A 115,343-nucleotide genomic window follows, 5' to 3' on the forward strand; every position below is an offset into this window, starting at 1 on the left:
TAAATATGAAGCTTTACATCAAAAACATGGTGTGTGCGAGATGCAAAATGGTTGTGGAGTCTGAGTTTGAAAAACTTGGACTTCAGACCACTGCTGTGGAATTGGGTGAAGTAGAATTGGAAGAAGAAATCAGCGATGAGCAAAAAGAAGTTTTATTAGAAAATCTTCAAGCTTTAGGTTTTGATTTAATTGATGATAAAAAGACAAAAACGGTTGAAAGAATAAAAAATCTGATTGTCGATTTGGTGCATCATAAAAACAATGATCTCAAAATCAACTTATCTGATTATTTGGCCGAAAACTTAAATCAAGATTATAATTCGCTAAGCAATTTGTTTTCGGAAATTGAAAATACGACGATTGAAAAATATTTCATCAGTCAGAAAATTGAAAAAGTAAAAGAATTATTGATTTACAATGAGCTTTCGTTAAGCGAAATTGCCGATATTCTTAACTATAGCAATGTCGCACATTTGAGTAATCAATTCAAGAAAATCACGGGCTTTACTCCTACTTCTTTCAAACAATCCAAAGATAAAAAACGTATTCAGATTGAGAATATATAGTTTTATTTCACGCAGATTTAAAATGATTTAAGCAGATTTAGCAGATGTTTTTTTTAATTAAATCTGCGGAATGTGCGAGAGATTCAACCACAAAATTTGTAAACATAGCCCAAGGTTTCAACCTTGGGTACACAAAGATTGGAACACGATACGTACCCAAGGTTGAAACCTTGGGCTATGTTTTATAAAGAATTCGTAAAGCTTTTTTTAAGACAAAGCCACACTAATAAAAAACCTTGCGTCATTTGCGGTTAAATAAAATTTTGTAAATCTTACAAATCATTCACAAAATTCTACAAACCGAACTCGGACTTACTTCGGAAATTTGCATTGTAATACTTAAAAAACCAATACAATGACTCATCAATATATAATTTCAGGAATGTCTTGCAACGGATGCCGAACCAAAGTCGAGAAAACTCTAAACGAAGTTGAAGGCGTTCAGGCAGAAGTAACTTTGAATCCGCCAACGGCTACGATTAAAATGGAAAAACATGTTCCGACAGAAAAATTCCAAGAAGTTTTAGCTGCAACGGGAAATTATACTATTGAAATGGATTCTCCTAAAAAACATGATGAACCAGTCAAATCTTGCTGTTCGGGTCATAAAAAAGAGAATCACGATCATCATAAATCAGAACCTAAAAAAATACAACACAGTGCAAATGGCGTTTATTATTGTCCGATGCATTGTGAAGGAGACAAAACCTATAACAAACCCGGAAATTGCCCAGTTTGCGGAATGGATTTAGTACCAGAAGTTGCCATAACAGCAACACAATTTACTTGTCCGATGCATCCGGAAATCGTTTCAAACGAACCAGGCGATTGCCCGATTTGCGGAATGGATTTAGTTCCAATGCAGGCTTCTGAAAACGAAGAAAACAAAACTTATTCTGATTTATTGAAAAAAATGAAAATCGCGATTTTGTTTACGCTTCCAATTTTCATTATTTCAATGTCAGAAATGATTCCGAATAATCCGCTTTACAATATAATGTCGATTGAAAAATGGAATTGGGTTCAGTTTCTGTTTTCACTTCCAGTTTTATTTTATGCGGGTTGGATGTTTTTTGTTCGCGCGTACAAATCAATTGTGACTTGGAACTTGAATATGTTCACGCTAATCGGAATTGGAACCAGCGTTGCTTTCTTATTTAGTATTGTCGGAATGTTTGTTCCAGATATCTTCCCTTCTGAATTCAAATCGCACCACGGAACCATTCATTTGTATTTTGAAGCTGCAACTGTAATTATCACTTTGGTTTTATTGGGACAATTATTGGAAGCCAAAGCACACGGACAAACGAATGGCGCTATCAAAGAATTATTAAAACTAGCTCCAACCGAGGCAACTTTGGTAGAAAACGGAAACGATAGAGTAATTTCAATTCACAACATTCAAAAAGACGATTTACTTCGTGTAAAACCAGGAGAAAAAATTCCGGTTGACGGAAAAATAATTACTGGCGAAAGCAATATCGACGAATCTATGATTACAGGAGAACCAATTCCTGTGGATAAAAAAGTTGGAGATGCCGTGATTTCTGGAACAATAAACGGAACAAAATCATTCGTTATGATTGCCGAAAAAGTAGGATCAGAAACGATGCTTTCTCAAATTATTGAAATGGTAAATAATGCAAGCAGATCCCGCGCTCCAATTCAGAAATTAGCAGATCGTGTTTCTAAATATTTCGTTCCAACTGTTGTGATTATTTCGATTTTGACATTCTTTCTTTGGGCGAAATTCGGTCCAGAACCTGCTTATGTTTACGGATTAATTAATGCCATTGCCGTTTTAATTATTGCTTGTCCTTGCGCGCTTGGACTTGCAACTCCAATGTCGGTTATGGTTGGTGTTGGAAAAGGCGCTCAAAACGGAATTTTAATCAAAAATGCCGAAGCCTTAGAAAACATGAACAAAATCGATGTTTTAATTACCGATAAAACGGGAACAATTACCGAAGGAAAACCATCTGTAGAAAAAATATTTTCGGTTGATAATGATGAAGATTTTCTGCTTCAAAACATTGCTTCTTTAAATCAGCATAGTGAACATCCTTTGGCACAAGCCGTAGTTAATTTCGCGAAAGCAAAAAATAGTTCACTAAAAGAAGTTCAAGATTTTGAAACTATAGCAGGAAAAGGAGTTTTTGGAACTATCGAAAACAAAAAAGTGGCTTTAGGAAATAAAAAAATGATGGATGAAATCGGCGTTTCTATTTCTTCAGATTTAGAAAATAAAGTAACTGCTGAACAAAATCTTGGAAAAACTATTTCGTATATTTCTATAGAAAAAGAAGTTTTAGGTTTTGTTGCCATTACCGATGCGATCAAAGAAAACAGTGCAAAAGCGATTAAAGAATTAATCGATCAAGGCGTTGAAGTCATTATGTTAACTGGAGATAATCACAACACAGCAAAAGCCGTTGCCGAGCAATTGCATTTGAGTTCTTTTAAAGCAGATTGTCTTCCGGAAGATAAACTAAAAGAAATCGAACGTTTGCAATCTCAAGGAAAAGTGGTAGCAATGGCCGGAGACGGAATTAACGATGCGCCTGCTTTGGCTCAATCGAACATCGGAATTGCGATGGGAACAGGAACTGATGTTGCGATTGAAAGTGCTAAAATCACTTTGTTAAAAGGCGATTTAAACGGAATTGTAAAAGCGAAAAACTTGAGTCACGCCGTAATGTCAAACATCAAACAAAACTTATTCTTTGCTTTTATTTATAACACTCTAGGAGTGCCCATTGCAGCTGGAATTTTATTTCCGTTTTTAGGAATCTTGCTTTCGCCAATGTTGGCGGCAGTTGCTATGAGTTTAAGCTCTGTTTCGGTAATCGTAAATGCTTTACGATTGAGAAATTTAAAATTATAATCAAATATGAAAATCAAATATATTCTTCTTTTATTTTTAATCGCTTTTCAGATGAAAGCCCAAAAAGTCGTTCGTTACGACTTGCACGTTCGCGATACGATTGTCAATTTTTCGGGTAAAGAAAAACGTGCGATTTCCGTAAATGGACAAATTCCGATGCCTACTTTGACTTTTACCGAAGGCGATATTGCTGAAATTTATGTACACAACGAATTGAAAAAAGAAGCGACTTCGATGCATTGGCACGGGTTGTTTCTTCCAAATAAAGAAGATGGCGTTCCGTACTTGACGCAAATGCCGATTGAACCGGGAACGACTCATAAATATAGTTTTCCGATAATTCAAAATGGAACATATTGGTATCACAGCCATTCTGGTTTGCAGGAACAAATTGGTTTGTACGGACTTTTTATCATCAATAAGAAAAAAGACGATCTGACTATCAGAAAAGGAATTGATGATTTGCCGACAATTCCAGTTATTTTAAGTGAATGGTCAGATTTGAAACCTGAGAATATTCAGCGAATGTTGCACAATGCCAACGATTGGTTTGCGATTAAAAAAGGAACCACACAAAGTTATTCCGAAGCCATTAAACAAGGACATTTTTCAACAAAAGTGACCAACGAATGGAAACGAATGAACGCAATGGACGTGAGCGACGTTTATTATGAAAAGTTTCTTCTCAATGGAAAAAACGAACAACAACTTTCTGATTTTAAACCCGGCTCTAAAGTTCGTTTAAGAATTGCTAATGGAGGTGCTTCGAGTTATTTCTGGCTGACTTACGGAGGAGGAAAAATTACCGTTGTTGCCAGCGACGGAAATGATGTAGAACCTGTAGAAGTTGATCGTTTGATTATTGCGGTTTCTGAAACTTATGATGTTGTAGTTACGATTCCAGAAGACAATAAATCTTTTGCTTTTTTGGCTACAGCCGAAGACAGAACAGGATCTGCGTCATTATTTTTAGGAAATGGCGAGAAACAGCCCGTTCATCATCTTTCGAAATTAAAATATTTTGAAGGGATGAAAATGATGAACGACATGATGAAAATGAACGGCGAAATGAACGATATGGGTATGAATATGTCTTTGAATAAAATGGACATGAATGCCGTAATGTATCCTGAAATTTCAGGCGAAGATGAAAATACGAAACCTGCAATGGATCATTCGAATCATAATATGGAAGACATGAAAATGGAAAGTGACAGCACTGAAACTTCTGAAATTGTGACTTTAAATTACGAAATGCTGAAATCTCCATTTAAAACCAATCTTCCAAAAGATGCGCCTGTAAAGGAATTGCGCTTTACACTTTCTGGAAATATGAATCGCTACGTTTGGAGTTTAGACAATAAAGTGGTTTCTGAAACGGATAAAATTTTAATTAAAAAAGGAGAAAACATTCGAATTGTTTTATACAATGGTTCGATGATGCGCCACCCAATGCATTTACATGGACACGATTTTAGAATTCTAAATGAACATGGCGATTATTCTCCGCTAAAAAATGTCATCGACATTATGCCAATGGAAACCGACACAATAGAATTTCAGGCTAATGCTGATGGCGACTGGTTTTTTCATTGTCATATTTTATATCACATGATGGCGGGAATGGGAAGAATTTTTAGTTATGAAAATTCAGCTCCGAATCCGTTGATTCATCATCCTGAAATGGCTTTTAAAATGCTAAAAATGGATGACCGAATGTTTCATTTTATGGCGGAAAATGATTTTGCTTCCAACGGAAATGACGGTGAAGCCATGTTCAGCAACACCAGATGGAGCATTGGAACCGAATGGAGATTGGGTTATAATAATGAACACGGTTACGAAACGGAAACTCACATTGGTCGATATATTGGAAAAAATCAATGGTTGATGCCTTTTATTGGTTTTGATTGGAGATACCGAAAAATGGGAATGGACGAACAAGAACAAAATCTTTTCGGACAGAAAAACACCAAAGACAATCGTTCTGTTTTTAGCGCTGGTTTGGAGTATACTTTGCCAATGTTGATAAAAGCGCAAGTCGAAGTGTATACGGATGGAAATGTTCGGGTTCAATTTGAGCGAAAAGATATTCCGCTTGCCAAACGTTTGAGAATGAATTTAATGTGGAATACCGATAAAGAATATATGGCTGGCTTGAAATACATTGTAGCCAGAAACTTCGGAATCACTACGCATTACGACAGCGATATGGGAATTGGGTTTGGAGTAAACTTGAATTATTGATTTTTCGAACCATATAAGTGATATAAGTTCATAATATTGCAGTTTGCATAAATTTTTAATTTGTAGTATTTTTACCCAAAATTACAGATTGATTAATTATGAGTTGGGATATTGTACTTTTTAGTTCTGCAGAAAAAATAATTTCTATTGAAGATTTAGATGAAAACAAACTTCTGCCAATTGATTTTGGCAAAATATTGTTAGAAAATTGTTCTGCAAAAAATACTGAAGATCAGAAAAATGAAAGCACAAACATGAATTCATCTTCTGTTAATGATGATATTAATTTCTATTTGGATGATGAGCCAAGTGGCCTTAAAATGATTGAACTCTACAGTGAAAAGGCATTATACAATATTATAGAACTAGCAAAACTTCATAATTTGCAAGTGTACGATACTTCGTTAAATGAAATGTTAGATTTGGAAAATCCTGCTAAAAACGGGTATATGAATCATAAAAAGTATGCAGAGAAAACAATGAATAGAAAATGCTAAAATCAATTCACTTTTACAAAAACATTAACAATAAAACTATTCTCACAAATAAGAAATCAATTTATATTTGGGTCACCAATTATAATCTCTAACAAAAAAAAACATTTAAACAAAATGACAAAAGTAATCACCGTAGTAACAGTTGCTTTATTTTCTATTGGCGTAATGGCTCAAGAAACAAAACCAGCGACAAAAGAGAAAGCTAAAAAAGAATCTTGCTGTAAAAAAACAACTGACAAAAAAGATAAAAAATCTTGCTGCGTTAAAAAATAAATGAAATTCTATTCCAAACAAAAGGCCTCAAAAATTGAACTGCCCCCAAAAAGTTAGACACTATTTGAGGCCTTTTTTATATTTTCTTTTTACCACGAATTCGTAACTATAAAATTATTTCACACGAATGCTCCATTCAAAATCCATTTCAGAAACCTGAACGCCTTCTTCGTTAGTTCCGATTGATTTCATCCAGAACGTCTGCCCTTCTCCAGTTTCAATTGTTTTCTTGATAGCATCAGCAATTAAATGTCCGTCTTTGCAGACGAAAGTAATTCTTCCTGTTGCTTTCTTGGTAAAATTTCCTTTGTTATTGGCTACCAACATCGAGATCTTTTTGCCACTTTCCTGAATTTGAGAAATTACCAAAGCTCCAGTTGTAAGCTCAGCCGCCATGGCCTGAACTGCAAAATACATTGAGTTAAACGGATTCTGATTGATCCATCTGTGTTTTACCGTGACTGTACAACTGCTATCGTTTATATCTTTTACACGCACTCCGCAAAAGTATGCTGAAGGCAATTTGAATAAGACAAATTTATTAAGTTTTGATAAGGAAAGTGCCATATGATTTGTTTTTTATGTAAAAATACAAAAAAACTATGCACGCACAATAAATTATTCATATATCAAAAAGAAGCCAATAAAGACAAGCATTGCGAATGATTTCCAACAGATTAAATAGCTTTTCGCAATTTTACATATGTTAATATTTTGTTAATATTTGGTACTATGCAAAACAAGATACTGTCTTTTAGATATATATTTGCATAAGAAATTACTATATACTTTTAATCATGCAATCAACACCACCACTCATCATGGAAAACACATCAGAAAAGAATACAGCAGCATTTACTCATTTGAGCACTTTAAGTCAATATATAATTCCGTTTGGAAACTATATTTTTCCGTTAATCATTTGGAGTAATTATAAAGACAAATCTGAATTTGCAGATCATCACGGAAAACAGGCTTTAAACTTTCAGTTAAGCATTTTGCTTTACAGTTTAATTTTAGCGCTTATTGCTATTCCAATTTTTATTGCGGTTTTCTTGCAGAATCTTCCAATAGAAGCTGTTTTTAATGACGAAGATTTTGTAATTAGAAACTTTAATTTTCAAGCAAACATCGGAATTTTAAGTGTCGGGATAGTAGCCGTTATCCTTTTTGGATTATTAAAATTTATTGAATTCTTTTTAGTGATTTATGCTTCAATCAAAGCTTCAAATGGAGAATTATACAAATATCCGCTTACGATTCCTTTTATAAAGAATTAAAAAATTAAAATTAAAAGTTGTAGTCGAATCAATCATCAATCAATCATCATCAATCAAAAAACGAATTGTTCAATCAAAAAAAAAACAAAATGAAATTATGAACATTGAAAACACAAAAGCACAGATGCGCAAAGGTGTTCTTGAGTTTTGCATCTTATCAGTTCTAAAAGAAAAAGACGCATATACATCTGAAATATTAGACACTTTAAAAAACGCAAAATTACTAGTTGTAGAAGGAACCGTTTATCCGTTGTTAACCAGATTAAAAAATGACGGTTTACTTAATTATCGCTGGGAAGAATCGACCTCGGGACCTCCACGAAAGTATTATGGATTAACCGAAATAGGACAAACTTTTTTAAACGAACTTAGTGGCACTTGGACAGAATTGTCTGACGCCGTGAATCTAATCACCAATCAAAATCAATAAGTCATGAACAAAACAGTAAATATTAACTTAGGCGGGATGTTTTTTCACATCGATGAAGATGCATACTTAAAATTGACACGCTACTTTGATGCTATAAAACGATCACTTAACAACTCATCTGGTCAAGATGAAATTATTAAAGATATCGAAATGCGTGTTTCTGAATTGTTGACAGAAAAACAAAAAAGCGAAAAACATGTTGTTGGACTGAAAGACGTTGATGAAGTGATTACGGTTATGGGACAACCTGAAGACTACCGAATTGAAGACGAAGAAAATGCAAATCAATCTTTTAATAACTACACTGCTAGAAAACATAAAAAATTATACCGAGACAAAGAAAATGGTATGATTGGAGGTGTTGCAACAGGTTTAGGACATTATTTCGGAATTGATGCTGTTTGGATTAAAATTACATTCTTAGTCTTCGTATTTGCAGGTTTTGGAACAGGAATCTTAGCTTATTTCGTTCTTTGGATTGTAACTCCGGAAGCTGTTACAACTTCTGAAAAATTAGAAATGACAGGAGAGCCAGTAACAATTTCCAACATCGAAAAAAAAGTTAGAGAAGAAATTGATTCGCTTTCTGATAAATTTAAAAATGCTGATTATGACAAAATGGGAAACCAGGTAAAGTCGGGAGCTGGGAGAATAAGTAGTTCATTTGGAGACTTTGTCATGACGGTTTTTAAAATTTTTGCTAAGTTTTTAGGCGTGATTCTAATTATAGCAGGAATTTCAACATTGATCATACTTTTAATTGGAGTTTTTACTCTTGGAACAAACATCTTTATTGAGTTCCCATGGCAACATTTTCTTGACGCAGGAAACTTCCCAGAATATCCACTTTGGGCATTTGGTTTACTAATGTTCTTTGCAGTTGGAATTCCGTTTTTCTTCTTGACGCTTTTAGGATTTAAATTGTTATCTCCAAACTTAAAATCAATTGGAAACATTGCAAAATATACACTTTTAGCGCTTTGGATTATTTCGATTGCAATTCTAACTAGTATCGGAATTAAACAGGCAACTGAAATTTCGCACGACAATAAAATTGTTGAGAAAAAAGTTATTGCAATCAAACCTACAGATACTTTGTTTGTAAAGTTTAAATACAGTGATTATTATGCTAAAAGTTTAAATCACCACAGCGAGTTTGAATTCGTGCAAGATTCGGCAAACAACGAATTGATTTATTCTAATGATGTACGTTTACATGTATTACACACAGATCAAGTGAGTCCTTTTATTCAAATTGAAAAAAGTGCAAGAGGAAACTCTTTTACAAATGCTAAGAAAAGAGCAGAAAAAATTAATTATAAGTTTCAAATTAACGGAAATCATTTAATTTTGGATAACTTTTTTCTGACAGATATAAAGAATAAATTTAGAGGACAAGAAGTTGATATTTATCTTTACGTTCCAGAAGGACAATTGATTAAACCAGATTCTTCTGTTAGAGATTATTACAATTCAGATGACGATTTCTTTGAATTAAATTACGATGGAGATTACAACTATAAAGTTATCGGTTCTAAAGTAAGATGTTTAAACTGCCCTACTAATGAGGACAACGACAGCAATTACGAAAATGATAATGATAATGACAATGACTACGATAATGATACTGATGCAAATACCACTAATGACACTATAAAAGAAGTATCAGTTAAAATTAACGGAAAAGAAGTTTTAAACGGAAAAAAAACTAAAGGAAGACTAACTACTGATAAAAACGGAGTGATAATCAAAATTAACTAAACCATGATAAAAATAATCATTCATATTACGAAATTTATAATCATAACTATTACCGCTTTATTGTTTGCCTCATGTAATTTTAACATGAATGCAATTGAAGGAAGCGGAAATGTTACAACAGAAAAAAGAACCGTTAACGGAGAATTTAAAAACATCTCTGTAAGCAACGCCATAGATTTGATTATTGAACAGTCTGACAAAACAGAAATTACTGTTGAAGCTGACGATAATCTTCAAAAAGAAATCGTTACCAGAGTAGAAAATGGCACACTTATTATTGAATGCAAATACAGCTCTTTCCGCAACATTACATCAAAAACGGTTACTGTAAAATTGCCTGCTATTCATAAAATAGAAGCTTCGAGTGCATCAACTGTTGAAACAGATAAAGTTTTCCTAGGCGAAGATATTACTTTGGAAGTTTCTAGTGCTGCATCAATGGATATGAATATTGAATCTGATAGAATTTCAATAGATGCTGGAAGTGGCAGTTCTGTAGATATTAAAGGTAAAGCATTAAATCTTAGCACTTCTGTTTCAAGCGGAGGAAGTATTGATGCCGAAGAATTGATGGCGAATGATGTCCATGCAGATGCTTCTAGCGGCGGAACAGTTTCTGTACATCCGATCTTAAGTCTAAAAGCGGAAGCTTCAAGCGGAGGAAATATAAACTATAGCGGTACTCCAAAAACGGTTGAAAAATCTGCAACTTCTGGAGGAAGCGTTAGCAAAAGCTAAAAGCAAAACTGTTAAATATAAAAGAAATCATTCACCGAAAGTGGATGATTTTTTTATATTTGTGAAAATCAAATCTAGAATTAATGAAAAAAGGTACAGCGCTGCTCTTATTATTATTTGTTACAACTTTCACTTTTGCACAAAAAAGAGAAAAAATTAAAGGCTCTAAAATTGTAACGACCTCAATAAAAGAAGTTGGAAGTTTTGACGCTCTTGAAGTCGATGACAATCTGGAAGTTTATTTGGAGCAAGGAGAAAAAAATGAAATTAAAATTGAAGCCGACGATAACCTACATGATATTGTAGGAATGGATTTAAGAGAAAAAACGCTTCGATTATATACCAATAAAGAATCTAGCATATTCAAGAAATTATCTGTTAAGGTTACTTATACTAAATCATTGAATAAAGTAATCACTAAAAATGAAGCTATTGTTTACGCTATTCAAGAATTACAATTAGACAATATTACAATGAATTGTCTTGATTATTCTAAATTATACTTAAATGTAAATTCGAAGAAATTTTTTCTAATTGCTGATGACAAATCTAAAACAGAATTGAATTTAAAAGCTGAAGACGGAAATCTTCAATTGAGCAAAAATGCAATCGTTAAAACTTTGGTCTCTGCTGTAAAGTTCAAATGTGATTTGTACCAAAGAGCAACTGCCGCAATTGAAGGTATTGCCGAAAAAGCAACAATTCGATTAGACAATAATTCTACTTTTACTGGAACAAAATTTACGCTGAAAGATGCAAATATTACAACTGAAGGTTCTGCTGTTGCAACCGTTTTAGCAGAAAACACTATCGCAATTGCCGCTGGAGACAAGTCTGAAGTTTCATTATATGGAGATCCAAAAATAGAACTTACACGCTTTAGCGAAGAAGCAAAACTGATAAAAAAACCAGGTGCATCAAAACCAAAAGCAACGACATTGTAAACTTTTAAAATTAAGAGTTTAAATAAAAAAGTCCCAATCTTAACGATTGGGACTTTTTTAAAAACACAGTGTAAACTGTGACTGCGACTGATTACTGTAACTAAAAATTACTCTTTAGAAGCTAAATATCTTTCAGCATCTAACGCCGCCATACATCCTGTACCTGCAGCAGTAATCGCTTGACGGTATACATGATCTGCAGCATCTCCTGCAACGAATACACCTGGAACATTTGTATTAGATGTACCTGGAGTATTTACGATATAACCTGTTTCATCTAATGTGATATAATCTTTAAAAATATCTGTGTTTGGTTTGTGACCAATTGCTACGAAGAAACCAGTTGCAGGGATTTCGATAACTTCTCCAGTAGTTTTATTTAATGCTTTAATAGCATGAACTACATTATTATCTCCAAGAACTTCAACAGTATCGTGATTCATTAAAATCTCAATGTTTTCTGTTTTACGAACACGCTCTTCCATAATTTTAGAAGCTCTGAATTTCTCGCTTCTAACCAACATCGTTACTTTTTTACAAAGTTTAGATAAATAATGTGCTTCTTCACAAGCAGAATCTCCTGCTCCAACAATAACAACATCTTGGTTTCTGTAGAAGAATCCGTCGCAAACTGCACAAGCAGAAACTCCACCACCCATATTTAAATAGTGTTGTTCTGATGGTAATCCTAAATATTTAGCCGAAGCACCTGTAGAAATAATTACAGTTTCACAGTGTAATTCGATTGAATCATTAATCCAAACTTTATGAATATCTCCAGAAAAATCAACTTTTGTTGCCCATCCATCACGAATATCTGCACCAAAACGTTTTGCTTGTTCTTGTAACTGAATCATCATTTCAGGTCCTGTTACTCCATCAACATAACCTGGAAAGTTTTCAACCTCATTAGTAGTAGTCAATTGACCACCAGGCTGCATTCCTTGATATAACACTGGATTCATGTTAGCTCTAGCCGCATAAATAGCTGCAGTGTAACCTGCAGGACCAGAACCTATAATAAGGCATTTAATTTTTTCGATTGTATTTGACATAGTAATAGTATTTTTGAGTTGCAAATGTAAACTTTATTATAAAAAATAATGCCGAAAATAAATCTGAAATAGCTATCTTAAAATAAGTTTTATTTATTTTCATTTTTTTCTTTTACAAATCAAATTTATTTATATCTTTGCAACCGCTTTCGGGCACTACAACAAAATACATCATTCGGGGTGTAGCGTAGCCCGGTTATCGCGCCTGCTTTGGGAGCAGGAGGCCGCAGGTTCGAATCCTGCCACCCCGACAAAAGTCTTTTCAATTTTGAAAAGACTTTTTTTTTGCTTTAAAATCAAAGCAGAAAAACAAAATGGAACACCTAGTGTACCCAAGGTTGAAACCTTGGGCTATGTTACAATAATATGAGAACTTTGTCAAAGTTTAAAATCTTAGTAGACCTACACATAGTTTTTCATTCTATTTTTCCATTTTTATATAAGCAGGATAAGATTCACGATTTGGCAAAGTAAATTCTTCATCAAAAGGCTGTAATCCTTCTCCATTATTATATAACGAAACACGTTTTGCACCACTTGCTGTGGTTCCGCCTGTACCATTTATTACATTCTGAATATTACCTGGACCAGCGAAACGAGTGATGCACATTTTTTCCAACTTTACATTTGGACTGTTTGGTATTTCAAAACCGTTTTTCTTATTCACATTTCCATCTGTTCCTGTAAAAACGGCATAAGACCCCATTCCTATTGTATGATGTTCTTTTACAGAATTGGCCACTTTAAAAGCCGCATAACCATCAACCCTACCTCCTTGACTGCTCCAATCAGCCTGATTCGGAGCATCGTATGGAGGTTCGTTTTGAAAGAAGAAAGTTCTTCCGCGCTCGCCAAGCCATAATACTTCATACTCTTGATAATGCTCAACGAATAAAGCATAAAGCGTAACGTCATTTCCAGTAACAATAAGTCCGTTTTTGCATCTGTCTCTTGTCCAACGTGCCTCTCCTCCTTTTTGCGAACCATGATCGGCGCGCCACAACCAGAAATGATCTCCTACCACATTGTTACTATTTATTTGCATCGAAGCCTGAATCTGAATATTTTTTGACTGAACTCCGCCTACTCTACAAGTAATATCTGAAAGCAAAATAGGATTTGTCGTATGATCTGCCTTTGCTCCTTCATTTCCTATTCTAATTTGATAAGTCGTACTATTGAACGAATCCATAAGAAGCCCAGCGATGATAATCCCATCTTTATCATCAGCATAAATACAACCCCAAGTATTTTTTTCAGTTGGCTCCAAAGTTACCGAGGCAATTCCAGCACCAAGAAGGATTGCATCTTTTCTGTTTACTTGAATTGGAGCATTTAATGCATAATGCCCTGGAGTAAAAAATATATTTTTTCCTGATTTCAGCGCTGCATTAATTTCTACATCTGTATCTCCTTCTTTGGCAACATACCAAGTTGTAATCAAATCTTGAATTTTCCCTTCACCCATATCTTTTTCAGACCAAGAAACTCCAACTCTCTCCTGTTGCCATGCTGGAACAAAAACTTTGTATTCTCCATCATTATCAACAAAAAGAAAAGGTTTTTCTCTAATAATAGGAGTTGTAGCAATTGGCGAATTACTGTCATTTGCTTGTGGCGGATTTACACAACCTTGCCAAACCATATTATAAGAACCTCCCATCGCGCCAGAACCAGAAGGAAAAACAGAGTTTCTGGTATACCACTGTTGTTGTCCTCCCCAGTCTGGCCTTACTGTTGTATAATGAGCATCGGCAATAAAACCACCACTTCCCCAAAAATTCGTATCTCCGATATCCGAGATATATTTTGAAGTACTTTCAATCAAAAGTCTTCTTGCGCTTGTTGACTGAGAAACGGTCCACGAAAAATCACGCATTACTTCTACATTTTCCACAGAACGCCAAAATGTACAAGTTGCATTAGCTCCGCCAGAAAGATGAGGCCTTGTAAATATCGCTCCAAGTTTAACATCTGAAGGCACTTTCCCTAAACCTCCAATATGAGAATAAAACCCTAATTCTATCGCATTTGCTTCTATCGAAGATGCAGAACCTGATCCGCCAACATCATACGTTTGACCATTAATATTTGGTTTAAAATAATAAGCTTGACGTTTTGTTGTCCACTCGCCATTGGCACCGCCTAAACCGATGCTGCTAAACTGCGAGTTAATTTCATTTCGGGCTGTTTCAGCATTTTCATATTTTCTATCATAGAAATACATATTATCCCCAAAAATCTGATTTTCTAATGAGATTATGATGCTAATATCGTTTCGAGTAACCTTATAATAGTTCTCGTATTTATTTGCATTGGGTTTATTATCAGTAAATGTCAATTTAGAAGTTGCCCCAACTGATACAAAATCCGATGCTAGTCGACTTCCGCCTCGCGAAATCACATAATTTCCAGACGCACCAAAAGCCGCCCACGACAATATTATATTATGTTTCTTTTTGCTGTAAACAATTTTGCGTTCAATTTTTTTATTTTCTTCTGTTTTTTCAATAGCCGAGGATGCAGAAACAAAACTGCTTAGAAACAGCATAAACGCAGATACCGCGAATAATAAGATTACTTTTTTACTCATAAGAATGTTGATTTGTGGTTTGATAGATGTAGTTTTTTAGAAAGCCCAAAATAACAATAATCTTTAAGTCGCCTCTTGGTTTCAACCCTCAATTTTCTCATCAAAAACACTACAAAATCTAGGTTTTCTGTCCTTTTTTAGTATAAATAAACCTTCTTGGACTCTTCTATTTTTTAATAATGCCTTTTTTTTGCCCACAAATAGAACTTGAAAATAAAATGAAAAAGATTACACTATTTATTACTTTGTTTTTTTCTGTTGTTGCTGTCGCAAAACAAAAAAACTTCATGTCAATTGACTCATTCCCTTCCACAAAAAAAAGTGTGTTATACAAGAAAAGAGCCCATGCTTCTTATTATCATGATAAATTTAATGGACGAAAAACTGCAAGCGGAAAAGTATTCAACAACAATAATTTTACTGCAGCTCATAAAAAATTTCCTTTTGGCACTATATTAAAAGTAACAAATGAAGCGAATAAGAAATTCGCAATCGTAGAAATTATTGATCGAGGGCCTTTTATTAAAGGAAGAGAAATTGACCTTAGTAAAAAAGCTTTTATGAACATTGCTTCAAATAAAAAAAGCGGTTTGGTTTATGTCACTATTGAAATTTTAAAATGAGGTTGTTTTTCGAAACAAAAAACAGTTTTCTGTCTTTTTTTAGCAAAAACACCAACTAAATTACTTATAAATCTTATTGATAATTTATTCATATCTAAAATTATTTTGTGCCAAACACCCATGAAACCACGATTAATGGAACTTTCACAAATGTTAACAAAATAGATTTTCAGAAACCATAAATAATTGTATTTTTACGGTTCAAAATTCAGAAAATAAATGGGCAAAATCATTGCTATTGCTAATCAAAAAGGAGGCGTTGGAAAGACTACTACATCAGTAAATCTTGCTGCCTCATTAGGTGTTTTAGAGAAAAAAGTATTATTGATCGACGCTGATCCACAGGCCAATGCTACATCTGGTCTTGGAATTGACGTAGAAACAGTTGAAACTGGAACTTACCAAATACTTGAGCATACTGTAACACCAAAAGAAGCCGTTTTAAAATGTACAGCTCCAAACGTAGATGTGATCCCTGCTCACATTGACCTTGTTGCTATCGAAATTGAATTGGTTGACAAAGAAAACCGCGAATACATGCTTAAAAAAGCATTAGAAGAAGCAAAAGAAGAATATGATTTTATCATTATCGACTGTGCTCCTTCTTTAGGTTTGTTAACATTAAATGCTTTAACAGCAGCAGATTCTGTAGTTATTCCTATTCAGTGTGAATATTTTGCACTTGAAGGATTAGGAAAATTATTGAACACAATTAAAAGTATTCAAAAAATACACAACCCAGATCTTGACATTGAAGGTTTATTATTAACAATGTACGATTCAAGATTACGTTTATCTAATCAGGTTGTAGAAGAGGTTCAAAAACACTTTAACGATATGGTTTTTGATACTGTAATTCAGCGAAATGTAAAACTAAGTGAAGCTCCGAGTTTTGGAGAAAGTATCATTAATTATGATGCTACAAGCAAAGGTGCCGTAAACTATATTCATTTAGCACAAGAAATTATAAAGAAAAACAGTAAATAGTTTTTATGACAAAAGTAATTAAAAAACAAGCCTTAGGCAGAGGATTATCAGCACTATTAAAAGATCCTGAAAACGACATTAAATCAGTAGAAGACAAAAATGCTGATAAAGTTGTTGGAAACATCATTGAGCTTGAAATAAGTGCGATTGAAATAAATCCGTTTCAGCCTAGAAGCAATTTTAATGAAGAATCATTACGTGAATTAGCCACTTCTATTAAAGAACTTGGTGTAATTCAACCTATTACTGTTCGTAAATTAGATTTTAACAAATATCAGTTAATCTCTGGAGAGCGTCGTCTTCGTGCATCTAAACTAGTAGGTCTTACTCATGTTCCTGCTTATATTCGTATTGCAAATGACAACGAATCATTGGTTATGGCTTTGGTTGAAAACATCCAACGTCACGACTTAGATCCAATTGAGATTGCTTTATCATACCAGCGTTTAATCGACGAAATTCAATTAACTCAAGAACAAATGAGCGAAAGAGTTGGAAAAAAACGTTCGACAATTGCCAATTATTTACGTCTTTTAAAATTAGATCCGATTATCCAGACAGGTATTCGTGACGGTTTTATCAGCATGGGACACGGTAGAGCAATTATTAACATTGAAGATTTAGACGTTCAGACTGATATTTATCAAAAAATAGTTAGCCAAAACTTATCTGTTCGTGAGACGGAAGCTTTGGTTAAAAATTATCACGAAGGCCAACAGCCAAAAGCTGATGGCAAACCTAAAGCTGATGCTGGATTTGTTGTTAGAGAAACACAAAAACACACTTTCAACGATTATTTTGGCTCAAAAGTTGATATAAAAGTCGCGGGCAACGGAAAAGGAAAAATTACAATTCCATTTAATTCTGAAGCTGACTTTAACAGAATTATAAAATTAATAAACGGATAGTGAATAAAATTGTCCCCATTGGTCTATTGTTCTTTCTAACAGGAACCGTTTCTCTTTTTGCCCAGGTAAAAAAAGACACGGTTTTGGTCGTAAAAGACACTACTGCATTAGAAGAAATAGATCCGCTTACACCAGCAAAAGCAGCTTTTTATTCTGCAGTTCTGCCTGGTCTAGGTCAAGCATACAACAAAAAATATTGGAAAATTCCATTGGTTTACGGAGCAATTGGAACAAGTTTATATTTCTACATAGACAACAATAAGAAATACCATGATTATCGTGATGCCTACAAACGAAGATTAGAAGGCTATAACGATGACAAATACAAATATTTGGATGACACCCGACTTATCGCTGGGCAGAAGTTCTACCAAAGAAACAGAGATTTATCTGCTTTATTTGTTGTAGGTTTCTATGTCTTAAACATTATTGATGCCAATGTTGATGCCGCTCTGATACAGTTTAATGTAAACGAACGACTTTCAATGCGTCCAGAAATTTACCCTGCCGATGTAACATTTAAACCAAACGTCGGACTAACCTTTAATTATAAGTTTTAATAGATTGAATTCTATTTAAAAATCAAAAACAAATCATAATGAAAATTGCGCTTTTAGGATATGGAAAAATGGGTAAAGTAATCGAAAGAATTGCTTTAGAAAGAGGTCATGAAATAGTTTTAAAGAAAGACGAACTTAACACCTATGACGGACTTTCGACAGCTGATGTCGCTATTGATTTCAGTGTTCCTGCTGCTGCAGTAAGTAACATTTCTGCATCTTTTAACGCCAATGTTCCTGTAGTCTCTGGAACTACTGGCTGGTTAGAACATTATGACGAAATGATTGCGCTTTGCAATGAGAAAAAAAGCGGGTTCATTTCTAGTTCAAATTTCAGTTTAGGAGTAAATATTTTCTTTGGATTAAATGAATATTTGGCTAAAATCATGAAGCAATTCGATTCTTATAAAGTTTCGATAGAAGAAATTCACCACATTCATAAACTTGACGCTCCAAGCGGAACAGCTATTTCTTTAGCTCAAGGCGTTATCCAAAATAGCGATTATGCTAATTGGACAATGGAAGACCCTAAAGCAAACGAAATTCGTATTGAAGCAAAAAGAATTGACGAAGTACCTGGCACTCACACTGTAAATTACGATTCTGCTATTGACAGTATCGAAATTAAACATACTGCTCATAACCGAGAAGGTTTTGCTCTTGGCGCTGTTATTGCAGCAGAATGGCTAGCAGGAAAACAGGGGATTTTCTCTATGAAAGATGTATTAAACTTACAATAAATTGACCAAAATTCAAGATTACTAAAACTTGAATTAAAACTTAAAATACAATATTATGACATTTTACTCTTGGTTCGTATTTTTCTTAGCCGTTCAAATTATTCATTTTCTTGGAACATGGAAATTATATCAGGCAGCGGAAAGAAAAAGCTGGGAAGCAGCAATTCCGGTATACAATTCTATCGTTTTAATGAAGATTATCGGGCGTCCAACATGGTGGACATTACTGCTTTTTATTCCAATAATCAACTTGATTATGTTTCCGGTTATATGGGTGGAAACTTTAAGAACATTTGGCAAAAAATCAACTTTAGACACTATTTTAGGTCTTTTTACTTTAGGTTTTTACATCTATTTTGTTAATTACACTCAGAAATTAGAGTATAATAAAGACCGTAAATTAACTCCAGAAAACAAAGCTGCAGATACTGTTAGCTCTCTATTATTTGCAATTATAGTAGCAACATTAGTACACACTTACATTGTACAGCCTTACACAATTCCGACATCTTCTTTAGAAAAATCTTTATTGATTGGTGATTTCCTATTTGTGAGCAAATTAAACTACGGCCCTAGAGTCCCAATGACGACTGTTGCATTGCCAATGGTTCATGACTCGATCCCTTTGACTAAAAGTAAATCTTACCTAAGCTGGCCACAATTGCCTTATTTAAGACTTCCAGCTATTCAAAAAATAAATCGATGCGATATTGTGGTCTTCAACTGGCCTGTCGACACCGTTCATTATTTCTTTGAACCAAAAGGAAGACCAGGTGTTATCAAACCAATTGATAAAAAATCTAACTATGTAAAAAGATGTGTTGGTATTCCTGGAGACAGCTTATCAATAAAAGATGGGTTTGTTTTTATTAACGGAAAAAAATTAGTTTTACCTGAAAGAGCAAAACCTCAATATTCATATGCTGTAGCATTAGACGGAAAAACTCCAATTGACTTTGAAACAATCTTCAAAGAATTAGACATTACTGATCCTGCAGGTTTCAGAACAGAAAAAAGAGACACTCTTTATTTAGGTTCATTAACAGAAGCTGGAGCCGAAAGATTCAAACATACTCCTGGAGTTACTGCGGTAATTAGAAAAGTTGACACAGGAGACAACAACGATATTTTCCCTCACATCAACAGATGGAACCAAGATAATATGGGACCAATCTACATTCCTGAGGCAGGAAAAACAGTTGCTTTAACCAATGAATCTCTTCCTTTTTACAAAGAGATCATTACAAATTATGAAGGAAACACGTTAGAATTGCAAGGTTCAAAATTCTTAATCAACGGAAAACCTGCAACAACGTACACTTTCAAACAAAACTATTACTGGATGATGGGAGACAACCGTCATAATTCAGAGGATAGCCGTTACTGGGGTTATGTTCCAGAAGATCATATCGTAGGAAAACCTGTTTTCATTTGGATGAGCTGGGACACTAACGGAAAAGGCATTAATAAAATTCGCTGGAGCCGAGTATTTACAACTGTAGATGGCGAAGGTCAGCCTCAATCTTACTTTAAATACTTTTTAATACTTCTTGCTATCTATTTTGTAGGAGATTTTATTTGGAAAAAAAGAAGAGAGAATAAAGCATAATAAAAAATAAGTTATTTTTGTTTCAGGTTTCAAGTTTTACGTTTTAACGCTAACTTGAAACCTGAAACATTTTAAACCTGAAACGAAACAAAAAATGAATTCCTTAATACTTCCAACTTATTTCCCATCAATCAGTCATTTTGCAGTAATAGCGCAATCTGACAGTATTACTTTTGAAATGGAAGATAATTTTCAGAAACAGACCAATAGAAACAGAACCTATATCTATAGTCCAAATGGAATTCAATTATTAAACATCCCTGTTAAGCATTCTAAAGCTACGCATCAGAAAACGAAAGACACTTTGATCGAAAACGAATTTGATTGGCAAAAACAGCATTTAAAATCGCTTGAGGCAGCATATAGAAGCTCCCCATTCTTCGAGTACTTTGAAGATGATATCATTCCTATTTTCGAGAAAAAACACCAATTTTTAATGGATTTAAACTTCGAAGTTCTAGATATTGTTACTAAATGTCTTCGAATAAAATTGGAATTTGGAAAAACTACTGAATACTTTCATGAAGTAAGCGACTTTACCGATTTCAGATATTTGACAAATGGTAAAAAAGATATAAATTGTTTTGAAAAATATACTCAGGTTTTCGATGACAAACATGGCTTTATCAACAATTTAAGCGTTTTGGATTTACTTTTTAACGAAGGCAAATTTGCTGTTGATTATTTAAAAACACAGAAAATCGTATAAATTATGAATTATAAGTTATAAGTTATGAATTCTCATATCTTGTAAAACTAACTTTTGACTTTATAACTTTTGACTTTATAACTTTTGACTTTATAACTTTTGACTTTCGACTAAAAATCACTCCATTGAAAGTCTAGTCATTATTGGATAATGATCTGAATTTTCAAAATCGGAGAAGCTTTCAAATTGTTTTACTTTCATTTTACTGTCCGTAAAAATATAATCGATTCTTGCTGGATAATATCTGAATTTATAAGTAGCTCCAAAACCTTCTCCTGCTTCTTCAAAAGCATCTTTCAGTTTTCCTTTTATGTTTCTATACACATAAGAAAATGGGCTGTTATTCATATCTCCACAAATAATCATTGGAGTTTTGCAGTTTTTTATATGTTCTCTAAAAATCTCAGCTTGTTCTTGCTGTTGCTTGAATCCTTTACTTATTCTTCCGTAAATACGCTGTGATTTCTTTTGGTTTACATTATCAATATCGTCCGATATTTCGCTTACATCAGGAGAAATCTTAATCGATTGCAAGTGCATATTGTAAACACGAATAATATCTTTTCCGCGCTTAATATCAGCATAAACTACATTATTATCTGATTTTGGAAAAACAATTTTTCCTTCTTCGATTATAGGAAATTTAGAAAAAATGGCCTGTCCGGTTTTAATTTTTTTTCCATCGATAAAAATATAACGGTGCGGATAAACTTTTAAATCCAAATGTGCCGAATTGGAATACTCTTGAATACACAAAATATCTGGATCTTTTTCATCTATAAAAGCTTTAATATTTGCTGGAATATCATCACGATCCAACCACTTAAAAACATTAAAGAGACGAACATTATAACTCATTACAGAAAAATCCTTTTCGTCTTTCACATATTCTTTCGCAGAAAACTTATAGAATTTGCTGATGAATGTAATTCCCGTTAATAAAACTAAACCAGACAAAATAAGGCGTTTTTTGAACTGAATTCCCCAATAGACAAAAAAGAGGCCGTTTGCTACAAAAAAAACAGGCATAAACAAAGTAAGCACCGATAAAAGCGGGAAGCTTTTAGGTGCTAAAAAAGGTAAAATATAGACACTAAATGTAAGCACAGTTAGCACTATGTTCAAAAAGAACATTATTTTATTAAACCAAGAAAGGTTTTTCATATTTATTCTCCTACAAGTTTATTTTCCAGCTTTAAATAAAAACTCTTTTTCTTCTTTTGTCAGACAATCATATCCTGACTGACTGATTTTGTCTAAAATTTCATCAATCTGTTGTTGCGTTTTATCTTTCGTAACAATTCTTGATGCACTTTTTTCTGTAGGTTTTTTGTAATTTTTATGAACTTTTGTAAATGGGGTTGTAGGAGATTTTCTAAAAAGATTTACAAAGAAATCCAAAGTCTTAGAAACAACAATACTTAAATCGGTACCGTTTTGAAGCAGTTTTATATAAGCGAATCCGAAGAAAGCACCAGCTAAATGCGAAATATGTCCGCCCATATTTCCGAGACGAAACTGCATCAAATCTAAAATTATAATAACAGCTGTAATATGCCAAAGCTTTACGTTTCCAAACAGAAACAAGCGAACATTCATTAGCGGAGAATAAGTAGTTGCAGCAACCAAAATTGCCATTATAGCAGCCGATGCTCCTACTATGGAAGCGCCATTTCCTAAAACATAAAAACTTAAAGCAAATATAATTCCGGCAAAAATAGCACTTAAAAGATACACTCCTAAATATTGCTTTTGAGTAAAATAGGTTAAAAACAAAGAGCTAGCAAAATTAAGCACCATCATATTGAACAACAGATGAAAAAATCCGTCGTGAAAGAAAGCATACGTTAAAAGCGTCCAAGGCTTAAACATAAAAACCTGCGGATCTGATGATAATGCAAGCCAATTTGGAAAATCAAAAAGACCATTTGAATAGTTATAGAAAAAAATAAGCGATACAATAAAACATCCTATATTCCAATACATAACACGCATGGCAATACCTCCTAATCTATATTGTAATTTTAAATCGTCTAAAATATTCATAGAAAATCTTTTGTTTTAGAATTGTACTTTAAAGTTAAAAATTAATTCCAACGGTTGTTATTAAACTGATTTTTTTTCCAGTATAACATCATTAAAAAACCTGCAATTGCACCACCAACGTGTGCAAAATGTGCAATTCCAGTTCCTCCGCTTCCAAACAACGAACTTCCTTTAAAACCTAAAAACAAGTCAATTGCTAAAATTCCTGGAACAAAATATTTTGCCTTGATAGGAACAGGAATAAACAACAAACCAAGCTGTGCGTTTGGAAACATAAATGCAAAAGCTGTTAACAAACCATAAATTGCTCCAGAAGCTCCTAAAACAGGAGATTGAACTATTCCGCTAGCCTGCGCAAGAGCATTAAACTGTTCTTGCGTACAATGTGCTTTATTTAAAATAGTGGCAATATTTCCTTGTACCATTTTTCCGCTAGCGTCAAATAAAGAAGAGTAATCTGCATTCAAAATCAAATGCAATTCCGATTTAGATAAATTTAATTCAGAAACCGAACTTAAAAAAGATTGCAATTGCAAATAATTTACTCCTGTATGAAGCAATGCTGCACCTAAACCACAAGAGATGTAGAAAAACAAAAACTTTTTTCCACCCCAAAAATGCTCTAACGCAGAACCAAAGCTATACAGTGCAAACATATTGAATAAAATATGAGCAAAATTTGGCAATTTAGCATGCATAAACATATGCGTAATAATCTGCCATATTCTAAAATTATCACTTTCTGGATAATACAACATTAAATAATTATACGAAACTGGCACTAATTGAGAGCCAATAAAAAAGATAATATTAATAATTAGTAGTTGTTTAACTACGGGAGTCATATTCATCATACAGCAAACTTTTTATCAATATCTTCAACACGCATGGTGATGAAGGTAGGTTTTTGAAAAGGTGAAATATTTGGATCTTTACAAGCAAACAAACCGTTTACTAAATTATCTTGTTCTTTTTCGGTTAAATAAGATCCTGTTCTAACCGCTAAACTTTTAGCCATTGACTTGGCAATCGTATCGTTCTGACTGTAACTGTTTGCAGGAATTCCGTCTTGCAAATCGCTCAGCAATTGTTCTATTACCAGCGGAACTTCACTTTCTGTAATATTTACTGGAATTCCAGAAATTACAATATGATCGGTTTTACTTTCGTCAAAAACAAAACCTGTCGTTGCTAGCGAAGGTTTTAATTCTTCGATTAATTCCATTTCAGATGCCGAATAAAATAAATCCAAAGGAAAAAGCAATTGCTGGCTTGAAGCCTGATTAACTGTCATATTCAGCAAAAATTGCTCGTACAAAATTCGCTGATGCGCGCGCTGTTGATCAACAATAATCATTCCTGATTTTATTGGCGAAACAATATATTTTTTATGAATTTGATACGTCTTTTGAGTAGCCTGTTCTACATCTTCATCATTAAACAAAGAAGAAGTCACTTCTTCATTTTCGAATGTAAATGGAGAACTTTCTATACTTTCCGTATTTTCGACATCTAAACCAGTATATAAGCTTTCCCAGTTTGCAGTTGGTTCTACCCTTTTGGAATAGCCTGCATACGATGAACCAGAAAATGATGAGCCTGATGAAGATGAAAAAGAAGAACCCGAGCTATATCCTGATGATCCCGAACCAGCTTTACTGTAATGCTGATTGGTTTTGTCATCTGTAAATGGATTAAAAGTTCCATCTACCTGAATTGTTGGCACTTCTGCCCCTAAGTCTTTATAATGATATGGTGTATCTAGATTTGAGTCTCTATCAAAATCTAAAACTGGAGCAACATTAAATTGCCCTAAACTATGCTTAATAGACGCTCTTAAAATAGCATATAATGCTTGTTCGTCATCAAATTTAATTTCGGTTTTAGTTGGATGTATATTAATATCAATTGTATTTGGCGGAACTTGCAAATACAAGAAATAACTTGGCTGAGAGCCATCTTTCAGTAATCCGTCATACGCAGACATTACCGCGTGATGCAAGAAACTGCTTTTTATAAATCGATCATTTACAAAAAAGAACTGCTCTCCTCTATTTTTCTTAGCAAATTCAGGTTTACATACAAAACCTTGAACATTGATAATTTCGGTATCTTCGTTTACAGGAACTAACTTTTCATTTGTTTTTCCAGACATAATACCAACAATTCGTTGGCGGTAACCAGCACCTGGAAGATTATACATCTCACTTCCGTTATGATAAAAACTAAAATGAATATTAGGATGCGCCAATGCCACACGCTGAAACTCATCCATAACATGACGAAATTCAACAGTGTCAGACTTTAAGAAATTACGGCGAGCAGGAATATTAAAAAACAAGTTTTTAACCGCAAATGAAGTTCCTTTTGGCAAAACAGCCACTTCTTGCGAAACAAATTTACTTCCCTCAATTATAATATGAGTGCCCAATTCATCCTGATCTTGCTTGGTTTTCATTTCCATGTGGGCAATCGCCGCAATAGAAGCCAAAGCCTCTCCGCGGAAACCTTTTGTTCCAAGTGAAAACAAATCCTCAGCTTGACGGATTTTAGAAGTAGCGTGACGGGCAAAACACAAACGGGCATCTGTAACGGTCATTCCAACACCATTATCGATAACCTGAACTAATGATTTACCAGCATCTTTTATAATTAATTTGATATCAGTTGCTTTGGCATCAACAGCATTTTCTAACAATTCTTTCACAACTGAAGCTGGTCTTTGAACCACTTCTCCAGCAGCAATTTGGTTAGCAACGTGATCAGGAAGCAATTGAATAATACTCGACATTAAGCAAAAATATTTTTAAAGTTTAGATTAGGTTTTATAAACCAAGAAGTACAAATTTAGTGAATTTTGATTGGCTTTTAGAATAAGAAGAATCATAAAAAAAATAAAAAAACCTATACCGTTATTACACAGTATAGGTTTTAATTTTATTAAAACAAATGTGTTTTATTCGTTTTCTATTTTCTTTGGCGAATCTTCAATTTGAAGCGCTCCCGAAGCTAATAATGGTTGATTAAAAACGTGAGCTATTGAAGCCTGCTGACGAATGTATGCCATTTTGATTGCTGCAATTGCCGCTTCAGTTCCTTTGTTTCCGTGAACTCCTCCACTTCTGTCAATTGATTGCTGCATATTATTGTCTGTTAAAACGCAGAAAATAACCGGAACATCAGTTTGAACATTCAAATCTTTAATTCCTTGTGTAACGCCTTCGCAAACAAAATCAAAATGTTTAGTTTCTCCTTGAATTACGCATCCAATTACAATAACCGCATCAACATTTTGTGTTTGAAGCATTTTTTTTGCTCCGTAGATCAGCTCAAAACTTCCTGGAACATTCCAACGAATGATTTGCTGAGCAGGAACATCGCAATCAACCAAAGCATCAAAAGCACCATTATAAAGTCCTTCTGTTATAGTATCATTCCATTCAGAAACAACAATCCCAAACCGAAAGTCTTTCGCGTTTGGGATTGTGTTTTTATCGTATTCTGATAGATTTTTATTTTCAGTAGCCATCTGTAATATTTTAGATTTTTTATTTTAGAAATTAGATTCTTTAATACAAATCTACAATCTAAAATCTAAAGTCTAAAATTTTTATTGCGCTAATCCGATCAAAGCATCAACAGATGCTGCTTCTGGAGTACTGTCGTAATTATCTTTAATGTCATTGAAATATTTCAAAGCATCTTCTTTTTGTCCTAAAGCTAAAGCAGTTTTTCCAGCTTTTAATAAGAAACGAGGCGTTGTAAAATCGTTTTTGTTAGACTCAGCAGCTTTTACATAAAAATCTAAAGCTTCTTTTTGCTGATTATTTTGAGCGTAAGCATCTCCTGTAGCACCTTTAGCCAAAGCACTTAAGATTACATCTTCTGATTTGAATTCACCTAAATATTTAATTGCCTCATCAAATTTACCAGTATTTAAGTAAGCGATACCAGCATAGTAGTTAGCTAAATTTCCAGCATCTGTTCCAGAATATTCGTCAGCGATTTTGATAAATCCGAATTTACCTTCTGAACCGTTTAATGATAATTTGAATAATGAATCGCTAGAAACACCGTTTACAGCTTTTTCAAAGTTTTGTTGAGCAACAAACATTTCACTTGCAGCTTCTTCTTGTTTAGGTGCTGCAATAAATTTTTGATAACTTAAATATCCAATCGCAGCAACTGCAATACCAGCAACTAAACCAATAATTATTTTTTGATTTTTAGCCACCCAATCCTCAGTTCTAGAAGCTGTTTCATCTAATTTTGAGAAAACGGCAGCAGTTGTACTGTCTTTTTCGTCAATAACTACTTGTTGCTCCTCAGTAACCACCTCTTTTACTTCCTTTTCTTTTGGTGTCTTATATCCTCTTTTATTGTAAGTTGCCATTTAAAATTTATTTAGTGAACGGCAAAAATAAAATTTTTATTGAAAATGACGTAAAAAAATTCAATTTTATCACTATTTTAAAAGAAATATTTTCTTTTGTGATTTGCGCTTTCGCGGAAGCGTTAAAATAAATTGGCTGAGAATCGCCCTAAAGCCAATTATATCGATAATTTTCGGTAATTTGCAGCCTCAAATTTTTACTGCTCAAAAACGGTAAATTTTCACATGGAGTCCCTAAAAAATGCATTTAAACAAAATTTCATTATTCAATTACAAGAACTTTTCTGAAGCAAGTTTTGATTTCGACATCAAAATCAACTGTTTTGTGGGTAAAAACGGCATTGGAAAAACCAATGTGCTCGATGCTATTTACCATTTGGCTTACGGAAAAAGTTATTTTAATCCGCTTGCTGTACAGAATATCAAACACGGCGAAGAATTCTTTGTGATTGATGCCGAACTCGAAAAAAACGAGAGAACCGAACAGATTGTTTGCAGTTTAAAAAAAGGGCAGAAAAAGATTTTAAAGCGAAACGGGAAACCTTATGATAAATTTTCAGATCATATTGGATTTATTCCGCTTGTAATTATTTCGCCAGCCGATCGTGATTTGATTATTGAAGGAAGCGAAACACGCCGTAAATTTATGGACAGTGTGATTTCGCAGTTAGACTCAACTTATCTTCACGAATTAATTCAATATCAAAAGGTAATTACACAGCGAAATGCACTTTTAAAATATTTTGCGCTGAATCATGTTTTTGACAACGACACCTTATCTATATATAATGAACAGCTGCAAGGTTACGGAAAATCGATTTTTGAAAAACGAAAAGATTTCTTAGAACAGTTTATACCTATATTTAATAGACACCATCAGGCAATCACAGGATCTGAGGAAAGTGTGCAGTTGGTTTACGAAAGTCATTTATTCGAAAAAGATCTTTTGACGCTTTTAAAAGAAAACATCAATAAAGATCGAGCTTTGCATTATACCTCAGTCGGAACTCACAAAGATGATTTGTCTTTTGAAATTGATTCACATCCGATAAAAAAATTCGGATCGCAAGGACAGCAGAAATCTTTTCTGATTGCTTTAAAATTGGCCCAATTTGAATTTTTAAAAAAACAAAGCGGTGTAAAACCAATTCTTTTGTTTGATGATATTTTCGATAAACTAGATGAGACGCGCGTTGCCAAAATTATAGAAATGGTAAACAGCGAAACATTTGGACAACTTTTTATTTCTGACACGCACCCAGAAAGAACCGAAGCGATTGTAAAATCGACTCATCAGACTTACAAAATATTCAATTTGTGATTGATTTTTTTTTGCCACGAATTACACGAATTTACACTAATTTATATTTAACTTTTAACTTTGACAAAGTTTAAAACTTTGTCAAAGTTGAACGATCCGTAATTAAAAAATTAGTGTAAATTCGTGTAATTCGTGGCAGGCCAAAAATCAGTCTCCCACAATAAACATTAAAAACAACTGCAATAAAAAAGAATATGTTAGCGAAAGAATCATTGCAATTTTTAGACGATTTAAGAAAAAACAATAACCGCGAATGGTTTCAGGAAAATAAAAAGCGATACGAAATCTTTAAGAAAGATTATCATCAACTGGTGAGTGATTTTTTGGACGCAATGAAACCGCTGGATCGTTCATTAGAATTACTCGAAGTTAAAAACTGTACTTTCAGAATCAATCGTGATATTCGTTTTTCTAAAGACAAATCTCCATACAAAGCACATTTAGGAGTTTGGATGTCGGCTGGAGCAAAGGGCGCAAATCGTTCAGGTTATTATGTTCATATCGAAAAAGGCGCAAGTTTTATCGCCGGCGGATTTTATTCGCCTGAAGCGGAAGATTTAAAGAAAGTCCGTAAAGAAATTGCTTTTTTCTATGAAGATTTACAGGAGATTTTAAATGATAAAAACTTCAAAAAAGAGTTTGGAAATTTAGACATAAACGAAAACAATTCGCTTAAAAGCATGCCTCGCGGTTACGAAAAAGACCATCCAGCGATTGAGTTTTTAAAATTGAAAAGCTTTACTGCAACGCAGGTTTACAATGTTTCTGAAGTTTTAGAGAAAGATTTCGTAAAAAAAATGAGTCAAAAATTGATTGCTTTAAAACCTTTAAACGAATTCATCAACCGCGCTTTGGAAACCGGAGAATTTTAGTTTTATTTGCCACAGATTTCACAGATTCTCACAGATTAATTTTTCGCGACAGCAAAAATCCTTTTAATCTTTTTAATCTGTGGCAAAAAACAATAATTGATGAAAAGGAAAATACTTTTTCTTGGAGAATCTTATCGCGCTGATGCCATAACTTGGATGAAAGGTCTAAAGGAATTTGGCGATTTTGAAATTATCACTTGGGAACTTCAGACTTCTAACAATCATAGATTCAAACGTATTTTAGAGTATTTCTTCTCTCCTCTTTCTATTCGAAAAATCATTAAAAAAGAAAAACCAAACATGGTTATTGCAGAAAGAACAACCAGTTATGGTTTTCTTGCCGCATTATCAGGATCTAAAACCATTGCAGTCGCGCAACAAGGCCGAACCGATTTATGGCCTGAAGAATCTGCTTTATATCCTTATAAAAAATTCATTCAGAAATATGCTTTCAAAAAAGCGCATTTAATCCATGCTTGGGGACCTGTCATGGCAATTCACATGAAAGCAACTGGTGTTGATATGAATAAAGTTTTGGTTCTTCCAAAAGGAATTGACTTATCGCTTTTTACTCCTTCAACCAATAATTCGAACAAAATTGAAGCGATTGTAACGCGTTCGCTTCAGCCAGAATATCGACACGATTCTATTTTAAAAGCTTTCGGAATTTTAAACCAAAAAGGAATTGATTTTTCTCTGAAAATTGTCGGCGATGGAACAAGATTGCAGTTTTTAAAGGATTTAGCTACAGCACTTCAAATAGAAAATAAAGTGATTTTTACAGGAAGAATTCCGAATACGGAACTTCCAAAATTATTACAGCAATCAAATATTTACATCAGCATGCCAATTACTGAAGGTGTTTCTGCCTCTTTGTTTGAAGCAATGGCCTCTAATTGTTTCCCCATAGTTTCTGATATTCCCGGAAATCAAAGTTGGATTACGCATCGCGAAAACGGTCAATTAATTACAATTGATGATATTGAAATGCTTGCAGAAGAATTAATCTGGTCTTTTGAGAATCCTGATTTGCGAAATGAAGCGATTACTCGAAACAGGAAGTTTGTGGAGGAAAATGCCAATTATGATATTAATATGAAAGTTATTTCAGAGAAATATCATGAGTTGCTTGATTCAAGAAACAATTAAGCTTTATCTTTTATTCGGGTCAGCCAAAGAGATTTTTTTATCATCCTCCAAAATTCCGTTACTCGGAACTAATCGAATTGTTTCTCCTTCTTTATAAATATTAAAAACACCCAAATCTTTAATAATATCTTCTTTACTCAGGTTTTTCATCTTGCAAGTCAATCCAACAAAATGAGCATCTTTTACAATTAATTGTATATGATCATTATCAACTTGTTTATAAGTTCCAGAAGTAAAAACGAAGCAATCATTAAGGCATTTAACTGACGTATCGCAAAAAAAAGTGCCATCTGACTTGAACGTTAAACGGCGGTCATAATTGATTTTTTCTACTTTTGTCAAAGAATATTCGGCAACATCTGTATATCCAATTATATCTTTTGTTTTCCATTCTCCCACTATATCAGTTTGAGCAAAAGAAGATATTGACCAAAATACATTTAGAATAAGAAAAAATACAAATCCGTTTTTATTAATTGATTTTGACATAATTACACTATTACATTTAATTCAAACTTACAAAAAAATAGATTTCAACTAAAACTAAATCATCGTAACTTTTTCCATAACACATCGACATATTGCTAATTACATCATCTAATTTAATCTTAAAGAAATATGAATAATAGAAGAAATTGGTTAAAACAAGTAAGTTTAGGCGCAGTAGGGTTAGGCTTTTGCCAATTTGAAGCATTTGCAAATACTTCAACTGAAAATTATATTTTTTCCGATGTAGAAAAATCGCCTATTTTATTGCGCTCAAATGAAAATCCATACGGGCCTTCACCTTTAGCGCGCGCCGCTATGCAGAAAAGCATCAATAGCAGCAATCGATATGGCTGGGATCTTTCAGATGAATTAATTTCTCTTATTGCTAAAAAGAATAATGTTTCAAACAACAATATTCTACTTGGCGCTGGTTCAACTGAAATTTTGGATTTAGTTCTTCAATATACCGCGCTTCAGAAAGGCAATTTTGTATTAGCTGAAACCACTTTTAATTATTGGACATTTCCTTCTGATAAATTAGGAATAAAAAAAATCACCGTTCCGTTAACTTCAGACAAAAAACATGATTTAGCAGCAATGCTAAAAGCAATTGATGCAGATACAAAAATGGTTTACATCTGCAATCCTAACAATCCGACGGGAACAATTTGCGAAAGAGAGCAATTGGTTTCTTTTGTAAAAGAAGCTTCAAAAAAAGCCATTGTTTTTGTTGACGAAGCGTATCTTGATTTCACAAAAGAAGAATCATTAAGCAGTCTTGTAGCGGAAAACAAAAATTTAATCATTACTAAAACTTTTTCAAAAATGTACGGTTTGGCTGGCGCGCGCATTGGTTATGCCGTTGCGGCTTCTTCAACAATAGAAGAAATAAGCGCGTTAAAATCTTCTCCGAATTTATCTGTTAGCGCAGTATCAACAGTTGCTGCTATCGCTTCTTTAAAAGACGAAAAATTTATTGAGCAAGTCCATTCGTTAAACGAAGAAGTTAAAAAATATACAATAGAACAGCTTACAAAACTCAATTTAACCTGTATTCCATCTCACGCCAATTTTGTTTATTTCTCATTGGAGAATTACAAAAAAGATTATTTTAAACAATTGGAAAATCATAATATACAAGGAACTAAAATCTACGAAGAAAACGGAAAATGGACTAGAATTACGATTGGAACAATGAAAGAAATGCAACAATTTATTGAAGCCATAAAATAAAATATCGAAAAAAGTCTTTTTATAGAAAATCTACTCAAATAAATTATAATCGTTACTTTTGATCTCAGAATTTTTCCGAAGTTTTCGGAAGTTAAAAAGCCTTTTATTTATGGAAATCCAATCCAATTTTTCATTAAAAAAATACAATACTTTTGGCATTGAAGCCAGTGCTAAACAATTCGTTGCAGTTCATTCTATTGCTGAATTAAAAACGGTTTTAGAGGAAAACAAAAATGAGAAAAAATTCATTTTAGGAGGTGGAAGCAATATGCTTTTAACGAAAGATATTGACGCTTTGGTTATTCATATTGATTTAAAAGGAAAAAAAATCGCAAAAGAAGACGACGATTTTGTTTGGGTTGAAAGTCAGGCTGGCGAAACTTGGCATGATTTCGTTCTTTGGACGATTGATAACAATTTAGGCGGTTTAGAAAACATGTCTCTTATTCCTGGAAATGTTGGTACAACTCCAGTTCAGAATATTGGCGCTTATGGAACGGAAATAAAAGACACTTTTGTTTCTTGCGAAGCGATGAATATTGCAACTCAAGAAATGAAAACTTTCAATAATGCCGAATGCAATTTTGGCTACCGCGAAAGTATTTTCAAACATGAAGCAAAAGACCAATATATTATCACTTCGGTTATTTTCAAATTGACCAAACGCAATCATAAAATCAATACTTCTTACGGAGATATTTTGGCAGAATTGGCTAAAAACAATATTACAGAACCAACATTAAAAGATGTCAGCAATGCTGTAATTGCGATCAGACAAAGCAAATTGCCAGACCCAAAAGAATTAGGAAATAGCGGAAGTTTCTTCAAAAATCCTATTTTATTGAAATCTGATTTTGAAAAAATCCACCAAAAATTCCCAGAAATGAAATTTTACGAAGTTTCAGAAACCGAAGTAAAAGTTCCTGCTGGCTGGCTGATTGAACAAGCTGGTTTTAAAGGAAAACGTTTTGGAGATGCTGGAGTCCATAAAAATCAAGCTTTGGTTTTAGTGAATTATGGAAACGCAACGGGACAGGAAATTTTAGCCGTTTCTAAAGAAGTTCAAAAAACCGTTTTTGAAACTTTCGGCATTCAAATCGAAGCAGAAGTGAATGTAATTTAAATTGAGACAATTAGGAAATGAGATAATTAGATAATTTCAAACCCTTGAGCCTTTGCTTCTTTGTTCCTTTGAACCTAAAAAAAGAAAAAAATGTATACACCCGATTTATACAAAAACGAAAATCAGGAAGAGATCAGAGCTTTTTTGAAAGAAAACAGTTTTGGAATCTTGATAAATCAGACTAACGGAAAACTGACAGCAACTCATATTCCGATAGAGTTGGAATTGAATTCTGAAGGAAAAGAAATTCTACAAGGACATATTTCAAAACTGAATCCGCAAGCAGAAGGTTTTAAAGAAAACGATCAGGTTTTGGCTGTTTTTACGGGACCGCATAGTTATATTTCTTCTTCTTGGTATGATCATGAAAATGTTCCGACTTGGAATTACATAGCCGTGCATGTTTATGGAAAAATCAAGATTATAGATTACGAAACTTCTGTAGAGCAATTAAAGAAATTGGTTGATAAATACGAAGTGAATTCTAAGAACCCCGTTCGCGTTGAAGATTTATCTCAGAAAACAATGCGCGAAGCTCGTGGAATCTTTGGTTTTGAGATTGAAATTGAAGAAATTCAAGCCACCAAAAAACTCTCTCAAAACCGTGACGATCACAATTATAAAAACATAATTTCGGAATTGGAAAAAACCGAAAACCCTCAGTCTATTGCTATTGCAGAAGAAATGTCAAAATGCCGAAAGTAAATCAGTTTTGGCTATTGAATTTAGCGAATTCATAAGTACATTTGCAGTCGCAAAACGTGAAAATTAATAGAATCAAATAAATCAGATGCTTATATACATATTTTACTTTTTTATTGCTGTTGTCGTAGTTCAATTATTTTATTATTTAGGTTTTTTTGGAAAATTTGCTTTTGCCAAACCACAACATGTGAAACCTAAAAACCTTCCAGTTTCTGTAATTGTATGTGCTAAAAATGAAGAAGAGAATGTAAAAAAATACGTTCCGCTTTTGGCGCAGCAAGATTATCCAGATTTTGAAATTGTCTTAATTGACGACGCATCTAGCGATGAAACTCTTGAAGTTTTTGAAGAATTTGAAAAACAATTCTCTAATATCCGTTTGGTAAAAGTAGAGAACAACGAGGCTTTTTGGGGGAATAAAAAATACGCTTTAACGCTTGGAATAAAAGCGGCAAAAAAAGATTATTTATTGTTTACAGATGCAGATTGTTTTCCGAGTTCTAAAGACTGGATTACTTCTATGACTTCGCATTTTAGCACAAACAAAACTATTGTTTTGGGTTATGGAGGTTATGAGAAAGTAGAGCGTTCATTTCTAAACAAAATTATCCGCTTTGAAACTGTGCTAACAGCAATTCAATATTTTTCATGGGCAAAAATGGGTCTTCCTTATATGGGAGTCGGCAGAAATCTTGCTTATAAAAAAGAAGAGTTTTTTAATGTGAATGGTTTTATTGACCACATTCAAATTCGCTCTGGCGATGACGATTTGTTCATCAATCAAGCTGCAAATAAAGAAAACACTACTATTTCTTATTCTCCTGATAGTTTTACGTATTCAAAACCTAAGACAAGTTATAAGGAATGGTTTACTCAGAAAAGAAGACATATTTCGACTGCAGAACATTACAAGTTTTTTGACAAAATGCAGTTAGGATTATTTTTCCTTTCACAATTATTTTTCTTTATATCAGTTATCATATTATTAGCATTTCAATTTCAATGGATTGCCGTATTAGCAATTTTAGCAACACGCTATACTGTTGTCTGGACAGTAATTGGATTTTCAGCAGGAAAATTAAAAGAAAAAGATATTAAATTTTGGTTTCCAGTTGTTGAGATAGCGCTTATATTAACGCAAATTAATATCTTTATAACTAATATCTTTTCAAAACCCGTATATTGGAAATAAATTCTAAAATAGAAAAAGCAAAAAAAGGCGATCAGATCGCCTTTACTTTTTTATTAGATCATTATTGGAATGAGGTGTATTCGTTTATGCTTAAACGAACCGAAAATGAAACCACCGCAGAAGATATTACCATAGAAACCTTCTCTAAAGCTTTTGACAAAATAGCTTCTTATAATCCAGAGTTTCAATTTAACACCTGGCTTATTGCAATTGCAAAAAACGTCTATATTGATTTACTTCGAAAAAAGAAAACCAATCTTTTTATAGAAATCACAGACAACGAAGACCAACAAGCATACAACATTGCTGACCCCACTCCATCTGCAGAAGATGCTTTAATTAAAGAACAGAACCTCTCTCGTCTGCTCTTATGCATCAAAGAACTCAAACCGCACTACCAAGAAGTAATTCAGCTTCGTTATTTTCAAGAAATGTCTTATCAGGAAATTGCTGTTAAGATGGATGAACCATTAAGCAGCGTTAAAGTAAAACTTTTGCGCGCTAAAAAATTATTGGCAGAAATCATTGAACGTAATAGATAATTTACTATCTTTAAATAAAGAATAAATAATTCTTATTTTTATTCTTAAAATAAACACATTTTCACAACATTAAAACTACAACTTTCACGTTGTTAGCTAAAACCTAAACCTTTATGCGTATGATTTAAAGTTACTTAACCTTAAAACCCAAAAATTATGTCTAAATTAAGCATTTATGAAAACAAGTGGACCGATCTTGTTTTCGAGAACAAAAACAAAGAATATGGCGCGTATCAGTTACGCCAAGAGAACTCCAAAAACTCTGTTACAGCTCTCTTTATGGGTTTATTGTTAATAACGGCTTTAGGAAGTGCACCGGTACTTATTAGCAAAATTACAACTTCACCAGTTGAAGTTGAGCCAGAACCTCAAATTTACGAACCAACGATTGTACACGTTGACCCAATTGTTGTGCCTCCACCACCAGCTCCACCCGCACCAGTAGTTGAGCAAAGTGCTGCAAAATCAACAGACGCAACTCAATTAATTAATCCAGTGGCGGCAAAACCAGAAGAAGCAGTTGACAAAATTGCTCCAAACACGGAAAATATACCAACGGTAGACAATGCAAATGGAAATGGAACTGCAGTTAATCCAATGCCTACAACGGGAGGCGGAGGAAATGGTGATGTTGCTTCTGTAACCCCTAAAATTGAAGGACCTGTTTCTTCTGCAATTTTGGACAAACAACCTGAATACCCAGGTGGAATCGGGCAGTTTTATAAATATGTTGGAAACAATTTCCGCAGACCAGAACTTGATGCAGAAAAAACATTAAGAGTGTATATATCTTTTGTAGTTGAAAAAGACGGATCGCTTACAGACATTATGGTAAAAAATGATCCAGGTTACGGAATGGGCAAAGAAGCAATTAGAGTTTTAAAATCATTAAAAACAAAATGGGCTCCAGGGATTCTTAACGGGCAAGCAGTTCGAACTGCATACAATCTTCCAATAACAATAAAAACAGAAGTCGAATAATATAAATATTTTGAAAAGTAAAAAGCAGAACTTAGGTTCTGCTTTTTTGTTTATAGTCATTTAAAAATCCACTACATTTACTACTCCAAAATGGAATTCATTCTAACTAATTAAAAATAAAATAATGGGAATATTTTCAGCTATTCTTGGCAATGCAGGTTCTGTAAGTCAGGAAGATTTAATTAAGAAGTACGGACAGCTTTTGACGGCAAACGAGGAAATTGAAATGGGTTTTAAACTTATTCGCGATACTTTCATTTTTACCAACAAAAGACTAATCTTGGTTGATGTTCAAGGAATTACAGGAAGCAAAACAGAATACAAATCTATTGCTTACAAAAACATCACAAGATTCAGCGTAGAAACTGCAGGAGCTTTTGATCTTGATGCCGAATTAAAAATCTGGATTTCAAGCGAATTGCAGCCAAGCATTGTAAAACAATTCAACAAATCGGTTAACGTTTATGAAGTGCAAAAAATTCTTGCTTTTCATGTATTAGGATAAAAAAATAACCCCGACAATAAAAATTTGTCGGGGTTTATCATTTATCAGAAGCAACTTTTATTTCTTTTTTGTCGTAGTTGCTTTCTTTGTAGTTGTCTTTTTAGTTGTAGTTACGGGAACTGTATTTACAATTTTCTGCTGTACATATGGTTTGTAAACACCATCTTTTTCCGCTCTTATCTTAGCATCATCTGCTCTTTTCTTTGAGTCAGGATGTGAACTCATCATCTGATCAATAAATGAAGCTTCTGCTCCTTCACTCATTTTTGCCAAAATTCTAAAAGCAGATTCTTCAGCATTTACATTGTAGCCATTTTTTTTCAAAAAATCATACGAAAACAAATCCGCTTCTGTTTCTTGCTTGCGACTGTATTTGCTATCAATAATGGCGCTTCCAATTTTCCCTAACTGACTATCTGTAACAGCTGAAATCTTTGCCGATTGTGAAGACGCGCCATCCATTAGCGCTTCTTTTTGATATGCTGCACGCATTGCGTCTCTCGAATCATTATTTGCTACGTGACCAATTTCGTGACCAATAACCGCTAATAATTCATTGTCATCCATAATATCCATTAAACCAGAATATACACGTACGCTTCCATCGGCTGTTGCAAATGCATTCACCTCTTTTAATTTATAAACTTTATAATTTAATGTAAAACCTTCTCCAGAAGTATGTTTTCCAAAAACTCTGTTTAATCTCAAAGCGTAGCCATCAGTTGGCCCTGCTATTACATTAGCTGAATCTAATTTGCGTACTGCTTCTTTTGACAAAGCTGCAGCATCAGCGTTACTTAAAGTAAAACTTGTGACACCTTTTTGAAGTGCTCCAATGGCTTTATCTCCCAAATTTATTTGCGCATTCATTTTAGTAAAACCTAATGTGGCAAATAAAATTCCAAAAACTAGTAATTTCTTTTTCATGTTTTAATTTATTACAATTTGACAACAAATTTAGCACAACAAAATGCTTTATTATTTTACACAAAGATTGTTTTTTCAACAAATAAAGATATAAATTTAAAACGATTAATAAAGATCTCTAGACTATTATTCATAAAAGGCCTAAAACAAAAAAACCGGCAAATTCTAAAGAACTTCCCGGTTTTAATTTATATGCAAAAATTATTTCTTTTTTGCTGTTGTTTTTTTCGCAACTGTTTTTGCTTTAACTGGCGCAGTATTGTCTATTTTCTGTTGTACATAAGCATTATACAAACCATCTTTTGTTGCTTTTTTCTTCGCGTCGTCTGCTCTTTTTCCAGAATCTGGATGTGAGCTCACCATTTTAGTCATAAAAGAAGACTCTGTTCCTTCGCTTAACTTTTGAAGGATTCTGAAAGCCGACTCTACAGCATTGACATCATAGCCATTTTTTTTCATAAAATCATAAGAAAATGAATCTGCCTCTGATTCTTGTTTTCTACTGTGTTTGCTATCTATCATAGCGCTTCCTAATTTTCCCAATTGAGAACTTGTAAGAGTCTCAATTTTTCCTGATTGCGATGATGCCGCATCTAACAAAGCTTCTTTTTTATAAGCCGCTTTTATTGCATCTCTGGTATCATGATTTGCAACGTGCCCAATTTCATGTCCAATCACAGCAAGCAACTGATTGTCATCCATTACATCCATTAAGCCCGCGAATACACGAACACTTCCGTCAGCACATGCAAAAGCATTAATATCTTTTACTAAGTAAACTTTATAATTCAATGTAACTCCTTCGCTCGAAGCGTGTTTACTAAATACACGATTCAAACGAATTGCATATCCATCCGTAGGCTTAGCAACAGGATTATTTGCGTCTAATTCTTCTATTGACTGCTTAGCCAAAGCAACTGCATCGGCATCACTGAAAGTAAATCCTGAAATACCTTTACTCACTGCCCCAATAGATTTGTCTGACAATATTTGCGCATTCATTTCGGTAAAACCAAAAGCCGTCAGTAAAATCCCTAACGTTATAAATCTCTTTTTCATTTTTAAACAATTAAATTAACAGTAAAAATACTATACATTTAATTTTAGAGATGGTCGATTAAGTCAAATTTGTAACAGAATAAGACGGATATAAAATTTTAAAAAAAATGAAGTTTATTACGAAAATCTTAAGCAAGAAATAAAAAGGCATTGCAAAAGCCCTTTCAGAAATTAAAGTATTAACACTTGAACTTAATTATCACAAATAACAGCAGAAAGGCAAACTAAACGAAAAGCAAATTAACGCCTCTAAATGAACTACATTCCGTATCTTTGTACTTTGAATTTTGATATATGGAAACAGTCATTGAAAATGTACCTGCCACAAAACCAAAGTGGTTAAAAGTAAAATTACCTATCGGACAAAAATATACTGAACTTAGAGGTTTAGTTGATAAATATAGTTTAAATACAATATGTACTTCTGGAAGCTGCCCAAATATGGGAGAATGCTGGGGTGAAGGAACGGCAACTTTTATGATTTTAGGAAACGTTTGCACTCGTTCTTGCGGTTTCTGCGGTGTAAAAACTGGAAGACCAGAAACTGTAGATTGGGATGAACCTGAAAAAGTGGCTCGTTCTATTAAGATCATGAATATCAAGCATGCCGTAATCACTAGCGTTGACAGAGACGATATTAAAGATGGTGGTTCTATCATTTGGATGGAAACCGTGAGAGCTATCAGAAGAATGAATCCTCAAACTACTCTTGAAACTTTGATCCCAGATTTTCAAGGAATTGAAAGAAACCTTGATCGTATTGTAGAAGCAAATCCTGAAGTTGTTTCTCATAACATGGAAACGGTACGCCGTTTAACTCGCGAAGTTCGTATTCAAGCTAAATATGACAGAAGTTTAGAAGTGCTTCGTTATTTAAAAGAAAAAGGAATTAACAGAACCAAATCTGGAATTATGCTTGGTCTTGGAGAAACTGAAGAAGAGGTTTTCCAAACGATGACCGATTTGAGAAATGCAAATGTTGATGTGGTTACTATTGGGCAATATTTACAGCCAAGTAAAAAACATCTTCCTGTAAAAGAATTCATTACGCCTGAACAATTTGCCAGATACGAACAATTTGGTCTTGAGTTAGGTTTCAGACATGTAGAAAGCGGACCTCTTGTTCGTTCTTCATATAAAGCACAAAAACATATTTTATAAAAAAGGTTTAACCGTTTAATCGTTTAATTGTAAAACCGATTAAACGATTAAACAGTTAAACAAATAAACTAAAAGTTGAAAACAAGAATTGCCATTAATGGATTTGGAAGAATTGGAAGAAATTTATTCCGATTGCTTTTAAATCACCCTGAAATCGAAGTCGTTGCTATAAATGACATTGCAGACAATAAAACCATGTCACATTTAATAAAATATGACAGTATTCATGGAGTTTTGCCTGCTCAAGTAAGTCATGACGAAAATAGTATTATTGTAGACGGAAGGCATTTTTTCTTTTTTCACGAAAAAAACATTTCAAACATAGATTGGAAATCGCATTCGATTGATATAGTAATCGAATCGACAGGCAAGTATAAAACGCATGAAGAATTAAATGCGCATCTTGAAGCTGGAGCAAAAAAGGTAATTCTTTCGGCTCCTTCAGAAGTTGACACTATAAAAACGGTTGTTCTTGGTGTAAACGAACATATTTTGGAAGGAAATGAAGATATAGTTTCTAATGCAAGCTGTACGACAAATAACGCTGCTCCGATGATTAAAATTATCGAAGAATTATGCGGAATCGAGCAAGCGTACATAACAACCATACATTCTTTCACGACAGACCAAAGTCTTCATGACCAGCCACATAAGGATTTACGCCGTGCGAGAGGTGCTAGTCAGTCAATTGTTCCAACAACTACAGGTGCAGCTAAGGCATTAACGAAAATTTTTCCTAAATTGCACAATAAAGTGGGAGGTTGTGGCATTAGAGTACCAGTTCCAGACGGTTCATTAACAGACATAACCTTCAATGTAAAACGTGCTGTTAGCATTGAAGAAATAAATAAAGCATTCCAACAAGCCTCAAAAACAAATTTAAAAGGAATATTAGATTATACCGAAGATCCGATTGTCTCGGTTGATGTAATTGGCAACACACATTCGTGTTTATTTGATGCTCAGCTAACTTCTGTTATCGATAAAATGGTAAAAGTAGTGGGCTGGTACGATAACGAAATTGGCTATTCATCAAGATTGATCGATTTAATTTTACTTATAAGAAAAAAATAAGATTCATTGTAACAGCAGTAGCATACATGAAATACTATCTTTTTATTGTTGTTTGTTTTTTTAACTCGTTTTTGTATTCTCAAGTAAAGAATACGGATAGCGTGACCTATTATAACAAGCTTGCCAATTCTAACCTTAACAATAAAAAGTTCGATCAGGCGATTTACTACACAGAAAAGTCGATTAATTTTTGTGAAGAAAATGGCAAAAAAGAGAACTTAGCCAATCAGACTTTTAAGCTTGGTAAAATATATTATAATCAGAGAAGATTTGAAGACGCTTTAAAAAATTTCCACAAAACAGTTTCTTTATTTGACACCTTAAAACCAAGTTGCACAGAAGTCTTGGCATTGCATTATATTGGTGTAACTAATACGGCAAAAGGCGACTACAAAACTGCAACTGTTTATTATACAAAAGCCAAAGATTTAATAAAAGAGCTGAATATAAATGACAATGCTGAAGTATTAGATTATCAGAAAGCTTTAGCATATAAAACCAATAATGATCTTAAATCGGCGGTAAAAACTTTTAAAGCAATCACAAAAAAGCCAGATAATAACGCTCTTATAAAAACTAAAGTTGACACGTACTATCAGCTTGGATTAATAGAAACTCAGCTTAAAAGAAATGATTCGGCTATTATATATTTTGACAAAGCATTAGATTACAACGACAAAATCAATGATTTTCCGAAGAAATCTAAAATCGTTTTAGCGATAAGCCAGTATTACAAACAAAATAAAAATTATGATCTGGCATATTCCTATTTAAACGAACATTATCAGCTGGAAAATTATATTTTAAAATTAAAAAATGCCAAAATTGATTTGGACGAATTCGCAAAATTCAAAAAAAATCAATCTTTAAATAATACTATTAAAAAAGAAAGCGAAGAAAAATTTCAACTCAAAACCTATCGTTATTCTAAGCTGGTTAGCATTTTAGCAATTGCTTTAATTTCGATTTTATCTCTTTTGAGTTTGGCATTGTACAAAAACAACATCATAAGAAATCAGAATAATTTATTGCTTCGCGAAAAAAACAAAGAGTTGATTTTAGCTAAAAATAAAGCAGAAAAAGCTTCAAAAGCAAGATCTGAATTTTTATCTACAGTAAGTCACGAACTCCGGACACCGTTGAATGCCATTAACGGAATTACCCACATTCTTCTTGAAGACAAACCAAAGAAAAAACAATTAAAGTACTTAGAATCTTTAAAATTCTCTGGAAACTATTTAACTACTTTCATCAATGAAATTTTAGAAATTAATAAAATTGATTCGACTAAAGTTGAAGTTGAAAATATCAGCTTTAATTTGAAAGAATTGCTTTTTAATATCCAAAGTTCATTAAAAGAATTGGCAACCGCCAACAAGAATTACTTTAACTTAGAAATAGACAAAGCGATTCCTGATAATTTGATCGGAGATCCCACAAAATTATCCCAGATCATCCTTAATTTAATCAATAATGCCTTAAAGTTTACCCAAAACGGAAATGTAAATGTTATTGCAAAATTGTATTCTCAAGAAGAGGAAGATGCCATCGTTTATTTCGAAATTGTCGACACTGGAATCGGAATTCCAGAAGACAAACTTCAGTCTGTTTTTGAAAGCTTTTCTCAAGGCTCTATCGAAGTAAATAGAAAATACGGAGGAACAGGCCTTGGACTTACCATTGTAAAAAAACTAATCGAACTTTTAGGAGGTGAAATAAAATTAAAGAGTGAAGTGGGCAAAGGTTCTACGTTTACCTTTAAACTAAATTTTAAAATCAACAACGAACCATTGGAAGCAATTGAAGAAGTAAAACCTTATAACGATAAACAATTGAAAAACAAATCTATTTTATTGATTGAGGACAACAAAATCAATCAAATGATCACTCGCAAAATGTTGGAAAACAAAAACATTACTTGCGAAATTGTTGACAATGGAGAAGATGCTGTCGAGCTTTTAAAAGTCAAACGCTTCGATATGATTTTGATGGATGTTCATCTTCCTGGCATCAACGGAACTACTGCTACTAAATTGATTCGCGAGTTTGACAAAGCGACTCCAATTATTGCTTTAACAGCTATTTCGCTTGACGAAAACCGAGATATGCTTATTTCTTTCGGAATGGACGACGTGATTACAAAACCTTTTGTTCCAGACGATTTCTACACGACTATTGCTAAGTTTTTTGATTAATTTCTAAGATACTGAGATTCTGAGATACTGAGATTCTAAGTTTTTTCTATATACTCTAAAATCGTTGCATCGAAGTTTTGCTGATGGCTGATGAAAGAACTTTTTATTGGAAGATAATACAATTGATCTACTAACTCTGAGTCTTTTAAACGCACATAATCTTTTTCGGTTGTAATTATTTTTCTTCCGTTTGCTTTATTTCGAATTGCATCTAAATCTGAATCAGAAAAATGATGATGATCTGGAAAAGTCAGACATTCGTCATTTTCATTTTTCAAGTAATCAAAAAATGGTTTCGGTTTTGCAATTCCAGCCAAAAGCAATTTAGATTCCGATTTGATTTCGCTTACCGCAATTTCTTCGTTTTTACCATAAATAACCAAATCATAATCTATAAAAGTAAAAAAGACTTGCTGTGTCGCTTTTAAGTTCAGTTTCGATTTAATTTTAACTTGTTCTTCTTCGGTTAAAATTTTAGGACATTTTGTAACAACCACAATATTTGCTCTTTCAGCTCCGCTCCTGCTTTCGCGTAAATTTCCCGTTGGAAGCATAAAATCATCTGCATACAAATCCCCATAAGAAGTCAGCAAAATATAAAAACCAGCTTTTACTTTTCGGTGCTGATACGCATCGTCAAGCAAAACAATTTCAGGTTTTTCGTTTTGAGAAAGCAATTGCTGAATTCCGTTTGTACGATTGGCATCAACGGCAACCATCACATTTGGAAATTTTTGATAGAACTGAAATGGTTCGTCTCCTAAAATTTCAGCATTCGAATTTTCATCAGCCAAAACAAAACCTTCAGACTTTCTTTTGTAGCCACGGCTTAAAGTCGCAACTTTATAATTATCCGATAATAAACGAATTAAATATTCTATTTGAGGTGTTTTTCCAGTTCCGCCCACGCTAAGATTTCCAACTGCAATAACCGGAAGATCAAATGAAGTCGATTTTAAAACGCCTTTATCAAAAAGAAAATTACGGATTGAAGTAATGAATCCGTATAAAATGGCGAAAGGGAAAAGTAATTTTCGAAGTAAGTTCATTCTACGAAAGTATAATTTTTTTCGTTATTTTGTTTTAAGTTTTGGCACAAGTCAAAGAACTTGAAGCCTGAAACCTAAAACTTGAAACAAAACAAAAAAATGAAAATCAAAAATATTATATCGGTTCTCGAAGAAATGGCTCCTTTGGCTTACGCCGAAGATTTTGACAATGTCGGACTTTTAGTCGGAGATGCCGAAACCGAATCTTCTGGAGTTTTAGTTTGTCATGATGCTTTAGAAAGTGTAATTGACGAAGCCGTTTCTAAAAACTGCAATCTTGTGGTTTGTTTTCACCCGATATTGTTTTCTGGAATTAAAAAAATCACAGGAAAAAATTATGTTGAACGTGCGATTTTAAAAGCAATCAAAAATGACATTGCTATTTATGCCGTTCATACCGCACTTGACAATCATTCGCAAGGCGTAAATAAAATTTTCTGCGATGCTTTAGGCTTAACAAACACCAAAGTTTTGATTCAAAAACAAAATTTCATTCAAAAATTAGTCACTTTTACTGTTCCAGATAATGCAGATAAAGTTCGAAATGCAATGTTTGAAGCTGGCGCAGGAACGATTGGAAATTATGACAATTGCAGTTTCAACTCGCAGGGATTTTTTACTTTTCAAGGAAATGAAGACAGCAATCCAGTAATTGGAGAAAAAGGAAAACTGCATACAGGCGAAGAAATCAAGATTGAAGTAGTTTTTGAAAAACACTTACAATCTAGAATTTTGAAAGCTCTTTTTGCGAATCATATTTATGAAGAAGTCGCTTATGAAATTTACGATTTAAATAATTCGCATCAAAATATTGGTTTAGGAATGATTGGCGAACTGGAAACTGAAATGGATGAAAAAGATTTTCTTATTTCTGTAAAAGAAAAAATGATTGCCGACGGAATTCGCCATTCTGCTTTTTTAGCAAAGAAGATCAAGAAAGTTGCCGTTTTGGGAGGTTCAGGAAGTTTTGCCATAAAAAATGCAATTCAGGCTGGAGCAGATGCTTTTTTGACTGCAGATTTGAAGTATCACCAGTTTTATGAGGCTGAAAATAAGCTTCTTTTGGCAGATATTGGTCATTTTGAGAGTGAACGCTATACAAAAAATTATATTGTTGATTATCTTCGAAAAAAAATTCTTAATTTTGCAATCATTTTATCGGAAGAAAATACAAATCCAGTTAAGTACTTATAGAATATGACGAATACGAAAGAATTAAGTGTTGAGGACAAGTTAAGAGCAATATACGATTTACAGCTTATTGACTCTAGAATTGACGAAATCAGAAACGTTAGAGGTGAACTTCCTCTAGAAGTTGAAGATTTGGAAGATGAAGTTGCGGGCTTAAGCACACGTTCAGAGAAACTGAAGAGTGAACTTGAAGTAATTGAGGAGCAAATCAAAGCGAAGAAAAATGCTATTGATGAGCACAAAGAAGTGATCAAGAAATACACAAAACAACAAGAATCAGTACGTAACAACAGAGAATTTAATTCTTTGACTAAAGAAGTTGAATTTCAAGAATTAGAAATTCAATTGGCTGAAAAGCAAATCAAAGAAATGAAAGCTTCTATCGAGCATAAAAAAGAAGTTATTTCTAATTTAAAAGAAAAACTTGACGCTAAAAGCTCTCATTTAAAACATAAAAAATCTGAATTAGACGCTATCATGGCTGAAACTCAGAAAGAAGAAACTTTCTTAACTGAAAAATCTGCTGAATTTTCTGCTCAAATCGAAGATAGATTATTGGCAGCTTACAACAGAATCAGAAGCAGTGTTCGTAACGGATTAGCTGTAGTTTCTATCGAAAGAGGAGCTTCTGCTGGATCTTTCTTTACAATTCCGCCTCAAACTCAGGTTGAAATTGCTTCAAGAAAGAAAATCATCACTGATGAGCACTCTGGAAGAATCTTAGTTGATTCGCAATTAGCTGAAGAAGAAAAAGAAAAAATGGAACAATTGTTCACAAAATTCTAAATATCAAGTCCCGATTTAATCGGGACTTTTTTTTTGCTGTTTTTTTTCCACGAATTACACTAATTCTCACTAATTTTTTTTTATCTATAACAATGGGTTAAAAAATTCGTGCTTATTCGTGTAATTCGTGGCAGACCTTTTTCTACCTTTAGAAAAAAAATTAAGTTTTGGGAATTAAAAAAGGCATCCGTTTTATTACACTAAAATCTGTTGGTTCTTACATTAATATTTTAAGTTATGTACGTCCTCAAAAAGCTGTTGAACTTTCTTATGCGCTTTTCAGCCAGCCCAGAATTGGCAGATTTCAAAAAGAAAAACTTCCTAAAGTTTTAAAAAATACAGAAACAGAAGTTTTTCATCATAACGAACATCATTTTCAAACTTATATTTGGAAAGGAAATGAAACTAAAATTTTATTAGTCCACGGTTGGGAAAGCAATTCTTCACGCTGGAAAAAAACCTTGCCCCATCTTCAAAAATCCGGAAGTACCATTATCGCACTTGATGCACCTGCACACGGGCAAAGTAGCGGAAAAGAATTCAATGTTCCGTTGTACGCTGAGTTTATCAATAAAGCAGTAGAAAAATATCAGCCAGAAATTATTATCGGACATTCAATTGGTGGAGCGGCCTGCGTTTATCATCAACATTTATTTCCGAATACGAGCATCAATAAAATGGTGATTTTAGGAGCCCCTTCTGAATTAAAAACCTTGATTGACAATTACGTTTCGATGCTGAGTTTAAACACCAAAATGTTTTCACTTTTAGAAAGCAAATTTCTGGATCGATTCAATTTTAAACTGGAAGATTTTTCAGGACAGAAATTTGCCTCCGACTTTAACATTCCAGGATTTATTGCTCACGACACTTCAGATAAAATTGTGGCTTTCGCCGAAGGGCAAAAAATAGCCAGCAATTGGAAAAACAGCCAGTTTATTGAAACTTCAGGTTTAGGCCACGGAATGCACGATGACAATTTATATGATAAAGTGATTGAGTTTCTTTTTTCTAAAGAGACAAAGTGACAAAGACTCAAAGGAACAAAGTTTTTTGCTTCACTTATAATTCATAACTCATAATTCATAACTTAAAAAATGATAGCCGTAATTTTTGAAGTCATTCCAAACGAAGGAAAAAAAGAAGAATATCTAGATATCGCTGCAAGTCTAAAGCCTGAATTAAGTCATATTGATGGATTTATTTCTATCGAACGTTTTCAGAGTTTAAGTGATTCTGGGAAAATTTTGTCTTTGTCTTTTTGGAGAGATGAAGAAAGTATTCAGCAATGGCGCAATCTAGAAATGCATCGTCATGCTCAGGCAAAAGGAAGAAATGAAGTTTTTAAAGATTATCATTTACGAATTGCAACTGTAGTTCGGGATTATGGCATGTTTGAAAGAAAAGAAACTCCTGAAGATAGTATTGATTTTCATCATAAATAAAAGATGTTAAGATTCTAATTTTTTTTGAATGCCATAGCAAACTAAAATTCTAAGAAGTCTAACAATCTAAGAAGTCCTAAATTTTAGCTACTTTTGCATTATGGAAGAAAATTTAAAACGTCTTAATAAATTTATTGGCGAAACGGGATATTGTTCTCGTCGTGAAGCCGATAAACTTATTGAAGAAGGACGCGTAACGATAAATGGTGCAGTCCCAGAAATGGGAACTAAAGTTTCGCCAAATGATGAAGTGCGAATTGACGGAAAATTAATCGTCGAAAAAAACGAGAAATTGATATATCTGGCATTCAACAAACCGGTCGGAATTGAATGTACTACCAATCTTGAAGTTCAAAACAATATTGTTGATTATATCAATTATCCAAAACGAATTTTCCCAATCGGAAGATTGGACAAAGCCAGTGAAGGATTAATTTTTATGACTAATGACGGTGATATTGTAAATAAAATTCTTCGCGCGAGAAACAATCACGAAAAAGAATATACCGTTACAGTAAACAAACCAATTACAGAACGTTTCATTCAGAGAATGGGAAATGGTGTTCCAATTTTAGACACTGTGACGAAGAAATGTAAAGTAGAGCAAATCAGTAGATTTACATTTAAGATCATCTTAACACAAGGATTGAATCGCCAAATTAGACGAATGGCTGAATATTTAGGCTATGAAGTTACGGCGCTAAAACGTATCCGAATTATCAATATTTCATTGGATGTTCCTGTTGGAAGATATCGCGATTTAACTGATGACGAAATAAAAGAATTAAATCAGTTAATCGAGCCTTCAAGTAAAACTGAAGAAGCGAGTTTCCCTAAAGTTGAAAATTCGACTTCTGCTGCGACTCCAACTAGAAGAAAAAACTTCATATCACAACACGATCCGAGATTTAAAAAAAGAGGAGATAATAAATAGAAAAAAATCCCATTCGTTTGAATGGGATTTTTTTATTAATATTTATCCAAAAACTCATAATATAAAGCTTTAGATAAAAAGCCCGCATCTTGATAATTTGAAATCATTTCTTCTCTAACAGATTCTGCATTTTTTCCGTCTAAATTATTCTTTTTGAAATATGCTCTTCGAGCTTCATCGTTAAAATTTAATCCGCTTAAGAAAACTGGCTCTACTCCTTTATTCACAGAAATATTATAATCCGTAATCAATCCGCCCCAGTTTACATAACTGCATAGAATAATTGTTCCGTAGAAATACCAAATCATTTGATTAAAAAGAAAAGCGTTTGTTTTCTGCTTTCTTATTTTTTGAAACGAAACCACCAATCCGATTATAGCTAAAATTAAAAAAGCATACACCCCTAGCCTTTTATATGTCAAACCATAAAAAGAAACGTATTCTGAGTTTTTAATGATGGCGCTAATAATTAAAACTACATTTAACCCAAGCCAAATTTTAGCCAGCGTTTTTAAAGAAGAAGCTTTTTTATCAAAATTAAAACCTCCTTTAAAGTAAAACATAATTACTCCGACTGCCATCAATATTGAAAAGATTACAGCGTTTACACGTTCGTGCGTATCTGAACTTAGATTTGCTTTTTCTACTACTTCAAAAAACTGCTCATAATTATAAGTTCCGATAAAAACCAAAAGCATAACATTCAAAAGAAACAAAGTGATTACACCGCTTTTTCTTTCGAAATCCAAATCTAAAAATGAAAAAGTACTTTGATTTTTCACTTCAGCAATATTGGTAAAATCATTGTTTAATTTCTGGTTACACTCATAACAGTAGTCTGGAACCCAATAATTCCAAAAACTAAAAGAAATATAAAATCCTAAAATACTGATTCCGATTAATTGCGGCAAATTAATGTCTAATTCATAATCTGTAAATAATGAAGAGAAATGATTGCTCCCGAAAGAGTAAACGATAAAAAACAATCCGAGAAAGATAATCGGAATAAGAACAAAGGCAATTAGCTTTTTAGCAAAATCATTATGGATTTTGCGTTCTGGAAGCCATTGATGAAACATAAATATTCTGCCTACAGAAGTAAATCCGTTTAAAATTATTAAAGGAAAGACCTGAATTACTTTGAGTTCTCCATCTTGTGTTTTAAATTGTAAAAATAGAATTGATAAAGCTAAAGCAAAGAATGATGCGGCATCGCCATACCATGCAAAGGCAAAGCAAGACAAAATAGAGGTCATTACGAGAACCAAATGCAATCTGCCAACAAACTTTTCCTGAAAGAAATAACTAATCAAGAGCGTAAGCACTACGCCGAAAATAGAAATATTGATTCCGACAGATTCATTGTAAAAAAGCAGTAAAAAAACTGCTGTACAAGCTAAAATAATTTGATGTTTTTTCATTGTTTTAAATTTAAAAGTACTTTGTAATTCAAAGTTTGTGGATAAAAAAATAGTGTTATTATGATTTCATTAATTTTTCAAGGTAGGATAGGTGTTCTTTAAAAGCCGCACGCCCTAAATCGGTTACCTGATAAGAGGTTTTTGGTTTCTTGCCCACAAATTCTTTCTTAACTTCTATGTAACCTGCTTTTTCAAGCGCAGAAGAATGACTTGCCAAATTTCCATCGGTGATATTCAAAAGCGTTTTCATCTCGGTAAAATCTACCCAGTCGTTAACCATCAGAATGGACATAATACCCAATCTGACACGGCTTTCAAAATCTTTATTTAGTTTATCAATAATTCCCATTGGGTTATTTGTATTTTTTGAACATCACTAATCCGTATACGATGTGTAGAATTCCGAATCCTATGATCCAGAAAATCAAACCATACCCTATATTAAAAAGTGCAATACATCCTAAAATAAGTTCCGAGAAACCTAGATATTTTATATCAGAAAATGTATATTTTTCAGCATTTATAACTGCAAGTCCGTAAAAAATTAATGTTGCTGGCGCTACCATACCAAAGTGTCCGTGATACATTAAAGCCAAACAAAATATTCCGCCAGCTACAAGCGGCACTGCTAAATTGAACAGCATTTTTTTTGTTGCTGAAGTCCAAATTGGCAGATTGTATTTTCGGCTTTTTCTGACCGTAAAAAAAGTACCAAATACTAATGCAAAAACCATAATTGTAATTCCGATCCAGAATAATTCTGAAACTAGATTGGTCGAATATAACCTATGTCCATCATTTAGATAATCAATACCGTTTGCTTTGAAAAGCTGGTAAACATAGATTCCGCCAATTAAAGCCGAAAGACCAGCGAAAACTCCTGAAAGTCCGCTTAACGATATAAATCTTGAAGAGCGCTCCATCATGGAACGAATATGTGCTAAATCTTCTTGATGCTTTTGATTCATAATTAAAGTACTTTGCGGTACAAAGTTATTATTTATTTTGAATTGGCAAATAAAAAAATGAAAAAATATTTAATGTAATGATTTAGAATCCTGAAATATTCATAAAACCCTGTATACCTGATATTTAGTCGGGTTTAAAAAAATAATTTATTTTGGCTGAAAGTATACCTACAAGGTTTTGAAAACCTTGCAGGAAAGTTTCGCAGTTTTTGTAAGCGTGAGGGATAGAAGCTGGCTACCGAAGTAGCGCGGATAGCCCGACCGTATTTGCGAAAGGCGCACATAAGCGGAAAGATTGGTAGCGCCTTTTGCAAATACGGTCACGCCCAAATAATAATAAAACGAAAAAGCCCATTCTTAACGAATAGGCTTTTGCTTGATATTTTAGAACCATCTTCTGCGTTTGAATAAAAATACGCCGAAAGAGGATAGAATTATAGAAATTAAAAGGAGAATCCAGATTCCGTATTTGCTTTCTTCTAGGCCGTTTGGGACGTTCATTCCGTACAAACTGGCGATTAATGTCGGGATCATTAAAATGATGGAAATTGAGGTCATCTGCTTCATAATATTGTTCATATTATTTGAGATTACAGAGGCGTACGCGTCCATCATTCCGGTTAGGATGTTGTTGTAAATATTGGCTGTATCCTGTGCCTGATTCAATTCGATTTCGACATCTTCTAATAATTCTGGATCGTAAGTCTCTTTGTATGCTTTTAGGTTTTTAATTCTTTGGAATAAAACGTCATTTGCTTTTAAGGAAGTAATGAAGAATACAAAACATTTTTCGATTTGAAGCAGTGCTTGAAGTTCTTCATTTTTGATAGATTTCTCTAAATTATCTTCGGCCAATTTTATTTTCTGGTTGATTTGTTTCAAGTATTTTAAGTACCAAACGCTTGAAGACAGCAGCAATCTCAATACTAAATTGAAATTATCTTCGATTTCGATGTTTTTGCGTTGTGAATACGATACAAAATCGGCAATGATTTCTGTTTTGTAAAAACTGATGGTTACGCAGATATCATCTTTAAAAATGACTCCGAGAGGCACGGTGTGAAAAGGAATTTTGACATCGCCACTTTTTATGGGAATACGCATGATAATAAGCGTCCAACCATCTTCGATTTCGATACGAGGTCTTTCGTCGATATCCTCAATATCATTGTAAAATGCTTCAGGAATCTGAAGTTCTTCTAGTAAATACTTTTTTTCTGTTTCTGTTGGAGATTCGATGTGAATCCAGCAATTAGAAGTCCATTTTGGGATTTCAATTAATCCGTTGTTGTTTGTGTAAAAGGCTTTCATTTCAAAATACAGGATTTTATCGCAGCGTTTTGAAATTTCAAAAGCTGCTTAATTTAATACTAACGAATGATAATAATCGTCCATTTGGAGAAGTGTGTTTTTTAAGTGGTGCAAAAGTATCCTTTATTTTTAAGAACCAAAACTTTAAACTATTAATTATATATTAAAACTACGTTATTTAGGTATTTTCTTTAAGAAATACAAATAAAAAAGCCCGCTCAATTGAACAGGCTTTTTAAATATTTCGACGCAATATTACTGATTTCTTGCGCTTCTCATTTTTCTTGCTAAAAGTGTATTTTTAAGCAACATTGCAATTGTCATTGGCCCTACTCCTCCTGGAACTGGCGTAATAAATGATGCTTTTTTGCTTACTCCGTCAAAATCAACGTCACCTTTAATTACATAACCTTTTGGGTTTGATGCATCATCTACACGTGTGATTCCAACGTCAATAACAGTTACTCCTTCTTTTACCATATCTGCTTTTAAAAATTCTGGAACGCCTAAAGCTGTAATAATGATATCAGCATTTTTAGTGAATTCTGCTAAGTCTTTCGTACGGCTGTGAGTCAATGTTACTGTTGAGTCTCCAGGATTTCCTTTACGGCTCATTAAGATACTCATTGGACGTCCTACGATATGGCTTCTTCCAATTACTACTGTATGTTTTCCTGCAGTTTCTACTTTGTAACGCTCTAGCAATTCCATAATTCCGAATGGTGTTGCTGGAATAAAACTTTCCATCTCAAGAGCCATTCTACCAAAGTTGGTTGGGTGGAATCCATCAACATCTTTATCAGGATCGATTGCTAATAAGATTTTTTGCTCATCAATATGTTTTGGCAAAGGCAACTGAACGATGTATCCGTCAAGGTTATCATCTTCGTTTAATTCTGCAATTTTTGCTAAAAGCTCGTCTTCTGAAATAGTTTCTGGCAAAGCAACTAAAGTTGAATCGAAACCAATTTCTTGGCATGATTTTACTTTACTTCCTACGTAAGTTAAACTTGCCCCATTATTTCCAACTAAAACTGCTGCTAAATGAGGCACTTTTCCTCCAGCTGCTTTTATAGATTGAACTTCTGCTGCAATTTCATTTTTAATGTCGTTAGATGTTTTTTTACCGTCTAGTAGTTGCATTGTGTTGTGTTGTTTTGTTTCAGATTTAAATTTATTTTGTTTCAGGTTTCATGTTCCAAGTTGAAAACGAAACTTAATATATATTTAATTAAAAAAGTTTCAAATTTTGATTTCATAACTTGAAACCTTAAACTTGAAACTTTTAATTTTATTATTTTGGCATTCCCGGCATTCCGCCTGGCATTCCTTTCATACCACCCATCATTTTCATCAGATTTTTTCCGCCTGGCCCTTGCATCATCTTCATCATTTTGCTCATTTGGTCAAACTGCTTCATCAGCTGATTTACTTGCTCGACTTTAGTTCCCGAACCTTTTGCGATTCTGGCTTTTCTTTTTACGTCGATAATGGCTGGTTTGCTTCTTTCTCCTGGTGTCATCGAATGAATGATTGCTTCGATATGTTTGAAAGCGTCATCTTCGATTTCTACATCTTTCATGGCTTTTGAAGCACCTGGTATCATTCCAACCAAGTCTTTCATATTACCCATTTTTTTCACTTGCTGAATCTGCGTTAAGAAGTCGTCAAAACCGAATTCGTTTTTAGCGATTTTCTTTTGAAGTTTTCTAGCTTCTTCTTCGTCAAATTGTTCTTGCGCTCTTTCAACAAGAGACACAACGTCTCCCATTCCTAAGATACGCTCAGCCATACGTTCTGGATAGAAAACATCAATTGCTTCCATTTTCTCTCCAGTACCAACAAATTTTATTGGCTTATTTACAATCGATTTGATCGAAAGTGCAGCTCCACCACGAGTATCACCATCTAATTTCGTTAAAATAACTCCATCAAAATTCAAGATATCGTTGAAAGCTTTTGCTGTGTTTACAGCATCTTGTCCTGTCATAGAGTCGACAACGAACAATGTTTCTTGTGGTTGAATTGCTTTGTGTACGCGAGCAATTTCATCCATCATTTCCTGATCTACTGCTAAACGTCCTGCTGTATCGACGATAACAACATTGAATCCGTTTGCTTTTGCATGTTTAATTGCGTTTTGAGCAATTTCTACAGGATTTTTATTTTCTGGCTCTGAGTAAACCTCAACACCTATTTGATCTCCAACTACATGCAACTGATTAATCGCCGCAGGACGGTAGATATCACACGCTACAAGAAGTGGTTTCTTATTTTTCTTTGTTTTTAAGAAGTTTGCTAATTTTCCTGAGAAAGTTGTTTTACCAGAACCTTGAAGTCCTGACATCAAAATAACTGTTGGATTTCCAGAAAGGTTAACACCAGCAACGTCTCCACCCATTAATTCGGTAAGCTCGTCTTTTACCAACTTAACCAATAATTGTCCTGGCTGTAATGTTGTCAATACATCCTGACCAATTGCTTTGTCTTTTACTCTTGCAGTAAAATCTTTAGCAATTTTAAAGTTAACATCGGCATCAAGTAACGCACGACGAACTTCTTTTAAAGTATCGGCAACGTTTACTTCTGTAATTTTACCGTGTCCTTTTAATATATGGAACGCTTTATCTAACTTATCACTTAAATTATCAAACATATCATTTTCTTTATTTGAAGTGCAAAGATAATCTAATTAGATATTTCAGGCAATTTTTATTTAAGTCCATTTAACCGCAAAGTTCGCAAAGGTTTAAGCAAAGTCCGCAAAGATTTTTTACTCATAAGACTACGAAGTTTTTCACGCAGATTTAAAAAAGATTTAAGCAGATTTGCACAGATTATTATTTAAAATCTAAAAATTAAATCTGCCTAAATCTGCAAGATCTGCGTGAAACAAAAATCTTTTTAATCTTTTTAATCCTTTAATCTATGGCTATAAACAAAAAAAGGCGCAAGAAAAAAAACTCTGCGCCTTTGTAACTATGTCTCTTTGAATCTTTTTTAGAATTGGAAGTATATAAACGGCTGTGAACCTGCCACAGCTGTTGCGTAAACAATCCAGTAAACGAATCCTAAGATTATTGCTTTTATCAATAAAGGGGTTTTGTCGAAAACCGATTTCATTCCGTTTGTGAATGATTCTGGTAAGAAATGCCAAACGTAACCGAATAACATTAATCCGAAAACATTTTTATAACCAAGAATAATTGTTTTCCAAAGTTCTGGTTCGAATGTTAATTGACCAATATTATTAATCACTTGTAAAGCTGTTGCAAAATCTCTTGCTCGGAAGAAAATCCAACAGAAAACCACAAAATGGAATGTGATTACGATTGAGAAAAATCTCCACAAGAAATTCGGGCTTTTGTCTTTCTTCGAAGGAAAAAATTCCATGAATATTTTATGAACAGCCAAAGCTAATCCGTGAAGCGCTCCCCAAACAATAAACTGTGCTCCAGCTCCGTGCCACAAACCTCCTAAAAGCATCGTGGTAAACAAGTTGAAATTGGTTACTAAAGTTTGTTTTACCTTGCTTGAAAGTAAAAATGACAAAGCAAAAATCAAAATACTGATTCCTGCAATGATAAGCGGAATTATACTTTCATTATAACATGACATTCCCCAAAGTAACAATCCGAAGAAGAATAAACTTGGAAATAAATATCCTGCGAAAGAACCTTGACGGTTTCCTCCAATCGAAATGTACAAAAAGTCTTTTAACCAAGTCGAAAGCGAAATATGCCATCTTCTCCAGAAATCAGTAATAGAAGTTGATTTGTATGGAGTTCTAAAATTGACTGGCAATTTAAATCCAAGCAATAATGCAATACCAATTGCCATGTCTGAATAACCTGAGAAATCGCAGTAAATCTGAATGGCATATCCGTAAGAAGCCATTAAATTTTCGAATGAAGTATAGCTCAAAGGTGTATCAAAAACACGATCAACGAAGTTTACTGATATGTAATTTGAGATTACGGTCTTCTTAATTAAACCTCCAATAATTAGAAACAAAGCGTTGTTTACATCTTGTTTTGTCAAGTTTAATTTTTGATAAATCTGAGGCAAGAAATCCTTGGCACGTACAATTGGCCCAGCAACTAATTGCGGGAAAAATGAAACGAAGAATAAATATTCGATATAATTTTTCGTAGGCTTAATTTCTTCTCTGTAAATCTCAATAATATAACTCATTGACTGAAAAGTATAGAATGAAATTCCGACAGGAAGAAAAACATTATGAAGTGCAAATTCACCATGAAACATATCATTGTACGTTACAATCAAAAAGTTCATGTATTTAAAATAGCCCAAAAGTGCCAAGTTCAAAATCACACTAATAACCAAATATAATTTCTTAACGCCATCTCTACTTTCTCTGTAAATAATCTGGCTCAAACCATAATCTACAACAGACGAAAGTAATAGCAACAGAAAGTAAATTCCGCTTGACTTATAATAAAAGAAAAGTGAGAAGAGAATAACATACGTTAATCTCAAATAAAATGTTTTGCGTAAAAAACCATACACAAAATAGAAAACCAGAAATAAACCTAAGAATAAACCGGTATTGAATAAAAGTTTTTCGTCGGGATTGTAAACAAACCAACTTTTAACTTGTTCTATCGTAATTGCACCAAAGTTTTGAATAAACCAATTATTAATGCTCTCTATTGTTGTCAACTTATTTCTTTGATTTAAAATTATCGTATGATCTTAAAAACGCCTGAGTAAACAAATCTCCCTGTTTCTCGTATCCTTTTTTTGAATAATGAACCCAGTCTGGTCCAATTAATCCTTGTACTTTTAATTGTTTGATTCCGCTCATTCCGCCAAACTCATCGTATAAATCCCAAACGGCAATATCTTCTTTTTGAGCTATATTGATAATTTGTCTTGCATAATCATCAATATAAGTATTTGGCTTTCTTCTTAGCAAAGATGGCGGCGGTGTCATTACAATGATTGGCGCATCTATCTTTTGTGCTCTTATATTGCTAATAAATTCTTTTAACTCGCGAATATATTTCTCTGGATCTAAGTGATCGTAGCTTTCATTTGTTCCTAACGAAAAAATCAGCAAATCTGGATGCAATGATTTTAATTGTTCAAAGAATAACGGATATTTATTAAAATCTGAATATTTAGCTCCGTTAACTCCTATTCCGCTGTAAATAACTCCTGGAGTATTTTTCTCTAAAACAATTCCGTTTAGCTCATAATCTTTTGCTTCTTTGTTCGGAATCAAGAAAATTCGGCTCAAGGCATTTTCTGAATTGTAATAATGCGAATAAGAATCTGATTCTATTGTTAGAGGAACAAATTCAGACATCGAAATAGTCTTTTCTCTTGTCTCCTTTGTGGCAATTTTTAACGTTCTTCCTGCACGAATATTATTAGACTTTAAATGATTTATTCTTCTAATTTCTGCAACCGAAACATTGTATTTGTCCGCAATGCTTCCAAGTACTTCACCTTTTTTAATCTTGTGTGTGATTACTTTTGGCTCAGTTGTTTGAATAGAATTGATTTTAGACGAAATTGCCAAATCAAACATATCCTGATTCTGTGGCGTAATTATTTTTATTGTATTGAATTTGTAAGCTAGATCTTTTACATTCATTTCCATTACAAATCCGCCAGAATCTCTCCAAAGTCCAATTCCGCTTAACCCAATCGGACAATTCTTAACTGGGTGAATATTTCTATAACTTTCCCAAGTTCTGTTCGATTTAAAACGCTCGTTATAAGAACCGTTTGTTTTCGCCAATTGGTACGGAAATACTAAACCGCGTCCTGCATTACCAAATTTCTGCTGCAGTTTTTTTCTGATTTCATTGGTCATCAAATCACCTTGAATATGCGAATCTCCAATATGCACAATATTGAGTTTCTGATTCTTCTTATCCTCGTTTTTTTCCAGCTTCTGAAAAAAATCGCTTAACGCTTTTGCATTATAAATTTGATCATCAGAAGGAGCATCAATTGCTGTATCTGCTTTTTGAATCATACTTTTTGGTGTTGGATGTACGTCTGTTTTGGGAGTTATTTCATTTGTTGCAAAAAAAACACAACAAAAGAAAAAAATAAGTTTGTTTATCATACACTGTCTTTTGTTACTGAAACGGAATCAGGTCTGGCTTTACTTACTGGTTTTGGCTTTGTTCCTTCAGCATCTCTTTTTTCTCTGAGCACTTTATATTCTTCGTACCCTTTATTTAATTGTCCGTATAGCAAATTACCAATTGCTTTTGCCCCACGTTGGTTAAAGTGAGTATAATCTTTATTCGCTTTTGCCGGAGCCTCATCAACCCATTTGATCATAGAACCATCTCCCCCCATCAAAGTATATAAATTGACAAATCCAGCCTGAGCTTCCAGCGCATAGTGTTTTTGAGCCTTCATCAAAGGGACTACGGCAGAATCGGTTTTCATTTCCAAATTATATTTTGTCGATTTATCAGCAGTTGAAACAATTAATATTGAAACTCCCGGGAAAGATTCTTTTATTTTATTTACGGTTTTCGTCATTCCTTTTTCATACCAAGAATAATTTTTGGTTCCGTAATTTAATACGTTTGTTCCGTAATGCAAAATAATTAAATCGTATTTCAAACTGGTATTGAAAGCTCTCATTACATCTGCATTAAACATCGAAATTGGAAGTCCAGAGTTTCCTCTTTGAGAGAAGTTATCTACATGAACTCCTGCTCCGTTGTCAAAATTAAATCCGTAAATCGGAATAGAATCTGCTTGAACGAAGTTTGCTTTGAAGGCTTTTAGACTTCCTGATGAAACTTTAAGTGTATTTACTAAATTATTAGGAGAAAGAATTTTCTTAATCGTATCTTTTCCTATAATAAAATTAACTTTTCCTGTCTTAGATGAACGCCCATAAAATAAGGTTGCATTATCTAAAGAAGTAGAATATTTGTTAAGGCCAGCCTCATACTGAACCCAAGTTGAATTGGATTTATCGTTTGCAAAAAACACGTGTCCATTAACTCCAAAAGGACTTATTGGTCTTTTTACATTTAAATAAGATTGCGTTTTCCAGTTTTTAGAATACTTTGATTTTACAGAACCTCTCGAAGCAGCAGATTCTGAAGTAATAGAAACAAAACCAACGCCGTTTCCTCCAAAACGTTCCTGATAATTAGTACGAACGTCCTGAACGATTAAATCTCCATCGGTCATAGAATCTCCATAATAAGCGATTCTCACTTTATTCTCCGGATTTTTCTCTAACTGATACAATTTCTCATAAAAAGAAATCAGGTATTGATATCCTTTGTAGTTTTCAAATGTTTCAGCAGGAAACTCGATTCCTTCCGTTTGATCAAAAACAATTTTCTGCCCGCTTAGCGCTTGCTCGCTTTTTGCGATACTGTCTTTATCTAACGATAAAGAGTCTTCAGCAACAGATTCTAACAGCAAGCTGTCTATTAATATATTTTTAGAATCTAACTTACTCTCCGAAAATATTTTGTCTGGAAGGATTTGCTTAAACCCAATAAAAGCAACCAACGCTAAGGCCACGATTGCAAAAGACTGAAAAAAATAAGATTTTGTATTCACCTAATAATTATAAAATATGAAGATCTGCATTCAAAAATTAAACCAATTAAATAATTGTTAACTTATTGCAGAAAAAAATTTGTGCAAAGATAGAATAACATTTTGTTTCTATTTCATTTTAACAAGAAAGTAGAGCAAAAAAAAGAGGTTAGACTTTCTAACCTCTTAAATCAAAAAAAAATAAAAAAAACAAAGTTAATGATTAACTAGATTTTTGGTGTGATACCATATGTTTTAGAATGAAAAACTGTATTTCTTTGATTTTTCATTTATGAATTTATTTTAAGATAGCGTATTGTAAAGTTGGATAACCTCTTTCACCTGCCGCGTTTACACCTGCAGTAAATCTCACTTTATAAACATTTCCTGCTGGATCTTTAACAACATAAAAACGATCTGTTCTTGCATTAAATGAAGAAGTTGGATTACCATTTGCATCTGTTCCTCCCACTGTTCCTCTCCAGTTTGAACCAATATTTCTTTGATCATCAGTAAATTTAGCATTATCAACATTTGCTAAAACAAAAGCATCATATGTAAATGCAGTTGTAAGTACCTGATATGCTTTTGCGCCTCCTTTAAGGTTGCTCAAAATAAAATCAGCAAAATTATAAGGAACTAAACCTCCTCCAAATGAAGTTGTATTAGTAAAACTTGTGAAACTAATATCCCACTGTGCTTTTTGAGGTTCTACACTAACTGTTTTCTTATCTAATAAGCTCAAAAATGTAAAGTTGTAAGCAGCGTTTTTAGTAATAGTAATTTCATTGTGAGTAGTAGCTTCAATATCAGCATATTGTACTTTATAATCATTTCCACTTCTTAAAATTCTAACTTTTTTCCATCCTCTAGAAGTCCCGTTAACAGTACCTTCATTTCCAGTTTCTGGTTTAATTGTAGCTGGATTATTTCCCATATTAATCAAATAAACTCTATTCTCACTGTCTGTTGCTGAGATAGCTGCAATAGTAGTTTTAGTAATATCTCCTGATGGATCATCTACTTGAGTTGCACTACCAGTTCCTTGAGTAAAAATCATCGTTGGATCTTCTGTCTGAACCTCATCAATATTTGTACTCTCCGTTTGTTTCGCAGACATTTTTACAGTATGATTTATTATTACTCTAAAATCTGTACCAGAATAGAATCCTAAATCCCATGAAACTCTAGGAACCGCTGTCATTTTTCCACTGCTAAAGTCAACAAAAACTTGATTCGGTTCTGTTGGCCCTCCAACTTCTGGTGCTAATGCATTTCCTAAAGAAGCTGTTTCGTTAAAGTTTACCTGAATAGATTTGTTTTCAGAAATAACAGCATTGATAGTTGCACTGCTAATAGTGAAAACTACATTTTTAACTTCACCTTCAATAGCTTCTTTTAATTTCTTAAAAGTAAATGTCACAGAAGAAACATTTTGATCAAAAGGAACGATTACTTTACCTGCAACGATTGCTGGCGTAGTAGTGTAATCTGTACCACTTGCAACTGCAGTTTCAGTGTAAGTTAAAGTTAAAGAACCTGCGGATGCAGTTGGAGAAGCAAATTTAATTTCGATTGGAGTCGTCTCAGCAGATAAATTTACTGAAGTCGCTGCAAAAGCTACAACATTAGCCTGAGCTACTTCATCGTCACTACTACAAGCACCAATGGCAAGTAATATAAAAGATAATATTAGAATAAAGTTTTTTTTCATGGTATTGATTTATTAATTAAAATTTAGATTATACGAAAGTTTTAAGAAGTAAGATCGGCCGTAACCCAACATCATATCGGTAGTAGTTCCTCCTCCTCCATGTGCTCCACCGCTTGCATCAGTACTACCTCCATTTTGAACAGATTGCAGATTGGTAACATCAAAAAGGTTTCTGGCTCCAACAGTAACTTCAAATTGATTTTTAAAGAATGTTTTTCTAATAGAAGCATCCATCCAGCTAAATGGCTGAAGTTCGGCTAAAAAGAAACCTGGTTTTCCATCACTGCCAGTTCCTGCAACATATTGCTGCTGCTGCCCATTATATTTATAGAAAACAGCAAACAAAGTATTCCATTTTGGAATGTTATAGGAGATACTTGAATTTAATCTGAACGAGTAGAAAAATTTATCATCAGACACTAAGTTTTCGGCTGCTAAATCAAGTCTTCTTGAAATTCCAACCACAGCAGCACCTAACATTACATTCCAATTTTTATAAGTGTATTGTTCTACGGTTGAAATGTTCCACATTTTATATCTGTTGATATTAACATATTTATAATGCAAAGGTTTCACCTGTGTTGTAACCAGATCAATTCTGTCATCAACATCCAAATATGTAACAGCTAAATTGTTTGAGATTTGAGCGCCCGAATCAAAAGTACAGGCTCTTTTTAGACTAACTTCATAAGAAGTACTTGTTTCTGGAATCAAATCAGCATTCCCTTGCATATTATGATTTGAGTCTACAAAATAAGTATACAGCTCATCAAAGTTCGGAGTACGATAAGATTTACCTAAAGAAGCTCTTGCTTCTAATCCTTTATCAAAAAGATATCTTAAACCTAATGAACTTGCATATTGATTATCGAAAGCGCTTTGAAATGAAAATCGAAGCCCCGGACGAATGGAGAATTTATCATTTACGCCAATTTCGGCAACTGAATAAATATCATAATTTTCAAGTCTCTTTCTAATATCTACCCCTTGCTGGTTATCATCTCTAAAAGCCCCAACTGAAGAGTCATAAAAACCATTCTCGTTAGTGATTTCGTAACCAAGCTGAAAGTCTACATTTTTATTATCAAAGAAATTACTAAGTGTACCTGTTGAATAAAAAACCTCTTTTGATTGATAAGTTTCTCTTTGATTATCTACCTCCTGTTTTGTGTCTATGTGATAAACAAAATTCTCTAAATCACGTTCTTGTTTCTGTTGAGAAACGGAAACATTATACTTTAATTTCGAAAAAAGATTTCCGCTGGCATTTAAATGGTGATAATAACGATTGGTTATATATCTTTTATCTCTAGAAAAATAAGTGTCAGGAAATGGATAATTATCTTCAATATTTACAAGTGGATTGTAATAATGAACATCTTCACCATAATAATCAAATTTGTAAAAAATTCTAAAACCATCTTTTTGGTAACCTAAAATTGCATTTCCAACCAATTGTTCTTTCGGGAGTTGAGTATAACCTCTAAGACCATCATTTTTATCATAATCTTTTCCTTGCTTATCATCATAATAACCGGCCATCGCATTTCGATTTCCTCCAATATTAACAAACCAATTTTTATTAAAATTGTAACCAATTTTAGCCGATTGGATATGACGGCCTTTATCAAAAAATGCAAACTCTTTACCAACAGTTTCCTCTTGAACGGTCGCATTAATCTGCCACTTATAACCACCACCTTTTTTTGTGATAATATTTAAAATACCAGTAACTGCATTTGCTCCATGGGTTACTCCCATTGATCCTTCGATAATTTCGATTCGCTCAACGTCATCAAGATTTACCTGCGTTAAATCAACACTTGTTCCCATTCCTGTATCACTTACTAAAGGTATGTTATCAACCAAAATTTTAAAATATTGAGAATCTAATCCAAACATAGATACCTTAGAGCGTCCATCATCTCCATTAGATGTTACCGTAATATTCAAATACTGATTTAAAACATCAGCCAAATTATTTGCCGCCAGCTGTTTTATATTCTCTTTAGAAATCACTCTAACATTAAAAACCGATTTTTTTATAGACTGAGGCTCTAATTGTCCAGTCACTACAACTTCTGATAATTTTTCAGCTGCTTTAATAGTATCTTTTTGCTGCGCAAAAGAATAAGTACAAAAAAGAAGTCCAGCAAAAAGGGTAATTTTAATTTTCATTATTTTTATTCAGTCTTAATAATCGATGCAAATATATAACTATTTTTAATTGTTCTAAATTAAATTTATATATTTGCGAAAATTTAAAAACAAAAAAATAAGTTATGATTTCAAAAAGCCTTTTTTTTTCAGCCGCTATGGCTTTAACGTGTGGTCTTGGATTTAGTCAGGACAAGAAACAACAAGACATAAAATCAATTAAATCGATGTGCGGTTGTTATGAGGTGAAGTTTAATTTCACAGAAACGTTCTCTTATCCAAAAGATACTCTTACTTATAAACCATCAGAAACGAAACACGAATCGGCTTTAGAATGGGTAGAATTATTAGAAGACACTCCAAATAAAATTGTAATGCAGCACTTATTAATTGTAAGTGACGATATGATTATCAAACACTGGAGACAAGATTGGCTATACGAAAACACAGACTTATATTCTTTTGACAAAGGAAATTCTTGGAAATACAAAAAATTAGATAAAAAAGCTGTTAAAGGCCAATGGACTCAAAAAGTATATCAAGTAGATGATAGTCCAAGATATGAAGGATCTTCAACATGGGTTCACGTTGACGGAAAAAATTACTGGGCAAACGTTGCCGATGCACCGCTTCCAAGAAGAGAGCAAACTAAACGTAACGATTATAATGTTTTAAAAAGAAGAAACATCCACGAAATCACTTCTACAGGATGGAACCATGAACAAGATAACGACAAATTGGTTCGTGACGATGCCGGAAAAGATGTTCTTTTAGCTCAAGAAAAAGGATTTGATGTTTACACTAAAGTTCCAGACGTAAAATGTATCGCTGGTCAAAAATGGTGGGTAGCAAATAATGTTCTTTGGAAAAATGTTCGTGATAAATGGCAGACCCTTTTTGACAGACATCAAGATTTAAACCTTGAAGCTAAAGTTGAAAGAAAAGCACTTTACTCTTTATTATTTGATTTAAAACCAGATACTGCAAAAGCAGAAACAGATAAAATCATTGATAAATTCGTCAAGTAATTAGAATTAGTTGCTATAAAAAAATCCGGAAGTTTAGAGGCTTCCGGATTTTTTGCTTTTTAAATAAATTTAGTATTCATCTTCTTTGAAACCTGTTCTTTTTGTTCCAACATAATCATACTTAACTCCTGGCTCATTGCTGTACTCAACTGTAAATGAAATCTTGTCAACGGTATGACCGCCTCTTGACGTTCCAGCCATTTTTTCAATTTTACCATTTGTTATAGTAACAGTTTGATTGGTCTGCCTCAAATTTGGAGTATTAATATCAGAAGCAAAAGTCCCATTGCTTAAATTTATTGCATACTTCGCTTTTAAAAGTTGTAATTTAGGTTTAGTCTGCGACAATCCATTATCGTCAATAAACATAGTGTTATCGTTTACCGACGTATTGTAAGTAGAAAAACGGATAAACTTATTTACTCCTTCTACCTTAACGTTTATAAACCAGTCACCAGCAAAATTTTGCGTAGTTGTACCTCCTGCTTCAGGATCGCCCCCTGCATCACAAGAAGCAAATGAAACAGAAATAAGAATACCGCAAAGTATTTTTATAATATTGTCTTTTAATTTTTTCATTTTTATTGATTTGATTTTCTACTTGATACTATATAAATGCAATTACTTATTCCACCAGATTTTAACTGTTGCCGCCTGTAATTCAGGAGTATTCGGATTGTAATTTCTCTCAGATAATGGGTAAGGAATTCTTTTTGGAAAAGCTCCGTAAGCAACCACTACATCTGGACTTGCAGAAAAAGCGAATTGTCCTCCTACATAACCCGCAACATTTTGTGCAATTGGAGAAGTTCTTGGATAATCTGTTCTATTTTTCTCGAAAAAGGCCTCAAATCCGTTTTCAGGGAAACTAGCTACCCACTTTTGAACAATTATTGCTTCTAATTTTTGATCGAATGTACCTGTTTGAGGGTAAGCATATGTGCCGTTAATAAAAGTATTCGCTGTTGCAGAATTAATACCATTTTTCCTGAAGTTTTCAGTTAGTGCCGCATCATATTTAGCTTTTCCACTTGAGCCTGTTCTTTCTAATGCTTCAGCTTGTAAAAACAAACTTTCTTCTAATGACATTAAGTATACAGGTTTTTTAGCGCCATTATAAATCACATCAGGCAAAGACGCATTAGTAGGTCCTTTTGCATAACCTAAACTAGGATTTGCTTCATAATTCCCCTGATCTTGAAAAACAGCTTTCGAATTAGTTAGAGATCCCGAATAAATAAAGGCCACCACTCTAGGATCACTATTTTCACCTAAATACTGACCCAATGTTCTACTCATCCTCATATTTGTTCTAACATTTAATCTATAATTGTACTCATACAAAGGGTTTTCATAATTTGTTGAACCAATAAAATTAGACTGAGCTACATCTGTATCCAAGAAAGAAACATTCGGGTCATTTAATAAAGAAGCTATACCACTATCTGAAACAACCCTATTTTTTTCTGACTGTCTCATATAAATTTTCAGTTTTAAGGTATTCGCAAATTTTCTCCAATTTGTCATGTTTCCAAGAAAAATAAAATCATCTTTCCCTGGAACAGTTCCTTTTGAAGTCTTTAAATCTTTAGCAAGTGCATCATTAAGATCTTTGATCATTAAAGTATATACTTCTTGCCCTGTATTAAACTTTGGAGTTAAAATTTTTGGATTACATGCCTCTTCATACGGAATATCACCATAAAAATCCGTCATTATTTGAGAGGCTTGAACATATAAAGTAGTTGCAATTAGATAATAATTCCAGTTCTCTTCTGCCAAGGCTTTTCTTTGTACTGCTCTTATATCTGCAAGTCCGTCATACATACTAGTCCAAGCATAATTGTAATCATTTGTAGTAATATTATAGGAATCAATATTTCTAAATTGATTAGCAGCCGCTGACTGTGTATAATATTGTGACCAGAAACCTCCGATAATTGACATTATACCTCCTTCTGCCCCTACAATTCCAATAATTCCCGAAGGAAGCTGCGTCGCTAATGGAGTCTGCTCTGGAGTTAAAAGATCTGGATCTTTATTAATATCCAAATCAGTACTGCATCCTATGAATGTAGTAGATAAAATAAGTGCACTTATAATAATTTTTTTCATTTTGTATTTTTTTAGAATGTTAGTTTAAGACTTGCCCCATAAGATCTTTGAGAAGGGTTAGTTGCAAATTCTCCAGCTTCACTCAATAAACCATCTCCATAAGTTGATAATTCAGGATCCACATACGGATTCGCTGTAGGTGTCCACATAAATAGATTTTTTCCATATAAACTTATGGTTGCGTTTGTCATTTTAAACTTTTGTGCTAAGCCTTTTGGTATGCTGTATGCTATAAAGACATCTCTCAAACGAACGAATGTCTTATCAATAACATGCCCCGCCTCAATACCTGGATTTGATGAAGTATTCCAAAAACTAGTCACTTTACTTGTTGTCATTGGCACTGTATTTTCAGCATAAGTAATGTTTCCAAAAGCGTCTTTTACTTCGATTACAGAATTTGGTATGATATAAGTATTTCTATCATTAAATGTTGTTTCTATACCATTTCCTGCAAATTCATTTATTCTCTTTGTATAAGAATACATTTCACCACCTTGTTTCCAATCAAAACTAAATCCTAAATTGAAATTCTTATATTTGAAATTGTTTTTAAATCCCATGACAAAATCTCTTTGAGATGTTCCTACTGTACTTTGATCAGTTGCAGTTGCATAATATCCTGTCGTAGAAGAAACTATTGGTCGTCCATCTGGCGTTAATTTAGGTGTAAGGGCTGTAAATACTCCTAAAGGCTCTCCTTTTTCAGCTACAAAATTAACTCCATACATAGATGCTAAAGTCAGCTTGTCAAGTCCGTAAGCAATATCAAGAACTTTTGACATGTTTTTAGAGAATGTAGTAGTAAAATCCCATTTAAAATTTTGAGTCCTAACAGGAACAATATTTAAAACAACTTCAATACCTCTATTTTGAAGATCTAAGATGTTGTCTGTTTGAGATGAATACCCCGTAGAAGCGGCTAATGGTCTTGAAAATAATAAATCTGTTGTTTTTTTATGATAAACAGACAAATCTAAGTTTACCCTTTTATCATAAAAATTACTTTCAAAACCTAATTCATATTCGGTAGTTCTTTCTGGTTTAAGATTTGGGTTTCCTAAATTTCCTCCTAGTTCATATCCATTTACTCCTCCAATTGGAAGATAAATATTTCCAAATCCTAGAGCAGCATTTGCAGGAATCATTGAACTGCTTGTTTGATAATACCCAGTATCATTTCCGATAGAAGCAACACTACCTCTTAATTTTACAAAATGCTTTTCATTCTCTAATACAACTCCACTAACACTTAATGAAGGATAAAAATAAGAGTTCTTTCCTTGTGGAAGTGTTGATGTCCTGTCATTTCGTCCTGTCAATGTTACAAAGACTTTTTCTCTGTATGAAGCTTCAACTGATGCAAATACACCATAACTTCTTCTTAAATAATCATCTTGCGTTACAATAGGTGATAACGTTGAATTAGAAAGCTCGTAAAAATTAGGAACATCTAAATTAGTAACAGAAGCTTTTAAAGAAGAACCGCTTCTTTGATTGTTATTAAATCCAACCATTGCATTTAGATTGAATTTCTCTGCGATTGCCGTAGCATAAGTCAAATTGACGTTTACATCGGTCTCAATATTTTCTGCTGTTCTCTCTGTAACACCTCCTACAACAGGCGCTTTTGCTGCATCAGCATTTGCAGATCCAAGAAAGTAATTCATTATTGCACCATATGATTTGATTTTTTCATTTCGGTAATCACCCCCAACTTGATACGTTGCAGTTAATTTATCCGTAATTTTATAACTCAAATTTACGTTTCCAAAAAAACGATTTCCTTTTACATTAGTTGCATTTTCCTGCAAATCCCAATACGGATTATTTACGTAAGGAGAATAAAAGTTACTTGGAGTATTATAAGGGTTATTTTTATAATCTTTTAATCCAACAATATTAATATCTCTAGGTGTCTGTGCCAATGCTTGCGCAACTGTCCCCCCCTCAGTACCACTTTGTCCTGTATTAACTACATTTTGATCTTTGTTAATATAGTTAACACTAGTTCTTAATGTAAATCTACTTCCAGAAATCCCAGCATTCAATCCTATAGTATTTCTATTATAAGCATCAGCAGTTGTTGGAAAAATACCATCAGAATCAACCGTAGAAGCATTTAATGAAAAATTAGAGTTTTCGCCACCTCCACTCACACGAATACTATTTGTGAATGTAGTACCTGTGGTATAAAAATCCTTAACATTATTCGGCAAACCAACATATGGTTTGCTTTGTTGCACACCATTGATTATAGCTCCCCAAGGTCTTACTTCGCCATTGTATTTAGCACCCCATGAACCATTTTCATTACTTGCAGTATTGGTTGCATTTGCTGCTCCATCCCAAGATGAATATGAAACACCGCTCCATCCTTGACCAAAATCATTTTGCAAATGAGGAACTCTAGCTACTTCATTAAAATCAGTTGAAGTTAAAAAATCAATACTTATTTTTGATTTATTTTTAGCTGATTTTGTAGTAATTAAAACAACTCCATTTGCAGCTCTTGATCCATACAATGCAGATGCAGCTGCTCCTTTCAGGATAGACATACTTTCAATGTTGTTCGGATCTAAATCACTAATACCATTTCCAGCGTCAAAACTTCTAGTATTATTGGTTGATTTTCCGTCAGCTGTTAGTCTGCCACCATTATTACTGTTATTAATTGGTGTTCCATCAACAACATACAACGGGCTACTGTTTGACAATGAATTGAATCCTCTAATAATAACTTTTGAAGAAGCTCCAGCTTGTGCAGGAGTTGAAATATCCGCACCAGCCACTTTTCCAGATAGTGATTCAAACACATTTACATTCGCAACGTCAGTCAAATCTTTAGCACTTACACTTGTAGTCGCATAACCAAGAGATCTTTTTTGTTTTTTAATCCCCATTGCCGTAGTCACAACAACACTTTCTAATTCCTGAGCTGCTGCATCAATCATTTTTACATTAATAACTGAAGAACTAGCCAGCTGTTCCTGAGTTTTCATTCCAATGTAACTAAATACCAATACTTGATTTGATGCTGCCTTAATTGCATATTTACCATCAAAATCAGTTTGCGCCCCTACTTTAGTCCCTTTAATCAATACACTAACACCTGGTAAAGGTATTCCCGCATTGTCTGAAACGACTCCCGTAATTTTTTTCTCCTGAGCAATACCAGACTGCAAAATCAGAATGAAAAAAAGCATCATAAATCCTTTTAATTTTTGTTTCATTATTTTGATTTTTTAATTATAGGTGGCGAACTTAAAAAATTAAAATAATTTTAACAAGTATATATCTACTTTTAACATTAATAATTATAAGAAATATATTATAATAAAATAAATCAGGATATGGAATGGGCTTATTATGCGCAATAAGAAGAATTTATTTGTAAGAATGAATTTATTTTTATCTTACAAAAAAAACCGTTGAAATTGTAATCTCAACGGTTCAAATCCTTTTATCATAATTTTCTAAAAGCTTACTAATTCAAAATAGTTAAAAACGATATGAGGATAAATTAAAATTTTATAACAATACTAATTGCCATTAAATAAAAAGGCGCAAAACATTTAATTTGAGTTCAAAAATAATACAGAATTAGATTACAAAATAATTAATTAAGCCAAAAAAGTATCAAAATAAGACAGCATTAAAAACCTATAGATTATTATTTTCAATATTATAAAAGATTAATAGGCTTAGGGGAATTCTAAAAACAGACGGCCGATGATTAAAAATAATCATCGGCCGTCTGTTTTTATTTATATGTAAGATTTACATTCTCTCAGGAACTTCAATTCCTAATAATTGGAATGCAGATTTAATTACCTCGGCAACTTTCTGAGAAAGCTGTACTCGGAATATTTTTTTTGTTAAATCAACTTCTCCTAAAATGTGCACTGACTGGTAAAAAGAATTGTATTCTTTTACTAAATCGTAAGTATAGTTAGCAATTAATGCTGGACTATGATTTTGAGCCGCATTCTGAATTATCTCTGGGAAAAGTTCGATTTGTTTTACCAATTCCTTTTCTTTTTCGTGCAATTCTTCAATTTCAATATTAGAAGAAAAATCAAAATCTGCCTTACGAATAATTGATTGAATTCTAGCGTAAGTATATTGAATAAACGGACCAGTATTACCAGCAAAATCTACAGATTCTTCTGGGTTAAATAAGATACGTTTTTTAGGATCTATTTTTAAAATGTAATATTTCAAAGCTCCTAAACCAATTGTTTTATACATTTTCGCTTTTTCTTCGTCAGAATAGCTGTCTAATTTTCCTAAATCTTCTGAAATTTGTTTTGCAGTGTCTGTCATATCTTGCATCAAATCGTCTGCATCTACAACAGTTCCTTCACGGCTTTTCATTTTTCCAGAAGGTAAATCAACCATTCCGTATGATAAGTGAAATAAGTTTGAAGCCCAGTCAAAACCTAATTTTTTCAAGATTAAGAACAACACTTTGAAATGATGATCTTGCTCATTTCCAACTGTATAAATCATCCCTCCAACATCTGGCATGTCTTTCACACGCTGAATCGCAGTTCCGATATCTTGTGTCATATAAACTGCTGTTCCGTCAGAACGCAATACAATTTTACGATCTAAACCTTCATCAGTCAAATCAATCCAAACAGAACCATCTGGGTCTTTTTCAAAAACACCTTTATCTAAACCTACTTGAACAACATCTTTTCCTAATAAATAAGTGTTGCTTTCGTAGTAATATTTATCAAAATTAACTCCAAGATTAGCATAAGTTGTTGCGAAACCTTCATAAACCCATTCGTTCATTTTTTTCCAAAGAGAAATCACTTTTTCATCACCGGCTTCCCATTTCTTAAGCATTTCTTGTGCTTCAATGATAATTGGCGCTTGTTTTTTTGCTTCTTCTTCAGTTTTACCAGTTTCAATTAAACCGTTAATTTCAGTTTTATAGGCTTTGTCAAACTCTACATAATATTTTCCAACCAATTTATCGCCTTTTAAACCAGAAGTTTCAGGAGTTTCTCCGTTTCCGAATTTCTCCCAAGCCAACATCGATTTACAAATATGAATTCCACGATCGTTGACAATTTGCGTTTTATATATTTTTTTACCAGAAGCTTTTAAAATTTCTGCAACAGAATACCCTAACAAATTGTTACGAACGTGACCTAAGTGTAGAGGTTTGTTGGTATTTGGAGAAGAATATTCTACCATTACCGCTTTATCTTCTGGGTTTGGCGTTACAAATCCAAATTGTTTACCATTTCTTATTCCATTAAAGAAATTCAAATAATAACTATCTGAAATTACAATGTTTAAGAAACCAGAAACTACATTAAAACGCGCCACTTCAGAAACATTTTCAACTAAATAATTTCCAATTTTATTTCCTAATTCAACTGGATTGCTTTTAGTTACTTTCAACAGCGGAAAAATGACCATTGTAATATCTCCTTCAAACTCTTTTCTAGTAGTTTGAAATTCGATTTTATCAACAGAAACATCAAATAATGCTTGTATTGCTTTTTGTATAGAAGGTGTAAGAATTTGTGATAATGACATGTAAACTTATTTTAAAGTGAGCAAAGATACTGCTTATTCATCAATTAGAGAAAATCAAAAACATATTAAATTCAAGAAAAGAGTTTCAATTTGACAAAAAAGCACATTTTTTAATTGTTAAAATTATCAAAAAACCAAAAGCTTAATCTCTTACAAAACAACCGATGAGATAAAAAATATATTTTTTTCTTCAATTTCTTGTAACATATCAAATACAAAAGAGTCTTACATAGTGACTTCATTTTTTGAAATCAGAAAAAAAGAAAAAACTAACAAAACAAAATCATCATCAATCAAATCAAAATAATCAGTAAAAAAATCATGAAATTAAAATTCTTTCTGTTTGCGTTATTAGGTATAATCGCAACTGCACAGGCCCAGAATACAGGAAATGTTTCTGGAAAAATTACAGAGAAGTCTAACGGTGCGCCAATTTCTTACGCAACGGTTTCGCTTAAAGAAAATGGAAAAGTAGTTTCTGGAGTGAACACAGATGACAATGGAGACTTTTCGTTTAAAAATATCGCATTAAAAAGTTACACAATAGAAATTCAATATATTGGATTTAAAAAATATATTGGTTCTGTTCTTTTAAGCGAAAACAGGAAAACTGCTACTGTAAATGTTTCTCTTGAAGAGGAAGCTACTCAGTTAAAAGGCGTGAACATTGTTGCAGAACGTTCGACAATTGAACAAAAAATTGACCGAAAAGTAGTTAATGTTGGTAAAGATTTAACAACTGCTGGAGCTTCGGCATCTGACATTATGAACAATATTCCTTCTGTGAATGTGGATCAGGATGGAAAACTTTCGCTTCGCGGAAATGATAATGTTCGTGTATTGATTGACGGTCGTCCTTCTAATATTGACCCTGCTCAATTGTTGAAACAGATTCCATCAACTTCTATCAAGAAAATTGAGTTGATTACCAATCCAAGTGCGAAATACAATCCAGAAGGAATGTCTGGAATCATTAATATCATCTTGCATAAAAATGCAAATACTGGTTTTAATGGAAGCTACAGCGGTGGTATTACTTTTGGTGAAACTGCGAAATACAACCAGTCTTTAGATTTGAATTATAAAACTGGGAAAGTGAATTTCTTTGGAAATGTGGGACAAAACTTTGGAACTTATCATAACACAGGTTTGATTCAAAGATTCGACCAAGACATTACTCAAAACTTAGATATCTTAAATGATAATGAATCTTATTTGTATAAAATTGGTATGGATTATTTAATTGATGATCATAACACTTTATCCATCTACACCAACCAAAACAAATCTGACGGAAAGGGTTTTGTAGACACTAATATTGACTACAACAATGTAACTGGTTCTGATATTTCAAATATTTTACAAAAATCAAAATATTGGGGACCAGACCAAGTTGGAACTTATAATTTGGCATACAAACACATCTTTAAAAAAGAAGGTCATACTTTAGATTTTGAAGCAAATTATAGCGATAATAAAGAAACTCAAAATGCTTCTTTTGATACTCAAACTACCAAAACTGACAATACAGCTTCAAATGTTGTATACGACGATTTTTTAAAAGGCGGTAGAAAACTAAGCACGATAAACGTAGATTATGTTAATCCGTTAAACGAAAAAACAACTCTTGAAGCTGGAGCAGAAGCAAGAATCACAAGAACTGACAACACTTATTTAAGTGGGAATGAGTCACTTCCTATCGAAAACAGAACTTCAGAATATACTTATGATACTGATATTTATTCTGCTTATGTAACTTTTGGACAGAAGTTTAAAAAATTAAGCTATCAAGTAGGAGCTCGTTTTGAAAGTTATAAAGTTCAAGCAAAAAACTTTGGTCAACCTGTGTTTGATGATGATTATATCACCCTATATCCTTCAGCTTATTTGACGTATAATTTGACTGAGAAAAACACTTTGCAGTTCAGCTATAGCCGTCGTGTAGACCGTCCGAGTTTAGAGCAGACAAAACCTATCCGTGAATTTTCTACTCCGTTAGTTACTTCACTAGGAAATCCTGAATTAAGACCTCAGTTTACCAACTCTGTTGAAGTAAATTATACTAAAACTCTTGAAAAAGGAAGTTTTACAGCAGGTGTTTTCGTTAGAAGCATTAATGATCAAATCAGCAGAATTTTATATCCTGACCCAGCAGATCCAACTGAACAAAAGCAAATCATGAGTTTTACAAATTTTGATCATAATACTGCTTACGGATTTGAAATGTCTTTCAATTATAAAATCACAAAATGGTGGGATATTCAGCCATCGATTGATTTTTCTAGCATTGATCAATCAGGAGTTGTATATGGTTTTATACCAGAAGAAAATAAAACTGGACCTATGAACAAAACAGTTACAGTTTCTGCATTTAATGGGCGTATGAACTCTAACTTTAAAGTGAACAAACGTTTAAGTTTCTTAGCTTTTGGTTTCTATAGAGGTGCAACAGACGGACTTCAAAACAACAGCCACGAAATGTATAAAATGGATATTGGTACGAGATATACATTGTTAGACAATAAAATGAATTTAAGTGTTCGATTCAATGATGTATTTGACACAATGAAATATGCTTTCGATACTGAGAATCCTTATCCTCAAACAGGCCAATTTAAATGGGAAAGCCAAACGGTTTATGTAGGTTTGACTTATAACTTTGGAGGAGGAAAAATCAAAAACCTACAACGTAAACAAAGAGAAGACAATACTAATAAAGGCGGGGGCGGAATGTTCTAATCTTGTCTGAGAAAATTTTTTAAATAATTTTTGTAGAATTTCTTGTAGAAAAAAGTCTGGAGATGCCACTCCAGACTTTTTTTGTTTTAATAAACGCTATAAAAAATTACGCAATTCCTTTATTTCTTCTGGATTTGCAATTTCAGAATCATCTGTAATTGCTGATGAATGATAAAAAGTCAGATCTAATTTTTCCTGAAGCAATTTGATATTTGAAGATCGTAAACCGCCACCTGGCATAATTTGAATTCTATCTCCCGCTAGTTCTTGAATCCTTTCCAAAGCCAAAATTCCTTCTTCAACATTTACTCCTTGACCCGAAGTTAAAATCGTTTTGAAACCGCAATCAATAATAGATTCAAGCGATTTTTCTGGATTTTTCACAACATCAAAAGCGCGGTGAAAAGTACAAGAAAGCGGGTGCGCTAAATGCACCAACTCTTTATTTTGCTTTTTATTTATTTTTCCGTTTTCCTTTAAAATTCCGAAAACAAAACCGTCTACACCTAGCTTTTTATATTGCTTGATGTCTTGTTTCATTTCTGTAAGCTCTTCATCAGAATAGACAAAATCACCGCCTCGAGGTCTAATAATGACATGCATTTTTATATTTAGGTTTTCACGAACCTTTACCACCAAAATCGAGTTTGGCGTAGTGCCTCCCAATTTCATGTTTTCACAAAGTTCAATTCTGTCCGCGCCATTTGCCTGAGCAATTAATGCCGATTCATAATTAAAACAAGCTATTTCTAGTTGATTTTTTTTCATTTAATTTAATTTAAAAAAGACCTTTGGCTTTAAATAAACTTAAACAAAGCCGAAGGCTAATTTACTAAACATTATTTTTATTAAAATTATTATGAGTTGTTTTATTCAAACATGCAGAAAGTTTTTTCAAATCTTCCCACTTATCATTTATTATAGCTTCTTTCTTTTTTCTACTCCAGCCTTTTACTTGTTTTTCAAATAAAATTGCTTGAGTCACATCATTAAATTCTGTACAAAAAACAAGTTCCAATGGTCTTAAATTAAAGGTATAACTATCTTTATTTAAACCATAATTATGTTCATTTAATCTTCTATTAATATCGTTTGTCATTCCTGTATAATAACTTCCATTAGTGCATTTCAAAATATAAACGTAGTATCTTTTCATAATTTTTAAAAACTTTTATTTTCGACAAAATAAAAGTAAGAAATTTAATTCAAAAACATCAAGTGAAGAACGTGCCAATTGGAACGGGACTTCGACTTCGCTCAGCCTGACAAATAGAAATCAAACACCTATAATCGCCATCTTTTTGTCTCCCTGAGCGGAGTCGAAGGGCGCCCCTATTGGAACGTGGGCTTCGACTTCGCTCAGCCTGACAAATAGAAATCAAACACCTATAATCGTCATCGTTTTGTCTCCCTGAGCGGAGTCGAAGGGCGCTCCTATTGGAACGTGGGCTTCGACTTCGCTCAGCCTGACAAATCTTAAATTAAAAAAACCTGCTTCCAATAAAGAAAGCAGGTTAAAAAAAATATAATGTAAGATGATTATTTTACCATTTAATAATAGCACTTGCCCAAGTAAACCCGCTTCCGAAGGCTGCCAAAACTACAGTATCTCCAGATTTGATTTTTCCTTGTTCCCAAGCTTCAGTTAAAGCAATCGGAATAGACGCTGCCGTTGTATTTCCGTATTTCTGAATATTATTATGAACTTGGTCGTCTGTTAATTTGAATTTATTTTGAATGAATTGTGAAATTCTCAAATTCGCTTGATGCGGAATCAGCATATCGATATCTGAAACTTGTAAGCCATTTGCTTCTAACCCTTCATTGATTACTTCAGCAAAACGAACAACAGCATTTTTAAATACAAATTGTCCATTCATGTAAGGATAATAACTTTCATCATTAGGATCGTTATCTGCAAGAATATCGGTTACCCAACGCGCTCCCATTCCTGGTGCTTGCAATGCTAATTCTTCAGCGTGCTGTCCTTCAGAATGTAAATGCGTAGATAAAATCCCTTTTGTCACATCTTCTTCACGGCTTAAAACTGCCGCTCCTGCTCCATCTCCGAAAATTACAGAAACTCCGCGTCCGCGAGTTGTCATGTCTAATCCTGTAGAGTGAACCTCAGAACCAATTACCAAAATATTTTTATACATTCCGGTTTTAATATATTGATCTGCAACAGAAATTGCATAAACAAAACCAGAACATTGATTTCTAACATCTAATGCTCCAACTGTTCTTAAACCTAAATCTCTTTGAACCAAAACTCCAGGTCCTGGAAAATAATAATCTGGACTTAATGTAGCAAAAACTACAAAGTCAATATCTTCTTTGGCAACACCAGAACGCTCGATTGCAATTTTAGCTGCTTTCACTCCCATTGAAGTCGTAGTATCTTCTCCACGGATGATGTGTCTTCTTTCCTGAATTCCGGTTCTTTCCTGAATCCATTCATCATTGGTGTCCATTATCTTAGACAAATCATCGTTAGTCACCACATTAGAAGGAACATAATATCCTAAACCAGCTATTTTTGAATGATACATAATCTATTATTATTTATTAAAAAATTGGATTGCAAATTTACGCATACTTTAAAATATACGTACACAAATTACTATTTTTTTCGTTATTAGCAATTTAATATATTAAAATTATACATTGCATTGCGCAATTTTATATCCTAAAAAACCAATAATATGCCACAATTCCTGCTAAAAACTTATTATGAGGTCAATTGATTATTCGTTTAAAATTTCATTTTATTAAAAAAGAAACCCGACAATCATTTATTAAATTATCGGGTTCTATATTATAAGTAATTCAATGCCAGAAAAACTTCTTGGTCTATCGGTAAATCTATTTCGCTTTCAAAGAAAATCAACTGCCTTTTGTAAACTGTTTCAATTAGATAATGACTTCCTCTAAAATAGGTTCTTCTAATTTTTACCATTAGTTTTGATTCAGAAACCATTTTAAACTGATGCGGATAGACTAACGTTTTGTGTGTTTCATCTTCATAAGACAATAATAGATGAGTTGGAATTTCATTTACTTCGCCAAATAAAGAAGCTACATATTTAACTTTTGGATCTTCATAAATTTTTGAAGGCTCATCTTTTATCATTACTTCTCCATTTCTCATCACAATTGCCTGATCAGCAAAAGACAAGGCATCTGTACTATCGTGTGTTGCAATAATGCAGGTAATTCCTTTCTGTTTCAAATAACGAAATAAATTACGGCGCAATGCATTTTTTCTAAAAGCATCAATTTGACTAAATGGCTCGTCTAACAAAATCACTTCTGGTTCTAAAGCCAAAACTCTTACCAAAGCGACTCTCTGCTGCTGACCTCCACTCAAGAATTTTGTTTTTACATTAGCAAACTGATCCATTTCTACCATCTCCAGCAATTCCTGAACACGAAGCTTTTTCATGTTTGCAAAACCATTCGATAGAAACTTCCCAACATTTTCCGCCACTGTCTCATACGGAGACAAATCAAAATCCTGCGCCAAATATTTCATATAAGGCATTCCGGGAATCAAATTAAACTTTGGTCCCAAAACTGGTTTGTCCCCATAAAAAATTTGTCCCTCGTCTAGATCATATAATCCGTATATAAGTTTGAGAAGCGTACTTTTTCCACAGCCACTCTCACCTATAATGGAAATATTCTGACCTTTTTCAATAGAAAAAGAGATGTTTTTTATAACGGGATTTTCGGTATACGAAAAAGATATATTTTGAATGTCGAGCATGAGTTGTAATATGAGACGTCAAATTTACAATGTTTAATTTCTAAAGTCAAAAAAAAGCTGCTTCAATTATTTGAAACAGCTTTTTTGATGATTTATTTTATTAGAAACTATTTTCCAGCTTCTGCTTTAGCATCATTTACCATTTTGTCGTTTGCTGTAATTGAAAATTCAACACGACGGTTTTGAGCTCTTCCTTCTGGAGTATCATTTGTTGCAATTGGATCTGCAATTCCTAAACCTGAAGTTTTAAAACGGCTTGATTTTAATCCTTTAGCTACTAAATAAGCTTGCACAGAAGCAGCTCTTTGTCCTGAAAGCGTTAAATTATATTCTGGTTTTCCAGTGTTATCTGTGTAACCAAAAATTTGAATATCTGTATCTCCGTATTCTGTAAATACAGGAATTAATTTGTCTAAATTAGCTTTTGCTTGAGTAGTTAATGTAGATTTATTAGTATCAAAACGAACAGAGTTCTCGTTTAAAGTCAAGTGAATTCCTTCACCAACTCTTTCTACAGAAGCACCTGGCAAAGCCTGATCGATTTCGCGAGCTTGTTTATCCATTTTGTTTCCGATCAAAGCTCCTGTTCCACCACCTACAGCAGCTCCAATTGCAGCTCCTAAGGCAGCGTTTCCGCCTTTACCTAAATTATTTCCTAATACTGCTCCAATTACACCACCTGCAACAGCTCCAATTCCAGCCCCTTTTTGTGTGTTATTTGCATTTTTTACTGAATCACAGCTTGTAAAAAAACTAGCTATTACCATTAAACTGCTTAAACCTAAAACTTTTATCTTTCTCATTTTTTATATCTTTAAATATTAATTAGCTCTTTGGAATTGATAAACCACATCTTTTACCTGTCCCCCAACATTGATGTTATCAATTAACTGAAATGAACTTTCAGTTAAACCTGCAACTTTAAGCAAATAACCATCTCTTACTTTCTTTGCTTTTTCACCTGCATTAAGAATTTTCAATACAAATAAACCTTGATTGTTGATACTCCATACAATTGGCGAAGAAAATCCAGTACAACTTGGAGAAGTTAAAGCCATTGTTCCTTTGTTATTGTTTGAAATAAAGCTCCAAGTACTTCCAATAAAACATTTTGAATCTGCAAGATCAAATGAATTTACTTTAATGTAATCTGAACCTGGGTAAGAAACATTGGTAAGAACCCAATTTCCTTTTAACGCCACTTGAGTCGATTTGTCAAGTTTTGTTGAAAGCGTAGTTGCTTCAGAAGATGAAGCTGTTGACGAAGCTGATTTGCATGCAAAAAACATAGCAGCAATAAAGCATATAAAAATACTCTTCTTCATTTTGTACAATTTTTTTAGATTAATAACTTGCCTTTTTAACAATTATTGTACCACAAATATACGATTCGTTCAGATATTTTTCGTTTTACAATCTATTTATTTTCTTTCAAAATTAACATTTCCGACATTTTGTCACCCAAAAAACAATTGGTATTCTATTTGAATAAATGAAAATCATCACATTAAATCAAAAATTAAAAAATATGGCAACAGGTAAAATTAATGTTTCAGTAGAAAACATTTTTCCCTTAATTAAAAAGTTCTTATACAGCGACCATGAAATTTTCTTGCGCGAGCTTGTTTCTAATGGTACTGATGCTACTTTAAAATTAAAACATCTTATTAGCATTGGTGAAGCTAAAGTAGAATACGGAAACCCAATTATTGAGGTTAAAGTGGATAAGGAAGGTAAAAAAATCCACATTATCGATCAAGGTTTAGGTATGACTGCTGATGAAGTAGAAAAATACATCAATCAGGTAGCTTTTTCGGGTGCTGAGGAATTCTTAGACAAATACAAAGATTCTGCTAAAGATTCTGGAATCATCGGACATTTTGGTCTTGGTTTCTACTCTGCTTTTATGGTTGCAGAAAAAGTGGAAATCATTACAAAATCTTACAAAGATGAGCCAGCGGCGCATTGGACATGTGACGGAAGTCCTGAATTTACTTTAGAGCCAGCTGACAAAACTTCACGCGGAACAGAAATCATTCTTCATGTTGCGGAAGATTCTCTTGAATTTTTAGAAGATTCTAAAATCAGTGGTTTATTAAACAAGTACAATAAGTTTATGCCAATTCCGATTAAATTCGGAACAAGAACTGAAACGCTTCCAAAACCAGAAGACGCTCCAGAAGACTACGTTAATGAAACAGTTGAAACTGACAACATCATCAACAACCCAAATCCAGCTTGGACAAAACAGCCTTCTGAATTATCTGATGAAGATTACAAAAACTTCTACAGAGAATTGTATCCAATGCAATTTGAAGAGCCGTTATTCAACATTCATTTAAATGTAGATTATCCATTTAACTTAACTGGTATTTTGTATTTCCCTAAATTGGGTACAGACATGCAAATCCAGAAAGATAAAATTCAGTTGTACCAAAACCAAGTTTACGTTACTGACAACGTAGAAGGAATTGTTCCTGAATTCTTGACAATGTTAAAAGGAGTAATCGATTCTCCAGATATTCCATTAAACGTTTCTCGTTCTGGCTTACAGGCTGATGGTGCGGTTAAGAAAATCTCAAACTATATTACTCGTAAAGTTGCTGATAAATTAAAAGCTTTATTCAACGAAAACCGTGCTGATTTTGAAGCAAAATGGAACGACATCAAAATCGTTTTAGAATACGGAATGCTTTCTGAAGATAAATTCTACGAAAAAGCAGGTGCATTTGTTTTATATCCAACTGTAGATGACACTTACTTTACTTTAGAAGAATTAAAAGAAAAACTAAAAGAAAACCAAACTGATAAAGATGGCAAATTAGTTGTTCTTTATGCTGGAAATAAAGACGCTCAGCACTCTTATATTGAAGCAGCGAAAGATAAAGGTTACGAAGTATTGCTTTTAGATTCTCCGATTATTTCGCACTTGATTCAGAAAATCGAAAACGATAATAGCGAATTAAGTTTCGTTCGTGTAGATTCTGATCACGTTGATAATTTGATCAAAAAAGAAGAAAACACTATTTCTAAATTATCTGACGAAGAAAAAGAAACATTAAAAACTTCTTTAGAAGCTTATATACCAAAAGCATACAGCGTTCAGTTGGAAGCTATGGATTCTCAAGCTGCTCCATTCATTATCACGCAGCCAGAATTTATGCGTAGAATGAAAGAAATGAGCCAAACTGGCGGCGGCGGAATGTTCGGAATGGGTAATATGCCAGAAATGTACAATTTGGTTGTAAATACAAATTCTGATTTAGCTTCAAGTATTTTAAATACAGAAGATAAAACGCACCAAGAGCATTTAGTTAAGCAAGCTTTGGATTTAGCTAAATTATCTCAAAACCTTTTAAAAGGTGAAGCACTTACCGCTTTTGTAAAAAGAAGTTTTGAAATGATTAAATAATCATTCAAAAATACTATTTCTAAAATCCTGCAAATTCAATTTTGCAGGATTTTTTTTGCCCTAAAACTACCCTATAAAAAAGGGTCATTCTCCCCTTTTTCCAAGAAACAAGATTATATAATTTTGATTTTCAAACAATTAATTCAAACCAAAATATAAAATCTAGAAATCATGGACAAAAGGAAATTTACAGAAAACGGAGAAATTCTAGCAATTATAAAGGATTTAAAAGAACAGATTAAAGGCAAAAAATTCTCAGATATTATAGACAATAATAATTGCCAATATGTCGACCTTGTACAGGAAGGCGGCGGCGTGCTTGGAATTGCATTGGTTGGCTATGTGTATGTTTTAGAAAAAATGGGAATTCGCTTTTTAAGTCTGGCAGGAACTTCTGCAGGAAGTATTAACACTATGCTAATGGCGGCCGCAGGAACATGTGATTTAGAAAAGTCAGAATGGATTTTAGATTGTTTGTGCAACAAAAACTTATATGATTTTGTAGACGGAGATCATGATGCCCGAGATTTTATTGATGCTTTGTTAAGCGATTCTGGAAATTTGAAATTAATAATGAAAGGCTGCCAGGTCGTAGACAATTTTAAAGACGATTTAGGATTGAATCCCGGAAATAATTTTCATCAATGGATGACTAATCTGCTTTCGCAAAAAGGAATAAAAAATTATGCCGATTTAAAAGTGTTAAGAGAAAAAGGAATTTCAGACAAAAATAAATTATATCGAGTAAACCACCCAAATCATGGAGATAGAGAAGAATATATACGAGTAGATCATTGGAGCCAAATGGCAATAATAACTGCTGACATCACTACAGAAAGCAAAATTATTTTCCCTAAAATGATCGATTTATTTTACTCGAATCCAGATGTTCAAAATCCAGCTGATTTTGTTCGGGCTTCGATGTCGATTCCGTTATTTTTTACACCTTTTAAAATCAAAAACATCCCAAGCGGAATCGATGCTTGGAACAAATGGAATGATGCAACTTGCCTGAGAACATCTGTGCCTACAGAAGTTATGTTTATGGATGGCGGAATAATTTCCAATTTTCCGATAGACATTTTTCACGAAAACATGAATGTTCCTGCTTCTCCAACCTTCGGAATCAAATTGGGTTATGATAAAAACGAAATCAATAAAAACGAAAAATTCTCCAATTTAATAGGCTCTCTTTTTGACACAGCTCGATACGGATACGACTCTGAGTTTCTGCAAAAAAATCCAGACTTTAAAAACTTAATCGGATATATTGATACTGGAAGTCATAATTGGCTAAACTTCAATTTAACTGATGATGCAAAAATCGATCTTTTTATAAGAGGTGCTCAAAATGCAGCCGATTTTCTAAATCGCTTTAATTGGGAAGAATACAAAAAAATAAGAAAAGCCAAAAGCAATTATTACAAATCAGTTTAAAAAAACATCAAATTAGAAGGAACGATTGAATACACTAAAACACAACTGTTGCAACTGCGCCGCAATGAACTAGGAAGTTACAATGGTAAATTGACAAATTTACAAGAAGGCATTTTAAATGACGTTATCGATTACGGAAACAATGATTACGATGCACTTTACACATATACGCATGAAAATGGCACTTCATTTAATTTATCAATGTAAGACCTTTTCCTGCACTACTTTAAAAATCCCAATTTAGAAATAGATTGGGATTTATTTTTTTATAAAAATAAAACGCCTGCCTCCTTACATTTAAACTATTTTCTTTATTTTGCACCAAAATCTCAAAAACCAATGAAAAAAACATTAATTGCTTTTGTTACTCTTGCAGTATTAGCATCTTGCAGCAAAAAAGAATCAGCTGCTGATAATTTACATATCACAGGAAACATTAAAGGTTTAAAAACCGGAACTTTATATATCCAAAGAGTTGTTGACACTTCTCTTGTTGCTATCGACAGCATTAAGATCGACGGAAATTCAACTTTTGAAAGAGACATTAAATTAGAATCTCCTGAAATGCTTTATCTATTTTTAGATCGTGGCGTAACAAATTCTTTAGATAACAATCTTTTATTTTTTGCAGAACCAGGAAACATGAATATCGAAACTAACTTAGATAATTTCATTGCTGGCGCAAAAATTACTGGATCTAAAAATCAAGAATTATATGAAGAATACCAAAAAATAAACACTCGTTTTAGAGACGAAAATCTTTCTATGGTAGAATCAAAATTCAAAGCCTTAAAGAGACAAGATCAAAAAGCCGTTGATAGTATAGATGTAAAACAACAGTCAAACATCAAAAGAAAATATTTATACGCAACGAACTTTGCAATCAACAATAAAGACCACGAAGTATCGCCTTATATTGCTTTAGCAGAAATCTACGACATCAATTTGAAGTTTCTTGATACCATCCAAAAATCGATGACTCCAAAAGTAGCACAATCGCTTTACGGAAAGAAACTAACAAAATATGTAGCTGAAATTAAAAAAACGGAACAGCCTGCAGCAACAAAAGTAAATGAAACTCAAGAATAAAAATAATTCAGTTTATAAAAGAACCAAAGCCCTGAAATTTCAGGGCTTTTTTTTATGCTCTAATTTGAAAATTTTAAGCCGAAAAACACAAATACCCAAGCCGTTAAAAAAAGTCTCCAAAAAACAATAAATTAGCCTCAATACTGAACTTTTTTATGTTTTACTAACATTTGCCAAAGATGATAATTTTGAATTTCAAAAATCGGAATTTGATTTTTAGGCATAAAAAAACCACCACATTTCTGTGATGGTTTTTGGAGCCGGCGGAGGGACTCGAACCCACGACCTGCTGATTACAAATCAGCTGCTCTAGCCAACTGAGCTACGCTGGCAGCGTATTTACGGGTGCAAATATAATATTGTTTTTTTAATATTACAAAATAAATTTGCTTTCATTTTTATTTAAAAACCATCACATTTCTGTGATGGTTTCCGTTGAGCCGGCGGAGGGACTCGAACCCACGACCTGCTGATTACAAATCAGCTGCTCTAGCCAACTGAGCTACGCTGGCGACTCATTACGGGTGCAAATATAAAGCGGTTTTTCGTTTTCCCAAAATAATTTTGCACTTTTTTACACTTTTTTTTGATTAAAGTGCGTTGATTTTTTCAATTAATTGATTAGCAGCTTGTTCTAATTCAACATTAATTTGTTTGAAGTGTGCTTTTTTATTTTCAACGTTCTTAGCGTTCACTTTTGTGATCAAAGTATCGAATGCAGCAATAGCTTCATCGACTAAAGCATTCGTTTCTGGAGTAGGATTTCCTGTTGTTGACATCTCAAACAAGTAAACTGCTTCAATAATATCTCCTAATACGAAGTTGATGTCTTTCTTTAAATTCTTAACGTTTGCCATTTTTTTTATTATTTTAATTTGCGTCTGCAAAAGTACATATTATCTTTATATTTAATACTATGAAATGTAAATTTCTAAAATTGAAGCTTTTCCGCTTAAATTAAATGCATTTATCGCAGCTGGAACCAAAACTGTATCTCCTTTTTTATAAGCTTGCTTAAATCCATTATATTCAATTTCGAAATCACCTTCGATACACATATACACAGTAAATGTTTCTCCAGTTTTAGCAACTTCCAATTTGTTTTCTAACGGAAGGAAGTTCGTTGTAAAATAAGGACAATCTACAACAGTATTTGAAGTATTAGCTTTCGTTTCGTATTTCTTCTGCGTATCTACTTTATTATAGTTAATTGCATCTAAAGCAAGATCTACGTGCAATTCTCTTTTATTTCCTTGCGCATCCACACGATCAAAGTCATACAATCTATACGTAATATCAGAAGTTTGTTGAATTTCAGCAACAACCAATCCTGCACCAATAGCATGAACTGTTCCTGTTTCTAAAAAGAAAACATCACCAGGTTTTGCTTTTACATCATCTAAGATCGAAACTAAAGTATTGTCATGTAAATGTTTTAAATATTCTTCTTTATTTGAATCTTCTTTAAAACCAACAATAATTCTAGCATCGGCATCGGCTTGAGTTACGTACCACATTTCTGTTTTACCGAAAGAATTATGACGTTCTTTAGCTAATTTATCATTTGGATGAACTTGAATAGAAAGATCTTCTCTTGCATCTAGGTATTTAAAAAGGAGCGGAAATTGTTTTCCGAAACGCTCATAAACTTTAGTTCCTAAAACAGCGTCTGGTGTTTCATTAATCAAATCCATCAAAGATTTTCCTTTTAAAACTCCATTTGCAACCACACTAACGTCTCCTGGTACAGTAGACAATTCCCAGCTTTCACCAGTAATTTTAGAAACGATTGGTTTATTTAGAATAGTTTTCAGTTTTTCTCCTCCCCAGATTCTTTCTTTTAAAATCGGTTCAAATTGCAAAGGGTATAAATTTTGACTCATGTTTTTTAGGCTAATATATTTAATTAATTAATTAATTCTAATTTGATACTATTTTGGTAATCTATAATACTAATTCTTGAACAATTTCTAAAGCTTTCGGTATATGTTTAGCAGCATTTGCGCTGTCAAATATCGAAATCACCAAACCATTTTTATCAATAATATAGGTAACGCGTCCCGGCAAAAGCCCGAGCAGACTATTGCGCACCCCAAAAAGTTTTCTTAATCTCTTATCTTGATCGGAAAGCAAAATAAATGGCAATTTATGTTTAGCGGCAAATTTATGATGTGACTTTACACTATCACTGCTAATGCCGATTACCTCAGCTCCCAAATCTTTAAAATCTTGATATTGATCTCGAAAAGTACAAGCTTCGGTCGTACAGCCAGGCGTATTATCTTTTGGGTAAAAATAAATTACCAGCGGCTTTCTTCCTAAAACACTTTGGCTTTCAAAAAGTTCTCCATTGTTGTCTTTAGCAATAAAATTCGGAACTATATCTCCTATTTTTAATGACATTTTTTATTCTCCTTTATAAGTTACAAAATTTCGGTCGGTTTCATTCAGCACCACTTCTAAGTCAAAATCGGCATGAATTCGTTGTCTAATTTTATTCCATATCACAACGGCAATATTTTCTGCAGTCGGATTCAAATCTACAAATTCTGGAACATCCAGATTCAGATTTTTGTGATCAAACGGAATTTCTACTTCTTCTCGTATAATATCCGCTAATACTTTCACATCGAGAACAAAACCAGTTTCCGGGTCAATCTTTCCTGTAACACTTACTGTTAAACCATAATTATGACCATGAAAGTTCGGGTTATTGCATTTTCCAAAAACAGCATCGTTTTTTTCAAATGACCAATCCTTTCGATGCAGTCGATGCGCAGCATTAAAATGTGCTTTTCTAGATATGGTTACTCTCATTTATGTTTCTGGTTAGTTGGCTATAATTTATGGTCTTCAAGATAATGATCAAATTCATCAAAAATTATCTTAAACCATACGGTATAAATTTCGGGCTGTTTTTCAATATCTGCTTTAACATCTTCAATACTCATCCATTTCCAGTCTTCCACTTCGTCTGGATTTATATTTGGTTGCTCATTATAATAACCAATCATAACATGATCTAGTTCATGTTCTGTTAAACCGTTATCAAAAGGCGCTTTATAGATAAAATGAAACAATTCTTTCAATTCAGCTTTAAAACCCATTTCTTCAAACAATCGTCGGGTTCCCGCTTCTATATTGGCCTCGCCTTCTCTCTGATGACTGCAGCAAGTGTTAGTCCAAAGTAAAGGAGAATGGTATTTATGATGAGCACGCTGCTGCAGCATAATTTCGTTTTTACTATTCAAAATAAAAACCGAAAAGGCACGGTGCAAAAGCGCTTTTTCATGTGCTTCTAACTTTGGCATTAAGCCAATCTGTTCATCGTTTTGATTAACTAGTATTACGTTTTCTTCTGTCATAAGGCTTCTTAAGCAAACAAAAATACGAAAAAAGAAATGGCTTAAAAATGCTAATTAAGATTGTCAAAAGCTTAGCTCTACGCTGAATTTCTATTTTCTTGATTTACAACTAAATAATTACGCTAAAAATTAAAAGCAGATAAAATTAAGACATAAAAACTACATTGTCTCATTTTACGTAACTAATAAAAAGTTAAAACACACTTAAAAAAATCTCAATAATAACTTCTGCTGTAATTTGAAGATAAATCTCGACGTATCTTTGAAATACAGATTAATGTACTAACAACTTATGAAATCTAAAAACCTAATTTTCAGCCTTTGTTTTATACTGCCACTTTTTATTTTACAGGCCTGCGGACAAAACACTAAAAAACAATCTGCAAAAACTGCTGTCATGGAAAATAAAATCAGTAAGCCCGGAAATCCTTATTATTCAAATACCGATACAACGAAATTAAATGTAAGCAATGCCGAATGGAAAAAAGTCTTGCCAGCAGATGTTTATGCTGTAATGCGTGAGGCCGACACCGAAAGGCCTTTTACAGGAAAATATTGGAATACTGACGAAAAAGGAACATACTACTGTGCTTCTTGCGGCAACTTGCTCTTTAGATCTACAGCAAAATTTTCAAGTAGCTGCGGATGGCCAAGTTTCTTTGAACAGGAAAACAAAAAAAGCATCGTTTTTAAAGACGACAATTCGATTGGAATGGAAAGAACTGAAACGCTTTGCGGACGTTGCGGCGGACATTTAGGACACATTTTTGATGACGGACCTGAACCAACTGGAAAACGCTACTGCATGAATTCGATTGCTCTTGATTTTATTCCTGATCATAAATAAGCTACAAATGAAAAATATACTTTTAATATGTCTTTTTGCGCTTTCGCTGAATGGCATTTCTCAAAATAAAAAAGCCAATTTAGAAACTATTACGCTTGGCGGAGGTTGCTATTGGTGCGTTGAAGCCGTATACGAAAATCTAGACGGAGTAAAATCTGTTGTTTCTGGATTTTCAGGTGGAAAAGTTGCCAATCCAACTTACGAAGAAGTTTCTACGGGAGAAACGGGTCACGCTGAAGTAGTTCAGATTACTTATGACAAAACGGTAACCAATATTAACGAAATCTTCAAAGTTTTTTTTACCGTTCATGATCCCACAACTTTAAACCGTCAAGGAGCAGATGTTGGAACTCAATACCGTTCTGTTATTTTCTATAAAAATGAAGAACAGAAAAAAGCGGCTCAAAGCATTATTGCTGAACTAAACAAAGCAAAAGTCTACAACAGTCCGATTGTGACAAAAGTTGAACCTTTTAAAGCATTTTATAAAGCCGAAGATTATCATCAGAATTATTATGCCAACAATAAAAATCAGCCGTATTGCAAAATGGTAATTCAGCCTAAACTAGAAAAATTCGAAAAGGTTTTTAAAGATAAACTGAAAAAGAAATAAAGATTTAAAGCATATTCTCAAAGCGTCCATCAAAAATGGGCGCTTTTTTTATTTTGTAAATCCTTGTAAATACTAGGTTTTTCATTTAATTAGAAAAATAATTTAATTTTTTTTCCACTTTTTGTCCAATTCTGAAAGTTCGATTGTTATTAGGGTATAAACAATTAAAAATTATACATCATGGAATCTAGATTAAATTTATTCGAACAAGGTCAAAAAGCAGTTAGTACATTATTTGGAATCTCAGGCTATTTGGAAAAAAGGAACAATTGAAATGTCTCTTATGGAATTAGTAGATTTTAGAATCTCTCAAATCAACAACTGCGCATATTGTTTGGACATGCATTCAAAAGAAGCTTTAGCAGCTGGAGAAACAACACAACGTTTATTAGGATTGAGCGCTTGGAAAGAAACTCCATATTTTACACAAAGAGAAAGAGTTGCTCTTGCTTTTGCGGAAGCGGTAAATGCTTGCGATGTTCCAGACGAAATTTATGAAATTGCAAAAGCTGAATTTACAGAACAAGAATTAATAGATCTTACTCTTGCTGTTGCCGCAATTAATGCTTGGAATCGTCTTAACATTACTTTTTCCGTTACACCTGGAACTTATAGAGTTGGACAATTTGGATAAGCAGTAATTGGTTTTATTTTGTAAAAAACAATTAACTTTATAGTATTCAAAAGCAAATTATAAACTGTAAAAACATAAAAAATGAATGAGTTTTTATTGATTTTTAGAAGAGATTTTATAACAAAAGAAGTACAGCCTTCTCCAGAAGAATTACAACAGCATTTGCAACAGTGGCAAAACTGGTTTGGAAGTCTGGCCGCTCAAGACAAATTGGCAAGACCTTTACAGCGCTGGGACGGACAGGGAAAACTTGTCAGCTCAAAAGGAACTACCGACGGTCCATTCGTTGAAATAAAAGAATCGATTGGCGGTTTAATAATCATTAAAGCCAAAGATTATGACGAAGCTGCCGAAATCGCGCAAGGATGTCCGATTTTAAATTTTGGCGGAAATGTCGAAATAAGATTAGCCGTTTAAGATTTTGAACTAACTAAATAAAAATGCCTTTGTATCTTTACTAAGGCATTTTTCTCTTAAAATATGGAGCACAAAGAACTTTTACCCAATTTATTCAGAACCGAATATCAAAAAATAGTTTCAGTTCTCTGCAGCTTATTCGGAATTCAGCATATTGAAATTGCCGAAGATATTGTAAGCGATACTTTTTTGACTGCTTCAGAAACTTGGGCAATTAAAGGAATTCCTGAAAACCCTACCGCTTGGCTCTATACCGCTGCCAAAAACAAAACCAAAAACTATTTGAAACGAAACAACATTTTTGAAACCAAAATAGTTGCCGAAATAAAACACAACACGCCATTAAACAATCCTGAAATCGACATTGATTTATCAGATCAAAATATTGCCGACAGTCAGCTTGCAATGATCTTTACGGTTTGTAATCCGTGTAATTCAGAAGAAGCTCAAATTGCTCTTGCCTTAAATTTATTGTGCGGTTTTGGAATCAATGAAATCTCAGACGCTTTTTTATCCAATAAAGAAGTCATTTACAAAAGAATAAATCGCGCCAAAGAAAAACTCAAAGAAGAGAATATCAAAATTCAAAATCCGAGCAATTCTGAAATAAAAGACAGAATACAACCCGTCCTTAAAACTATTTATCTGCTTTATTCTGAAGGCTACTACTCCATTTCGCAAAATACCACTTTACGAAAAGATCTTTGTACCGAAGCCATGCGCCTTACCTATTTATTAATTCAAAATGAAAGTACTAATCTTCCGCAGACCAATGCTTTAATGGCGTTAATGTGTTTTCATTCGTCAAGATTTGATGCCCGAACGGGCTTAAACGGCGAAATTATTTTATACGAAGATCAGGATCAATCGCTTTGGAATCAGGAATTAATAGATAAAGGAACTTATTTTTTAAGTCAATCCTCAACCGGAAATACACTTTCAAAATATCATCTTGAAGCTGGAATTGCGTATTGGCACACAATCAAAAAAGAAACGATTGAGAAATGGGACAACATTTTAGAACTTTACAATAATCTGATTATTTTAGAATATTCTCCAATTGTGGCTTTAAACAGAACTTATGCTTTGTCTAAAGTAAAAGGAAAAAAAGAAGCAATTAAAGAAGCCGAAAAACTGAATTTAACCGACAATCATTTTTATTATTCTTTACTGGGAAATCTATATTCAGAAATTGATTCGAAAAAAGCATTAAAGTATTTTGAAACAGCACTTGGTTTGGCCAAAACTGCTTCTGATAAAAATGTTATTAGTAGAAATATAAAACTGCTTCAATAAAAAATGGAAATGACAAAATCATTTCCATTTTTTGGATTTTAAACAACTTAAAGATTATTGTTTCGCTACTTTTTTAAATCTCATCATTGGAACATCTCCTTGAATTAGATTTAGTTTCCCATCTTTATCAATAGAATAGCTAGTAATTTTTGACATTTGTTTTACAAACTGTTGCTCTCCTCCACCTTCACAAAACATCATTGTTGTCGGACCAGGTTCTCCAAAAGTTAATTTGTTTCCGTTTAAAGTATAAGGTGCGCTATAACCGTTGCATCCGTTATTTCCATAAACTCTTGTTTCTTTTTGGTCAAATGTAATTTGTGGTTTTTTATTCGGATATAATCCTTCAAAAGCAATTCTTGGTCCAGAAATGTATTCCAATTCCCAAGTTGTTCCAAATACATCGCCCGAGTTTGTAGCTGATTTCGATGCTGTACATGAAGCAAATAATACGGTCAAAATTGAAAGGACTGCAAATGTGTATTTTTTCATAAAAGTGTATTTTAAAGATTTGTAATTTGTTTTTTGAAGATTAAAATAATTCTATAAAATTCTTTTCTCAATATTCGTGCCCAGTTAGAAGGTTTATCAAAATTAAAATATTATAATAAGTCATAATTTTCTGTCTCTAAGTTACAGAATTTTCTTTAAATTTTTACAAATCAAGCTTTTAAGTACAATCCTATGATTCCATTTTTTTTGTAATTTGCGTCAATCAAAAAACCGAAAATCATCAATAAAAAACCTTAAAAAATGAAGCAATTCCTATTTTTGTTTGTATTTGCATTGACAGCATCGTTTGTCCATTCGCAAGAAAACCTTCCAACAGATTATCTCACAAAAGAATTTCATAAAGGGCGTCGCGAAGCTTTTAGAGCTTTAATGCCTGCAAATTCTGTGGCAGTTGTTTTTTCTTATCCTGAAAAAGTTTTCTCTAAAGACATTAATTACAATTATCACGCAAATCCTGATATGTACTATTTGACTGGATACAAAGAACCAGATGCTATTTTAGTCCTTTTTAAAGAACCGCAAGGAACAGAAAAATACAGTGAAATTCTTTTTGTCAGAGAAAGAAATGCTTCTCGCGAAACATGGACGGGAAGACGTTTAGGAATTGAAGGCGCTAAATCTAAATTAGGTTTTACAACTGCTTACAACGGAAAAGATTTTAATTCATTTGCAATTGATTTCGCAAAATTTGATAAAGTTATTTATGACGAAATCCCAACAGATGTTGCAGAAAACAATAGTCCAGACAATTTATATTCACTTTTGAAATCATTTAAATCTAAAGCTGGAATTACAAAAGCAAACGAAGCTTCAGTACAATTATTTGACAAAATCACTAATTCTCTACGCGAAATAAAAACTCCAGAAGAACTTGTTTTGATGCGTAAAACGGTAAAACTTTCTTGCATTGCACACAATGAAGTGATGAAAGCGGTAGGTTCGGATATGAGTGAAAATGAAGCTGATGGAATTCACGCTTACGTTCACAGACACTACGGTGCGGAAGGCGAAGGTTACCCACCAATTGTTGGCGCTGGAGCAAACGGATGTATTTTGCATTATAACGATAACAATGCTACAAAAATGGACAATCAATTATTGTTAATGGATGTTGGTTCTGAGTATCACGGTTATTCTGCAGACGTTACAAGAACAGTTCCGGCAAACGGAAAATTTACTGAAGAACAGAAAGCAATTTACCAAATCGTGTACGATGCGCAAGAAGAAGTTTTTAAAATCTGTAAAGAAGGAACTCCAATTCAGGATTTAAACAAAAAAGCAAAAGAAGTTATAACTGCTGGATTGCTTAAATTAGGAATTATCACAGATCCTAAAGATTCCCGAATTTATTATCCGCATGGCTGTTCGCACTTTCTTGGGCTTGACGTTCATGACAAAGGAAATTACATGGGGACTCTAAAAGAAAACATGATTCTTACTGTTGAACCTGGAATCTACATTCCGCCAAACAGTAAATGCGATAAAAAATGGTGGAATATCGGTGTTCGTATCGAAGATGACATTTTAATGCTAAAAGATTCTTATGAAAATCTTTCTGCTGATTCTCCAAGAAAATGGCAAGAAATCGAAACTTTAGCGAAGCAAAAAAGCACTTTTAACGAAATGAAATTCCCTAAAATATAGTTTTTGTTTAGCCACGAATTACACCAATTTTCACAAATTTAATATCAATAAATTAGTGGGCATTCGTGTAATTCGTGAAAAAAAAAACATTTTCAAAAGCCTCTATTAAAATTCAATAGAGGTTTTTAATTTTTACCGAACTTTACATTCTTAAATAAATTAAAAATGAAAGCACTTACATTTTCTTCTTTCGGAGATTCAGATGTTTTAGAATATATAGAAATCCCGAATCCTCAATTAAAAAGCGATGAGATTTTAGTCGAAATGAAAGCCATCGGATTAAATTTTGCCGACGTTTACCGACGAAAAGGAAATTATCATTTAAAAGGAAATCCTCCTTTTATTGCTGGTTATGAAGGCGCAGGAATTGTGGTCGATGCCAACAATCATTCAGAATTTAAAGTTGGTGATCGTGTAGCTTTTGCCGATGCACCATTCGCAAATGCAGAATTGGTTGCAGTAAATGTAAATCACATTATTCCGTTGTCTGAAGGCATTTCTTTTGAAACCGCAGCTTCTGTTTTATTGCAAGGTTTAACGGCACATTATTTAGCGACAGACAGTCATAAAACTGCAAAAGGAGAAATTGTTTTAATACACGCAGTTGCTGGCGGAGTTGGACAAATACTAACTCAAATCAGTAAACTTTTGGGTGCAACGGTTATTGGCTTAACCTCATCATCAGAAAAAGCAAAAATCGGATTTGAGCAAGGTGCAGATCATGTTTTTCTTTATAATGAAGATTGGAAATCACAGATTTTTAAAGTCATTTCAAGCGGTGTTGACGTTGTTTACGATAGTATCGGAAGCACTTTAAAAGACAGTTTTGAAGTGACCAAAGAATGTGGTCAAGTTGTTTTCTTCGGAATGGCGGGCGGAGATCCAGAACCTGTAGATCCAAGAATGCTGATGGATGGTTCTAAAACTTTAACTGGCGGAGATTTGTGGAGTTATTTAAATTCTAAAGAAGAAAGAATTAAAAGAGCGAGTCAATTATTTAGCTGGATTACCGAAGAAAAAATCAAACTTTCAGAACCAACTTCTTTCAAATTATCAGAAGGAAAACTGGCGCATGATTTCTTAGAAAGCAGAAAAAGCACAGGAAAAATTATTTTGATTCCTTAAAAATATTTTCGCCACAACTCGAGCGATAGCGAACAGGCGAAGCAATTCACGAATTTTATTTTAAAATAATTCGTGAATTCGCGGCGATTATTAAAGTTGATCTATTTCAATTTTAGTTATTTCTGATAATTCTAAAATTCTATCGACATCTTCTTTATTGGCAACAAAAAACAAATAGTTATCGCCATTTGTATTGTAACTCATTAATTCAAAACCGCGTTTCTCTAAGGCTGTTTGAATGTACGGAAACAAATCATGACTATAGGTTTCTTCAGGATATTCAAAATTCAAATCTTCGCCAACCATTTCAGAAATAAAACATTCAGCATCCTCAGGATCGAATTTCCAGTCGCTGTTCCAAGCATCAATACTTTCAAAAAAATCAAAGTGACTATTTACAATTGCATGATATTCGTCACTGCCTTTTTGGTAATTTTTAAAGAGCTTTTTGGACTGTTTCTTTAGGTCTTTTTCCTCGATATTTTTCCTTGAAACAAGATTGATAAATTCTTCAAAAGTTTCTACAGTAACTTCTTCCGTTGCTACTAAATTTTGAGATGAAGGAAGTTCAATCGTTTCAGGAATTTCAATATTTAAATATTGGCAAATTCCCTGCAAAACCAATTTAAAATCTCTAATTCCTATTTCCTCGCTTTCACTCTTCGGATTATTTATATCTAAAAGTTCGCTCTCCAACAATCCTTTTGTATAATCAAAGAAATGTTTTCCTGAATAAAGTATCTTAAAATCGTTAACTTCTAAACTATTCGTACAGCAGAAAAAGATAACGAAGTTTTTTATAGAACGTTTAAATAACTTTTTCTCCTCTGCAGTCGGCTCCGAATAAAACTGAATATGTATAAAATCGTATTCTAAACCTTCTTGAATCTGCTCTTCAGAAAGAGTGCCAATATTCATTTTTTTATAAAGTTCATTCAAAACTTCATAAGCATTATTAAAACCTGCTTTTTTTATTTCTGCGTTTCCTTCTTCATGATCAAATGAACTTGGAAAGAAAAACAAATTTACAATAACATCTTCTTGAATTCCTTTTACTTTAAATTCAAGACTGGATTCGTGATTATATAAATGAGAATAAATAGGATCAATAACATCAAAAGAAATTATGGATTTTGGATCGTTATTGCGTCCAAATAAATTAGAGAAAAAACTCATGGCAAATATTTTATAGGAAATAAATTAATCGTTTGAATATTTAAAACTCTGATTCATTTTATCGAAAGGAATTACCTCATTCACAATTGATTCTAGTTCGTGATCTGTCAATAATCCTCTCGCCGATTCTACAATTTTTGGCGAAACATTTATTTCGTAATCGACAATCTCTCTTTTTAAAATTTCTTCTAAAATCGAATTCTGGCGATCGGTCAAATATTTTTTATGTGATTTGAAAACTGCCTCGATATCTTCTCTGAATTCTTCGTCGCTCAATTCATTGTAAATATCTTGTTTTGACATATCAATTAATAAAACTTTGAAGATAAAATCTTGTAGATTTTTCGCCAAATAATTCACTTCATTCATGTCGTGCCAAACGTACACAATTGGCACATCTCCATTATTTTCTTCATTTAAGAAAAAACAATAATGATCACCGCCGCCGCTTTTGGCAAACGGAACAAACTTAAATTCCGGATTAATATTTCGGTAATCTTCAGGATCTTGAAGTTCTTCTATTTCTTCTGCGACAGATTTTAAATTCAATGATTCAAAATCATACGAATGCAAAAGTAAAGGCGGATTGTCTTTTAAAGTAGGATAGACATCCGTATACCAATTTGGACCATATTCTCCAACATCTAGCATGCCATCGGCATCTAACTGTTTGTATAAGAGAGGGTATTCAAATCCGTGTTTTTTTTCGATTTCTTGTATTGTCATCTTTGGGGAATATTCTATTAAAATCAGAATACTAAGATAACAATCTTTACTGGACCAAAAAACCCGAAGCCAATTATTTCAAGGATTCCGCGATCATTAAGGCACATTTTTCGCCATCAATTGCCGCAGAAATAATTCCGCCCGCATAACCCGCTCCTTCTCCACAAGGATATAAACCTTTTATTTGTAAATGCTCATAAGTTATAGGATCTCTTGGAATTCTAACTGGCGATGAAGTTCTACTTTCTGGCGCATGCAAAATGGCTTCATTAGTTAAATAACCACGCATTGATTTTCCAAAATCCTGAAAACCTTGGCGCATAATCTGCGTTAAAAAACCTGGAAAAACCTGTCCTAATTCAACCGAAGTTGTTCCTGGAACATAAGAAGTTTTCGGAATATCTGATGAAATTTTACTTTGCGTAAAATCAATCATTCGTTGCGCAGGAACTTTTTGAGTTTCTCCTGCTAAATGCCACGCTTTTTGTTCGATACTTTTTTGAAATTCCATTCCGGCCAAAGCTCCGAATTTTGCAAAAGGTTTAAAATCTTCCAATTTCAATTCGACTACAATTCCAGAATTTGCTGTTGATTGATCACGTTTAGATGGCGACCAACCGTTTGTAACCACTTCGCCTGGACTTGTTGCACATGGCGCGATTACACCTCCCGGACACATACAGAACGAATACATTCCGCGGCCGTTAACTTGTTTTACAATTGAATATGGCGCTGGCGGTAAATGTTCTCCACGGAAATCACAGCTGTATTGAATACTGTCAATTAATTCCTGAGCGTGTTCTGCACGAACTCCTAAAGCAAAAGGTTTTGCTTCAATGAAAATTTTCTTTTTATCTAATAATTCAAAAATATCACGAGCTGAATGTCCTGTTGCCAAGATCAATTTATTGGCGTGAATTTTATCTCCGTTCTGAGTTACGATTCCTTCAACTTCATTATTCTTTACCAGAATATCGTCTACGCGGGTTTCAAACAAAACTTGACCGCCAAATTCTCTAATTTTATTTCTGATATCTTCAATAATTTTAGGCAATTTATTGGTTCCAATATGCGGATGCGCTTCGACCAAAATATCTTCTGAAGCACCAAAGGCCACCAAAAGTTCTAAAATACGGGTAACATCGCCACGCTTTTTAGATCGCGTATATAATTTTCCATCAGAATATGTTCCTGCTCCACCTTCTCCAAAACAATAATTCGAATCTTCGTTTACAATATGCTCACGATTGATTGCTTTTAAGTCACGACGACGTCCTCGAACATCTTTTCCACGTTCTAGGACAATTGGTTTTAAACCTAATTCAATTAATTGCAAAGCGGCAAAAAGTCCGGCTGGACCTGCTCCCACGACAATAACTTCTTGCGCATTCGAAACATCTTTATATATAGGAAGCTCCAATTTAGTTTCCTGAAAAGGTTCGCTTTTCAAATAAATAACAACTTTCAAATTGATTTTAATCGCTTTCTGACGCGCGTCAATAGAACGTTTTAAAATCGAAACGTGCTGAATTTCTTGAACCGAAACTTTAATCTGCTTAGACAAATGGTCTTTTAGCAATGATTCGTTTGCAGCAATTTCTGGTGTAACTTGAAGTAAAAGTTCTTTAGGCATTTTTGTATATTTATTCTATTAGCTTTTCTTTCTATGAAAAGAACATGCAAAAGTACTATTTTGAAATGATATTTTAAATTTACTGTGAAATTTGCAAGCAGATTGACACAGATCAAAGCAGATTTTGGAGATTTTCAGCACAAAGCATATCGTAGCAATACAAAAAAACTTAGACCCTCAGCATCTCAGAACCTCAGAACCTTTTTTCAAAAAGACTTTGTACCTTTGTTCCTCAAAACCTTTGCACCTTTAAAAAAAATGTCTAGAAAAATAAAATTAATTTGGGATTTCCGCGGACCAGCTTCAGCTAAAACTGCTGAACATCACGAAATCCATTTAAAAGAATATATAGCAATCGAAAAACTCCCTTTAAACATTACAGGATTTAAAATCATAGACGAAATGTACGCCATAGCTTTTATGGTCGTAACCGACGAAAATATGATTCAAGTAAGAGATGCTTTGAAACCGCATCGAGGGGAATTGTATGAAGGGTAAATAGTCGCAGTTTTCGGTCACAGTTTACAGTTCCACAACTGAGACTGTAAACCGAGACTGTAAACTTTTTAGTTCGCTACTTCGCTAATAAACTTAATACGCATTAAACGTAATTCGTCAATATCGTAATCGCCGTCAAATTCTTTTAAGGCATCTTCGATTTTATCTGACTCTGATTCCATGAAATAATCGTGAATTTCTTCCTGCTGATCGTCGTCAAGCATATCATCGATCCAATATTTGATATTTAATTTTGTACCTGAATATACAATTTGCTCCATTTCTTTAATCAAAGCATCCATCGAAAGTCCTTTCGCGGAAGCGATATCATTTAATGAAAGCTTTCTATCAATATTTTGGATAATGTATAATTTATTTGCAGAGTTTACTCCAGTAGATTTTACTACTAAATCGTCTGGACGAATAATATCATTGTCTTCAACATAACGACTGATTAAAGCCACAAATTCACTTCCGTATTTTTTAGCTTTTCCTTCACCTACACCATGAATGTTATATAATTCAGCAATTGTAATAGGATATTTAAGCGCCATATCCTCAATTGAAGGATCTTGGAAAACTACGAATGGAGGAACTCCAAGTTTTTTAGCTACTTTTTTACGAAGTTCACGAAGCATTCCTGTTAAAACTTCGTCTGCAGTTCCAGACGATTTACCGCCTGTTACAATAGTTTCGTCATCTGATTCTGTGTACTCATGATCTTCAGACATCATGAATGAAACTGGACTTTTTATAAAATCCAACCCTTCTTGAGTGATTTTAATAACACCGTAGGTTTCAATATCTTTAGACAAATATCCTGTAACCAGAACTTGTCTTAACAATGCCATCCAGTATTTTTCGTCATGGCCTGATCCAGAACCAAAATACGGTTGCGTATCGGTTTTATGTGCTTTAATTACAGCATTAATTCGCCCAATTAAAGTAAATACAATTTCTTTTGATTTGTAAATATGTTTGGTATCGCGAACAACTTCAAGAAGTTTAACCACTTGTTCTTTGGCTTCCACTTTATGTTTTGGATTACGCACATTGTCATCCATGTCGGCGCCTTCACCATTTTCACCGTCAAATTCTTCACCAAAATAATGCAGCAAGAATTTCCTGCGAGACATCGAGGTTTCGGCATAAGCCACAACTTCCTGTAAAAGTGCGAAACCAATTTCTTGTTCAGCAACTGGTTTTCCTGACATAAATTTCTCCAGCTTTTCTACATCTTTATAGGAGTAATAAGCCAAACAATGTCCTTCTCCGCCGTCACGTCCTGCACGCCCCGTTTCCTGGTAATAACTTTCAAGTGATTTTGGAATATCGTGGTGAATTACAAAACGAACGTCTGGTTTGTCAATTCCCATCCCGAATGCAATTGTTGCCACCACTACATCTACGTCTTCCATCAAGAACATATCCTGATGTTTGGCGCGGGTTTTGGCATCCAAACCTGCATGGTAAGGAACAGCGCTAATTCCGTTTACTTGCAGAACTTCGGCAATCGATTCTACTTTTTTACGGCTTAAGCAGTAAATAATTCCAGATTTGCCTTTATGCTGTTTGATAAATCGAATAATATCCGACTCGATGTTTTTCGTTTTTGTGCGAACTTCATAATACAAGTTCGGCCTGTTGAATGATGCTTTAAAAGTATCCGCATCAACCATATCAAGATTTTTCAGGATATCTTCCTGAACTTTTGGGGTTGCGGTTGCGGTAAGACCAATAATTGGCACTTTACCCAACTGCTTTATTATATTTCTCAGATTTCTGTACTCCGGCCTAAAATCATGTCCCCATTCTGAGATACAGTGCGCTTCATCAATGGCAACAAAAGAAATTGGGACACTTTGTAAAAAAGTCACATATTCTTCTTTTGTTAATGATTCGGGGGCGACGTACAAAAGTTTGGTCAATCCAGAAGTGATGTCTTTCTTGACCTGAGCAATTTCTGTTTTAGTTAGAGAGGAATTTAATACATGTGCAATTCCATTTTCAGACGAAAGACTTCGAATTGCATCAACCTGATTTTTCATCAAAGCAATTAAAGGGGAAACAACTATTGCTGTTCCTTCTTGAATTAAAGCCGGTAATTGATAACACAGAGATTTTCCACCACCGGTAGGCATAATCACGAATGTATTCTTTCCGTATAAAATACTCGTAATGACTTGCTCCTGCAAGCCTTTAAATTGGCTAAAGCCGAAATACTTCTTTAATTCTTTATGTATTTCAATTTCATTTGAATTCATTCTCTATATTAACTGTATTTTGTATAAATTTGCAACACATAAAGATACAACTTTCTTTTATACATACAAATTTTAAATATTCTGTTTTGATCACAAAAGAAAATATATTGGCGATTGCCAAGAAAACAATACTCTCTGAAAGTGAAGCAATTACAAAACTAATTGATTTTTTGGACGAAAATTTTTACGAAACTGTCCAATGCATATACAAAACTAAAGGTCGTTTGATCGTAACAGGTATTGGGAAAAGTGCCATCATTGCACAAAAGATGGTAGCTACTTTTAACTCAACCGGAACTCCTTCTATGTTTTTGCATGCAGCAGAAGCAATTCACGGTGATTTAGGAATGATTCAAAACGATGACATCATTATCTGTATTTCTAAAAGCGGGAATAGTCCAGAAATTAAAGTCCTTGTTCCTCTATTAAAAAGATTCGGAAATACTTTGATTGGAATAACAGGAAACATCACTTCTTTTTTAGCAAAAGGTTCTGATTATGTTTTGAACACTACTGTAGATGTAGAAGCTTGTCCTATAAATCTGGCTCCAACAAACAGCACTACAGCACAACTTGTTATGGGAGATGCTCTTGCTGTTTGCTTAATGGAAATGCGCGATTTTAAACCAGAAGATTTTGCAGTTTATCATCCAGGCGGCGCTTTAGGAAAAAAACTATTGCTTCGTGTGAAAGATATGATTGAAAACTCACTAAAACCAACCGTAAACCCCGAAACATCTGTCAAAAAAGTTATTTTTGAAATCTCTGAGAAAAGACTTGGTGTTACTGCAGTTGTTGAAAATGATAAAATAATCGGAATTATTACCGATGGAGATATTAGACGAATGTTAAACGATAGAGATTCTATTGCAGACTTAACAGCCAGAGACATTATGACGAAAAACCCAAAAATGGTTTCGTCTGAAGCAATGGCAGTTGATGCTTTGAATATTTTAGAAGATTACTCTATTACACAGTTGATTGTTTCTGACGAAGGAACATACAAAGGCGTTTTACATTTACATGACATTTTAAAAGAAGGAATCGTATAATGGCAAAAAAAAATCTTGGCGAAATGTCATTTTTGGATCATCTTGAAGAACTAAGATGGTTATTAGTTAGAAGTACACTTGCAACATGCATCATGGCATTTGTTACTTATTTTATTAGTGATTATTTATTTGATCAAATTATTTTAGGTCCGATTAGACCAACGTTCTTTACCTATGTTTGGTTTTGCGACTTATCACATTCATTGGGATTTGCAGACAGCATTTGTATTACAGAACTGAATTTTATTATTCAGAATACCGAAATGGAAGGCCAGGTTAACATCTTTGTTTGGATGTGTCTACTTGCAGGTTTCATCTTGAGTTTTCCTTATATCTTATGGGAAATTTGGAAATTTATCAGTCCTGCACTTTATGAGAAAGAACGAAAAAACGCAAAATTATTCATCTTCGTTTCTTCATTACTTTTCTTTTTAGGAGTATTATTTGGATATTTTGTAGTAATTCCGATGTCCGTAAACTTCGTTGCTACGTTCTCTATCAGTGATGTGGTAAAAAACCAATTTACATTAGAATCGTATATGGGAATGGTAAAAACAAGTATTCTCGGAAGCGCAATCTTTTTTGAACTTCCAATTGCGATTTATTTCTTAACGAAATTAGGCTTAGTAACCCCTGAATTCTTGAGAAAATACTGGAAATATGCTGTAGTAATCATTTTAATTATCGCTGCAATTGTAACTCCGCCAGACGTTGTAAGTCAGACTATTGTTGCAATTCCGATGTTAATTATCTACGAAGTCAGTATTCTTATTTCAAAGATTGTTTATAAAAATAAATTAAAAGAAAATGTCTGATATAATTCAAGAATTTAACGACTATCGTTCTAAAATGAACGAAAAATTATTGGCTGACAATAACAAAATTGTAAAGCGAATTTTTAATCTTGACACCAACGCTTACGCGGAAGGCGCTCTTGATGTAAAAACAAAAGAACTTTTAGGTCTAGTTGCATCAACTGTTTTAAGATGTGACGACTGCGTAAAATACCATTTAGAAACGAGCTATAAAGAGGGCGTTTCTAAAGAAGAAATGATGGAAGCAATGGGAATCGCAACTCTTGTTGGAGGAACAATTGTAATTCCTCATTTAAGAAGAGCTTACGAATTCTGGGAAGCTCTTGAAGAGTCGAAGTAATTAGAAAATGTGTCAATTAGATAATTAGATAATTTCTCAAAATGCTCTAATTTTCTCATTATGAAATACAAATTCTAAATTTTGAAAATGCAATAATTTGTTAATTGATTAATCGGATTGATTATTTTACATTTATTTTGCCTTTCAAATCAAATTATAAAATTGAATTTGAGTTAATCTATAATTATCTCATTTTCTAATTATCTAATTATCTAATTGAAAAAATGAAGCTAAGAGCCGATAATTTAATCAAAACTTATAAAGGACGTAGTGTTGTAAAAGGGATTTCTGTTGAAGTAAATCAAGGAGAAATCGTGGGACTTTTAGGGCCAAATGGAGCTGGAAAAACAACATCTTTTTACATGATTGTGGGATTGGTAAAACCAAATCAGGGAAACATTTTTCTTGACGATTTGAATATTACCGATTATCCGATGTACAAGCGTGCACAGCAAGGAATTGGTTATTTGGCACAAGAAGCTTCTGTATTTAGAAAATTAAGCATTGAAGACAATATTCTAAGCGTTTTGCAATTAACTAAACTTTCTAAAGAAGAGCAGATTGCTAAAATGGAAAGCTTAATTGAAGAATTCAGTTTAGAGCACATTCGTACTAACCGAGGCGATTTACTTTCTGGAGGAGAACGTCGTCGTACTGAAATTGCTCGCGCTTTGGCAACCGATCCAAAATTTATTTTATTGGATGAGCCTTTCGCGGGAGTTGACCCTGTTGCGGTTGAGGATATTCAGCGAATTGTAGCACAATTAAAAAACAAAAACATCGGAATCTTAATTACTGACCACAACGTTCAGGAGACATTAGCGATTACCGACAAAACATATTTAATGTTCGAGGGAGGAATTCTGAAAGCAGGAGTTCCAGAAGAATTGGTAGAAGATGAAATGGTTCGTCGAGTTTACCTTGGACAAAACTTCGAGCTTCGTAAGAAGAAATTGGAATTTTAATTTTAAGTATTCAGTCGCAGTTTTCAGTCTCAGTGAATGCTGAATAACTGCAACTGCGACTGTAAACTATTAAAAAATGAATTCGAAAAAACCAACTCAGAAAGATTACGACAATTGGCACAAAGATCCGAAGAACTGGTATTTTTTTAATTCAGTTTATTATAATCCGAAAGACAAAAGGCTTCTACCTCCCAAAAAAATCAAATGGATGGGCTATACTATAAATTTTGCCAATCCTTATTCTGTAATGCTTTTATTGCCATTTATAATAATTGTTGTTTTAGTTCTGTCAAAATAGTTTCAGAAAACTGCAAACTGCGACTGAAAACTTACTCAACCGTAATAAAATGCAATTGTTCTAAATCGCCATTGTAAATATTGACATCAACGCGGTGTTTGATTCCTGGCAACGAAGCTTTTTCTGTAAACTGCCAAAATAGCCAATCATCTTCAATTTTTTCTCTATAGAAATTATAATTGGCAATCCAGAAAAGATATTCGCTAAATTCTTCTTTCAAAAAATCTGAATAATATCTTTCTCCTGAATAAATTATTGGGCGAACTTGATAATGTTTTTCTACTTTATTTAACCAACGCTTCAAACCTTTTTTCAAACTGTCTAAAGGCTGATTTTTAGGTAATTTTTCGATGTCTAAAACTGGCGGAAGATCACCTTTTTGCAATTTCACTGTTTTAATAAAAAGATCGGCCTGCTCAATAGAATTTTCGTTGGGACGATAATAATGATAGGCTCCTCGCATAATTTTATTCTCTTTTGCTCCTTCCCAGTTTCTTTTGAATTGTCTGTCTACACGATCATTTCCTGCTGTTGCGCGAATGAAGACAAATTTAACGGGATATTTTTCATCCAAAATTTCGACTTCTTCCCAATCAACTTTTCCTTGAAATTCAGATACGTCAATTCCAACAACTTTTCCTTTGTGATTTTCGAGAACACGAATATTTCTAACATCAGAAAGATGCTTGTCAACCTCATCTTCATCTAAAACTTTTTCTGTTTTAAAACCCAAATAATAGGCAAGCCCTTTACGATAATGATAAATTATTCCAATAAACAAAAGTCCGAAGAAAACCAATAAAATGGAACGAAAAAGCCTGGTCAGAAATGATCTTCCAGCCGGCTTTCTTGAATACGTTTTACGATAAGTCGTTTTTCTTGCCATTAAACAGAATTACTTTTTCAGAAATAGATTATTGATAATAGACAACAATACATAAAAAGCAATAATTAATGGAATCGCCATATACTGAAGCAAAACAACCATTAATACTGAAATAATCAGAAAAACAATTTGAAGTGCATTTTCTTTAAAACTGAATTTTTTAATTTTTAAAGAGAATAAAGGAATTTCAGCATTTAAAATATAAGCGCTGCATAATGTTATCACTAATAAAACCCATTGGTTTGTTAATAATTCAAGGATAAAAAACGAAGATTCTGCATACTTGTCCAAAACAATTTGCAAGCTAATAATGAAAAGAGTATTTGCTGGAGTTGGTAATCCGATGAAAGAATCTGTCTGACGAGTATCAATATTAAAATTAGCCAAACGATAGCAAGATCCTAAAGTGATAATAAATCCTAAAAACGGAATTGCAGGATGAGTTCCTAATTCATGTCCACCGTGTGCAAACATGCTGTACATTACATAACCTGGGGCTACACCACTTGTAACCATATCTGCCAAAGAATCTAACTGTAAACCCAGCGGACTTGAAACTTTAAATAATCTGGCAAAAAATCCGTCAAAGAAATCAAAGAAGATTCCTAAGCAAACCATAAAAAAAGCCATTAGATAATTATTTTCCGAAACAAAGACAATTGCGACACAACCGCAAAAAAGATTAATTAATGTGATTAGGTTTGGGATGTGTTTTTTAATATTCATAGCTTAAAATTTGATAATCGCAGAGAACAAATTTAACATAATAACTGGATGCAAAACGAGTTTTTTAGAGAGTTTTTTATTTCTAAGTCCGACTTTCGGAATATTTAACTAAAGGGACTTATTAGATGCATAAAATATTATATTTTTGATAAAAATTAAAACAGGCCTCGATCTGCAAAAATATATACGTTGAAGAAATATTTAGTGTTTTTATTATTTTGGAGTTGCACTTTTCAGTATGCGCAAACTGCTCGAAAATATTCGAATGAATTTATGAATATTGGAGTCGATGCTGCAGCTCTTGGGATGGCAAGCGCCGTAACTGCTTCTACAAATGACGTAACTGCAGGCTACTGGAATCCAGCAGGTTTGACGCATCTTGAAGATCATCAAATTGCGTTGATGCACGCCAGCTACTTTGCCAATATCGCACAATACGATTACATAGGCTACGCAAGCCCGATTGATGACAGAAGTGCTTGGGGAATTTCGATGATTCGTTTTGGAGTAGACGACATCATGGATACTACACAATTAATCGATAATCAAGGAAATATCGATTATAACAGAATTAGCCTGTTCTCTACCGCAGATTATGGTTTTACTTTTTCTTACGCAAGAAAATTGCCTGTTGAAGGATTTCAATATGGTGTAAATGCAAAAGTAATTCGAAGAATAATCGGAAAGTTTGCCAATTCGTGGGGATTTGGATTTGATATCGGACTTCAATTTGAAAGAAATGATTGGAAATTTGGTTTAATGCTTCGTGACATTACCACAACTTACAATGTTTGGAATATTGATGAAGAAGAATATGCTAAAATCGCCAATGCGATTCCTGGCGAAAACAACGAATTGCCAGAAAGCACAGAAATAACATTGCCAAAAGCACAATTGGGAGTTTCAAAAAGATTTGACTTTCATAACGAATGCAGCCTTGTAACTTCTGCGAATTTAAATATGCGATTTGAGCAGACAAATGATATTATTTCAACCAAAGCATTAAGTATAGACCCAGCTCTAGGGTTTGAATTTGGCTACACTGATTTGGTTTTCGTACGCGCTGGTGCAGGAAACTTTCAAAATGTGATGCAATTAGACAATACCGAAAAAATAAATTTCCAGCCTAATATCGGTTTAGGATTTAGATATAAAGGCATACAAATTGATTATGCTTTAACCGATTTAGGAAATCAAAGCACTGCATTATATTCTAATATTTTTTCGTTGAAAGTAGATTTGGGTATCTTTAGATAATTAGAAACCATAAAACATTTAAAATTTTAAATCATGAAAACTGTCATGTTCAAAAAAGCACTTTTTCTTTTATTATTCTTATCGAGTTTTATTGGTTTTAGCCAAAGTTTGGCTTTATCGAAAGATGCCAAAATAAGTATTTTGACTTGCGGACTAGGAAACGAAACGTATTCTTATTTTGGACATACCGGAATTCGAGTTTCAGATCCTGGAAACAATTTTGACGTTGTCTACAATTACGGAACTTTCGATTTTAGAACTCCAAATTTTGTTTTAAAGTTTGCCAAAGGAGATTTGCAATATTTCGCTACAGTTCATTCTTATCCAGAATTTTTTGAAGACTACACTTATGAGAAAAGAAGCATTTATGAGCAAGAATTGCTGATTTCTCAAGATTTGAAACAAAAACTTTTTGACCGATTAAATGCCGTTTTAGCTTCAGAAGAGCGTTATTACACTTATAAATTCATTGATAAAAACTGTACATCGATGGTTGTTGATGTAGTGAATAAAACCTTAGGCGGAAATATAATTGCAAAAACAGAAGACACAGACAAAACCTACCGCTCTATTTTATTTCCTTACTTTGATGGTCATTTTTATGATCAATTGGGAACAAGCATCATTTTTGGAACAAAAGTCGATCAAATGGGAACAAGAATTTTTCTTCCTTTTGAACTGAAAAATAGTTTAGACAAAACCACTTTCCAAAATAAACCTCTAGCTGCAAAAAGCAAAACATTACTTGAGTTTACAAAAGAAACACCTAAATCTTTTTGGAATAATATTTACACTTATCTCTTTATTTTACTTTTTGTAATTTTTGCCAGAAATAAAACGGTTGACAAAATCTATTTTCTGATTTTATCTTTAATTGGAATATTCTTTGTCGTTATGGGATTTTATTCTTTTCACCAAGAATTGGCGATGAATTATAATGTGCTATTATTCAGTCCGCTTTTATTGGTTTTAATTTTGTTTTCAATTTTCAAAAACAAATTATGGACTTATCGATTTTCACTAATCAACTTCGTATTTTTAGTGATTTACTTTTTATTTTTGATTAACAAAGCACATTTCTTTATCACTTTACCATTAATCATTACAAGCGGAGTGGTTTTAGTACGAACAGCAATTCGTAACAAAAAACCAATTCCGATTATAATCTAAAAAATTTATTGTCCTCTGTAAAACAAAACCGTTGTAATGGTTTTGAAAGTGATGCTTAAATCCAGAAAAACGCTTCTGTGTTTGATATAGTACAAATCATACTGAAGTTTAATCAAACTTTCATCAATAGATTCTCCGTAAGAATAATTTACTTGAGCCCATCCTGTAAGTCCTGGTTTAATTACGTGACGCGTTTCATAAAAAGGCATTACGGCTGCGATTTCTTCAACAAAAAAAGGACGTTCAGGTCTTGGTCCAATAACGCCCATATCTCCTTTTAAAACATTAATAAACTGAGGCAATTCGTCAATTCTTGACTTTCGCATAATTTTACCAAACGGAGTAACTCTTTTATCATTCTGAGTCGCAAAAACAGCACCATTGGTTTCTGAATTCTCAGTCATAGTTCTAAACTTATAGATCTTAAAGACAACTCCATTTTTCCCCACTCTTTCTTGAGTATAAAAAAGGCTTCCTTTGTTTGCAAAGAGATTTCCTATTGAAATTATCGGAATAAATACAGCACAGAATAAAAGTCCTAAAAAAGAAAAGAAAAACTCCAACAATCTGATTAGTGACAAATATAATCTATTACTATTGCTTCTGCTAAATGGAAAGAATCTATAAAAATCTCTTCCGATATAATGCACTGGAATTCGCTGTGTTTTGCTTTCGTAAACCTGAGTGTATTCTCGAATAATATTTCCCTTTTCTAATAAATGAAGCAACTGTTGGTACAAATCGGCAGTGATACCATCGGTTTTTTGTGATGCAATAATGATTTCTGAAACACTATGAGTAGAAACAAAATGTTCTAAATCGTCTTTTTTTATTTCTTTCACATAATGAAAATCGGAGTTTTCTTCTGCGATCGAATCGGAGTTTACGAAACCAATAATTTTAAAATGAGGATCAACATTTTCCAATCCTAAAACTAAGTCTTCGACTTCGTTTTGGTCACAAATTAAAACTACATTTTGAGAAAATCGATGAGATGCTAAAAAATAGCAATAAAAAAACCTCCAAAGCAACAAAGAAATTAGGACGGCAAAATAAAGAATTATGATGACTAGTCTTTGTTTAGGAAGTTCTGGAGACAAAATTGGCGTAAACAAATAGACTGTTATCGCTGCAGTTGAAGTTAGAATAACACTTCGTAAAATCTGAAATTGATTACTGGAAGTCTGTAAATTGTACATTTCGAAAATTGTTCCGAAGGCATAAACATATCCGATTAACAAAAATATTTTAAGATATTTTTCGTCTTCTAAAACAAAATATTGATAATCGAAAAGCAAGCTCAACAAAAATAGAGCAGCAAATATAAATGCAGCATCAAAAAAAGAAAGAAGAACTTTTCTTTCCGAAATTTCGAAATGCATTTTCTTTTTTGAAAACATCATTTGTAGGTTTTAATTTGGTTATAGGGCAAAGCAAATGTATCGCAAAAAAATATAACTAACCTATTAATTTTCTGTTTCTTCAGGAATTTTAATTCTGACAAACAAAAGTGACAATGCATAGACAAAAGCTGGGGCAGCTGTCCTCATTGCTGCATGATTGATGGTTAAGAGCCAGAATATTAGAAATGGCAAAAAATATAAATGCTGTTTATTGTTAATATAAACTACAAATGGAGTTATTAATAATATTAAAAAAGCTAGAATACCAAATATACCATGTTCAGCAAGTAAACGTGTAATTTCATTATGTGCTGCAACTTGAATTCCTATCTTATCAAGTCTTTTAGATTTACCCATTCCAGCACCTACTCCTAAAATAGGATCATCTGCAAAAAGAGAAAAATCTGCATCCATGATTTCTTCTCTTCCTCCTAAACGATCTTTTTTATCTCTACCTCTAGCATCTTCATTAGCATATCGTTTATCAATTAAACCATTGGTTTTAAACGAACTATAACCCCATATCCCCGCTCCTAACAGAGCTGTAAAAACAAAAACCATAGTTAGCTTCTTTTTACCTTTCATATTAGAATAGTAGTATACGGTAGCCAAAAGTAAAATTATCATTATCACAGCGGTAATAATACCTCCTCTGGAAAATGTTACAACGCCTCTAAAACTTATAAAAGCTAGTAATCCCCCATTAATCATAATTTCTAATTTAGATTTTGAGAAAAAAACTAATTGAGTAAAAAAAATGAACATTCCTAGCCCTAAAACTGTTGAAACCTGATTAGGCCCAAATCCTCCCGACGTTTCAAAATTAGATTGAGTACCTGTCACAACATCCTGAATACTTGGCGTATATAAAAACAAATAAACTGTTATTGCTATAATTGGATATCCCATCATCAACATTATCCTTTGAAGTTGATCAAATAAAACAGGTCTTTTAAACATATATATTGCACATATACCTAAACAGACTGGACCAGATAGATTAATAATCAAGGCTTTTTTAACGTCTATATTAAAATCTGCTTCACTTAGAGTAACAAAGATTCCCGGAATTAATAACATTAAAAATAAGAGGTATATCAACCCATTTTTAGAAAAGTTATTATAAATCATGCCAAACAACATAAAAAATACTATAGAAAACTTAGCATATTCATTGTTTAAATTCCCACCAGTCATACGTAGAAGAACTTCAGCTCCAACTAAATATGCGCTAACGTAGAGTACTTCGTTGTTTCTGTTTTTGTTTTTATAAACATAATAAATCCCAACTATTAGAATTAGCAATGCATAAATTTTTGATAAAAATGGAATTACAAAAACTACTAATGCAATTATAGCATGTAGTAAAACTAACATTGGGTAAATACTTTTTGTATTCTTCATTTTATACCTTACTATATTCTAGTATTATTTTTTCAATAACTTTATCTGCTTGATAATTACTTACAACTAATTTTTTCAAATTAACGGCTAAGTCATTTCTTAGATTTTCACTTTCGGTTATTACTTTAAGCTGTGCTAAAAGTTCTTCTTTATTTAGAGGGTTAAATAATAATCCTGTTTCTTTGTTTTTAATTATTTCTGAAGAAAAACCAACATTTGTACTAATTACACTAAGCTCAGCATTACCATATTCTATTAATGTTACGGGAAAACCTTCAAATGTTGAAGCCAAAATTCCGACTGAAGCTTGTTTTAAAATAAAACTAGCATCATTCCTTACTCCATATAAATGTACATGATCGTATAGATTATTAACTTTTATAAACGATTTTAGATTTTGCGAATATAAATCAAAGTAATCTTTTCCAATTAAATGAAGGCTCCAACCTAAATCAAATAATTTTAATTCAAAGAAAGCTTCTAAAACTATAAGATGATTTTTAGGATTTTTTAAATTGGCAAGAAAAACAATTCGTTTTCCTTCTGACCCTTTTAAAATAGTTGTTTCTTCAATAGATTGATTTTCTTGAATAAAATTTGGAATAAAAACAACTTTTTTACAATTCATATATTTTATACTCCATTCTTTTAATTGTTTATTTACGACAAAAATTGAAGTAAAAAATATAGAAAAAAGTATTAAAGCTCTATTTTCTTTTTGTGATTGACTTATTCTTGGACCAAAGTGATCATGCCAAACTATCTTAATTTTAGGATAAATAAATTTCACTAAAACAGCAATAAAAAACGACGAGCTGTGTGCGTGAATTATTTCTACTTTATTTTTTTTTATGTAACTTTTTAATCGAAAGACCGCTTTCAAGTCAAAACTGCTTTTCTTATCCAAAAATAGATAACTCACATTTTCATTTACTTGATTTAAAAGCTTTCCTTCTCGACGAGTTGCAACCAAACCAGAAAATTCAATTTTTTGAGATAGCTCATTAGAATAACTAACAGCCATTCTTTCCGCTCCACCTATTTCCAAAGAGTCTATTATCTGAACAATTCTCATCAATCTGTTGTTATGTTTGGCAATAATATCTTTTTAATTTCTTCTTGAAATACATTCAAAGTATATTTTCTTGACCAATCTAATGCTTTTACGCTTTTATCTTCAAAAATTTTATCATCTAATACAACATTTTCCAGTTGTTGAACATCTTTATTGATATCCATTTCCAATAATATCCCCCTTTCACCACCATCTACCATATAAGGAACGCAAGAAACTTTTGTTCCAACTGGCACGCATCCCCAGAACATCCCTTCGGCAATTGCTTTTGGCCAACCTTCACTAATCGATGGCAATATTACGAAATGACTTTTTATATAAGCTTCTTTTACGGTTTCTTTATTCTGATTACCTCTTAAAAAAATATGATTCTCTAAATCGTTTATTCGAATATACTTTTCAATAATATTTCGCTCTACTCCTTCTCCATACATTTCTAATGTAACATTATAACCTTTTTTTATCAATTCTGCAATTAACTTTACAGCATACAGTGGATTTTTTCCAGTTACTAGACTTCCAACAAAAACAAATTTTACGCCTGAATCGATTTTACTTTTTTCTACTATTAGTTTCTCATATTCATGATAAGTAGCGGTAAAAAAAGGTTTTATATTTTTAGATTGTTTTTCCCATTCTCCGTATACCAAAACTTGCATATTTTTAGTCAAAAAACTATTATTTAAAATACGTTTTTGTAATTTATATGTCCAAGGCTGATTGCTCTTTGGATCCCAGTTTCCTGCATATTTTGCAGTTTTGTTTTTATATGGAAAAAAAATTTGAACAATACAGCCGATTAAACCAATATTTCCTGGACACCTTAAATGAATATGATCTGCTTGACGCATTGCCTCAAAAATCTGCCAAAATATTATTGGTAATATAAAAAAAGAAAGAACTCTACTTTTTATAGTTGTAAAACTAAAACTGTCAACCTTTTTAAAATTAACATTATCAAACTCATAAGCCAAATCAATAGGTGTTACATCTCGCTTTTCTAGAGGAGCTAAAACATCTAGCTGATTTACATATTTTAACCAAATATTCATTTCGTTGATATAAGGCCCATATCCAAAATAGCGATTTTCGTCTTTCGTATGAATAACACTTGTAACGATGAGAAATCTCTTCATAATCCTATTTAAT

General features: G+C 33.2%; 107 protein-coding genes and 3 tRNA genes (2 of these 110 running past the window's edge). 57 read left to right on the forward strand and 53 right to left on the reverse strand.

From position 1 onward, the window contains the following. From QLQ96_RS00840 to QLQ96_RS00865, 6 genes are all read left to right on the forward strand, one after another. Nucleotides 1-3, forward strand: partial view of a DUF3347 domain-containing protein gene (locus QLQ96_RS00840; protein WP_482493891.1) — the 3' portion only. 528 nt of this gene lie to the left of the window's left edge; 3 of the gene's 531 nt are visible here — the last part of the coding sequence; the start codon falls outside the window, past its left edge; it ends in the stop codon at nt 1-3. 2 nt (nt 4-5) lie between these two features. Next, nucleotides 6-566 carry a helix-turn-helix domain-containing protein gene (locus QLQ96_RS00845; protein WP_379692979.1) on the forward strand — a complete coding sequence of 187 codons (561 nt, stop codon included), beginning with the start codon at nt 6-8 and terminating at the stop codon, nt 564-566. Nucleotides 567-921: 355 nt separating this feature from the next. Then, nucleotides 922-3,450: a heavy metal translocating P-type ATPase gene (locus tag QLQ96_RS00850; RefSeq protein ID WP_482493893.1), complete on the forward strand. Its 2,529-nt coding sequence runs from the start codon at nt 922-924 to the stop codon at nt 3,448-3,450. Between the two features lie 6 nt (nt 3,451-3,456). Continuing rightward, on the forward strand, nt 3,457-5,697 hold the full coding sequence (locus QLQ96_RS00855) for a multicopper oxidase family protein (RefSeq protein ID WP_482493895.1): 2,241 nt from the start codon (nt 3,457-3,459) through the stop codon (nt 5,695-5,697). 98 nt (nt 5,698-5,795) lie between these two features. Beyond that, on the forward strand, nt 5,796-6,194 hold the full coding sequence (locus QLQ96_RS00860) for a hypothetical protein (RefSeq protein ID WP_482493896.1): 399 nt from the start codon (nt 5,796-5,798) through the stop codon (nt 6,192-6,194). Between the two features lie 114 nt (nt 6,195-6,308). After that, the gene (locus QLQ96_RS00865) at nt 6,309-6,467 is read left to right on the forward strand and encodes a hypothetical protein (protein WP_482493898.1); all 159 of its coding nucleotides are present in this window, start codon (nt 6,309-6,311) and stop codon (nt 6,465-6,467) included. 114 nt (nt 6,468-6,581) lie between these two features. Here QLQ96_RS00865 and QLQ96_RS00870 read toward each other — a convergent pair whose 3' ends face one another. After that, nucleotides 6,582-7,034: a DUF4442 domain-containing protein gene (locus tag QLQ96_RS00870; RefSeq protein WP_482493900.1), complete on the reverse strand. Its 453-nt coding sequence runs from the start codon at nt 7,032-7,034 to the stop codon at nt 6,582-6,584. Between the two features lie 254 nt (nt 7,035-7,288). Here QLQ96_RS00870 and QLQ96_RS00875 point away from each other — a divergent pair, with 254 nt between their 5' ends. From QLQ96_RS00875 to QLQ96_RS00895, 5 genes are all read left to right on the forward strand, one after another. Further along, on the forward strand, nt 7,289-7,747 hold the full coding sequence (locus tag QLQ96_RS00875; RefSeq protein ID WP_482493901.1) for a DUF4870 domain-containing protein: 459 nt from the start codon (nt 7,289-7,291) through the stop codon (nt 7,745-7,747). Nucleotides 7,748-7,844: 97 nt separating this feature from the next. Further along, the gene (locus QLQ96_RS00880) at nt 7,845-8,177 is read left to right on the forward strand and encodes a PadR family transcriptional regulator (RefSeq protein ID WP_008464689.1); all 333 of its coding nucleotides are present in this window, start codon (nt 7,845-7,847) and stop codon (nt 8,175-8,177) included. 3 nt (nt 8,178-8,180) lie between these two features. Further along, nucleotides 8,181-9,938, forward strand: coding sequence for a PspC domain-containing protein (locus tag QLQ96_RS00885; RefSeq protein ID WP_482493904.1), 1,758 nt, complete (start codon nt 8,181-8,183; stop codon nt 9,936-9,938). 3 nt (nt 9,939-9,941) lie between these two features. Next, complete coding sequence (locus QLQ96_RS00890) at nt 9,942-10,676, forward strand: head GIN domain-containing protein (RefSeq protein ID WP_482493906.1); 735 nt, start codon at nt 9,942-9,944, stop codon at nt 10,674-10,676. 83 nt (nt 10,677-10,759) lie between these two features. After that, on the forward strand, nt 10,760-11,620 hold the full coding sequence (locus QLQ96_RS00895; protein ID WP_482493908.1) for a GIN domain-containing protein: 861 nt from the start codon (nt 10,760-10,762) through the stop codon (nt 11,618-11,620). A 107-nt stretch (nt 11,621-11,727) separates the two neighbouring features. Here the strand turns inward: QLQ96_RS00895 and trxB are convergent, their stop codons facing one another. Then, complete coding sequence (gene trxB, locus QLQ96_RS00900) at nt 11,728-12,675, reverse strand: thioredoxin-disulfide reductase (protein ID WP_379693000.1); 948 nt, start codon at nt 12,673-12,675, stop codon at nt 11,728-11,730. Between the two features lie 176 nt (nt 12,676-12,851). Between trxB and QLQ96_RS00905 the strand changes: the two genes are divergently transcribed. Next, nucleotides 12,852-12,926: transfer RNA gene (locus QLQ96_RS00905), tRNA-Pro, on the forward strand. 170 nt (nt 12,927-13,096) lie between these two features. Here the strand turns inward: QLQ96_RS00905 and QLQ96_RS00910 are convergent. Beyond that, entirely contained in the window at nt 13,097-15,268 is a 2,172-nt protein-coding gene (locus QLQ96_RS00910) for a hypothetical protein (RefSeq protein WP_482493910.1), read from the reverse strand. Between the two features lie 218 nt (nt 15,269-15,486). On the opposite strand from QLQ96_RS00910, the gene QLQ96_RS00915 reads away from it, so the two are divergent. The 7 genes from QLQ96_RS00915 to QLQ96_RS00945 all read left to right on the forward strand — a co-directional run bounded on the left by QLQ96_RS00915 (nt 15,487) and on the right by QLQ96_RS00945 (nt 21,404). After that, a complete protein-coding gene (locus tag QLQ96_RS00915) occupies nt 15,487-15,891 on the forward strand; it encodes a septal ring lytic transglycosylase RlpA family protein (RefSeq protein ID WP_482493911.1) in 405 nt (134 codons plus the stop codon). Nucleotides 15,892-16,110: 219 nt separating this feature from the next. Next, nucleotides 16,111-16,878 carry a ParA family protein gene (locus QLQ96_RS00920; protein WP_482493913.1) on the forward strand — a complete coding sequence of 256 codons (768 nt, stop codon included), beginning with the start codon at nt 16,111-16,113 and terminating at the stop codon, nt 16,876-16,878. Between the two features lie 5 nt (nt 16,879-16,883). Continuing rightward, nucleotides 16,884-17,786, forward strand: a complete 903-nt coding sequence (locus tag QLQ96_RS00925; RefSeq protein WP_281633797.1) for a ParB/RepB/Spo0J family partition protein — start codon at nt 16,884-16,886, stop codon at nt 17,784-17,786. Further along, nucleotides 17,786-18,346, forward strand: a complete 561-nt coding sequence (locus QLQ96_RS00930) for a DUF5683 domain-containing protein (RefSeq protein ID WP_482493915.1) — start codon at nt 17,786-17,788, stop codon at nt 18,344-18,346. The genes QLQ96_RS00925 and QLQ96_RS00930 overlap by 1 nt, the downstream gene beginning before the upstream one ends. Before the next feature lie 38 nt (nt 18,347-18,384). Then, on the forward strand, nt 18,385-19,086 hold the full coding sequence (gene dapB / locus QLQ96_RS00935; protein WP_482493917.1) for a 4-hydroxy-tetrahydrodipicolinate reductase: 702 nt from the start codon (nt 18,385-18,387) through the stop codon (nt 19,084-19,086). 55 nt (nt 19,087-19,141) lie between these two features. Further along, entirely contained in the window at nt 19,142-20,695 is a 1,554-nt protein-coding gene (gene lepB, locus QLQ96_RS00940; protein ID WP_482493918.1) for a signal peptidase I, read from the forward strand. A gap of 94 nt (nt 20,696-20,789) precedes the next feature. Beyond that, on the forward strand, nt 20,790-21,404 hold the full coding sequence (locus QLQ96_RS00945; RefSeq protein ID WP_482493920.1) for a WbqC family protein: 615 nt from the start codon (nt 20,790-20,792) through the stop codon (nt 21,402-21,404). Between the two features lie 117 nt (nt 21,405-21,521). Here the strand turns inward: QLQ96_RS00945 and QLQ96_RS00950 are convergent, their stop codons facing one another. From QLQ96_RS00950 to QLQ96_RS00975, 6 genes are all read right to left on the reverse strand, one after another. Continuing rightward, on the reverse strand, nt 21,522-22,568 hold the full coding sequence (locus QLQ96_RS00950) for an endonuclease/exonuclease/phosphatase family protein (protein WP_482493922.1): 1,047 nt from the start codon (nt 22,566-22,568) through the stop codon (nt 21,522-21,524). An 18-nt stretch (nt 22,569-22,586) separates the two neighbouring features. Continuing rightward, on the reverse strand, nt 22,587-23,450 hold the full coding sequence (locus tag QLQ96_RS00955; RefSeq protein WP_482493924.1) for a rhomboid family intramembrane serine protease: 864 nt from the start codon (nt 23,448-23,450) through the stop codon (nt 22,587-22,589). A 41-nt stretch (nt 23,451-23,491) separates the two neighbouring features. Beyond that, nucleotides 23,492-24,304 (reverse strand): rhomboid family intramembrane serine protease, encoded by an 813-nt coding sequence (locus tag QLQ96_RS00960; protein ID WP_482493926.1) that lies wholly within the window; start codon nt 24,302-24,304, stop codon nt 23,492-23,494. Next, complete coding sequence (gene mutL / locus QLQ96_RS00965) at nt 24,301-26,241, reverse strand: DNA mismatch repair endonuclease MutL (protein WP_482493928.1); 1,941 nt, start codon at nt 26,239-26,241, stop codon at nt 24,301-24,303. Before mutL ends, QLQ96_RS00960 begins: the two co-directional genes overlap by 4 nt. A gap of 165 nt (nt 26,242-26,406) precedes the next feature. After that, the gene (gene ribH, locus QLQ96_RS00970) at nt 26,407-26,979 is read right to left on the reverse strand and encodes a 6,7-dimethyl-8-ribityllumazine synthase (protein ID WP_482493930.1); all 573 of its coding nucleotides are present in this window, start codon (nt 26,977-26,979) and stop codon (nt 26,407-26,409) included. Nucleotides 26,980-27,060: 81 nt separating this feature from the next. Then, the gene (locus QLQ96_RS00975) at nt 27,061-27,843 is read right to left on the reverse strand and encodes a tetratricopeptide repeat protein (protein WP_482493932.1); all 783 of its coding nucleotides are present in this window, start codon (nt 27,841-27,843) and stop codon (nt 27,061-27,063) included. A gap of 241 nt (nt 27,844-28,084) precedes the next feature. Between QLQ96_RS00975 and recF the strand changes: the two genes are divergently transcribed. The 3 genes from recF to QLQ96_RS00990 all read left to right on the forward strand — a co-directional run bounded on the left by recF (nt 28,085) and on the right by QLQ96_RS00990 (nt 31,185). Further along, nucleotides 28,085-29,164, forward strand: a complete 1,080-nt coding sequence (gene recF / locus QLQ96_RS00980; RefSeq protein ID WP_482493934.1) for a DNA replication/repair protein RecF — start codon at nt 28,085-28,087, stop codon at nt 29,162-29,164. A 194-nt stretch (nt 29,165-29,358) separates the two neighbouring features. Next, on the forward strand, nt 29,359-30,036 hold the full coding sequence (locus tag QLQ96_RS00985) for a DUF2461 domain-containing protein (RefSeq protein ID WP_482493936.1): 678 nt from the start codon (nt 29,359-29,361) through the stop codon (nt 30,034-30,036). A gap of 99 nt (nt 30,037-30,135) precedes the next feature. Next, nucleotides 30,136-31,185, forward strand: coding sequence for a glycosyltransferase (locus tag QLQ96_RS00990; protein WP_482493939.1), 1,050 nt, complete (start codon nt 30,136-30,138; stop codon nt 31,183-31,185). 3 nt (nt 31,186-31,188) lie between these two features. On the opposite strand, the gene QLQ96_RS00995 is transcribed toward QLQ96_RS00990, so the two are convergent. Next, nucleotides 31,189-31,674: a hypothetical protein gene (locus tag QLQ96_RS00995; RefSeq protein ID WP_482493941.1), complete on the reverse strand. Its 486-nt coding sequence runs from the start codon at nt 31,672-31,674 to the stop codon at nt 31,189-31,191. A gap of 129 nt (nt 31,675-31,803) precedes the next feature. Between QLQ96_RS00995 and hisC the strand changes: the two genes are divergently transcribed. The 7 genes from hisC (at nt 31,804) to QLQ96_RS01030 (ending at nt 37,955) form a co-directional block, all read left to right on the forward strand. Then, nucleotides 31,804-32,907, forward strand: coding sequence for a histidinol-phosphate transaminase (gene hisC, locus QLQ96_RS01000; RefSeq protein ID WP_482493943.1), 1,104 nt, complete (start codon nt 31,804-31,806; stop codon nt 32,905-32,907). Nucleotides 32,908-33,016: 109 nt separating this feature from the next. Further along, the gene (gene murB / locus QLQ96_RS01005; protein ID WP_482493945.1) at nt 33,017-34,030 is read left to right on the forward strand and encodes a UDP-N-acetylmuramate dehydrogenase; all 1,014 of its coding nucleotides are present in this window, start codon (nt 33,017-33,019) and stop codon (nt 34,028-34,030) included. A 90-nt stretch (nt 34,031-34,120) separates the two neighbouring features. Further along, nucleotides 34,121-34,735 (forward strand): FMN-binding negative transcriptional regulator, encoded by a 615-nt coding sequence (locus QLQ96_RS01010; RefSeq protein WP_482493946.1) that lies wholly within the window; start codon nt 34,121-34,123, stop codon nt 34,733-34,735. A gap of 85 nt (nt 34,736-34,820) precedes the next feature. Continuing rightward, nucleotides 34,821-35,927, forward strand: coding sequence for a glycosyltransferase (locus QLQ96_RS01015; RefSeq protein WP_482493947.1), 1,107 nt, complete (start codon nt 34,821-34,823; stop codon nt 35,925-35,927). Further along, nucleotides 35,918-36,469: an RNA polymerase sigma factor gene (locus QLQ96_RS01020; RefSeq protein WP_482493949.1), complete on the forward strand. Its 552-nt coding sequence runs from the start codon at nt 35,918-35,920 to the stop codon at nt 36,467-36,469. Before QLQ96_RS01015 ends, QLQ96_RS01020 begins: the two co-directional genes overlap by 10 nt. A gap of 156 nt (nt 36,470-36,625) precedes the next feature. Continuing rightward, complete coding sequence (locus tag QLQ96_RS01025) at nt 36,626-37,450, forward strand: energy transducer TonB (RefSeq protein ID WP_482493951.1); 825 nt, start codon at nt 36,626-36,628, stop codon at nt 37,448-37,450. Nucleotides 37,451-37,574: 124 nt separating this feature from the next. After that, complete coding sequence (locus QLQ96_RS01030) at nt 37,575-37,955, forward strand: PH domain-containing protein (protein ID WP_482493952.1); 381 nt, start codon at nt 37,575-37,577, stop codon at nt 37,953-37,955. A gap of 57 nt (nt 37,956-38,012) precedes the next feature. Here the strand turns inward: QLQ96_RS01030 and QLQ96_RS01035 are convergent, their stop codons facing one another. Then, entirely contained in the window at nt 38,013-38,882 is an 870-nt protein-coding gene (locus QLQ96_RS01035) for a M48 family metalloprotease (RefSeq protein ID WP_482493954.1), read from the reverse strand. Between the two features lie 201 nt (nt 38,883-39,083). Next, a complete protein-coding gene (locus tag QLQ96_RS01040; RefSeq protein ID WP_482493956.1) occupies nt 39,084-39,941 on the reverse strand; it encodes a M48 family metalloprotease in 858 nt (285 codons plus the stop codon). Nucleotides 39,942-40,235: 294 nt separating this feature from the next. On the opposite strand from QLQ96_RS01040, the gene lipA reads away from it, so the two are divergent. The 3 genes from lipA to QLQ96_RS01055 all read left to right on the forward strand — a co-directional run bounded on the left by lipA (nt 40,236) and on the right by QLQ96_RS01055 (nt 44,371). Continuing rightward, nucleotides 40,236-41,102 carry a lipoyl synthase gene (gene lipA, locus QLQ96_RS01045; RefSeq protein WP_379693048.1) on the forward strand — a complete coding sequence of 289 codons (867 nt, stop codon included), beginning with the start codon at nt 40,236-40,238 and terminating at the stop codon, nt 41,100-41,102. Between the two features lie 75 nt (nt 41,103-41,177). After that, nucleotides 41,178-42,176: a type I glyceraldehyde-3-phosphate dehydrogenase gene (gene gap / locus QLQ96_RS01050; protein WP_482493957.1), complete on the forward strand. Its 999-nt coding sequence runs from the start codon at nt 41,178-41,180 to the stop codon at nt 42,174-42,176. Between the two features lie 26 nt (nt 42,177-42,202). Next, nucleotides 42,203-44,371, forward strand: coding sequence for a tetratricopeptide repeat-containing hybrid sensor histidine kinase/response regulator (locus tag QLQ96_RS01055; protein ID WP_482493958.1), 2,169 nt, complete (start codon nt 42,203-42,205; stop codon nt 44,369-44,371). A gap of 35 nt (nt 44,372-44,406) precedes the next feature. Here QLQ96_RS01055 and lpxK read toward each other — a convergent pair whose 3' ends face one another. After that, complete coding sequence (lpxK, locus tag QLQ96_RS01060; RefSeq protein ID WP_482493960.1) at nt 44,407-45,420, reverse strand: tetraacyldisaccharide 4'-kinase; 1,014 nt, start codon at nt 45,418-45,420, stop codon at nt 44,407-44,409. Between the two features lie 99 nt (nt 45,421-45,519). Between lpxK and QLQ96_RS01065 the strand changes: the two genes are divergently transcribed. From QLQ96_RS01065 to rluF, 5 genes are all read left to right on the forward strand, one after another. After that, entirely contained in the window at nt 45,520-46,614 is a 1,095-nt protein-coding gene (locus QLQ96_RS01065) for a Nif3-like dinuclear metal center hexameric protein (RefSeq protein ID WP_482493962.1), read from the forward strand. Between the two features lie 3 nt (nt 46,615-46,617). Continuing rightward, a complete protein-coding gene (locus QLQ96_RS01070) occupies nt 46,618-47,397 on the forward strand; it encodes a zinc ribbon domain-containing protein (RefSeq protein WP_482493964.1) in 780 nt (259 codons plus the stop codon). A gap of 167 nt (nt 47,398-47,564) precedes the next feature. Next, a complete protein-coding gene (locus QLQ96_RS01075) occupies nt 47,565-48,425 on the forward strand; it encodes an alpha/beta fold hydrolase (RefSeq protein WP_482493965.1) in 861 nt (286 codons plus the stop codon). 69 nt (nt 48,426-48,494) lie between these two features. After that, entirely contained in the window at nt 48,495-48,842 is a 348-nt protein-coding gene (locus QLQ96_RS01080) for an antibiotic biosynthesis monooxygenase family protein (protein WP_482493967.1), read from the forward strand. A gap of 100 nt (nt 48,843-48,942) precedes the next feature. Then, nucleotides 48,943-49,776: a 23S rRNA pseudouridine(2604) synthase RluF gene (rluF, locus tag QLQ96_RS01085; protein WP_482493969.1), complete on the forward strand. Its 834-nt coding sequence runs from the start codon at nt 48,943-48,945 to the stop codon at nt 49,774-49,776. 35 nt (nt 49,777-49,811) lie between these two features. Here the strand turns inward: rluF and QLQ96_RS01090 are convergent, their stop codons facing one another. The 11 genes from QLQ96_RS01090 to QLQ96_RS01140 all read right to left on the reverse strand — a co-directional run bounded on the left by QLQ96_RS01090 (nt 49,812) and on the right by QLQ96_RS01140 (nt 64,925). Next, the gene (locus tag QLQ96_RS01090; protein ID WP_482493971.1) at nt 49,812-51,197 is read right to left on the reverse strand and encodes a DUF4153 domain-containing protein; all 1,386 of its coding nucleotides are present in this window, start codon (nt 51,195-51,197) and stop codon (nt 49,812-49,814) included. Between the two features lie 58 nt (nt 51,198-51,255). Next, nucleotides 51,256-51,546, reverse strand: coding sequence for a winged helix-turn-helix domain-containing protein (locus QLQ96_RS01095; protein ID WP_281231962.1), 291 nt, complete (start codon nt 51,544-51,546; stop codon nt 51,256-51,258). 4 nt (nt 51,547-51,550) lie between these two features. Continuing rightward, the gene (locus QLQ96_RS01100) at nt 51,551-52,165 is read right to left on the reverse strand and encodes a hypothetical protein (protein WP_482493973.1); all 615 of its coding nucleotides are present in this window, start codon (nt 52,163-52,165) and stop codon (nt 51,551-51,553) included. A gap of 384 nt (nt 52,166-52,549) precedes the next feature. Then, nucleotides 52,550-53,476 (reverse strand): magnesium transporter CorA family protein, encoded by a 927-nt coding sequence (locus QLQ96_RS01105; protein ID WP_482493975.1) that lies wholly within the window; start codon nt 53,474-53,476, stop codon nt 52,550-52,552. A 255-nt stretch (nt 53,477-53,731) separates the two neighbouring features. Further along, complete coding sequence (locus QLQ96_RS01110; protein ID WP_482493977.1) at nt 53,732-54,619, reverse strand: bifunctional 5,10-methylenetetrahydrofolate dehydrogenase/5,10-methenyltetrahydrofolate cyclohydrolase; 888 nt, start codon at nt 54,617-54,619, stop codon at nt 53,732-53,734. A gap of 151 nt (nt 54,620-54,770) precedes the next feature. Next, nucleotides 54,771-56,132: a signal recognition particle protein gene (gene ffh, locus QLQ96_RS01115; RefSeq protein WP_482493979.1), complete on the reverse strand. Its 1,362-nt coding sequence runs from the start codon at nt 56,130-56,132 to the stop codon at nt 54,771-54,773. Nucleotides 56,133-56,476: 344 nt separating this feature from the next. Then, nucleotides 56,477-58,159: an MBOAT family O-acyltransferase gene (locus tag QLQ96_RS01120; protein WP_482493981.1), complete on the reverse strand. Its 1,683-nt coding sequence runs from the start codon at nt 58,157-58,159 to the stop codon at nt 56,477-56,479. Nucleotide 58,160: 1 nt separating this feature from the next. Then, the gene (locus QLQ96_RS01125; protein WP_482493982.1) at nt 58,161-59,486 is read right to left on the reverse strand and encodes a GDSL-type esterase/lipase family protein; all 1,326 of its coding nucleotides are present in this window, start codon (nt 59,484-59,486) and stop codon (nt 58,161-58,163) included. Nucleotides 59,487-59,575: 89 nt separating this feature from the next. Continuing rightward, entirely contained in the window at nt 59,576-61,054 is a 1,479-nt protein-coding gene (locus tag QLQ96_RS01130; RefSeq protein ID WP_482493984.1) for an SGNH/GDSL hydrolase family protein, read from the reverse strand. A 277-nt stretch (nt 61,055-61,331) separates the two neighbouring features. Further along, complete coding sequence (locus tag QLQ96_RS01135) at nt 61,332-62,747, reverse strand: HmuY family protein (RefSeq protein WP_482493986.1); 1,416 nt, start codon at nt 62,745-62,747, stop codon at nt 61,332-61,334. A 12-nt stretch (nt 62,748-62,759) separates the two neighbouring features. Next, nucleotides 62,760-64,925 (reverse strand): TonB-dependent receptor plug domain-containing protein, encoded by a 2,166-nt coding sequence (locus QLQ96_RS01140; RefSeq protein WP_482493988.1) that lies wholly within the window; start codon nt 64,923-64,925, stop codon nt 62,760-62,762. A 104-nt stretch (nt 64,926-65,029) separates the two neighbouring features. Between QLQ96_RS01140 and QLQ96_RS01145 the strand changes: the two genes are divergently transcribed. Further along, on the forward strand, nt 65,030-65,932 hold the full coding sequence (locus tag QLQ96_RS01145; protein WP_482493990.1) for a DUF6607 family protein: 903 nt from the start codon (nt 65,030-65,032) through the stop codon (nt 65,930-65,932). A 69-nt stretch (nt 65,933-66,001) separates the two neighbouring features. Here the strand turns inward: QLQ96_RS01145 and QLQ96_RS01150 are convergent, their stop codons facing one another. The 4 genes from QLQ96_RS01150 to argS form a co-directional block, all read right to left on the reverse strand. Beyond that, nucleotides 66,002-66,511 carry a lipid-binding protein gene (locus QLQ96_RS01150; RefSeq protein ID WP_482493992.1) on the reverse strand — a complete coding sequence of 170 codons (510 nt, stop codon included), beginning with the start codon at nt 66,509-66,511 and terminating at the stop codon, nt 66,002-66,004. Nucleotides 66,512-66,553: 42 nt separating this feature from the next. Continuing rightward, on the reverse strand, nt 66,554-68,047 hold the full coding sequence (locus QLQ96_RS01155; protein WP_482493994.1) for a SusD/RagB family nutrient-binding outer membrane lipoprotein: 1,494 nt from the start codon (nt 68,045-68,047) through the stop codon (nt 66,554-66,556). 11 nt (nt 68,048-68,058) lie between these two features. Beyond that, nucleotides 68,059-71,280 carry a SusC/RagA family TonB-linked outer membrane protein gene (locus QLQ96_RS01160; protein ID WP_482493996.1) on the reverse strand — a complete coding sequence of 1,074 codons (3,222 nt, stop codon included), beginning with the start codon at nt 71,278-71,280 and terminating at the stop codon, nt 68,059-68,061. 547 nt (nt 71,281-71,827) lie between these two features. Beyond that, nucleotides 71,828-73,606 carry an arginine--tRNA ligase gene (gene argS / locus QLQ96_RS01165; protein ID WP_482493997.1) on the reverse strand — a complete coding sequence of 593 codons (1,779 nt, stop codon included), beginning with the start codon at nt 73,604-73,606 and terminating at the stop codon, nt 71,828-71,830. A 321-nt stretch (nt 73,607-73,927) separates the two neighbouring features. Between argS and QLQ96_RS01170 the strand changes: the two genes are divergently transcribed. Beyond that, nucleotides 73,928-76,345: a TonB-dependent receptor gene (locus QLQ96_RS01170; protein WP_482493999.1), complete on the forward strand. Its 2,418-nt coding sequence runs from the start codon at nt 73,928-73,930 to the stop codon at nt 76,343-76,345. Between the two features lie 96 nt (nt 76,346-76,441). Here the strand turns inward: QLQ96_RS01170 and QLQ96_RS01175 are convergent, their stop codons facing one another. From QLQ96_RS01175 to QLQ96_RS01200, 6 genes are all read right to left on the reverse strand, one after another. Next, nucleotides 76,442-77,113 carry a copper homeostasis protein CutC gene (locus QLQ96_RS01175; RefSeq protein WP_482494000.1) on the reverse strand — a complete coding sequence of 224 codons (672 nt, stop codon included), beginning with the start codon at nt 77,111-77,113 and terminating at the stop codon, nt 76,442-76,444. Nucleotides 77,114-77,177: 64 nt separating this feature from the next. Beyond that, nucleotides 77,178-77,501 (reverse strand): GIY-YIG nuclease family protein, encoded by a 324-nt coding sequence (locus QLQ96_RS01180; protein ID WP_482494002.1) that lies wholly within the window; start codon nt 77,499-77,501, stop codon nt 77,178-77,180. A gap of 388 nt (nt 77,502-77,889) precedes the next feature. Continuing rightward, the gene (locus QLQ96_RS01185) at nt 77,890-78,897 is read right to left on the reverse strand and encodes a 3-oxoacyl-ACP synthase III family protein (RefSeq protein ID WP_379693096.1); all 1,008 of its coding nucleotides are present in this window, start codon (nt 78,895-78,897) and stop codon (nt 77,890-77,892) included. Nucleotides 78,898-79,163: 266 nt separating this feature from the next. Beyond that, nucleotides 79,164-80,114 carry an ABC transporter ATP-binding protein gene (locus QLQ96_RS01190; protein WP_482494004.1) on the reverse strand — a complete coding sequence of 317 codons (951 nt, stop codon included), beginning with the start codon at nt 80,112-80,114 and terminating at the stop codon, nt 79,164-79,166. A 107-nt stretch (nt 80,115-80,221) separates the two neighbouring features. Continuing rightward, entirely contained in the window at nt 80,222-80,917 is a 696-nt protein-coding gene (locus tag QLQ96_RS01195) for a YiaD family glycine zipper/OmpA-like lipoprotein (protein ID WP_379693100.1), read from the reverse strand. An 18-nt stretch (nt 80,918-80,935) separates the two neighbouring features. Then, complete coding sequence (locus tag QLQ96_RS01200; protein WP_482494007.1) at nt 80,936-81,439, reverse strand: hypothetical protein; 504 nt, start codon at nt 81,437-81,439, stop codon at nt 80,936-80,938. Nucleotides 81,440-81,642: 203 nt separating this feature from the next. Between QLQ96_RS01200 and htpG the strand changes: the two genes are divergently transcribed. The 3 genes from htpG to QLQ96_RS01215 all read left to right on the forward strand — a co-directional run bounded on the left by htpG (nt 81,643) and on the right by QLQ96_RS01215 (nt 86,052). Then, nucleotides 81,643-83,526, forward strand: coding sequence for a molecular chaperone HtpG (gene htpG, locus QLQ96_RS01205; protein ID WP_482494009.1), 1,884 nt, complete (start codon nt 81,643-81,645; stop codon nt 83,524-83,526). Between the two features lie 171 nt (nt 83,527-83,697). Continuing rightward, a complete protein-coding gene (locus QLQ96_RS01210) occupies nt 83,698-84,963 on the forward strand; it encodes a patatin-like phospholipase family protein (protein WP_482494011.1) in 1,266 nt (421 codons plus the stop codon). A gap of 339 nt (nt 84,964-85,302) precedes the next feature. Beyond that, nucleotides 85,303-86,052, forward strand: a complete 750-nt coding sequence (locus QLQ96_RS01215; protein ID WP_482494012.1) for a DUF4369 domain-containing protein — start codon at nt 85,303-85,305, stop codon at nt 86,050-86,052. A 255-nt stretch (nt 86,053-86,307) separates the two neighbouring features. Here QLQ96_RS01215 and QLQ96_RS01220 read toward each other — a convergent pair. From QLQ96_RS01220 to idi, 7 genes are all read right to left on the reverse strand, one after another. Next, nucleotides 86,308-86,384 (reverse strand) — tRNA-Thr (locus QLQ96_RS01220). A gap of 106 nt (nt 86,385-86,490) precedes the next feature. After that, nucleotides 86,491-86,564: transfer RNA gene (locus QLQ96_RS01225), tRNA-Thr, on the reverse strand. Between the two features lie 78 nt (nt 86,565-86,642). Beyond that, nucleotides 86,643-86,909 carry a hypothetical protein gene (locus QLQ96_RS01230; protein WP_111364281.1) on the reverse strand — a complete coding sequence of 89 codons (267 nt, stop codon included), beginning with the start codon at nt 86,907-86,909 and terminating at the stop codon, nt 86,643-86,645. Between the two features lie 57 nt (nt 86,910-86,966). Further along, complete coding sequence (locus QLQ96_RS01235) at nt 86,967-87,935, reverse strand: type I phosphomannose isomerase catalytic subunit (RefSeq protein ID WP_482494014.1); 969 nt, start codon at nt 87,933-87,935, stop codon at nt 86,967-86,969. Nucleotides 87,936-87,996: 61 nt separating this feature from the next. Beyond that, nucleotides 87,997-88,455 (reverse strand): peroxiredoxin, encoded by a 459-nt coding sequence (locus QLQ96_RS01240; RefSeq protein WP_482494015.1) that lies wholly within the window; start codon nt 88,453-88,455, stop codon nt 87,997-87,999. Between the two features lie 3 nt (nt 88,456-88,458). Beyond that, entirely contained in the window at nt 88,459-88,869 is a 411-nt protein-coding gene (locus tag QLQ96_RS01245) for a 6-carboxytetrahydropterin synthase (RefSeq protein WP_482494017.1), read from the reverse strand. Between the two features lie 20 nt (nt 88,870-88,889). Continuing rightward, on the reverse strand, nt 88,890-89,417 hold the full coding sequence (gene idi / locus QLQ96_RS01250; RefSeq protein WP_482494018.1) for an isopentenyl-diphosphate Delta-isomerase: 528 nt from the start codon (nt 89,415-89,417) through the stop codon (nt 88,890-88,892). A gap of 292 nt (nt 89,418-89,709) precedes the next feature. On the opposite strand from idi, the gene msrB reads away from it, so the two are divergent. The 5 genes from msrB to QLQ96_RS01275 all read left to right on the forward strand — a co-directional run bounded on the left by msrB (nt 89,710) and on the right by QLQ96_RS01275 (nt 93,224). After that, entirely contained in the window at nt 89,710-90,264 is a 555-nt protein-coding gene (gene msrB, locus QLQ96_RS01255; protein WP_482494020.1) for a peptide-methionine (R)-S-oxide reductase MsrB, read from the forward strand. 7 nt (nt 90,265-90,271) lie between these two features. Next, complete coding sequence (gene msrA, locus QLQ96_RS01260) at nt 90,272-90,877, forward strand: peptide-methionine (S)-S-oxide reductase MsrA (protein WP_482494022.1); 606 nt, start codon at nt 90,272-90,274, stop codon at nt 90,875-90,877. Between the two features lie 283 nt (nt 90,878-91,160). Then, nucleotides 91,161-91,511, forward strand: a complete 351-nt coding sequence (locus QLQ96_RS01265) for a carboxymuconolactone decarboxylase family protein (RefSeq protein ID WP_482494024.1) — start codon at nt 91,161-91,163, stop codon at nt 91,509-91,511. Nucleotides 91,512-91,592: 81 nt separating this feature from the next. Next, complete coding sequence (locus tag QLQ96_RS01270; protein ID WP_482494026.1) at nt 91,593-91,928, forward strand: YciI family protein; 336 nt, start codon at nt 91,593-91,595, stop codon at nt 91,926-91,928. A 63-nt stretch (nt 91,929-91,991) separates the two neighbouring features. Continuing rightward, on the forward strand, nt 91,992-93,224 hold the full coding sequence (locus tag QLQ96_RS01275) for an RNA polymerase sigma factor (protein ID WP_482494027.1): 1,233 nt from the start codon (nt 91,992-91,994) through the stop codon (nt 93,222-93,224). Between the two features lie 54 nt (nt 93,225-93,278). Here the strand turns inward: QLQ96_RS01275 and QLQ96_RS01280 are convergent, their stop codons facing one another. Continuing rightward, a complete protein-coding gene (locus QLQ96_RS01280) occupies nt 93,279-93,716 on the reverse strand; it encodes an META domain-containing protein (protein WP_482494029.1) in 438 nt (145 codons plus the stop codon). A 261-nt stretch (nt 93,717-93,977) separates the two neighbouring features. On the opposite strand from QLQ96_RS01280, the gene QLQ96_RS01285 reads away from it, so the two are divergent. Both QLQ96_RS01285 and QLQ96_RS01290 read left to right on the forward strand, forming a co-directional pair. Then, nucleotides 93,978-95,381, forward strand: a complete 1,404-nt coding sequence (locus QLQ96_RS01285; protein ID WP_482494031.1) for an aminopeptidase P N-terminal domain-containing protein — start codon at nt 93,978-93,980, stop codon at nt 95,379-95,381. A 165-nt stretch (nt 95,382-95,546) separates the two neighbouring features. Beyond that, entirely contained in the window at nt 95,547-96,506 is a 960-nt protein-coding gene (locus tag QLQ96_RS01290) for a quinone oxidoreductase family protein (RefSeq protein WP_482494032.1), read from the forward strand. Nucleotides 96,507-96,596: 90 nt separating this feature from the next. Here QLQ96_RS01290 and QLQ96_RS01295 read toward each other — a convergent pair whose 3' ends face one another. The 3 genes from QLQ96_RS01295 to QLQ96_RS01305 all read right to left on the reverse strand — a co-directional run bounded on the left by QLQ96_RS01295 (nt 96,597) and on the right by QLQ96_RS01305 (nt 100,041). After that, nucleotides 96,597-97,682: a DUF6630 family protein gene (locus QLQ96_RS01295; protein WP_482494033.1), complete on the reverse strand. Its 1,086-nt coding sequence runs from the start codon at nt 97,680-97,682 to the stop codon at nt 96,597-96,599. 24 nt (nt 97,683-97,706) lie between these two features. After that, the gene (locus QLQ96_RS01300; RefSeq protein ID WP_482494035.1) at nt 97,707-98,408 is read right to left on the reverse strand and encodes an SMI1/KNR4 family protein; all 702 of its coding nucleotides are present in this window, start codon (nt 98,406-98,408) and stop codon (nt 97,707-97,709) included. Nucleotides 98,409-98,481: 73 nt separating this feature from the next. Further along, nucleotides 98,482-100,041 (reverse strand): NAD(P)/FAD-dependent oxidoreductase, encoded by a 1,560-nt coding sequence (locus QLQ96_RS01305; protein WP_482494037.1) that lies wholly within the window; start codon nt 100,039-100,041, stop codon nt 98,482-98,484. A 258-nt stretch (nt 100,042-100,299) separates the two neighbouring features. On the opposite strand from QLQ96_RS01305, the gene QLQ96_RS01310 reads away from it, so the two are divergent. Then, on the forward strand, nt 100,300-100,539 hold the full coding sequence (locus QLQ96_RS01310) for a hypothetical protein (protein WP_379693151.1): 240 nt from the start codon (nt 100,300-100,302) through the stop codon (nt 100,537-100,539). Between the two features lie 68 nt (nt 100,540-100,607). On the opposite strand, the gene QLQ96_RS01315 is transcribed toward QLQ96_RS01310, so the two are convergent. Beyond that, nucleotides 100,608-102,803 carry a RecQ family ATP-dependent DNA helicase gene (locus tag QLQ96_RS01315; protein ID WP_482494039.1) on the reverse strand — a complete coding sequence of 732 codons (2,196 nt, stop codon included), beginning with the start codon at nt 102,801-102,803 and terminating at the stop codon, nt 100,608-100,610. A gap of 86 nt (nt 102,804-102,889) precedes the next feature. Between QLQ96_RS01315 and QLQ96_RS01320 the strand changes: the two genes are divergently transcribed. The 5 genes from QLQ96_RS01320 to QLQ96_RS01340 all read left to right on the forward strand — a co-directional run bounded on the left by QLQ96_RS01320 (nt 102,890) and on the right by QLQ96_RS01340 (nt 106,273). Further along, nucleotides 102,890-103,855 (forward strand): KpsF/GutQ family sugar-phosphate isomerase, encoded by a 966-nt coding sequence (locus QLQ96_RS01320; RefSeq protein ID WP_482494041.1) that lies wholly within the window; start codon nt 102,890-102,892, stop codon nt 103,853-103,855. Then, nucleotides 103,855-104,670, forward strand: coding sequence for a twin-arginine translocase subunit TatC (tatC, locus tag QLQ96_RS01325; RefSeq protein WP_482494043.1), 816 nt, complete (start codon nt 103,855-103,857; stop codon nt 104,668-104,670). The genes QLQ96_RS01320 and tatC overlap by 1 nt, the downstream gene beginning before the upstream one ends. Continuing rightward, entirely contained in the window at nt 104,663-105,010 is a 348-nt protein-coding gene (locus QLQ96_RS01330) for a carboxymuconolactone decarboxylase family protein (protein WP_482494047.1), read from the forward strand. The genes tatC and QLQ96_RS01330 overlap by 8 nt, the downstream gene beginning before the upstream one ends. Nucleotides 105,011-105,234: 224 nt before the next feature. Beyond that, the gene (gene lptB / locus QLQ96_RS01335; protein ID WP_111379889.1) at nt 105,235-105,975 is read left to right on the forward strand and encodes an LPS export ABC transporter ATP-binding protein; all 741 of its coding nucleotides are present in this window, start codon (nt 105,235-105,237) and stop codon (nt 105,973-105,975) included. Between the two features lie 76 nt (nt 105,976-106,051). Further along, nucleotides 106,052-106,273: a DUF5808 domain-containing protein gene (locus QLQ96_RS01340; RefSeq protein WP_482494050.1), complete on the forward strand. Its 222-nt coding sequence runs from the start codon at nt 106,052-106,054 to the stop codon at nt 106,271-106,273. A 31-nt stretch (nt 106,274-106,304) separates the two neighbouring features. On the opposite strand, the gene QLQ96_RS01345 is transcribed toward QLQ96_RS01340, so the two are convergent. Next, nucleotides 106,305-107,159, reverse strand: coding sequence for a glycoside hydrolase family 25 protein (locus QLQ96_RS01345; RefSeq protein ID WP_482494051.1), 855 nt, complete (start codon nt 107,157-107,159; stop codon nt 106,305-106,307). Nucleotides 107,160-107,168: 9 nt separating this feature from the next. Continuing rightward, nucleotides 107,169-107,885: a CDP-alcohol phosphatidyltransferase family protein gene (locus QLQ96_RS01350; protein WP_482494053.1), complete on the reverse strand. Its 717-nt coding sequence runs from the start codon at nt 107,883-107,885 to the stop codon at nt 107,169-107,171. Between the two features lie 189 nt (nt 107,886-108,074). Here QLQ96_RS01350 and QLQ96_RS01355 point away from each other — a divergent pair, with 189 nt between their 5' ends. Beyond that, a complete protein-coding gene (locus QLQ96_RS01355; RefSeq protein ID WP_482494055.1) occupies nt 108,075-109,142 on the forward strand; it encodes a putative type IX sorting system protein PorV2 in 1,068 nt (355 codons plus the stop codon). Between the two features lie 33 nt (nt 109,143-109,175). Continuing rightward, nucleotides 109,176-110,312, forward strand: a complete 1,137-nt coding sequence (locus QLQ96_RS01360) for a lipoprotein N-acyltransferase Lnb domain-containing protein (RefSeq protein WP_482494056.1) — start codon at nt 109,176-109,178, stop codon at nt 110,310-110,312. 5 nt (nt 110,313-110,317) lie between these two features. Here the strand turns inward: QLQ96_RS01360 and QLQ96_RS01365 are convergent, their stop codons facing one another. The 5 genes from QLQ96_RS01365 to QLQ96_RS01385 all read right to left on the reverse strand — a co-directional run. After that, a complete protein-coding gene (locus QLQ96_RS01365) occupies nt 110,318-111,712 on the reverse strand; it encodes an exopolysaccharide biosynthesis polyprenyl glycosylphosphotransferase (RefSeq protein ID WP_482496901.1) in 1,395 nt (464 codons plus the stop codon). A gap of 66 nt (nt 111,713-111,778) precedes the next feature. Continuing rightward, on the reverse strand, nt 111,779-113,119 hold the full coding sequence (locus tag QLQ96_RS01370; RefSeq protein ID WP_482494058.1) for an O-antigen ligase family protein: 1,341 nt from the start codon (nt 113,117-113,119) through the stop codon (nt 111,779-111,781). 1 nt (nt 113,120) lies between these two features. Then, nucleotides 113,121-114,194 carry a glycosyltransferase gene (locus tag QLQ96_RS01375; protein ID WP_482494060.1) on the reverse strand — a complete coding sequence of 358 codons (1,074 nt, stop codon included), beginning with the start codon at nt 114,192-114,194 and terminating at the stop codon, nt 113,121-113,123. Then, the gene (locus QLQ96_RS01380) at nt 114,194-115,330 is read right to left on the reverse strand and encodes a glycosyltransferase (RefSeq protein WP_482494062.1); all 1,137 of its coding nucleotides are present in this window, start codon (nt 115,328-115,330) and stop codon (nt 114,194-114,196) included. The genes QLQ96_RS01375 and QLQ96_RS01380 overlap by 1 nt, the downstream gene beginning before the upstream one ends. Nucleotides 115,331-115,334: 4 nt before the next feature. Next, nucleotides 115,335-115,343, reverse strand: the 3' end of a protein-coding gene (locus QLQ96_RS01385) for a glycosyltransferase family 4 protein (RefSeq protein WP_482494063.1). Its footprint extends 1,068 nt past the window's final position; the window shows 9 of its 1,077 coding nt (coding positions 1,069-1,077); its start codon lies off the right edge, out of view — the gene reads right to left on this strand; the stop codon is at nt 115,335-115,337.

This window comes from Flavobacterium sp. B167r (genome assembly GCF_056824315.1).

Bases quoted from the DNA above. Each gene is read 5' to 3' on its own strand.
- QLQ96_RS00845 (WP_379692979.1), top strand. From the start codon at position 6: ATGAAGCTTTACATCAAAAACATGGTGTGTGCGAGATGCAAAATGGTT.
- QLQ96_RS00850 (WP_482493893.1), top strand. From the start codon at position 922: ATGACTCATCAATATATAATTTCAGGAATGTCTTGCAACGGATGCCGA.
- QLQ96_RS00855 (WP_482493895.1), top strand. From the start codon at position 3,457: ATGAAAATCAAATATATTCTTCTTTTATTTTTAATCGCTTTTCAGATG.
- QLQ96_RS00860 (WP_482493896.1), top strand. From the start codon at position 5,796: ATGAGTTGGGATATTGTACTTTTTAGTTCTGCAGAAAAAATAATTTCT.
- QLQ96_RS00865 (WP_482493898.1), top strand. From the start codon at position 6,309: ATGACAAAAGTAATCACCGTAGTAACAGTTGCTTTATTTTCTATTGGC.
- QLQ96_RS00870 (WP_482493900.1), bottom strand. From the start codon at position 7,034: ATGGCACTTTCCTTATCAAAACTTAATAAATTTGTCTTATTCAAATTG.
- QLQ96_RS00875 (WP_482493901.1), top strand. From the start codon at position 7,289: ATGGAAAACACATCAGAAAAGAATACAGCAGCATTTACTCATTTGAGC.
- QLQ96_RS00880 (WP_008464689.1), top strand. From the start codon at position 7,845: ATGAACATTGAAAACACAAAAGCACAGATGCGCAAAGGTGTTCTTGAG.
- QLQ96_RS00885 (WP_482493904.1), top strand. From the start codon at position 8,181: ATGAACAAAACAGTAAATATTAACTTAGGCGGGATGTTTTTTCACATC.
- QLQ96_RS00890 (WP_482493906.1), top strand. From the start codon at position 9,942: ATGATAAAAATAATCATTCATATTACGAAATTTATAATCATAACTATT.
- QLQ96_RS00895 (WP_482493908.1), top strand. From the start codon at position 10,760: ATGAAAAAAGGTACAGCGCTGCTCTTATTATTATTTGTTACAACTTTC.
- trxB (WP_379693000.1), bottom strand. From the start codon at position 12,675: ATGTCAAATACAATCGAAAAAATTAAATGCCTTATTATAGGTTCTGGT.
- QLQ96_RS00910 (WP_482493910.1), bottom strand. From the start codon at position 15,268: ATGAGTAAAAAAGTAATCTTATTATTCGCGGTATCTGCGTTTATGCTG.
- QLQ96_RS00915 (WP_482493911.1), top strand. From the start codon at position 15,487: ATGAAAAAGATTACACTATTTATTACTTTGTTTTTTTCTGTTGTTGCT.
- QLQ96_RS00920 (WP_482493913.1), top strand. From the start codon at position 16,111: ATGGGCAAAATCATTGCTATTGCTAATCAAAAAGGAGGCGTTGGAAAG.
- QLQ96_RS00925 (WP_281633797.1), top strand. From the start codon at position 16,884: ATGACAAAAGTAATTAAAAAACAAGCCTTAGGCAGAGGATTATCAGCA.
- dapB (WP_482493917.1), top strand. From the start codon at position 18,385: ATGAAAATTGCGCTTTTAGGATATGGAAAAATGGGTAAAGTAATCGAA.
- lepB (WP_482493918.1), top strand. From the start codon at position 19,142: ATGACATTTTACTCTTGGTTCGTATTTTTCTTAGCCGTTCAAATTATT.
- QLQ96_RS00945 (WP_482493920.1), top strand. From the start codon at position 20,790: ATGAATTCCTTAATACTTCCAACTTATTTCCCATCAATCAGTCATTTT.
- QLQ96_RS00950 (WP_482493922.1), bottom strand. From the start codon at position 22,568: ATGAAAAACCTTTCTTGGTTTAATAAAATAATGTTCTTTTTGAACATA.
- QLQ96_RS00955 (WP_482493924.1), bottom strand. From the start codon at position 23,450: ATGAATATTTTAGACGATTTAAAATTACAATATAGATTAGGAGGTATT.
- QLQ96_RS00960 (WP_482493926.1), bottom strand. From the start codon at position 24,304: ATGATGAATATGACTCCCGTAGTTAAACAACTACTAATTATTAATATT.
- mutL (WP_482493928.1), bottom strand. From the start codon at position 26,241: ATGTCGAGTATTATTCAATTGCTTCCTGATCACGTTGCTAACCAAATT.
- ribH (WP_482493930.1), bottom strand. From the start codon at position 26,979: ATGGCTACTGAAAATAAAAATCTATCAGAATACGATAAAAACACAATC.
- QLQ96_RS00975 (WP_482493932.1), bottom strand. From the start codon at position 27,843: ATGGCAACTTACAATAAAAGAGGATATAAGACACCAAAAGAAAAGGAA.
- recF (WP_482493934.1), top strand. From the start codon at position 28,085: ATGCATTTAAACAAAATTTCATTATTCAATTACAAGAACTTTTCTGAA.
- QLQ96_RS00985 (WP_482493936.1), top strand. From the start codon at position 29,359: ATGTTAGCGAAAGAATCATTGCAATTTTTAGACGATTTAAGAAAAAAC.
- QLQ96_RS00990 (WP_482493939.1), top strand. From the start codon at position 30,136: ATGAAAAGGAAAATACTTTTTCTTGGAGAATCTTATCGCGCTGATGCC.
- QLQ96_RS00995 (WP_482493941.1), bottom strand. From the start codon at position 31,674: ATGTCAAAATCAATTAATAAAAACGGATTTGTATTTTTTCTTATTCTA.
- hisC (WP_482493943.1), top strand. From the start codon at position 31,804: ATGAATAATAGAAGAAATTGGTTAAAACAAGTAAGTTTAGGCGCAGTA.
- murB (WP_482493945.1), top strand. From the start codon at position 33,017: ATGGAAATCCAATCCAATTTTTCATTAAAAAAATACAATACTTTTGGC.
- QLQ96_RS01010 (WP_482493946.1), top strand. From the start codon at position 34,121: ATGTATACACCCGATTTATACAAAAACGAAAATCAGGAAGAGATCAGA.
- QLQ96_RS01015 (WP_482493947.1), top strand. From the start codon at position 34,821: ATGCTTATATACATATTTTACTTTTTTATTGCTGTTGTCGTAGTTCAA.
- QLQ96_RS01025 (WP_482493951.1), top strand. From the start codon at position 36,626: ATGTCTAAATTAAGCATTTATGAAAACAAGTGGACCGATCTTGTTTTC.
- QLQ96_RS01030 (WP_482493952.1), top strand. From the start codon at position 37,575: ATGGGAATATTTTCAGCTATTCTTGGCAATGCAGGTTCTGTAAGTCAG.
- QLQ96_RS01035 (WP_482493954.1), bottom strand. From the start codon at position 38,882: ATGAAAAAGAAATTACTAGTTTTTGGAATTTTATTTGCCACATTAGGT.
- QLQ96_RS01040 (WP_482493956.1), bottom strand. From the start codon at position 39,941: ATGAAAAAGAGATTTATAACGTTAGGGATTTTACTGACGGCTTTTGGT.
- lipA (WP_379693048.1), top strand. From the start codon at position 40,236: ATGGAAACAGTCATTGAAAATGTACCTGCCACAAAACCAAAGTGGTTA.
- QLQ96_RS01055 (WP_482493958.1), top strand. From the start codon at position 42,203: ATGAAATACTATCTTTTTATTGTTGTTTGTTTTTTTAACTCGTTTTTG.
- lpxK (WP_482493960.1), bottom strand. From the start codon at position 45,420: ATGAACTTACTTCGAAAATTACTTTTCCCTTTCGCCATTTTATACGGA.
- QLQ96_RS01065 (WP_482493962.1), top strand. From the start codon at position 45,520: ATGAAAATCAAAAATATTATATCGGTTCTCGAAGAAATGGCTCCTTTG.
- QLQ96_RS01070 (WP_482493964.1), top strand. From the start codon at position 46,618: ATGACGAATACGAAAGAATTAAGTGTTGAGGACAAGTTAAGAGCAATA.
- QLQ96_RS01080 (WP_482493967.1), top strand. From the start codon at position 48,495: ATGATAGCCGTAATTTTTGAAGTCATTCCAAACGAAGGAAAAAAAGAA.
- rluF (WP_482493969.1), top strand. From the start codon at position 48,943: ATGGAAGAAAATTTAAAACGTCTTAATAAATTTATTGGCGAAACGGGA.
- QLQ96_RS01090 (WP_482493971.1), bottom strand. From the start codon at position 51,197: ATGAAAAAACATCAAATTATTTTAGCTTGTACAGCAGTTTTTTTACTG.
- QLQ96_RS01095 (WP_281231962.1), bottom strand. From the start codon at position 51,546: ATGGGAATTATTGATAAACTAAATAAAGATTTTGAAAGCCGTGTCAGA.
- QLQ96_RS01100 (WP_482493973.1), bottom strand. From the start codon at position 52,165: ATGAATCAAAAGCATCAAGAAGATTTAGCACATATTCGTTCCATGATG.
- QLQ96_RS01105 (WP_482493975.1), bottom strand. From the start codon at position 53,476: ATGAAAGCCTTTTACACAAACAACAACGGATTAATTGAAATCCCAAAA.
- QLQ96_RS01110 (WP_482493977.1), bottom strand. From the start codon at position 54,619: ATGCAACTACTAGACGGTAAAAAAACATCTAACGACATTAAAAATGAA.
- ffh (WP_482493979.1), bottom strand. From the start codon at position 56,132: ATGTTTGATAATTTAAGTGATAAGTTAGATAAAGCGTTCCATATATTA.
- QLQ96_RS01125 (WP_482493982.1), bottom strand. From the start codon at position 59,486: ATGATTCAAAAAGCAGATACAGCAATTGATGCTCCTTCTGATGATCAA.
- QLQ96_RS01135 (WP_482493986.1), bottom strand. From the start codon at position 62,747: ATGAAAAAAAACTTTATTCTAATATTATCTTTTATATTACTTGCCATT.
- QLQ96_RS01140 (WP_482493988.1), bottom strand. From the start codon at position 64,925: ATGAAAATTAAAATTACCCTTTTTGCTGGACTTCTTTTTTGTACTTAT.
- QLQ96_RS01145 (WP_482493990.1), top strand. From the start codon at position 65,030: ATGATTTCAAAAAGCCTTTTTTTTTCAGCCGCTATGGCTTTAACGTGT.
- QLQ96_RS01150 (WP_482493992.1), bottom strand. From the start codon at position 66,511: ATGAAAAAATTAAAAGACAATATTATAAAAATACTTTGCGGTATTCTT.
- QLQ96_RS01155 (WP_482493994.1), bottom strand. From the start codon at position 68,047: ATGAAAAAAATTATTATAAGTGCACTTATTTTATCTACTACATTCATA.
- QLQ96_RS01160 (WP_482493996.1), bottom strand. From the start codon at position 71,280: ATGAAACAAAAATTAAAAGGATTTATGATGCTTTTTTTCATTCTGATT.
- argS (WP_482493997.1), bottom strand. From the start codon at position 73,606: ATGTCATTATCACAAATTCTTACACCTTCTATACAAAAAGCAATACAA.
- QLQ96_RS01170 (WP_482493999.1), top strand. From the start codon at position 73,928: ATGAAATTAAAATTCTTTCTGTTTGCGTTATTAGGTATAATCGCAACT.
- QLQ96_RS01175 (WP_482494000.1), bottom strand. From the start codon at position 77,113: ATGAAAAAAAATCAACTAGAAATAGCTTGTTTTAATTATGAATCGGCA.
- QLQ96_RS01180 (WP_482494002.1), bottom strand. From the start codon at position 77,501: ATGAAAAGATACTACGTTTATATTTTGAAATGCACTAATGGAAGTTAT.
- QLQ96_RS01185 (WP_379693096.1), bottom strand. From the start codon at position 78,897: ATGTATCATTCAAAAATAGCTGGTTTAGGATATTATGTTCCTTCTAAT.
- QLQ96_RS01190 (WP_482494004.1), bottom strand. From the start codon at position 80,114: ATGCTCGACATTCAAAATATATCTTTTTCGTATACCGAAAATCCCGTT.
- QLQ96_RS01195 (WP_379693100.1), bottom strand. From the start codon at position 80,917: ATGAGAAAGATAAAAGTTTTAGGTTTAAGCAGTTTAATGGTAATAGCT.
- QLQ96_RS01200 (WP_482494007.1), bottom strand. From the start codon at position 81,439: ATGAAGAAGAGTATTTTTATATGCTTTATTGCTGCTATGTTTTTTGCA.
- htpG (WP_482494009.1), top strand. From the start codon at position 81,643: ATGGCAACAGGTAAAATTAATGTTTCAGTAGAAAACATTTTTCCCTTA.
- QLQ96_RS01210 (WP_482494011.1), top strand. From the start codon at position 83,698: ATGGACAAAAGGAAATTTACAGAAAACGGAGAAATTCTAGCAATTATA.
- QLQ96_RS01215 (WP_482494012.1), top strand. From the start codon at position 85,303: ATGAAAAAAACATTAATTGCTTTTGTTACTCTTGCAGTATTAGCATCT.
- QLQ96_RS01230 (WP_111364281.1), bottom strand. From the start codon at position 86,909: ATGGCAAACGTTAAGAATTTAAAGAAAGACATCAACTTCGTATTAGGA.
- QLQ96_RS01235 (WP_482494014.1), bottom strand. From the start codon at position 87,935: ATGAGTCAAAATTTATACCCTTTGCAATTTGAACCGATTTTAAAAGAA.
- QLQ96_RS01240 (WP_482494015.1), bottom strand. From the start codon at position 88,455: ATGTCATTAAAAATAGGAGATATAGTTCCGAATTTTATTGCTAAAGAC.
- QLQ96_RS01245 (WP_482494017.1), bottom strand. From the start codon at position 88,869: ATGAGAGTAACCATATCTAGAAAAGCACATTTTAATGCTGCGCATCGA.
- idi (WP_482494018.1), bottom strand. From the start codon at position 89,417: ATGACAGAAGAAAACGTAATACTAGTTAATCAAAACGATGAACAGATT.
- msrB (WP_482494020.1), top strand. From the start codon at position 89,710: ATGAAATCTAAAAACCTAATTTTCAGCCTTTGTTTTATACTGCCACTT.
- msrA (WP_482494022.1), top strand. From the start codon at position 90,272: ATGAAAAATATACTTTTAATATGTCTTTTTGCGCTTTCGCTGAATGGC.
- QLQ96_RS01265 (WP_482494024.1), top strand. From the start codon at position 91,161: ATGGAATTAGTAGATTTTAGAATCTCTCAAATCAACAACTGCGCATAT.
- QLQ96_RS01270 (WP_482494026.1), top strand. From the start codon at position 91,593: ATGAATGAGTTTTTATTGATTTTTAGAAGAGATTTTATAACAAAAGAA.
- QLQ96_RS01275 (WP_482494027.1), top strand. From the start codon at position 91,992: ATGGAGCACAAAGAACTTTTACCCAATTTATTCAGAACCGAATATCAA.
- QLQ96_RS01280 (WP_482494029.1), bottom strand. From the start codon at position 93,716: ATGAAAAAATACACATTTGCAGTCCTTTCAATTTTGACCGTATTATTT.
- QLQ96_RS01285 (WP_482494031.1), top strand. From the start codon at position 93,978: ATGAAGCAATTCCTATTTTTGTTTGTATTTGCATTGACAGCATCGTTT.
- QLQ96_RS01290 (WP_482494032.1), top strand. From the start codon at position 95,547: ATGAAAGCACTTACATTTTCTTCTTTCGGAGATTCAGATGTTTTAGAA.
- QLQ96_RS01295 (WP_482494033.1), bottom strand. From the start codon at position 97,682: ATGAGTTTTTTCTCTAATTTATTTGGACGCAATAACGATCCAAAATCC.
- QLQ96_RS01300 (WP_482494035.1), bottom strand. From the start codon at position 98,408: ATGACAATACAAGAAATCGAAAAAAAACACGGATTTGAATACCCTCTC.
- QLQ96_RS01305 (WP_482494037.1), bottom strand. From the start codon at position 100,041: ATGCCTAAAGAACTTTTACTTCAAGTTACACCAGAAATTGCTGCAAAC.
- QLQ96_RS01310 (WP_379693151.1), top strand. From the start codon at position 100,300: ATGTCTAGAAAAATAAAATTAATTTGGGATTTCCGCGGACCAGCTTCA.
- QLQ96_RS01315 (WP_482494039.1), bottom strand. From the start codon at position 102,803: ATGAATTCAAATGAAATTGAAATACATAAAGAATTAAAGAAGTATTTC.
- tatC (WP_482494043.1), top strand. From the start codon at position 103,855: ATGGCAAAAAAAAATCTTGGCGAAATGTCATTTTTGGATCATCTTGAA.
- QLQ96_RS01330 (WP_482494047.1), top strand. From the start codon at position 104,663: ATGTCTGATATAATTCAAGAATTTAACGACTATCGTTCTAAAATGAAC.
- lptB (WP_111379889.1), top strand. From the start codon at position 105,235: ATGAAGCTAAGAGCCGATAATTTAATCAAAACTTATAAAGGACGTAGT.
- QLQ96_RS01340 (WP_482494050.1), top strand. From the start codon at position 106,052: ATGAATTCGAAAAAACCAACTCAGAAAGATTACGACAATTGGCACAAA.
- QLQ96_RS01345 (WP_482494051.1), bottom strand. From the start codon at position 107,159: ATGGCAAGAAAAACGACTTATCGTAAAACGTATTCAAGAAAGCCGGCT.
- QLQ96_RS01350 (WP_482494053.1), bottom strand. From the start codon at position 107,885: ATGAATATTAAAAAACACATCCCAAACCTAATCACATTAATTAATCTT.
- QLQ96_RS01360 (WP_482494056.1), top strand. From the start codon at position 109,176: ATGAAAACTGTCATGTTCAAAAAAGCACTTTTTCTTTTATTATTCTTA.
- QLQ96_RS01365 (WP_482496901.1), bottom strand. From the start codon at position 111,712: ATGTTTTCAAAAAAGAAAATGCATTTCGAAATTTCGGAAAGAAAAGTT.
- QLQ96_RS01370 (WP_482494058.1), bottom strand. From the start codon at position 113,119: ATGAAGAATACAAAAAGTATTTACCCAATGTTAGTTTTACTACATGCT.
- QLQ96_RS01375 (WP_482494060.1), bottom strand. From the start codon at position 114,194: ATGAGAATTGTTCAGATAATAGACTCTTTGGAAATAGGTGGAGCGGAA.
- QLQ96_RS01380 (WP_482494062.1), bottom strand. From the start codon at position 115,330: ATGAAGAGATTTCTCATCGTTACAAGTGTTATTCATACGAAAGACGAA.